Source organism: Terrihabitans aquatilis (genome assembly GCF_052542005.1).
In genome coordinates this window covers 503,369-615,053 of the sequence record NZ_JBOCUO010000001.1, presented here as the reverse complement: position 1 = coordinate 615,053, position 111,685 = coordinate 503,369, and the positions used below count along the sequence as shown (strand labels likewise).

Annotated in this window: 106 protein-coding genes, 6 tRNA genes and 1 pseudogene (2 of these 113 cut by a window edge); 63 read left to right on the top strand and 50 right to left on the bottom strand. The window is 63.4% G+C overall.

Annotated elements, in window-relative coordinates; genetic code table 11:
- The 14 genes from ACQ6S1_RS03100 to lpxB form a co-directional block, all read left to right on the top strand.
- Nucleotides 1-908, top strand: the 3' portion of a protein-coding gene (locus tag ACQ6S1_RS03100; protein ID WP_445039684.1) for a 30S ribosomal protein S2. It extends 127 nt beyond the left edge of the window; 908 of the gene's 1,035 nt are visible here — the last part of the coding sequence; the start codon falls outside the window, past its left edge; the stop codon is at nt 906-908.
- 72 nt (nt 909-980) lie between these two features.
- Nucleotides 981-1,904, top strand: coding sequence for a translation elongation factor Ts (gene tsf / locus ACQ6S1_RS03095; protein WP_445039683.1), 924 nt, complete (start codon nt 981-983; stop codon nt 1,902-1,904).
- A gap of 29 nt (nt 1,905-1,933) precedes the next feature.
- The gene (gene pyrH, locus ACQ6S1_RS03090; protein ID WP_445039682.1) at nt 1,934-2,650 is read left to right on the top strand and encodes a UMP kinase; all 717 of its coding nucleotides are present in this window, start codon (nt 1,934-1,936) and stop codon (nt 2,648-2,650) included.
- A 40-nt stretch (nt 2,651-2,690) separates the two neighbouring features.
- Nucleotides 2,691-3,251 carry a ribosome recycling factor gene (frr, locus tag ACQ6S1_RS03085; RefSeq protein ID WP_445039681.1) on the top strand — a complete coding sequence of 187 codons (561 nt, stop codon included), beginning with the start codon at nt 2,691-2,693 and terminating at the stop codon, nt 3,249-3,251.
- Between the two features lie 40 nt (nt 3,252-3,291).
- Entirely contained in the window at nt 3,292-4,038 is a 747-nt protein-coding gene (locus ACQ6S1_RS03080; protein ID WP_445040251.1) for an isoprenyl transferase, read from the top strand.
- Nucleotides 4,035-4,727, top strand: a complete 693-nt coding sequence (locus ACQ6S1_RS03075; protein WP_445039680.1) for a phosphatidate cytidylyltransferase — start codon at nt 4,035-4,037, stop codon at nt 4,725-4,727. Before ACQ6S1_RS03080 ends, ACQ6S1_RS03075 begins: the two co-directional genes overlap by 4 nt.
- Entirely contained in the window at nt 4,721-5,941 is a 1,221-nt protein-coding gene (gene dxr, locus ACQ6S1_RS03070; protein WP_445039679.1) for a 1-deoxy-D-xylulose-5-phosphate reductoisomerase, read from the top strand. The genes ACQ6S1_RS03075 and dxr overlap by 7 nt, the downstream gene beginning before the upstream one ends.
- 32 nt (nt 5,942-5,973) lie before the next feature.
- Complete coding sequence (rseP, locus tag ACQ6S1_RS03065; RefSeq protein ID WP_445039678.1) at nt 5,974-7,107, top strand: RIP metalloprotease RseP; 1,134 nt, start codon at nt 5,974-5,976, stop codon at nt 7,105-7,107.
- A 161-nt stretch (nt 7,108-7,268) separates the two neighbouring features.
- Entirely contained in the window at nt 7,269-9,689 is a 2,421-nt protein-coding gene (bamA, locus tag ACQ6S1_RS03060) for an outer membrane protein assembly factor BamA (protein ID WP_445039677.1), read from the top strand.
- A gap of 52 nt (nt 9,690-9,741) precedes the next feature.
- On the top strand, nt 9,742-10,815 hold the full coding sequence (gene lpxD, locus ACQ6S1_RS03055; RefSeq protein WP_445040250.1) for a UDP-3-O-(3-hydroxymyristoyl)glucosamine N-acyltransferase: 1,074 nt from the start codon (nt 9,742-9,744) through the stop codon (nt 10,813-10,815).
- Complete coding sequence (fabZ, locus tag ACQ6S1_RS03050) at nt 10,812-11,282, top strand: 3-hydroxyacyl-ACP dehydratase FabZ (RefSeq protein ID WP_445039676.1); 471 nt, start codon at nt 10,812-10,814, stop codon at nt 11,280-11,282. The genes lpxD and fabZ overlap by 4 nt, the downstream gene beginning before the upstream one ends.
- Nucleotides 11,283-12,083 (top strand): acyl-ACP--UDP-N-acetylglucosamine O-acyltransferase, encoded by an 801-nt coding sequence (lpxA, locus tag ACQ6S1_RS03045; protein WP_445040249.1) that lies wholly within the window; start codon nt 11,283-11,285, stop codon nt 12,081-12,083.
- A 4-nt stretch (nt 12,084-12,087) separates the two neighbouring features.
- Entirely contained in the window at nt 12,088-12,954 is an 867-nt protein-coding gene (locus ACQ6S1_RS03040; RefSeq protein ID WP_445039675.1) for an LpxI family protein, read from the top strand.
- Nucleotides 12,951-14,108 carry a lipid-A-disaccharide synthase gene (gene lpxB / locus ACQ6S1_RS03035; protein ID WP_445039674.1) on the top strand — a complete coding sequence of 386 codons (1,158 nt, stop codon included), beginning with the start codon at nt 12,951-12,953 and terminating at the stop codon, nt 14,106-14,108. The genes ACQ6S1_RS03040 and lpxB overlap by 4 nt, the downstream gene beginning before the upstream one ends.
- 143 nt (nt 14,109-14,251) lie before the next feature.
- On the opposite strand, the gene gltA is transcribed toward lpxB, so the two are convergent.
- Together gltA and gltX are read right to left on the bottom strand one after the other, a co-directional pair.
- Nucleotides 14,252-15,544, bottom strand: coding sequence for a citrate synthase (gene gltA, locus ACQ6S1_RS03030; RefSeq protein WP_445039673.1), 1,293 nt, complete (start codon nt 15,542-15,544; stop codon nt 14,252-14,254).
- Between the two features lie 108 nt (nt 15,545-15,652).
- Complete coding sequence (gene gltX, locus ACQ6S1_RS03025; RefSeq protein WP_445040248.1) at nt 15,653-17,077, bottom strand: glutamate--tRNA ligase; 1,425 nt, start codon at nt 17,075-17,077, stop codon at nt 15,653-15,655.
- A 288-nt stretch (nt 17,078-17,365) separates the two neighbouring features.
- Here gltX and ACQ6S1_RS03020 point away from each other — a divergent pair, with 288 nt between their 5' ends.
- A complete protein-coding gene (locus tag ACQ6S1_RS03020; protein WP_445039672.1) occupies nt 17,366-19,459 on the top strand; it encodes a ComEC/Rec2 family competence protein in 2,094 nt (697 codons plus the stop codon).
- A gap of 24 nt (nt 19,460-19,483) precedes the next feature.
- On the opposite strand, the gene lexA is transcribed toward ACQ6S1_RS03020, so the two are convergent.
- Nucleotides 19,484-20,188 carry a transcriptional repressor LexA gene (lexA, locus tag ACQ6S1_RS03015; protein ID WP_445039671.1) on the bottom strand — a complete coding sequence of 235 codons (705 nt, stop codon included), beginning with the start codon at nt 20,186-20,188 and terminating at the stop codon, nt 19,484-19,486.
- Nucleotides 20,189-20,303: 115 nt separating this feature from the next.
- Nucleotides 20,304-21,707 carry a methylenetetrahydrofolate--tRNA-(uracil(54)-C(5))-methyltransferase (FADH(2)-oxidizing) TrmFO gene (gene trmFO, locus ACQ6S1_RS03010; protein WP_445039670.1) on the bottom strand — a complete coding sequence of 468 codons (1,404 nt, stop codon included), beginning with the start codon at nt 21,705-21,707 and terminating at the stop codon, nt 20,304-20,306.
- Nucleotides 21,708-21,759: 52 nt separating this feature from the next.
- On the opposite strand from trmFO, the gene ACQ6S1_RS03005 reads away from it, so the two are divergent.
- Entirely contained in the window at nt 21,760-22,203 is a 444-nt protein-coding gene (locus ACQ6S1_RS03005) for a diacylglycerol kinase (RefSeq protein ID WP_445039669.1), read from the top strand.
- Here ACQ6S1_RS03005 and ACQ6S1_RS03000 read toward each other — a convergent pair.
- The 3 genes from ACQ6S1_RS03000 to uvrA form a co-directional block, all read right to left on the bottom strand.
- The gene (locus tag ACQ6S1_RS03000) at nt 22,200-23,423 is read right to left on the bottom strand and encodes a TIGR03862 family flavoprotein (protein WP_445039668.1); all 1,224 of its coding nucleotides are present in this window, start codon (nt 23,421-23,423) and stop codon (nt 22,200-22,202) included. The genes ACQ6S1_RS03005 and ACQ6S1_RS03000 overlap by 4 nt on opposite strands.
- An 8-nt stretch (nt 23,424-23,431) precedes the next feature.
- Nucleotides 23,432-23,920, bottom strand: coding sequence for a hypothetical protein (locus tag ACQ6S1_RS02995; protein WP_445039667.1), 489 nt, complete (start codon nt 23,918-23,920; stop codon nt 23,432-23,434).
- Between the two features lie 143 nt (nt 23,921-24,063).
- Nucleotides 24,064-26,943, bottom strand: coding sequence for an excinuclease ABC subunit UvrA (uvrA, locus tag ACQ6S1_RS02990; protein WP_445039666.1), 2,880 nt, complete (start codon nt 26,941-26,943; stop codon nt 24,064-24,066).
- A gap of 245 nt (nt 26,944-27,188) precedes the next feature.
- On the opposite strand from uvrA, the gene ACQ6S1_RS02985 reads away from it, so the two are divergent.
- Together ACQ6S1_RS02985 and ACQ6S1_RS02980 are read left to right on the top strand one after the other, a co-directional pair.
- On the top strand, nt 27,189-27,728 hold the full coding sequence (locus tag ACQ6S1_RS02985; protein WP_445039665.1) for a single-stranded DNA-binding protein: 540 nt from the start codon (nt 27,189-27,191) through the stop codon (nt 27,726-27,728).
- A gap of 175 nt (nt 27,729-27,903) precedes the next feature.
- On the top strand, nt 27,904-28,179 hold the full coding sequence (locus ACQ6S1_RS02980; RefSeq protein ID WP_445039664.1) for a hypothetical protein: 276 nt from the start codon (nt 27,904-27,906) through the stop codon (nt 28,177-28,179).
- 51 nt (nt 28,180-28,230) lie between these two features.
- Here ACQ6S1_RS02980 and metC read toward each other — a convergent pair whose 3' ends face one another.
- The gene (metC, locus tag ACQ6S1_RS02975) at nt 28,231-29,406 is read right to left on the bottom strand and encodes a cystathionine beta-lyase (protein ID WP_445039663.1); all 1,176 of its coding nucleotides are present in this window, start codon (nt 29,404-29,406) and stop codon (nt 28,231-28,233) included.
- 130 nt (nt 29,407-29,536) lie between these two features.
- Here metC and ACQ6S1_RS02970 point away from each other — a divergent pair, with 130 nt between their 5' ends.
- Entirely contained in the window at nt 29,537-30,700 is a 1,164-nt protein-coding gene (locus ACQ6S1_RS02970) for an AI-2E family transporter (protein ID WP_445039662.1), read from the top strand.
- Here the strand turns inward: ACQ6S1_RS02970 and sseA are convergent.
- Both sseA and gloA read right to left on the bottom strand, forming a co-directional pair.
- A complete protein-coding gene (gene sseA, locus ACQ6S1_RS02965) occupies nt 30,684-31,520 on the bottom strand; it encodes a 3-mercaptopyruvate sulfurtransferase (RefSeq protein WP_445039661.1) in 837 nt (278 codons plus the stop codon). The two genes, ACQ6S1_RS02970 and sseA, sit on opposite strands and share 17 nt — an antisense overlap.
- A 2-nt stretch (nt 31,521-31,522) precedes the next feature.
- Complete coding sequence (gloA, locus tag ACQ6S1_RS02960) at nt 31,523-31,963, bottom strand: lactoylglutathione lyase (RefSeq protein ID WP_445039660.1); 441 nt, start codon at nt 31,961-31,963, stop codon at nt 31,523-31,525.
- A 244-nt stretch (nt 31,964-32,207) separates the two neighbouring features.
- Between gloA and ACQ6S1_RS02955 the strand changes: the two genes are divergently transcribed.
- Together ACQ6S1_RS02955 and ACQ6S1_RS02950 are read left to right on the top strand one after the other, a co-directional pair.
- Entirely contained in the window at nt 32,208-32,765 is a 558-nt protein-coding gene (locus ACQ6S1_RS02955) for a cold-shock protein (RefSeq protein ID WP_445039659.1), read from the top strand.
- Between the two features lie 7 nt (nt 32,766-32,772).
- The gene (locus tag ACQ6S1_RS02950; RefSeq protein WP_445039658.1) at nt 32,773-33,231 is read left to right on the top strand and encodes a DUF192 domain-containing protein; all 459 of its coding nucleotides are present in this window, start codon (nt 32,773-32,775) and stop codon (nt 33,229-33,231) included.
- 4 nt (nt 33,232-33,235) lie between these two features.
- Here ACQ6S1_RS02950 and ACQ6S1_RS02945 read toward each other — a convergent pair whose 3' ends face one another.
- The 3 genes from ACQ6S1_RS02945 to ACQ6S1_RS02935 form a co-directional block, all read right to left on the bottom strand.
- On the bottom strand, nt 33,236-33,550 hold the full coding sequence (locus ACQ6S1_RS02945) for a polyhydroxyalkanoic acid system family protein (protein ID WP_445039657.1): 315 nt from the start codon (nt 33,548-33,550) through the stop codon (nt 33,236-33,238).
- 84 nt (nt 33,551-33,634) lie between these two features.
- Nucleotides 33,635-35,269, bottom strand: coding sequence for a Na+/H+ antiporter (locus tag ACQ6S1_RS02940; RefSeq protein WP_445039656.1), 1,635 nt, complete (start codon nt 35,267-35,269; stop codon nt 33,635-33,637).
- Nucleotides 35,270-35,373: 104 nt separating this feature from the next.
- A complete protein-coding gene (locus ACQ6S1_RS02935) occupies nt 35,374-35,667 on the bottom strand; it encodes an acylphosphatase (protein ID WP_445039655.1) in 294 nt (97 codons plus the stop codon).
- 103 nt (nt 35,668-35,770) lie between these two features.
- Between ACQ6S1_RS02935 and ACQ6S1_RS02930 the strand changes: the two genes are divergently transcribed.
- The 3 genes from ACQ6S1_RS02930 (at nt 35,771) to ACQ6S1_RS02920 (ending at nt 40,435) form a co-directional block, all read left to right on the top strand.
- Nucleotides 35,771-36,898, top strand: coding sequence for an S-(hydroxymethyl)glutathione dehydrogenase/class III alcohol dehydrogenase (locus ACQ6S1_RS02930; RefSeq protein WP_445039654.1), 1,128 nt, complete (start codon nt 35,771-35,773; stop codon nt 36,896-36,898).
- Between the two features lie 79 nt (nt 36,899-36,977).
- Entirely contained in the window at nt 36,978-38,393 is a 1,416-nt protein-coding gene (gene mgtE, locus ACQ6S1_RS02925; protein ID WP_445039653.1) for a magnesium transporter, read from the top strand.
- A gap of 125 nt (nt 38,394-38,518) precedes the next feature.
- Nucleotides 38,519-40,435: a potassium transporter Kup gene (locus tag ACQ6S1_RS02920; RefSeq protein WP_445039652.1), complete on the top strand. Its 1,917-nt coding sequence runs from the start codon at nt 38,519-38,521 to the stop codon at nt 40,433-40,435.
- Nucleotides 40,436-40,438: 3 nt separating this feature from the next.
- Here the strand turns inward: ACQ6S1_RS02920 and ACQ6S1_RS02915 are convergent, their stop codons facing one another.
- The 5 genes from ACQ6S1_RS02915 to panC form a co-directional block, all read right to left on the bottom strand.
- Nucleotides 40,439-40,705, bottom strand: coding sequence for a DUF3253 domain-containing protein (locus ACQ6S1_RS02915; RefSeq protein WP_445039651.1), 267 nt, complete (start codon nt 40,703-40,705; stop codon nt 40,439-40,441).
- On the bottom strand, nt 40,702-41,397 hold the full coding sequence (locus ACQ6S1_RS02910; protein WP_445039650.1) for a DUF599 domain-containing protein: 696 nt from the start codon (nt 41,395-41,397) through the stop codon (nt 40,702-40,704). The genes ACQ6S1_RS02915 and ACQ6S1_RS02910 overlap by 4 nt, the downstream gene beginning before the upstream one ends.
- Nucleotides 41,394-41,828, bottom strand: coding sequence for a DUF1489 family protein (locus ACQ6S1_RS02905; RefSeq protein WP_445039649.1), 435 nt, complete (start codon nt 41,826-41,828; stop codon nt 41,394-41,396). Before ACQ6S1_RS02905 ends, ACQ6S1_RS02910 begins: the two co-directional genes overlap by 4 nt.
- 51 nt (nt 41,829-41,879) lie before the next feature.
- Nucleotides 41,880-42,530 (bottom strand): glutathione S-transferase family protein, encoded by a 651-nt coding sequence (locus tag ACQ6S1_RS02900; RefSeq protein WP_445039648.1) that lies wholly within the window; start codon nt 42,528-42,530, stop codon nt 41,880-41,882.
- A 95-nt stretch (nt 42,531-42,625) separates the two neighbouring features.
- Nucleotides 42,626-43,492: a pantoate--beta-alanine ligase gene (gene panC, locus ACQ6S1_RS02895; protein ID WP_445039647.1), complete on the bottom strand. Its 867-nt coding sequence runs from the start codon at nt 43,490-43,492 to the stop codon at nt 42,626-42,628.
- A 295-nt stretch (nt 43,493-43,787) separates the two neighbouring features.
- Between panC and ACQ6S1_RS02890 the strand changes: the two genes are divergently transcribed.
- Both ACQ6S1_RS02890 and ACQ6S1_RS02885 read left to right on the top strand, forming a co-directional pair.
- Nucleotides 43,788-44,354: a vWA domain-containing protein gene (locus ACQ6S1_RS02890; RefSeq protein ID WP_445039646.1), complete on the top strand. Its 567-nt coding sequence runs from the start codon at nt 43,788-43,790 to the stop codon at nt 44,352-44,354.
- A 5-nt stretch (nt 44,355-44,359) separates the two neighbouring features.
- Nucleotides 44,360-45,067 (top strand): DnaJ domain-containing protein, encoded by a 708-nt coding sequence (locus ACQ6S1_RS02885; protein WP_445039645.1) that lies wholly within the window; start codon nt 44,360-44,362, stop codon nt 45,065-45,067.
- Between the two features lie 30 nt (nt 45,068-45,097).
- On the opposite strand, the gene ACQ6S1_RS02880 is transcribed toward ACQ6S1_RS02885, so the two are convergent.
- Nucleotides 45,098-46,801, bottom strand: a complete 1,704-nt coding sequence (locus tag ACQ6S1_RS02880) for a serine hydrolase (protein WP_445039644.1) — start codon at nt 46,799-46,801, stop codon at nt 45,098-45,100.
- Between the two features lie 292 nt (nt 46,802-47,093).
- Between ACQ6S1_RS02880 and clpS the strand changes: the two genes are divergently transcribed.
- Together clpS and clpA are read left to right on the top strand one after the other, a co-directional pair.
- The gene (gene clpS, locus ACQ6S1_RS02875) at nt 47,094-47,447 is read left to right on the top strand and encodes an ATP-dependent Clp protease adapter ClpS (RefSeq protein WP_445039643.1); all 354 of its coding nucleotides are present in this window, start codon (nt 47,094-47,096) and stop codon (nt 47,445-47,447) included.
- Nucleotides 47,448-47,454: 7 nt separating this feature from the next.
- Complete coding sequence (clpA, locus tag ACQ6S1_RS02870; protein WP_445039642.1) at nt 47,455-49,851, top strand: ATP-dependent Clp protease ATP-binding subunit ClpA; 2,397 nt, start codon at nt 47,455-47,457, stop codon at nt 49,849-49,851.
- 59 nt (nt 49,852-49,910) lie between these two features.
- On the opposite strand, the gene ACQ6S1_RS02865 is transcribed toward clpA, so the two are convergent.
- The 3 genes from ACQ6S1_RS02865 to ACQ6S1_RS02855 form a co-directional block, all read right to left on the bottom strand.
- Nucleotides 49,911-50,339, bottom strand: a complete 429-nt coding sequence (locus tag ACQ6S1_RS02865; protein WP_445039641.1) for an HIT family protein — start codon at nt 50,337-50,339, stop codon at nt 49,911-49,913.
- 74 nt (nt 50,340-50,413) lie between these two features.
- Nucleotides 50,414-51,670, bottom strand: a complete 1,257-nt coding sequence (locus ACQ6S1_RS02860) for a GNAT family N-acetyltransferase (RefSeq protein ID WP_445039640.1) — start codon at nt 51,668-51,670, stop codon at nt 50,414-50,416.
- 125 nt (nt 51,671-51,795) lie between these two features.
- Entirely contained in the window at nt 51,796-52,263 is a 468-nt protein-coding gene (locus ACQ6S1_RS02855; protein WP_445039639.1) for a RidA family protein, read from the bottom strand.
- A 126-nt stretch (nt 52,264-52,389) separates the two neighbouring features.
- Between ACQ6S1_RS02855 and ACQ6S1_RS02850 the strand changes: the two genes are divergently transcribed.
- The 3 genes from ACQ6S1_RS02850 (at nt 52,390) to hemN (ending at nt 55,890) form a co-directional block, all read left to right on the top strand.
- On the top strand, nt 52,390-53,268 hold the full coding sequence (locus ACQ6S1_RS02850; protein ID WP_445039638.1) for an EipB family protein: 879 nt from the start codon (nt 52,390-52,392) through the stop codon (nt 53,266-53,268).
- A 120-nt stretch (nt 53,269-53,388) separates the two neighbouring features.
- Nucleotides 53,389-54,486, top strand: coding sequence for a cytochrome-c peroxidase (locus tag ACQ6S1_RS02845; protein ID WP_445039637.1), 1,098 nt, complete (start codon nt 53,389-53,391; stop codon nt 54,484-54,486).
- 69 nt (nt 54,487-54,555) lie between these two features.
- Complete coding sequence (hemN, locus tag ACQ6S1_RS02840; RefSeq protein ID WP_445039636.1) at nt 54,556-55,890, top strand: oxygen-independent coproporphyrinogen III oxidase; 1,335 nt, start codon at nt 54,556-54,558, stop codon at nt 55,888-55,890.
- A gap of 2 nt (nt 55,891-55,892) precedes the next feature.
- Here hemN and ACQ6S1_RS02835 read toward each other — a convergent pair whose 3' ends face one another.
- Nucleotides 55,893-57,176 (bottom strand): DNA polymerase IV, encoded by a 1,284-nt coding sequence (locus ACQ6S1_RS02835; protein WP_445039635.1) that lies wholly within the window; start codon nt 57,174-57,176, stop codon nt 55,893-55,895.
- Nucleotides 57,173-57,463, bottom strand: coding sequence for a DUF3572 domain-containing protein (locus ACQ6S1_RS02830; RefSeq protein WP_445039634.1), 291 nt, complete (start codon nt 57,461-57,463; stop codon nt 57,173-57,175). The genes ACQ6S1_RS02835 and ACQ6S1_RS02830 overlap by 4 nt, the downstream gene beginning before the upstream one ends.
- A 121-nt stretch (nt 57,464-57,584) precedes the next feature.
- On the opposite strand from ACQ6S1_RS02830, the gene ACQ6S1_RS02825 reads away from it, so the two are divergent.
- Together ACQ6S1_RS02825 and ACQ6S1_RS02820 are read left to right on the top strand one after the other, a co-directional pair.
- The gene (locus tag ACQ6S1_RS02825) at nt 57,585-57,953 is read left to right on the top strand and encodes a response regulator (protein ID WP_445039633.1); all 369 of its coding nucleotides are present in this window, start codon (nt 57,585-57,587) and stop codon (nt 57,951-57,953) included.
- 11 nt (nt 57,954-57,964) lie between these two features.
- Nucleotides 57,965-59,335 (top strand): PleD family two-component system response regulator, encoded by a 1,371-nt coding sequence (locus tag ACQ6S1_RS02820; protein WP_445039632.1) that lies wholly within the window; start codon nt 57,965-57,967, stop codon nt 59,333-59,335.
- 344 nt (nt 59,336-59,679) lie between these two features.
- Here ACQ6S1_RS02820 and rpmG read toward each other — a convergent pair whose 3' ends face one another.
- From rpmG to topA, 6 genes are all read right to left on the bottom strand, one after another.
- Nucleotides 59,680-59,847, bottom strand: a complete 168-nt coding sequence (rpmG, locus tag ACQ6S1_RS02815; RefSeq protein ID WP_445040247.1) for a 50S ribosomal protein L33 — start codon at nt 59,845-59,847, stop codon at nt 59,680-59,682.
- Nucleotides 59,848-59,939: 92 nt separating this feature from the next.
- Nucleotides 59,940-61,130, bottom strand: a complete 1,191-nt coding sequence (locus ACQ6S1_RS02810; protein WP_445039631.1) for an MFS transporter — start codon at nt 61,128-61,130, stop codon at nt 59,940-59,942.
- A 4-nt stretch (nt 61,131-61,134) separates the two neighbouring features.
- On the bottom strand, nt 61,135-61,779 hold the full coding sequence (locus ACQ6S1_RS02805) for an NUDIX hydrolase (protein WP_445039630.1): 645 nt from the start codon (nt 61,777-61,779) through the stop codon (nt 61,135-61,137).
- An 86-nt stretch (nt 61,780-61,865) separates the two neighbouring features.
- On the bottom strand, nt 61,866-62,285 hold the full coding sequence (locus ACQ6S1_RS02800; RefSeq protein ID WP_445039629.1) for a DUF983 domain-containing protein: 420 nt from the start codon (nt 62,283-62,285) through the stop codon (nt 61,866-61,868).
- The gene (gene rnr / locus ACQ6S1_RS02795; RefSeq protein WP_445039628.1) at nt 62,282-64,540 is read right to left on the bottom strand and encodes a ribonuclease R; all 2,259 of its coding nucleotides are present in this window, start codon (nt 64,538-64,540) and stop codon (nt 62,282-62,284) included. The genes ACQ6S1_RS02800 and rnr overlap by 4 nt, the downstream gene beginning before the upstream one ends.
- A 10-nt stretch (nt 64,541-64,550) precedes the next feature.
- Nucleotides 64,551-67,220, bottom strand: coding sequence for a type I DNA topoisomerase (gene topA / locus ACQ6S1_RS02790; RefSeq protein WP_445039627.1), 2,670 nt, complete (start codon nt 67,218-67,220; stop codon nt 64,551-64,553).
- Nucleotides 67,221-67,459: 239 nt separating this feature from the next.
- Between topA and ACQ6S1_RS02785 the strand changes: the two genes are divergently transcribed.
- Nucleotides 67,460-67,654 carry a hypothetical protein gene (locus tag ACQ6S1_RS02785; RefSeq protein WP_445039626.1) on the top strand — a complete coding sequence of 65 codons (195 nt, stop codon included), beginning with the start codon at nt 67,460-67,462 and terminating at the stop codon, nt 67,652-67,654.
- Nucleotides 67,655-67,672: 18 nt separating this feature from the next.
- On the opposite strand, the gene dprA is transcribed toward ACQ6S1_RS02785, so the two are convergent.
- Genes dprA through ACQ6S1_RS02765 form a run of 4 tightly spaced genes read right to left on the bottom strand, consistent with a single transcriptional unit; the run spans nt 67,673 to nt 71,689 of the window.
- Entirely contained in the window at nt 67,673-68,782 is a 1,110-nt protein-coding gene (gene dprA, locus ACQ6S1_RS02780; RefSeq protein WP_445039625.1) for a DNA-processing protein DprA, read from the bottom strand.
- Nucleotides 68,783-68,798: 16 nt separating this feature from the next.
- Nucleotides 68,799-69,410 (bottom strand): glycerol-3-phosphate 1-O-acyltransferase PlsY, encoded by a 612-nt coding sequence (gene plsY / locus ACQ6S1_RS02775; RefSeq protein WP_445039624.1) that lies wholly within the window; start codon nt 69,408-69,410, stop codon nt 68,799-68,801.
- A 36-nt stretch (nt 69,411-69,446) separates the two neighbouring features.
- Nucleotides 69,447-70,730, bottom strand: coding sequence for a dihydroorotase (locus ACQ6S1_RS02770; RefSeq protein ID WP_445039623.1), 1,284 nt, complete (start codon nt 70,728-70,730; stop codon nt 69,447-69,449).
- Nucleotides 70,727-71,689, bottom strand: a complete 963-nt coding sequence (locus ACQ6S1_RS02765) for an aspartate carbamoyltransferase catalytic subunit (RefSeq protein WP_445039622.1) — start codon at nt 71,687-71,689, stop codon at nt 70,727-70,729. Before ACQ6S1_RS02765 ends, ACQ6S1_RS02770 begins: the two co-directional genes overlap by 4 nt.
- Nucleotides 71,690-71,794: 105 nt before the next feature.
- Here ACQ6S1_RS02765 and ACQ6S1_RS02760 point away from each other — a divergent pair, with 105 nt between their 5' ends.
- Nucleotides 71,795-72,166, top strand: a complete 372-nt coding sequence (locus tag ACQ6S1_RS02760) for a hypothetical protein (RefSeq protein WP_445039621.1) — start codon at nt 71,795-71,797, stop codon at nt 72,164-72,166.
- 14 nt (nt 72,167-72,180) lie between these two features.
- Here ACQ6S1_RS02760 and ruvX read toward each other — a convergent pair whose 3' ends face one another.
- Nucleotides 72,181-72,675, bottom strand: a complete 495-nt coding sequence (gene ruvX, locus ACQ6S1_RS02755) for a Holliday junction resolvase RuvX (RefSeq protein ID WP_445040246.1) — start codon at nt 72,673-72,675, stop codon at nt 72,181-72,183.
- Nucleotides 72,676-72,782: 107 nt separating this feature from the next.
- Between ruvX and ACQ6S1_RS02750 the strand changes: the two genes are divergently transcribed.
- The 10 genes from ACQ6S1_RS02750 (at nt 72,783) to ACQ6S1_RS02705 (ending at nt 81,432) form a co-directional block, all read left to right on the top strand.
- Nucleotides 72,783-73,478, top strand: a complete 696-nt coding sequence (locus ACQ6S1_RS02750; protein WP_445039620.1) for a metal-dependent hydrolase — start codon at nt 72,783-72,785, stop codon at nt 73,476-73,478.
- Between the two features lie 118 nt (nt 73,479-73,596).
- Entirely contained in the window at nt 73,597-73,884 is a 288-nt protein-coding gene (gatC, locus tag ACQ6S1_RS02745) for an Asp-tRNA(Asn)/Glu-tRNA(Gln) amidotransferase subunit GatC (RefSeq protein WP_445039619.1), read from the top strand.
- On the top strand, nt 73,881-75,362 hold the full coding sequence (gatA, locus tag ACQ6S1_RS02740; RefSeq protein ID WP_445039618.1) for an Asp-tRNA(Asn)/Glu-tRNA(Gln) amidotransferase subunit GatA: 1,482 nt from the start codon (nt 73,881-73,883) through the stop codon (nt 75,360-75,362). The genes gatC and gatA overlap by 4 nt, the downstream gene beginning before the upstream one ends.
- Complete coding sequence (locus ACQ6S1_RS02735; RefSeq protein WP_445039617.1) at nt 75,359-75,646, top strand: chorismate mutase; 288 nt, start codon at nt 75,359-75,361, stop codon at nt 75,644-75,646. Before gatA ends, ACQ6S1_RS02735 begins: the two co-directional genes overlap by 4 nt.
- 320 nt (nt 75,647-75,966) lie before the next feature.
- Nucleotides 75,967-77,445 carry an Asp-tRNA(Asn)/Glu-tRNA(Gln) amidotransferase subunit GatB gene (gene gatB, locus ACQ6S1_RS02730; protein ID WP_445040245.1) on the top strand — a complete coding sequence of 493 codons (1,479 nt, stop codon included), beginning with the start codon at nt 75,967-75,969 and terminating at the stop codon, nt 77,443-77,445.
- Nucleotides 77,442-78,950, top strand: coding sequence for an ArnT family glycosyltransferase (locus tag ACQ6S1_RS02725; protein ID WP_445039616.1), 1,509 nt, complete (start codon nt 77,442-77,444; stop codon nt 78,948-78,950). Before gatB ends, ACQ6S1_RS02725 begins: the two co-directional genes overlap by 4 nt.
- A 39-nt stretch (nt 78,951-78,989) precedes the next feature.
- Nucleotides 78,990-79,724, top strand: a complete 735-nt coding sequence (locus ACQ6S1_RS02720) for a DUF3750 domain-containing protein (RefSeq protein WP_445039615.1) — start codon at nt 78,990-78,992, stop codon at nt 79,722-79,724.
- Nucleotides 79,725-79,805: 81 nt separating this feature from the next.
- A complete protein-coding gene (locus ACQ6S1_RS02715; RefSeq protein ID WP_445039614.1) occupies nt 79,806-80,501 on the top strand; it encodes a glutathione S-transferase N-terminal domain-containing protein in 696 nt (231 codons plus the stop codon).
- A gap of 116 nt (nt 80,502-80,617) precedes the next feature.
- The gene (locus tag ACQ6S1_RS02710) at nt 80,618-81,004 is read left to right on the top strand and encodes an ElaB/YgaM/YqjD family protein (RefSeq protein ID WP_445039613.1); all 387 of its coding nucleotides are present in this window, start codon (nt 80,618-80,620) and stop codon (nt 81,002-81,004) included.
- Nucleotides 81,004-81,432, top strand: a complete 429-nt coding sequence (locus ACQ6S1_RS02705) for a phage holin family protein (protein ID WP_445039612.1) — start codon at nt 81,004-81,006, stop codon at nt 81,430-81,432. Before ACQ6S1_RS02710 ends, ACQ6S1_RS02705 begins: the two co-directional genes overlap by 1 nt.
- A 9-nt stretch (nt 81,433-81,441) precedes the next feature.
- Here the strand turns inward: ACQ6S1_RS02705 and ACQ6S1_RS02700 are convergent, their stop codons facing one another.
- A complete protein-coding gene (locus tag ACQ6S1_RS02700; RefSeq protein WP_445039611.1) occupies nt 81,442-82,296 on the bottom strand; it encodes an NAD kinase in 855 nt (284 codons plus the stop codon).
- Between the two features lie 62 nt (nt 82,297-82,358).
- Between ACQ6S1_RS02700 and cutA the strand changes: the two genes are divergently transcribed.
- Nucleotides 82,359-82,688 (top strand): divalent-cation tolerance protein CutA, encoded by a 330-nt coding sequence (gene cutA / locus ACQ6S1_RS02695; protein ID WP_445039610.1) that lies wholly within the window; start codon nt 82,359-82,361, stop codon nt 82,686-82,688.
- Here cutA and ACQ6S1_RS02690 read toward each other — a convergent pair.
- A complete protein-coding gene (locus ACQ6S1_RS02690) occupies nt 82,685-83,677 on the bottom strand; it encodes an MBL fold metallo-hydrolase (RefSeq protein WP_445039609.1) in 993 nt (330 codons plus the stop codon). The two genes, cutA and ACQ6S1_RS02690, sit on opposite strands and share 4 nt — an antisense overlap.
- A gap of 257 nt (nt 83,678-83,934) precedes the next feature.
- On the opposite strand from ACQ6S1_RS02690, the gene ACQ6S1_RS02685 reads away from it, so the two are divergent.
- Nucleotides 83,935-87,021: a PAS domain S-box protein gene (locus ACQ6S1_RS02685; RefSeq protein ID WP_445039608.1), complete on the top strand. Its 3,087-nt coding sequence runs from the start codon at nt 83,935-83,937 to the stop codon at nt 87,019-87,021.
- Complete coding sequence (locus tag ACQ6S1_RS02680; protein ID WP_445039607.1) at nt 87,018-87,467, top strand: YqaA family protein; 450 nt, start codon at nt 87,018-87,020, stop codon at nt 87,465-87,467. Before ACQ6S1_RS02685 ends, ACQ6S1_RS02680 begins: the two co-directional genes overlap by 4 nt.
- Before the next feature lie 6 nt (nt 87,468-87,473).
- Here the strand turns inward: ACQ6S1_RS02680 and ACQ6S1_RS02675 are convergent.
- From ACQ6S1_RS02675 to ACQ6S1_RS02665, 3 genes are all read right to left on the bottom strand, one after another.
- A tRNA-Thr gene (locus ACQ6S1_RS02675) sits at nt 87,474-87,548 on the bottom strand.
- A gap of 106 nt (nt 87,549-87,654) precedes the next feature.
- Complete coding sequence (locus ACQ6S1_RS02670) at nt 87,655-90,228, bottom strand: ribonucleoside-diphosphate reductase (protein ID WP_445039606.1); 2,574 nt, start codon at nt 90,226-90,228, stop codon at nt 87,655-87,657.
- 166 nt (nt 90,229-90,394) lie between these two features.
- The gene (locus ACQ6S1_RS02665) at nt 90,395-90,991 is read right to left on the bottom strand and encodes a TetR/AcrR family transcriptional regulator (protein WP_445039605.1); all 597 of its coding nucleotides are present in this window, start codon (nt 90,989-90,991) and stop codon (nt 90,395-90,397) included.
- A gap of 137 nt (nt 90,992-91,128) precedes the next feature.
- Here ACQ6S1_RS02665 and ACQ6S1_RS02660 point away from each other — a divergent pair, with 137 nt between their 5' ends.
- Nucleotides 91,129-91,890 carry an SDR family NAD(P)-dependent oxidoreductase gene (locus tag ACQ6S1_RS02660; protein WP_445039604.1) on the top strand — a complete coding sequence of 254 codons (762 nt, stop codon included), beginning with the start codon at nt 91,129-91,131 and terminating at the stop codon, nt 91,888-91,890.
- A gap of 137 nt (nt 91,891-92,027) precedes the next feature.
- Nucleotides 92,028-92,378 (top strand): VOC family protein, encoded by a 351-nt coding sequence (locus ACQ6S1_RS02655; protein WP_445039603.1) that lies wholly within the window; start codon nt 92,028-92,030, stop codon nt 92,376-92,378.
- A gap of 114 nt (nt 92,379-92,492) precedes the next feature.
- Here the strand turns inward: ACQ6S1_RS02655 and ACQ6S1_RS02650 are convergent.
- A tRNA-Ser gene (locus ACQ6S1_RS02650) sits at nt 92,493-92,584 on the bottom strand.
- 111 nt (nt 92,585-92,695) lie between these two features.
- On the opposite strand from ACQ6S1_RS02650, the gene recJ reads away from it, so the two are divergent.
- The 3 genes from recJ to ACQ6S1_RS02635 all read left to right on the top strand — a co-directional run bounded on the left by recJ (nt 92,696) and on the right by ACQ6S1_RS02635 (nt 96,307).
- On the top strand, nt 92,696-94,510 hold the full coding sequence (recJ, locus tag ACQ6S1_RS02645; RefSeq protein WP_445040244.1) for a single-stranded-DNA-specific exonuclease RecJ: 1,815 nt from the start codon (nt 92,696-92,698) through the stop codon (nt 94,508-94,510).
- A gap of 96 nt (nt 94,511-94,606) precedes the next feature.
- Nucleotides 94,607-94,681, top strand: a tRNA-Glu gene (locus ACQ6S1_RS02640).
- Between the two features lie 255 nt (nt 94,682-94,936).
- Nucleotides 94,937-96,307, top strand: coding sequence for a GntP family permease (locus tag ACQ6S1_RS02635; protein ID WP_445039602.1), 1,371 nt, complete (start codon nt 94,937-94,939; stop codon nt 96,305-96,307).
- Nucleotides 96,308-96,414: 107 nt separating this feature from the next.
- Here ACQ6S1_RS02635 and ACQ6S1_RS02630 read toward each other — a convergent pair whose 3' ends face one another.
- Nucleotides 96,415-97,341 (bottom strand): LysR substrate-binding domain-containing protein, encoded by a 927-nt coding sequence (locus ACQ6S1_RS02630; protein WP_445039601.1) that lies wholly within the window; start codon nt 97,339-97,341, stop codon nt 96,415-96,417.
- A 100-nt stretch (nt 97,342-97,441) separates the two neighbouring features.
- Here ACQ6S1_RS02630 and ACQ6S1_RS02625 point away from each other — a divergent pair, with 100 nt between their 5' ends.
- Entirely contained in the window at nt 97,442-99,025 is a 1,584-nt protein-coding gene (locus ACQ6S1_RS02625) for a catalase (protein WP_445039600.1), read from the top strand.
- Between the two features lie 49 nt (nt 99,026-99,074).
- Here ACQ6S1_RS02625 and ACQ6S1_RS02620 read toward each other — a convergent pair whose 3' ends face one another.
- The gene (locus ACQ6S1_RS02620; protein ID WP_445039599.1) at nt 99,075-99,368 is read right to left on the bottom strand and encodes a hypothetical protein; all 294 of its coding nucleotides are present in this window, start codon (nt 99,366-99,368) and stop codon (nt 99,075-99,077) included.
- Between the two features lie 369 nt (nt 99,369-99,737).
- Here ACQ6S1_RS02620 and ACQ6S1_RS02615 point away from each other — a divergent pair, with 369 nt between their 5' ends.
- From ACQ6S1_RS02615 to ACQ6S1_RS02605, 3 genes are all read left to right on the top strand, one after another.
- The gene (locus ACQ6S1_RS02615) at nt 99,738-103,049 is read left to right on the top strand and encodes an autotransporter domain-containing protein (protein WP_445039598.1); all 3,312 of its coding nucleotides are present in this window, start codon (nt 99,738-99,740) and stop codon (nt 103,047-103,049) included.
- Between the two features lie 152 nt (nt 103,050-103,201).
- Nucleotides 103,202-103,882 (top strand): HAD-IA family hydrolase, encoded by a 681-nt coding sequence (locus ACQ6S1_RS02610; RefSeq protein WP_445039597.1) that lies wholly within the window; start codon nt 103,202-103,204, stop codon nt 103,880-103,882.
- Entirely contained in the window at nt 103,875-104,627 is a 753-nt protein-coding gene (locus ACQ6S1_RS02605; RefSeq protein ID WP_445039596.1) for an ATP12 family chaperone protein, read from the top strand. Before ACQ6S1_RS02610 ends, ACQ6S1_RS02605 begins: the two co-directional genes overlap by 8 nt.
- Before the next feature lie 67 nt (nt 104,628-104,694).
- Here the strand turns inward: ACQ6S1_RS02605 and ACQ6S1_RS02600 are convergent, their stop codons facing one another.
- Both ACQ6S1_RS02600 and ACQ6S1_RS02595 read right to left on the bottom strand, forming a co-directional pair.
- A complete protein-coding gene (locus ACQ6S1_RS02600) occupies nt 104,695-104,982 on the bottom strand; it encodes a hypothetical protein (RefSeq protein WP_445039595.1) in 288 nt (95 codons plus the stop codon).
- A gap of 149 nt (nt 104,983-105,131) precedes the next feature.
- Nucleotides 105,132-105,216, bottom strand: a tRNA-Leu gene (locus ACQ6S1_RS02595).
- A gap of 134 nt (nt 105,217-105,350) precedes the next feature.
- Between ACQ6S1_RS02595 and lipB the strand changes: the two genes are divergently transcribed.
- Nucleotides 105,351-106,073: a lipoyl(octanoyl) transferase LipB gene (lipB, locus tag ACQ6S1_RS02590; protein ID WP_445039594.1), complete on the top strand. Its 723-nt coding sequence runs from the start codon at nt 105,351-105,353 to the stop codon at nt 106,071-106,073.
- On the opposite strand, the gene ACQ6S1_RS02585 is transcribed toward lipB, so the two are convergent.
- A complete protein-coding gene (locus tag ACQ6S1_RS02585; protein WP_445039593.1) occupies nt 106,066-106,962 on the bottom strand; it encodes an NAD(P)/FAD-dependent oxidoreductase in 897 nt (298 codons plus the stop codon). The genes lipB and ACQ6S1_RS02585 overlap by 8 nt on opposite strands.
- A gap of 34 nt (nt 106,963-106,996) precedes the next feature.
- Nucleotides 106,997-108,820 carry an ABC-F family ATP-binding cassette domain-containing protein gene (locus tag ACQ6S1_RS02580; RefSeq protein ID WP_445039592.1) on the bottom strand — a complete coding sequence of 608 codons (1,824 nt, stop codon included), beginning with the start codon at nt 108,818-108,820 and terminating at the stop codon, nt 106,997-106,999.
- A gap of 180 nt (nt 108,821-109,000) precedes the next feature.
- Between ACQ6S1_RS02580 and ACQ6S1_RS02575 the strand changes: the two genes are divergently transcribed.
- Nucleotides 109,001-109,777, top strand: coding sequence for an outer membrane protein (locus tag ACQ6S1_RS02575; protein ID WP_445039591.1), 777 nt, complete (start codon nt 109,001-109,003; stop codon nt 109,775-109,777).
- 74 nt (nt 109,778-109,851) lie between these two features.
- On the opposite strand, the gene ACQ6S1_RS02570 is transcribed toward ACQ6S1_RS02575, so the two are convergent.
- The 3 genes from ACQ6S1_RS02570 to ACQ6S1_RS02560 all read right to left on the bottom strand — a co-directional run bounded on the left by ACQ6S1_RS02570 (nt 109,852) and on the right by ACQ6S1_RS02560 (nt 110,353).
- Nucleotides 109,852-109,928: transfer RNA gene (locus tag ACQ6S1_RS02570), tRNA-Arg, on the bottom strand.
- A 25-nt stretch (nt 109,929-109,953) separates the two neighbouring features.
- Nucleotides 109,954-110,259, bottom strand: coding sequence for an ETC complex I subunit (locus ACQ6S1_RS02565; RefSeq protein ID WP_445039590.1), 306 nt, complete (start codon nt 110,257-110,259; stop codon nt 109,954-109,956).
- A 17-nt stretch (nt 110,260-110,276) separates the two neighbouring features.
- Nucleotides 110,277-110,353 (bottom strand) — tRNA-Pro (locus tag ACQ6S1_RS02560).
- 159 nt (nt 110,354-110,512) lie between these two features.
- On the opposite strand from ACQ6S1_RS02560, the gene ACQ6S1_RS02555 reads away from it, so the two are divergent.
- The 4 genes and pseudogenes from ACQ6S1_RS02555 to gyrA form a co-directional block, all read left to right on the top strand.
- Nucleotides 110,513-110,902, top strand: a complete 390-nt coding sequence (locus ACQ6S1_RS02555) for a BA14K family protein (RefSeq protein ID WP_445039589.1) — start codon at nt 110,513-110,515, stop codon at nt 110,900-110,902.
- Nucleotides 110,903-111,289: 387 nt separating this feature from the next.
- A pseudogene (locus tag ACQ6S1_RS02550) lies at nt 111,290-111,364 on the top strand (BA14K family protein); the annotation flags it as partial.
- Nucleotides 111,365-111,392: 28 nt separating this feature from the next.
- Nucleotides 111,393-111,563, top strand: a complete 171-nt coding sequence (locus ACQ6S1_RS02545) for a hypothetical protein (RefSeq protein WP_445039588.1) — start codon at nt 111,393-111,395, stop codon at nt 111,561-111,563.
- Between the two features lie 75 nt (nt 111,564-111,638).
- Nucleotides 111,639-111,685 carry the start of a DNA gyrase subunit A gene (gene gyrA, locus ACQ6S1_RS02540; RefSeq protein ID WP_445039587.1) on the top strand. It continues 2,674 nt past the right edge of the window, so 47 of the gene's 2,721 nt are visible here — the first part of the coding sequence; its start codon is at nt 111,639-111,641; the stop codon falls past the right edge of the window.

Sequence of the window (111,685 nt, the reverse complement as noted above, 5' to 3'; positions counted from 1 at the left end):
TCGACTTGGCTCAGACCGTGCCGATGCTGTCGCAGGCCCTGCAGCAGGTGTCGGACACCGTTGCTCGCGGTGGCCGCGTGCTGCTCGTCGGCACCAAGCGTCAGGCTGCGGAAGCCGTTGCCGATGCGGCGCAGCGTTCGGCTCAGTATTATGTGAATTCGCGTTGGCTGGGCGGCATGCTCACCAACTGGAAGACGATCTCTCATTCGATCGCGCGTCTTCGCAAGCTTGAGGAAATGCTCTCTGGCGAAGCTCAGGGCTTCACCAAGAAGGAGCGCCTCACGCTGTCGCGCGAGAAGGAGAAGCTCGATCGCGCCCTCGGCGGCATTCGCGATATGGGCGGTCTTCCCGATCTGATCTTCGTGATCGACACCAACAAGGAAGCGATCGCGATCCAGGAAGCGCGCCGCCTCAACATTCCCGTGGCAGCCGTGGTCGATTCCAATTGCGACCCGGACGGCATCGCTTTCCCGGTTCCCGGCAACGACGATGCGGGCCGTGCGATCGCGCTTCTTTGCGATCTGGTGGCACGCGCCGCGATCGACGGCATCGGCCGTGCTCAGGGCTCTTCGGGCTTCGATATGGGCGCCTCCGAGGAGCCGTTGCTGGAAGAGCTGCCAGTCGATACCTCGCCCGACGTCGTGAACCTCGGCGAAGCTGCGGAAGCACCGGTTGCGGTGTACGAGACGCTGGCCGCGCCCCGCGGTGCGCCTGACGATCTGAGCCGCCTCACGGGTGTCGGCCCGCAGGTCGAGAAGAAGCTGAATGAATACGGCATCTTCCATTATTGGCAGATCGCCGCCATGACGGCCGAAGAGGCTGCCGCGGTCGACGGTGAGCTCAAGCTCGGCGGTCGCCTTAATCCTGAGGGTTGGGTTTCCCAGGCCCGCGAGCTGCTCGCAGCCTGATCCTGCTTCTGCGGCGCGAAGATCTCTTCGCGCCGTTTCAATTCACGCCAAGATAGTTTCCGGGGAAAAGACATGGCGAACATCACAGCGGCACTCGTCAAGGAGCTGCGCGACCAGACCGGCGCCGGCATGATGGATTGCAAGTCCGCTCTGACGGAAACCGACGGCAATCTCGAGGCTGCGGTCGATTGGCTGCGCAAGAAGGGTCTGTCGAAGGCCGCCAAGAAGGCCGGTCGCGTGGCCGCTGAAGGTCTCGTCGCAGTTGAATCGTCCGGCAAGACGGCTGCTGCGCTTGAAGTTAATTCCGAGACGGACTTCGTGGCCCGCAATCCCGACTTCCAGGCTTATGTGCGCGAAGCTGCAAAGACCGCGCTCAACACCGACGGCACGCTTGAATCGTTGGAGAGCACCACTTTCCCAGGCGGTGCCAAGAACCTGAAGGACACGCTTACCGATCTCGTCGCCACTATCGGCGAGAACATGAACCTGCGTCGTGTCTCGAAGCTTCAGGTGCAAGAGGGTGTGATCGCCACCTATGTACACGGCGCTGTTGCGGATGGTCTTGGCCGGATTGGTGTTCTTGTCGCGCTCGAATCCAAGGGCGACGTGGAGAAGCTCTCCGAAATCGGTCGTGGTGTCGCCATGCACATTGCAGCGATGAACCCCGTCGCCGTCGATGCGAGCGGCGTTGATGCCGGCATCGTCGAACGCGAAAAGGCCATCCTGCTGGAGAAGCATCAGGGCAAGCCTGCCAATGTGCAGGAGAAGATCATCGAGTCCGGCCTGAAGTCCTATTACAAGGAAGTCATCCTGCTCGATCAGATCCACGTCCAGGATGGCAGCAAGACCGTTGCCCAGGCGCTGAAGGAAGCCGAAGGCCAGGTCGGAGCCCCGATCAACGTCGTCGGCTTCATTCGTTATGCCCTCGGCGAAGGTATTGAAAAGACCGAGAGCGATTTCGCCGCTGAGGTTGCCGCGGCTGCGGGAACCCGCTGAGCTCATATTAACCAAGCCGGAGAACGTGCATGACGAACCCGCTCTTTAAGCGTGTCCTCGTGAAGGTCTCCGGCGAAGCTCTCATGGGCGCAGCCGGATTCGGCCTCGATCCTTCGACGGTCGACCGGATCGCGGCTGAAGTCGCCGAGCTTCGGCATGAAGGTGTCGAAGTGGCGCTCGTCGTCGGTGGCGGAAATATCTTTCGTGGCGTTCAGGTCGCCGCGAGCGGCATCGACCGCGCCACCGGCGATTACATGGGCATGCTGGCCACGGTGATGAATGCGCTGGCGCTCGGTGCCTCCATTGAGCGGCATGGCGCCACGGCGCGTGTGATGTCGGCACTCGATATGCCGGCCGTGTGCGAGACGTTTTCCAGACCCAAGGCCCTGCGTCATTTCGAACGCGGCCATGTGATGATCTTCGCCGCCGGCACCGGAAATCCTTATTTCACGACCGATACGGCTGCGGCCTTGCGTGCGGCCGAAATGGGGTGCGACGCCTTGCTGAAGGCCACCAATGTCGACGGCATTTACACGGCGGATCCCAAAAAGGATCCTTCCGCGGTGCGGTACGACCGGGTCAGCTTTGATGAGGCGATTGCCCGTGACCTTAAGGTCATGGATGCTGCGGCCTTCGCCCTTGCTCGTGAGAACCGTATTCCGGTAATCGTCTTTTCGATTCACGAGCCAGGATCGATCAAGGCTACCGTGATGGGCAGGGGGCGCGGAACCGTCGTCGGAGCGTAATCCCGACTGCCCTGCGGGCCGAACTATGTTGGGAAGAACGATGGCATCCGATTTCGACACTGCCGAACTGAAACGCCGTATGCAGGGCGCGGTCTCGGTCCTCAGCACGGAACTGAACGGCTTGCGCACCGGTCGTGCGTCTACGAGTCTCCTCGATCCGATCAATGTCGATGCGTATGGCTCGCACACGCCCTTGAACCAGGTGGCCTCGATCACGGTGCCTGAGTCTCGGATGCTCAACGTGCAGGTGTGGGATCGCTCCATGACCGGCGCCGTCGAGCGCGCCATCCGCGAATCCAATCTCGGCCTAAATCCGATCGTCGAGGGGCAGCTTTTGCGCATTCCGATTCCGGAACTGAACGCGGAGCGCCGCAAGGAACTCGTGAAGGTCGGTCACAAATATGCCGAGCAGGCAAAGGTCGCGGTGCGCAATGTCCGCCGCGACGGTCTTGATCTCCTGAAAAAGCTGGAGAAGGACAGCGAAATCACGGAAGACGACGTTCGTCGTCAGAGTGACGCCGTCCAGAAAATCACCGATGAGAGCATTTCCGAGATCGACCAATTGATGGCGGCCAAGGAAAAAGAAATCATGCAGGTCTGACAGGAAGGTCCGGTCCGAGCGGATGAGCGCCCTCGAGCGTCTGCCGAATGTCGTTGCCCCCACTTCGGGTGGAGAGGGGGTGCCGACGCATGTTGCCATCATTATGGATGGCAACGGACGCTGGGCTGCGGCGCGTGGCTTGCCGCGCGTCGAAGGGCACCGCCGTGGGGTGCAAGCCGTGCGGGCCAGTGTTCGGGCTGCCGGCGAACTCGGCATCAAGGTCCTCACGCTCTACAGTTTCTCGGTCGAGAACTGGTCTCGTCCGCGTAACGAGATCTTCGATCTGATGAATCTGCTGCGTCATTTCGTGCGGGATGACCTGGCGGACCTCCACCGCGCTGGCGTGCGTGTGCGGGTTATCGGAGAGCGCGCCAATCTTGATCTGGACCTTCAGGCGCTCATCCAGGAATGCGAGACGCTGACGCGGGACAACACGGCCCTCACCCTTGTTGTCGCCTTCAATTACGGCAGCCGGCAGGAACTCGCCGCCACCATGCGTCATCTCGCCGGAGAGGTTGCTGATGGTCGTCTGAGGCCTGACGAGATCAACGTCGATCTCATCGGCCATCATCTTTACGCGTCCGACCTCCCGGATCCGGATCTTGTTATTCGGACCAGCGGTGAACAGCGCCTGTCGAACTTTCTGCTCTGGCAGGCGGCTTATGCCGAGTTTGTGTTCCTGCCGCTTCACTGGCCGGATTTCAACCGCGCGGCTCTGGAGGCTGCTTTGGCAGAATTTCGTGGCCGGGAACGCCGGTTCGGTGGCCTGCTCAAGGCGGGATCGTGACGTCGCAGTCTTCTGCCAAATCGACCGAACTGGCTGTCCGCCTCGTCTCGGGGCTGGTTCTTGCCGTGGCAGCGCTGCTGTCTGCGTGGGCGGGCGGCTTCCTGCTTTTCGGCTTCTGGCTGGTCGCGGCGGGCGGTGTTTTGGTCGAGTGGTGGCGTATGACGGGCGACGCCATCACATGGCGGCTTCTCGGAATCGTTTATGCGGCAATCGCCATTATCAGCCCGCTGGTCTTGCGCTCGGATTCTCACTGGGGCCTTGCGGCGCTCCTGTGGCTGTTTGCAGTGGTTTGGATCAGCGATGTCATGGCTTATGTGTGCGGCCGTTTGATCGGTGGCCCGAAGCTCTGGCCGCGCGTTTCGCCTGGAAAGACGTGGGCGGGCTTTGTCGGCGGCACCTTCTTTGCGGGTTTGGGGGGCGCCGGTGTCGCCGCCTGGGCAGATGCTCCGTCTTTAGGGCCCGTCATCGTGCTCAGCGTTGTGGCGGCCATCGTCAGCCAGGCCGGCGATCTTCTGGAATCGGCCCTGAAGCGCAGTTTTGGCGTGAAGGACGCAGGTTCGCTCATTCCCGGCCATGGCGGTTTCATGGATCGCCTTGACGGGTTCATCGCAGCTGGGCTTTTTGCGCTCGCGCTCGGGCTAATGCGGGGCGGCTGGGACGCCGCGGGACAGGGATTGCTGGTATGGTGACGGCCGAAGCTGAAAAGAAACCGGCCTCCGCGCCTCGCACGATCACGCTCCTCGGCGCGACCGGATCGATCGGCCGTTCGACGGTCGATCTGCTGATGGCGGATCCCGAGGCCTATGAGGTCGAGGCCGTCGTCGCGGGAAGCGGCGCGCTTGCGCTTGCCGATGTCGCACGGGCTGTGAAAGCAAAGATCGCCGTTGTCGCGGACGGGAATTCTTATCGTGATCTGCAGGACGCGTTGTCCGGTTCCGGCATCGCAGTCGCCGCGGGCGCGGACGCCATGGCTGACGCTGCGGCGCGCCCGGTGGACTGGACCATGGGCGCCATTGTCGGCATTGCGGGGCTGAAGCCCACAATGGAGGCGGTCCGCCGGGGCGGCATGATCGCTCTCGCCAACAAGGAATGTCTGGTATCTGCGGGCGCTGCCTTCATGCGTGCGGCCGCTGAGGCGGGAGCCGAGGTTCTTCCTGTCGATTCCGAGCATAACGCGATCGCGCAGGCCCTCAGCTCGGGCCGCAAGGAAGAGGTCGACAAGATCATTCTGACGGCTTCGGGCGGACCATTCCGAACCTGGTCCGCGGATCAGATCGCCCGTGCACGGCCGGAAGACGCCCTGCGGCATCCCACATGGTCGATGGGACGGAAGATAACGATTGATTCCGCCAGCCTGATGAACAAGGGGCTGGAACTGATCGAGGCTTACCATCTGTTCGGCACAGGCCCGGATCGCCTCGATGTCCTGGTTCATCCGCAATCGGTCGTGCATGGCTTGGTAAGCTGGAGCGATGGTTCTGTTGTGGCCGGTCTTGCGCCTCCCGACATGCGCGTGCCGATCGCTCATTGCCTTGGCTGGCCCGTACGATTGTCAACCAATGTCACGCCTCTCGATCTCGCAAGGATTGGATCCCTGACGTTCGAGCCTGCCGATCACGAGCGGTTTCCGGCTCTCGGCCTGGCGTTGCAGTCGCTTCGTTCGGGTGGGGCAGCGCCCACGATCCTGAACGCGGCCAATGAAGTTGCCGTCGCGGCCTTCTTGGAAGGGCGACTGAGCTTTCCAGGCATTTCGGCGCTCGTCGCTGACGTTTTGGAGCGAGCGGCCGGGCGGCAGGGGCTCGTCAATGAACCTGAAACGACCGAAGATGCTCTCGCAATCGATCGTGAAGCACGCCACATCGCAAATGAATGCCTGCAGAAGGCCAGGGTCGATCATCTCTAGGGTCCCCAGTCTGCGGCTACGGAAGTAGAGACATGCTCAACACCGCTTTCGAATTCGGTGCCTCCGCGGTCACGTATGTCGTGCCGTATCTCATCATTCTCGCGGTGGTGATCTTCTTCCACGAGCTTGGCCATTTCGCTGTCGCACGCTGGTGCGGCATTCGCGTGCTCACCTTTTCAATGGGATTCGGTCCGGAGATAGCATCGCGGGTCGATCGGCATGGAACCCGCTGGCGGCTGGCCGCCATTCCGCTCGGCGGATATGTGAAGTTCTACGGCGATGAGAATGCAGCCAGCACCCCCGATCGCGATCGGCTGGCCGCGATGGATTCTCGAGAGCGACGGGTCAGCTTCTATGGTCAAAGCGTCGGTCGTCGTGCGGCGGTTGTCGCGGCGGGGCCCATCGCCAATTTCATCCTGGCAATTGTGATCTTCACGGCGTCATTCTGGATCTATGGCCGCCCGACCACTGAGGCGCGCGTGGATCAGGTGATCGCCGGCAGCGCCGCAGAGGCTGCTGGCTTCCAGCCAAACGACGTCATTGTCAGCATCGACGGCAAGGTCATCGCCGGCTTCACGGATATGCAGCGGATCGTTCGTGTAAGCCCGGAAAGGCCGCTGGTATTTCGCGTGCTGCGGAACGATCAGGAGGTCGATCTGACAGCCGTGCCCAAGCGGCAGGACGTCCAGGACGGATTTGGTCAGAGCGTCAAGGTCGGCGTGCTGGGCGTGAGTCGCGCAACGGGCGCGGCGATCTCGCATCGCGATTACACCCTGCCTCAGGCCTTTTCCGGCGCGGTCGGCGAGACGTGGTTCGTGGTCGATCGCACCATCTCCTACATCGGTGGAATTCTGGTGGGCCGCGAATCGGCCGATCAGCTGAGCGGTCCGATCCGCATCGCCCAGGTCTCAGGTCAGGCGGCGCAGCTCGGCATTGCGGTGCTGCTGGATCTCACCGCAGTGATCTCTGTCTCGATCGGACTTCTGAACCTGTTCCCGATTCCCATGCTCGATGGCGGTCATCTGATGTATTACGCCGTCGAAGCTGTGAGGGGGCGGCCGCTCAGTGAGCGCGCTCAGGAACTCGGGTTTAGGATTGGTATCGCCATGGTCCTCAGTCTGATGCTGTTTGCGACCTGGAACGACCTCCTGCATATCGCGACTTGAGGAAGGCCGTGGCCTAGCTGCCACGGCTCGCCGAAAAGGCTTCAGCTTCCAGCATAAATGGTTGCGGTAAGCGAGAAACAAGCTAAGAACCGAGCAGGCGTGACGGCTGTTTGGCCGTACCGGGAGGGGACCCGGGCGTCTTGAAAGAGGGTCTGAACCCGATGAAGTGTGTGTATCGTGTCTTCACAAGCGTCCCGGCTCTCGTCGTGGCCGCGGGTCTGTCCACAATGGTGGGTGGAGTGATCCTGGCGTCAGCCGATCCTGCGCTTGCGCAATCCTCGAATATTAGCGTGCGCGGCAACAGCCGCATCGAATCGGATGCCGTGCGTGCCTATTTCGCCACGCAGCCGGGTGAGCGTCTGGACAACGCCAAGATCGACGATGCGATCAAGAACCTCTATGCGACCGGCCTCTTCCAGGACGTGTCAGTGTCGCGTGCCGGTGGTGGTCTCGTCGTTACCGTTGTCGAAAACTCCATGATCAACCGGGTTGCCTTCGAAGGTAACCGGAAGATCAAGGACGCCGTTCTCGAGTCCGAGGTTCAGTCGAAGTCGCGCGGCCCGTTCAATCGCTCGCTCATCCAGGGCGACGTGCAGCGTATTCTGGAGCTTTATCGCCGCTCCGGCCGCACCTCGGCCACGGTGGAGCCGCAGGTGATCTCCCGTCCGAACGGGCGCGTCGATCTGGTCTTCGTCATCAACGAGGATCGCAAGAGCAAGATCGCCGAGATCGAATTTACCGGTAACAACGCGTTTTCCGATGGTCGCCTTCGCGACGAGATGACGACGACCCAGACCAACTTCATGAGCTGGTTGAAGACGTCGGACGTCTATGATCCGGACCGCCTCAATGCCGATCTTGAGCTGGTTCGCCGGTTCTATCTCCGTCACGGCTATGCGGATTTCCGCGTTGCGTCCTCGGATGTCGTTTACGACGAGGCTGCCAATTCCTACCGCATCCAGGTCGCGGTCGAAGAGGGGCCGGTCTATCGCTACAGCTCGGTTGATGTGGAATCGAACGTCTCCGACGTGGATCCCTCCGTCCTGCGGTCGAAGATCAAGGGCAAGGCTGGCGATATCTACAGCGCTGACGAGATCGAGAAGACCGTCGAAGCGATGTCGGTCGAGCTCGCCACCAACGGTTATGCCTTTGCTCAGGTCCGTCCTCGCGGCTCGCGTGATTACGAGAACCACACCGTGGGTGTTACCTATTCGGTGGAAGAGGGCTCGCGGGTCTACGTCGAGCGCATCAATATTCGCGGTAACAGCCGCACGCGCGACTACGTGGTCCGTCGTGAGTTCGATCTTGCGGAAGGCGACGCTTACAACCAGGCCCTCGTCAACCGCGCTGAGCGTCGCCTGAATCGCCTCGGCTTCTTCAAGTCGGTCCGTGTCACGTCGGAGCCGGGTTCTTCGCCCGACCGCGTCGTCGTGAACGTCAACGTTGAAGATCAGCCCACCGGCGAATTTTCGGTGTCCGGCGGTTATTCGACGGCCGACGGCTTCATCGCCGAAGTCTCCGTTGCCGAGAAAAACTTCCTCGGTCGGGGTTATTACGTGAAGGTCGGCGCCTCGATGGGCGAGAACAGCGAGGGTTACGACCTGAGCTTTACCGATCCTTACTTCCTGGGTCGCCGCATTTCCGCGGGCTTCGACCTCTATATGAAGAACCGCGACGAAACGAGCTATTCGGCTTATGAGCTGAACACGATCGGTGGCGGCCTGCGCCTTGGTCTGCCGATCACCGACAGCCTTACGGCGGGTCTGAACTATCAGCTCTACAGCCGTGAAATCGAGATCCGCGATGGTCTCAAGGATGGCTGCTATCGCGACGGCTCGGGCGCTCCTGCCGGAACCTGCATCGGCGGGATTACCGATGAGCTTGATCCTCGCGAAGTCTCGGTGGCTCTGAAGCAGGCCGAGGGTGAGACGCTTACCTCGCTGATGGGCTACTCGCTCGTCTGGAACTCTCTCGATAGCAATCTGAACCCGACGAACGGCATTCGTGCCGAGTTCCGTCAGGACGTTGCTGGACTTGGCGGTGATTCCCAGTTCGTTCGCACCACTGTGGATGCGCGCTATTACCACCAGCTTCCGGGTGAGATGGTCGGCATGCTGCGTGGTCAGGCTGGACACGTCGTGGGCTTCGGCGATGACGATCTGCCCATTCTGGATCACTTCTTCAAGGGTCCGGATCTCGTCCGTGGCTTCAAGACTTCCGGTATCGGCGCACGTGATCGCGAAACCGAGGATGCACTCGGCGGCACCGTCTATGCTGGCGCCAGCGCGGAAGTCCTGTTCCCGCTGTTCGGCATTCCGAAGGACTTCGGCCTGAAGGGCGCGGTCTTTGCCGACGCCGGCACGTTGCTCAATTATGATGGCTGCGAAGGCACCTGCGGGTTCAGCAATGTCGATGCACTCGACATCGTCGGCGACGATGGCGACATCCGCTCTTCGGTTGGCGTCTCGCTGCTGTGGCAGTCGCCGCTCGGTCCGCTGCGCTTCGACTATGCCTGGGTCCTGACCAAGGACGATGCCGACGAAGAGCAGGCGTTCCGCTTCTCCGGCGGTGGCCGCTTCTGAGGACCTTTTATCCCGCGCGTTTGTTCGCGCGGGATAGCTCGCGGGTGATATGATGGGTGATCCCCGCTTTTTTCCTGAGCCGTCCCCGATATCTCTCCGAGTTCTCGCTGAACTGACCGGTGCAGAGCTGCGGGGCGATACCGACCGCGAGGTCTCGGGCATCGGTCCCTTGGAACGTGCCGGACCGGACGACCTTTCTTTCCTTGACAATAAATCCTACGCGTCCGACTTCCGCTCAACGCGAGCCGGTGCATGTTTCGTCTCTCCAGGATTCGTGACGGATGCGCCAGCCGGAACGGCGCTCCTTGTATCACGTGAGCCTTATCGCGCGTTTGCCAAGGCCGCGGCGCGGCTGTTTCCATCTGCCATGCGGCCGGAGCCTCTCTTCGCTGGAACGGGTGTTGCCCCCGGCGCGACGGTCCATCCGTCGGCCCGGCTGGAGTCCGGTGTCACGATCGATTTCGGCGCGGTCATCGGGCCGGGTGTTGAAATTGGCGAGGGAACGTCTGTCGGTGCCAATTCGGTCATCGGCGCCAATGTCCGGATCGGGCGTGATTGCGCTGTCGCCGCCAACGCCACACTTGTGCACACCCTTCTCGGCAATCGCGTCATCGTGCATTCAGGCGCGCGTATCGGGCAGGACGGCTTCGGATTTGCGATGGGTCCGGGTGGTCACCTGAAGATTCCGCAAATCGGGCGTGTCGTAATCCAGGACGATGTCGAGATCGGCGCCGGCACATGCATCGATCGCGGCGGCACGCGCGATACTGTGGTGGGCGAGGGGACGAAGATCGATAATCTCGTCCAGATTGCCCACAATGTGGTGATCGGCCGTCATTGTGTAATCGTCTCGCAGGCTGGTATCTCCGGCAGCACGACCTTGGGAGACTTCGTCGTTCTCGGCGGACAGGCAGGGATCGTCGGTCATATCGCCATCGGCGATGGAACTCAGATCGGCGCTCAGGCTGGGGTGATGAACAATGTGCCTGCCGGGCAGCGGCTTGCAGGCGCTCCCGCTCAGCCTGTCCGCGAGCTCATGCGAGAGATCGCAATTGTTCGGAAGTTTGTGCGCGGTGTGAAGAATATGGGCGGCGCAAAGTCCATGAATGAAGGAAGCGATACGTGACGGACGCGGTCGAAAATAATGGGGTTGAGCTTGGCTCGGCCGATATCGGTCGCCTGCTTGAGCTTCTGCCTCACCGCTATCCGTTTTTGTTGGTCGATCGTATCATCGACATCAACAAGGACGAGAGTGGCATTGGCATCAAGAATGTCACGGTGAACGAGCCCCATTTCAACGGGCATTTTCCCGGTGCGCCCATCATGCCGGGTGTGCTGCTCGTAGAAGGGATGGCCCAAACTGCGGGGGCCATGTGCATTGCCGCAAGTCGGAGCCAAAAGCCGCAGCTCGTCTACTTCATGACCATCGACAAGGCGAAGTTCCGCAAGCCCGTGGTACCGGGTGATCGTGTGGAGTTTCACATGACGAAAATTCGCCAAAGAGCCCGTATGTGGTGGTTCCGCGGTGAAGCCAAGGTCGACGGCGTGACGGTGGCTGAGGCTGAATTGTCCGCGATGATCAGCGAGAAGTAGATTTTGAAGATCCACCCGACCGCCATCGTCGAGGATGGAGCCCGCATCGGAAGCGATGTCGAGATCGGCCCGTTCTGTGTCGTCGGTCCAAATGTCGACCTCGGCGACGGCTCAGTGCTTCGTTCCCACGTCGTTCTCGCGGGCCACACTATTATCGGGTCCCGCGCGCGCATTTTCCCGTTCGCATCTCTCGGTCATGAAGCCCAGGATTTGAAATATCGCGGTGAGCACGCGACCCTCACCATCGGAAGCGATTGTCTGATCCGAGAGGGCGTGACGATGAATGCCGGAACCGAGGGCGGCGGCGGCCATACCCGGGTCGGCGATCATTGCGCTTTCCTTGCCAACTCCCACGTCGGTCACGATTGTCGCGTCGGAAGCCATGTCATCCTGTCAAATGGCGCTTTGCTCGCCGGTCATGTTCAAGTCGGCGATTATGTCATCATGGGCGGCGGCTCGGCCGCGATCCAATTCTCGCGAATTGGTTCGCACGCCTTCGTCGGTGGCTTGAGTGGTCTCGAAAAAGACCTCATCCCCTTTGGAATGGCTGTTGGGGATCGTGCTCGTCTGGTCGGGCTAAACCTCGTTGGCTTGCGGCGTCGTCAGTTCGACCGCGAATCCATTGCCGCGTTGCGCCAAGCCTACCGCCAGCTGTTTGCGGAAACCGGCCGCCTTCAGGAGCGTGTCGAGGAGGTAGCTGCGGCTTTTCCGGATATCGCGATCGTTCAGGAAGTCGTCGACTTCATAAGGGCTGGTGGCGATCGTGCGCTCTGCACGCCCATTTCTGCGAGCGAGACCTGAGCCCATGCCCGACGGGCGAGAGGCGGCTGCCGGTCCGCTCGCCATCCTGTGCGGAGGCGGCTCGTTTCCTCTGGCCGTGGCAGAGGAGGTCAGCCGGCAAGGTCGTCCGGTTTTTCTTATCGGGCTCGCGGGCATCGCGGATTCCCAAATCGAATCCTTTCCTCATGCCTGGATCCGGATCGGTCAATTCGGCCGCATGATCGGCCTTGCAAGTACGCAGGGGATTCGTGAGATCCTCTTCATCGGCGGTCTCACGCGTCCGGCAAATTGGCGTGATCTTCGTCCGGACTGGCGCCTCCTCATGCTTCTTCCCAGATTGCTCCGCGCCCTCAAGGGCGGCGATGATCGTCTGCTCACGGCGCTTGCCGAGGCGGTCGAGAAGGCCGGACTGGTGGTGCGTGGCGTGCACGAGGTGGCTCCACGCCTGCTTCTGCCTGCTGGTGCCGTCGGAAAACATGCGCCTTCGCCACAGGATTGCGCCGATGCGCGGCTCGGATTCGAGGTGCTGGCCAGTCTTAGTCCGTTCGATGTCGGTCAGGGCCTGGTCGTTGCCAGAGGCCGCGTCATTGCAGTCGAAGCCGCGGAAGGCACCGATCTGATGCTGCAGCGAATTGCCGACCTGCGCGAAACCAGGCGCCTCCGGCTCGATGGGAACGCCGGAGTTTTCGTCAAGGCGCCCAAACTCGGGCAAGATCGCCGAATGGATGTTCCGGCGCTTGGCCCCGTCACCGTCGAGAAGGTTCATGCCGCGGGTCTGGCGGGCATCGCATTTGCGGCGGGGGAGGTCATGGCTGTTGATGCTGCCTCCATGATCGAAACCGCGGATCGCACGAGCCTGTTCGTCGCGGGCTTCGACGCGGGGAAGCCATGACGCGGCCGCTCGATATTTTCCTTGTGACGGGCGAGCATTCGGGAGATCAGCTTGGTTACAAGCTGATGGCCGCGTTGCGCGATCTGACGAAAGGGCAGGTGGCTTTTCGCGGGGTGGGCGGGCCCCGAATGGAAAATGAGGGCATGCACTCCCTCTTCCCCATGGAGGAGATCGCGGTCATGGGCTTCGGCCCGGTTCTGCGGCGTCTTCCATCGCTCTTGCGGCGCATCGCACAGACGGCGCAGGCCGTGGTCGACAATCCGCCGGACGTCCTCGTCATCATTGACAGTCCGGATTTCACACACCGGGTGGCGCGGCGTGCGCGGGCGCAGTTGCCAGGCCTGCCTGTCGTGGATTATGTGTCACCCAGCGTCTGGGCGTGGCGGCCTGGCCGGGCCACACGGATGCGGTCCTATGTGGATCACGTGCTGGCGCTCCTGCCATTCGAGCCCGCAGCTCATCAGCGTCTCGGCGGTCCGGCGTGCACCTATGTCGGTCATCCCCTGATCGAACGTATTGCCGAGTTCCGGCCAAGCGCCGGCGAGCGGCCTGATATCGACGAAGGCGCTCACCTTCTTGTCCTGCCGGGTAGCCGAGCGTCGGTCGCCGCGCGTCATATGCCGCTGTTCGGAGCGACGCTGGCTCTTCTGCCGCGCGAGCATTTGCGTGCTGTGGCCATCCCCACGATACCGCTTCTTGAGGGCGAGATTCGCCGTCTCGCTGAGGAATGGCCTGTCCGTCCGCAGATCGTTACTGGCGAGGCGGAAAAACTGGCTGCCTTCCGGCAGGGAAATCTTGCGCTTGCCGCATCAGGCACGGTGACACTGGAGCTCGCAATCTCGGGTATTCCACTCGTCGGAGCGTATCGCGTCGAGCCGCTGCTGAGCTTACTGAGGCCGTTTATCCGGCTTGAGGCCGAGCATATCCTGCTGCCCAACCTGGTTCTGGGATCGCGTGCTATTCCCGAATTCGTCGCCCAGGATGCAACGCCGGCTGCACTCGCCGAGGCTCTGAAGCTTCTCCTTTCGGACACCCCCGAGAGATTGGCTCAGATTGATGCACTGACGTGTCTGGATGAGAGGATGAGGGTGGCATCTCCTCCGAGCCAGGGGGCTGCCGATATCGTTCTTCGGCAGGCAGGGTGGGCACCGTAAAAGCGATCTTGACGCTCATCTTGGCTAATTGAAGCCGCGCAGAGTGGCGTCTGGATTGGCTGGTATTGTGCCTTAAAAATTTGCGCGTGGTCCTCTTAAAGGCCCACGCGCATCCGTGATGCATGGTCGTCGCGGTGCCGAGGTCAGCCGCGATCCTTGACGGGCGTGAACTGCCGTTCCACTTCGCCGCGGAAAAGCTGACGCGGGCGACCGATGCGCTGCTCCGGATCCTCGATCATTTCCTTCCACTGCGCGATCCAGCCGACCGTGCGGGCGACCGAGAAGAGAACCGTGAACATGGCGGTGGGGAAGCCCATCGCGCGCAGGGTAATACCCGAATAGAAGTCGATATTCGGGTAGAGCTTGCGATCCACGAAATAGTCGTCCTGCAGCGCCACCTTTTCGAGTTCCACGGCGACGTCGAGCAATGGGTCGTCCTTGATGCCGAGCTCGGTGAGCACTTCATGCGCGGTCTGCTGCATGATTTTGGCACGCGGATCGTAGTTCTTGTACACGCGGTGCCCGAAGCCCATCAGGCGGAATGGATCGTTCTTGTCCTTGGCCTTTTCCACGAATTCAGGAATTCGATCCGGCGTTCCGATCTCCTCGAGCATCTTCAGTGCTGCTTCGTTCGCACCGCCATGGGCAGGGCCCCACAGGCAGGCGACACCGGCCGCGATGCACGCGAAAGGGTTCGCGCCCGAAGAACCCGCAAGGCGAACCGTCGACGTCGAAGCGTTCTGCTCGTGATCCGCATGCAGCGTGAAGATGCGATCCAAAGCCTTCGCGAAAATTGGGTTTACCTTGTATTCCTCACAAGGAACCGCAAAGCACATGTGAAGGAAGTTGGAGGCGTAATCGAGATCGTTCTTCGGATAGATGAACGGCTGCCCAATATTATACTTGTAGGCCATGGCCGCCAGGGTCGGCAGCTTGGCGATCATCCGGATGGATGCGACCTCGCGTGCGACCGGATCGGAAATATCCGTTGAATCGTGGTAGAAAGCGGCCATCGCGCCGACGCTTGCGACCATCACCGCCATCGGATGGGCATCACGACGGAAGCCTGTAAAGAACTTCGTCATCTGCTCGTGCACCATCGTGTGGCACGTCACGCGATGATCGAACTTGGCCTTTTGTGCAGCTGTCGGCAGCTCGCCATACAGCAGCAGATAGCAGGTTTCCAGGAAGTCGCCGCCCTCGGCCAATTGGTCGATGGGATAGCCGCGATACCTCAGGACCCCCTCGTCACCATCGATATAGGTGATGCTTGAGGCGCAGCTCGCCGTCGAGGTAAATCCGGGATCGTAAGTGAACATTCCAGATTGGGCATAGAGCTTCGAGATGTCGATGACATCAGGCCCGGTCGAACCCTCCAGAATCGGCAGTTCGATCGTTTTGCCGTCGACATTCAAAGTCGCCGTCTTCCCGCTCATATGCGTATCCTTGTCAGGTTCGAGAGGATCCCGTGGGTACGGAACCGGGTTCAGCTAAGCGAATTTGCCGCACCCGGCAAGGTCAAGTATGTGGCAGCAGGATGGCGCTCAGGCGGCTTGATCGCGGAGACGCGCGAGGCTTTCATCCCGGCCCAAAACCGCCAGCACCTCGAAAATCGGTGGCGAAACCATCTTTCCCGTCAACGCGGCGCGTAGAGGCTGCGCGGCTTGGCCGAGCTTGATGCCCTCAGCCTCCGCATAGGCGCGAACTTCGGACTCCGCATCGGCAGCCGTCCAGTCGGAGAGCGCCGACAGCCGTTCGGCCAGCTGCGCCACCCGCACACGGGTGCCCTCTGTATTCAGCGTCTGGTCGGCTTTTAAATCAAGCGGGAGAGGTCGGTCTACAAGCAGGAAGCTCGCATTATCAAGCAGTTCAATGAAATTCTTTGAGCGTTCCTTCATCGACGGAAGCATGGTCCGCAGCGCATCCCACAGTCCACCATCAAGGCGAGCTTTCGCTGCTTTGCCGCCCGGCAGATAGGGAAGCGCTTCCGCGAACAATGCCATGAGCTCGTCGTCGGGCGTGGCGCGCATGTAATGACCGTTGAGATTCTCTAGGCGGCCATAGTCGAAGCGGGAGGGCGATCGACCGACGGCGGAGAAGTCGAAAGCCGAAATCATCTCCTCCGAGGTGAAGATCTCCTGGTCTCCATGGCTCCAGCCCAGCCGGACGAGATAATTGCGAAGCGCTGCCGGCATATATCCCATCTCCCGATAAGCTTCGACGCCGAGAGCGCCATGCCGTTTCGAGAGTTTTGCGCCATCCGAACCATGGATGAGCGGGATGTGCGCCATGCGGGGAACATTCCACCCAAGCGCCCGGTAGATCTGAATCTGCCGGGCGGCGTTGGTCAGGTGGTCGACTCCACGCACCACGTCGGTGATGCCCATGTCGTGATCGTCCACAACCACGGCCAGCATGTAGGTCGGCGTGCCGTCGGAACGCAGCAATACGAGGTCGTCGAGATCGGCATTGGGGAACGTCACCGTGCCCTGCACGGCATCTTCTACAACAGTCTCGCCGTCATTGTTCACGCGAAGGCGGATGACGGGTTTCGCACCTGCCGGAGCCTCGGCAGGGTCGCGATCGCGCCAGCGCCCGTCGTAGCGGGGCGGGCGGCCGGCGGCCAGGGCATCGGCGCGCATCTGCTCCAGTTCCTCGGCTGTGGCATAGCATCGATAGGCTTTACCCTCCGCCAGGAGCGTTTCGACTACATCCCGGTGTCGATCGGCGCGTGCGAACTGGAAGACCGGATCACCGTCCCAATCGAGGCCGAGCCAGGTCAACCCGTCGAGAATGGCATCTATCGCCTCCTGCGTGGAGCGCGCGCGATCCGTGTCCTCGATGCGCAGCAGCATTTTGCCGCCCTTGGATTTTGCAAACAGCCAATTGAACAGGGCCGTGCGCGCGCCACCGATATGCAGGAACCCGGTGGGCGAGGGTGCGAAACGAACAATCACGGGATCGGACATGGTGGTGTGCGCTTTGACGAAGAGATGGGGGAAATGCACCAGCATTGGGGCTTTCAACGCGGGTCCGTGTAGCATGCCGCGCGGGAAAAGGGGAACGGGGTGGCCGACCAGGGGCAACGCATAGATCGCAGCGATCGCGCATCCGCGCGCTATGCCGCCTCGATCCCCCTGGCAGTTTCGGACGTGGGCCGGGCCGTGTTCGGCTGGCTATCGAGGTGTCTGGACGAGGAGCGGGATAGAGGTCGCTTTTTTCTTTGGCTCCCGGTTTGCGCGATCGCCGGAGTCTTGTTGTTCTTTTCCGTTCCGGCGGACCCATCGGCCTGGGTGGCTGGCGCCGTATTTCTGGCCTTGGCGCTGGCGTCCTTTGCTGCCCGCGCTCGCCCGCGATTGTTCATGGCCGGTGCCGTCGCCACCATCGTCGCGGGAGGCTTCTTCTCCGCGGCCCTGCGAGTGGAACAGGTTCGCGGACATATTCTTGAGCGATCCGTGCGGGGCGAGGCGATCGGCATCGTCGAGCGTGTCGAGCCCCGAGGGCGCGGCCGTACCCGCCTGCTGATCCGCATCGAAACTCTGGCGAATGTGCCTGCTGGCCAATTGCCCACTTATGTCCGGGTTTCCGCGACGGGTGCGCGTCAGGTCCAGGCCGGGGCGCGTGTTTCGGTTGAGGCTCTGTGGCGACCGCCGCCAGGTGCCGTACGCCCGGGAGGCTATGATTTCGCCCGGCAGGCCTTTTTCCAGCAATTGGGCGCCGTTGGCAGCGAGGGGCGCGCGGTCCGTATCCTGGAGCCGCCAACCCTCACCCTTGGCGGTCGCTTTTCGGCCGCGACCGACCGATTGCGCAACGCAATTACCGCTCGTGTCTTGGCGGTGGTGCCAGGCGATGCAGGCGCCATCGCAGCGGCGTTGGTGACGGGTCAGCGGGGAGATATTTCGACGAGCGCAAACGACGCGCTGCGGACCGCCGGTCTCTACCACGTCATCTCGATCTCGGGCCTTCATATGGCGTTGTTCGGCGGCACGCTGTTCACGGCGCTCCGTGTGATGCTGGTCCTCATTCCGGGCTTCGGACTTCGTTTTCCGGCGAAGAAAATCGGGGCATTCGTCGCACTGCTCGGTGCCTGCGGTTACCTGTATCTGTCGGGTGTCGAGGTTGCAGCGCAGCGCAGCTTCATCATGATCGCCGTTGTGTTCGTGGCCGTCATCTTCGACCGCCAGGGGGTCACCATGCGCAACCTCTCGCTTGCGGCCCTTTGCACCATCGTCCTGACGCCGGAATCGGTGATCGGCCCCAGTTTCCAGATGTCCTTCGCGGCCGTGATGGCGCTTGTCGCCTGGTATGAGCGTGCGCGGCTGCAACATCTTGAGGAGGAAGCTCACGTCCGTCGTACGGGATTATCCGGCCGCGTCATTGCGTATTTCGGCGGCATCGTCGCGACCACGGTGCTTGCCACTTTGGCCACTGCGCCGTTCGCGACCTTCCATTTTCAGCGGATTGCCCTTCATTCCCTGCCGTCGAACCTGCTTGCCCTGCCGCTAGTCAGCACGCTCATCATGCCCTTCGCCCTCATCGGATTCTTATTGATGCCGTTTGGGCTGGATGCTCCGGCCTGGATCGTCATGGGATATGGCATCGAATTGATGCTCCAGACCGCGTACTGGATCGCCTCCTGGCCGGGCGCCAATACCGGGATGGCCGCTTTTTCCCCGGTCGGTGTTTTGCTGCTCGCGCTCGGCCTGTGCTGGACGGCAATATGGACCACACGCCTGCGGCTTCTCGGAATTGCGCCGATCATCGCCGGGCTTCTGTTCGCCGCTTTTCCGGGGCGGCCGGACATCTACATTGAAGCCGGTGGTCGCGCGGCAGCGGTGAGGGCCCCGGACGGGCGGCTTCAGGTCAGTGGGGTGCGGTTCGCGGGTTTCGCGGCGCAGAACTGGCTTGCCGCAGATGGGGACACGCGATCACCGCGCGATCCGAGCGTTGCGGCGGAGGTGCATTGCGACAGCTTCGGCTGCACGCTTCCGATGGAAAAAGGCGGGTTCCTGGCCCTGAATTGGACCTATGCCGCGCTGCGTGAAGATTGCCAACGCGCAGCGATCGTCGTGACGCGGTTGATCGCACCGCCAGACTGCAGGACGAAGAGCCTTGTTATCGACGGAACAGATTTAGCGGAGGGTGGCGCCATGGCCCTTACGCACCGGCCGGACGGTACTTTCGCGATCTCGCGCGCCGATACCGCTCGTCGGATCTGGGACCCGATTACCCATCCGCCCGCCGGACCATCCTTCGCCGCGATAGCCTCGGACGGGAACGAAGCCGATTCCGTGCCCGAAGATGATAACGACGAGACAGATCCAGAGGCCCTCGTCACCGGGGATTTCTAGATCGGAAGCGGTGGCGAGCGAGCCTCAATACCTGCGAATGAGACCCACGAGCCGTCCCTGAACCCGCACGCGGTCAGGTCCGAAAATACGCGTCTCATATGCCGGGTTTGCGGCTTCAAGGGCGATGGACGCGCCGCGTTTGCGCAGCCGCTTCAGGGTCGCTTCCTCATCATCGACAAGGGCCACGACGATATCGCCGGTATTGGCCGTGTCCGATTTGCGGATCACCACCAGATCACCTTCGAGAATCCCGGCCTCGATCATCGAATCGCCCCGGACCTCGAGCGCGTAATGCTCGCCGCCGGACAGCATTTCGGGAGGAACGGCTATGGTGTGGCTTCGCGTCTGAATCGCCTCGATCGGGACACCGGCAGCGATACGGCCCATGACGGGCACGAACGCGGACGGCACCGCTTCCTCGTCATCATCAGCCCGTAGCCGCGCTTTGCCGAGATCCCCTTCGATCACGCTGGGCTGGAACTTGCCGGCTGCGGGTCTCAGACGGGGCGCAACCGCCTCGGGCAGTTTCAGCACTTCCAGGGCGCGCGCTCGATTGGGCAGCCGGCGGATGAAGCCGCGCTCCTCCAGTGCGGTGATCAGGCGATGGATGCCGGATTTGGACCGCAGGTTCAGCGCTTCCTTCATCTCGTCGAACGAGGGAGGCACGCCCGATTCCTTGAGGCGCTCATGGATGTAACGCAGAAGCTCGTGCTGCTTACGCGTGAGCATGGTGCCTCTCCGAATATCGAAACAAATCAGGAACACATTGGTAGCTGTTCCTTATGTGTTCCGCAATGGTTAACATCCGGTTTGCACGATGGTTTAGACGGATCGCGAAACGCAGTCAGCCGTCAGCGGTCTCACCTGCCCATGCTTGAAATGCTTCCTTAGCCCGGCCCGTCAGTGCCCGCTTTTTGGCGGCGCTTTTCGCCGCTCCACGAACACGCTCGCCATTCTCGCCCCTCAAGGCACCTTCGTAGGGTGGAAACAGCCCGAAATTGATATTCATGGGCTGAAAGCTGCGCTTCGTGTTCTCGTCTCCATTGGCTTCGATATGGCCGCCGGTGATGTGGCCGAGCAGGGCGCCCATGGCCGTCAAGGGCGGCGGGATCTCCAGTTTCCGGCCCAGCCGCTCGTCCGCCGCGAACCGGCCTGCCAGCAGCCCGACCGAGGCGCTTTCGACATAACCCTCACATCCGGTGATCTGGCCGGCAAAGCGCAAACGGGTCTGCGCCTTCAGGCGGAGCGTTCGATCGAGCAGCCTGGGCGAATCGAGAAACGTGTTGCGGTGCAGGCCGCCAAGACGGGCGAATTCCGCTTTCTCCAGACCCGGGATCATCCGAAACGTGTCGGCCTGGACGCCGTGGCGCAGCTTGGTCTGGAAGCCCACCATGTTGAACAAGGTGCCCAGAGCGTTGTCCTGGCGCAATTGCACCACCGCGTAGGGCTTCACACTTGGATTGCGCGGATTGGTCAGGCCCATGGGCTTCATCGGTCCGTGGCGCAGGGTCTCGCGGCCCCGCTCGGCCATCACCTCGATCGGCAGGCAGCCGTCAAAATATGGGGTGGTGGCCTCCCAATCCTTGAAGTCCACCCGCTCGCCCGTGAGAAGAGCATCCACGAAGACCTCGTACTGATCCCGGTCCAGCGGGCAGTTGATGTAGTCCGCGCCGCTGCCTCCCGGGCCAGCCTTGTCGTAACGCGACTGGAACCAGCACACATCCATGTCGATGGAATCGAAGTGCACGATGGGCGCTATCGCATCGAAGAAGGCCAGGGAATCGCGTCCCGTCAGATCGCGCACGGCCTGGGCAAATGCCTCGGAGGTGAGGGGGCCGGTCGCGACGATGACATTGTCCCAATCTTCCGGCGGCAGCCCCGCGATCTCTTCACGAGCCAATGTCACCAGAGGATGGGCTTCCAGCGCTGCGGTCACGTCGGCCGAAAAACCGTCCCGGTCCACGGCGAGTGCGCCGCCCGCGGGCACCTGATGCGAGTCGGCCATGCGCATGATGAGCGAATCGAGTTGTCGCATCTCCCAATGCAGCAAGCCTACGGCGTTGCTCTCGCTGTCATCCGAGCGGAAGGAGTTGGAGCAGACGAGCTCGGCGAGATTCTGGGTCTGGTGGGCTTCGGTCGAGCGGACTGGACGCATTTCGTGGAGAACGACCGGCACGCCCGCCTGCGCGATCTGCCAGGCGGCTTCGGACCCGGCGAGACCGCCGCCGACAATATGGATGGGTGTCATGGGGCGAAGCTATGCGACAGCAACGTCACGTTCAATTGCTACGCTTGCGCGCATGAGATCAGACGATTCCGGCAGCAACGGCTCCGCGCCCTCAAACGGCGCGCAATTGCAGGGCATTGCGCGACTTTATCATGCGGGTCTCAACACGATGCGCGGGCTGAAATTTGCCGCGCGTAGCGAAGCCGCTTTGCGTCAGGAGCTCGCGGTTTTTGCCATGGCCGTGCCTGTCGGCTTGTTCGTCGCGCCCAGCACCGCATGGTATGTCGCCATGATCGGCGCGCTCCTGGCGGTCATGGCCGTGGAATTGTTGAACACTGCCGTGGAGAAACTGGCCGATCACGTCACGCCGGAATTCCATCCCAAGATCGGCGTGGTCAAGGATCTCGGGTCGGCGGCTGTGTTCTGCGCTTTGTCGATCGCCGGGTTGATCTGGCTGGCGGCGGCGGCGGAACGGTTCGATGTGGTGGATCGCGCTCGTGCGGCGGTCGGTGCCTAGGGCCCGGCCGGTTGGTTCTGGTCCAGCCAGCGAAGAATGCCTTCCGCAGCCGCAATCCCGGTGCTGAAAGAAGCCTGCAGCAGGTAGCCTCCCGTCGGCGCTTCCCAGTCGAGCATCTCGCCAGCCGCGAACGTACCCGGCAGGCCGCGCAGCATGAAGTGCTCATCGACGGCGTCGAATGCCACCCCGCCGGCGCTGGAGATCGCCCGGTCCAGCCCCTGTACGGACGTGATGGTCAAGGGAAGCGCTTTCACCAGCGCTGAGAGCTCATCGGGTTTCTCCGGCAGGGCCTTGCCGACACCTTCGCGCAAGAGTCCGATCTGGACCGGATGAAGGTTGAGCGTCTTGCGCAGCACATTGGTTGCGGTGTCGCGTCGACGCGCCCGCGTCAGGCGATGGACGATGTCTGATGGTGACAGATCGGGCTTGAGATCAAGCGTCAGTCGTGCATCGCCGGAGCGAAGGGCGGTGCGAATGGAGTTCGACAAGGCGTAAATCGCGCCGCCTTCGAGTCCGGATCGCGTCACGATCATCTCCCCCTCGGACACGTCCTTTCCGATTCGCGCACGTACACGCTTCACCGGCTGGCCAGCAAATCGATCGCAAAACACGTCTGACCAGTCGCAGCCTATGCCGCTATTGGCCGGCTCGAACGATCTCACCGGAACACCTCGTGCCTCGATAAGGGGCACCCAAGCGGCGTTCGAGCCCAGACGCGGCCAGCTTGCGCCGCCCAGGGAGAGCAGGGTGGCTTCGGGTTTGACCCCGATCCGGCCGTCCGGAGTATCGAACAGCACATTGCCGTCTGCATCCCAGCCCTGCCAGGAATGGCGCGCCCGTATCTGAACACCCAGTCCGTCCAGCCGTCGTAGCCAGGCGCGCAGAAGGGGTGACGCCTTGAAGCTCTTGGGAAAGATACGTCCGCTCGAGCCAACAAATGTATCTTCGTCCAGCCCTTCAGCCCAGTTCCTGAGGGACGTGGGCGAAAAGCGGTTGATCGCTTCCGCAAGATTCTGTGCCGCCTCCCCGTAACGCGTGAGGAATTTCTCCGGCGGCTCGCTGTGGGTGAGGTTCAGGCCGCCACGCCCCGCCATCAGAAACTTTCGGGCAGGGCTCGGCATGCGATCGAAGACGATCACGAACCGTCCCGCGCGGGCTAGAAACTCCGCCGCGATCAGGCCTGCCGGCCCACCTCCGATGATGCAGACGGGTTTCGCCATAACGTAGGTCAGAACAGGCGAATGCCGACCACCGGGGCAAGCCCGACGAGCACGGCCAGCATTTTCCACAGGAAGGCGGGAATAAGCCACGTCACGATCCGGCGTGACAGCCGTACGAGGCGTGAGGCAACGAATATACCCAGACACAGCGAGAACAGATTGGCCGCGTCGAGCCAGATTGATGAGCTCAACTGGCTGCCGATGAAAGCGTAGAATACCGTCCACACCATCATCGCGACCACCAGCCACGACAAGCGCTCGCCTTCCGGCCCGTCGATCACAGCGCCCCATCGCGCGATGCCGTAAAGTCCGAACAGGCCGATCCAGACCAGGGCCGCGATCCAGCCGTTCGCGTCGAAGGGCAGTTCGGTGAAGGCGGGATTGTTGCGCGTGAAGCCACCAAGGAACAGCACGCAATAAGTGATGGCGGCGACCGAAACCGGAATGAGGGCGTTCGCCAAGGCGCCGCGCCAGTCCGGTCTATCGATAACACTCATTCTTACAGCCTGATTCCAAACGTTCACTACGATAATCGTGACCCGAATATTACATGCCGGCGCGCGGGTCCAGTTTCGGAAAGTCACAAGCGCGCGGGCCCTGTTCCCGTGACCTGTCGCGGTATCCGTAAGAGATCCGCCGATTATTCGGCGGCTTGTGCTCCCGGCACGGGCTTGGCTGCGAGAACTCCGCGCAGGAAGCGGCCGGTATGGCTGCGCTCGACCTTCGTCACCTGCTCGGGCGTGCCGGCGGCAACCACTTCTCCGCCACCGCTCCCGCCTTCGGGGCCGATGTCAATGATCCAGTCGGCGGTTTTGATGACTTCGAGATTGTGCTCGATCACCACCACCGAATTGCCCTGATCGACCAGTTCGTGGAGCACCTCCAGGAGCTTTGCCACATCGTGAAAATGCAGGCCGGTGGTGGGCTCGTCGAGAATGTAGAGCGTGCGCCCCGTCGATCGGCGTGACAATTCCTTCGACAGCTTCACGCGTTGCGCTTCGCCGCCTGAAAGCGTCGTCGCCTGCTGGCCGACTTTCACATAACCAAGCCCGACCCGAGCCAGCGTCTGCATCTTGTCGCGGATAGACGGAACCGCCTTGAACAGCTCGGCGGCTTCCTCCACCGTCATATCAAGAACGTCTGCTATGCTCTTGCCACGATAAAAAACTTCCAATGTCTCACGATCGTAGCGCCGACCTTTGCAGACGTCGCACGTCACATAGACGTCCGGCAGAAAGTGCATCTCGATCTTGATGACACCATCGCCCTGGCAGACCTCGCAGCGCCCGCCTTTGACGTTGAACGAGAAGCGCCCCGCCTGATAACCCCGGGTCTTCGCCTCGGGAAGGTTGGCAAACCATTCACGGATCGGCGTAAAGGCGCCCGTGTAGGTCGCCGGATTCGAACGCGGCGTGCGGCCGATCGGCGATTGGTCAATGTCGATCACCTTGTCGAGGTGTTCGAGCCCGAAGATCGCATCGTGCGCGCCGGGATGATCGTTGGCACCATTGAGGCGGCGCGCCACGGCCTTGAACACGGTGTCGATCAGAAGGCTCGATTTTCCGCCGCCGGAGACGCCGGTGATGCAGGTGAAGGTGCCGAGCGGGATTTCCGCCGTGACGTTTCTGAGGTTGTTCTCGCGCGCGCCGGTCACTTTCAACGTGCGCTTCTTGTCGAACTTGCGGCGCGTCTTCGGCACCGGAACCATCATCTCGCCGGTGAGGTATTTTCCGGTGAGGCTGGCCGGGTGGGCCATCACTTCTTCCGGTGTGCCCTGCGCAATGATCTGCCCGCCATGGATGCCCGCGCCGGGGCCGACGTCGACCACGAAGTCGGCAAGACGGATCGCGTCCTCATCATGCTCGACCACCACGACCGTGTTGCCGAGATCGCGCAGGCGCTTCAACGTTTCCAGCAAGCGCTCGTTGTCGCGCTGATGCAGGCCGATGGACGGCTCATCCAGCACATAAAGCACGCCGGTGAGGCCGGACCCGATCTGCGAAGCAAGGCGGATGCGCTGGCTCTCGCCGCCCGACAAGGTGCCCGAGGCGCGACCGAGCGTCAGATAGGTCAGGCCGACATCGACGAGAAAACGCAGCCGGTCACGGATCTCCTTCAGGATGCGGCCGGCGATTTCGTTCTGCTTCGGCGTGAGTTGTTCGGGCAGGGCGGTAAACCAGTCGCTTGCTGCCGTCACGGAGAGCTCCGTCACCGCGGAAATGGTGCGCATGCCAATCTTGACCGCCAGCGCTTCCGGTTTGAGACGAGCGCCGCCGCAGGCCGCGCAGGGCGTCTCACCCATATATTTGCCGATCTCCTCGCGCGCCCAATCGCTCTCGGTTTCCTTCCAGCGCCGCTCCAGATTGGTGACGACGCCCTCGAAGGTCTTGCGGGTCTCGTAGGCGCGCAGACCGTCATCGTAGACGAAAGGGATTTTCTCGCTGCCCGAGCCCCGAAGAATGACATCGCGTGCCTTTTCCGGAAGCTCCTGCCAGGGCGTGGTGAGCTTGAAGCCGTAATGCTTCGCAAGCGCTGTCAGGGTCTGGCCGTAAAAAGGCGAGGTCGACTTCGCCCAGGGCGCGATCGCGCCTCCCTTGAGGGTTCGGGTCTCGTCGGGAACGATGCGGGCCGCATCGATGCGCATTTCATGGCCGATGCCGCCGCAGGCGGGGCAGGCCCCGAACGGATTGTTGAACGAGAACAGGCGCGGTTCGATCTCGGCGATGGTGAAGCCGGAGACCGGACAGGCGAATTTTTGCGAGAAGGTGATGCGCTTCGCTGCGCCCTTCTCATCCTTTTCATCGGCATATTCGATGAAGGCGATGCCTTCTGCGAGGCCGAGCGCCGTCTCAAAGCTGTCGGCCAGGCGCGCCGCGATATCGGGCCGCACGACGATGCGGTCCACCACGACCTCGATGTCATGCTTCAGCTTCTTGTCGAGGGCCGGGGCGTCCTCGATGGCGTAGAACTCGCCATCGACTTTTAGCCGCTGGAAGCCCTTCTTCTGAAATTCGGCGATCTCCTTGCGGTATTCGCCCTTGCGGCCGCGCACCACGGGAGCCAGCAGATAAAGCCGCGCGCCCTCAGGCAGCGCCATCACCCGATCCACCATCTGGCTGACGGTCTGGCTTTCGATCGGCAAGCCGGTCGCGGGCGAATAGGGAATGCCGACACGCGCCCAAAGAAGACGCATGTAATCGTAGATCTCGGTGACCGTGCCGACCGTGGAGCGCGGATTCTTGGACGTGGTCTTCTGCTCGATCGAGATGGCCGGCGAAAGGCCTTCGATGCTGTCCACGTCCGGCTTCTGCATCATCTCCAGAAACTGGCGCGCATAGGCCGACAGGCTCTCGACATAGCGCCTTTGCCCCTCGGCATAGATCGTGTCGAAGGCGAGCGATGACTTCCCGGAACCAGAAAGCCCGGTCATCACCACGAGCTTGTCGCGGGGAATGTCGAGATCGACATTCTTGAGATTGTGTTCGCGGGCCCCGCGAATGGAGATCATCTTTCCAGTCATCGAATTGCCAAACGCATGGGAGGGCGCCGGCGATCCCGCACGCCGGAACGGGTGAAGTAAAGCATAGCGATCTTGCGCTTCCGAGTCGTCTCTATTAGGAACATATCAGGAACAATAGTGATGTCGACAAGCGGGAGCTTGACCGGGGTGCAAAGGCCGCCACCTCATGTGGACAAGTCCGCGGCGGGTTTCCGCGAAGGCGGTTCGGCAATAGGGTGCGCGCCCAGCCCAAACAGGAGATGGTCATGGCCGGCAGCGTCAACAAGGTCATTCTGATCGGCAATCTCGGAGCCGATCCGGAAATCCGCCGTACGCAAGACGGCAAGCCCATCGCCAATCTGCGGCTGGCGACCACGGATACGTGGCGCGACCGCAATTCCGGTGAGCGCCGCGAGAAGACGGAATGGCACCGCGTGGTGATCTTTAATGAGGGGCTCTGCAAGGTTGCGGAGCAATATCTGAAGAAGGGCGCCAAGGTTTATGTTGAAGGTGCATTGCAGACGCGCAAATGGACCGACCAATCGGGCGCCGAGAAGTTCTCGACCGAGATCGTGCTGCAGGGCTTCAATTCTGTGCTGACCATGCTCGACGGCCGTGGTGGTGGCGCCTCGGGCGGCGATGACGATTACGGCGGCGGCGGCGATTTCGGCCGCTCCGGTGGCGGCGGCGGTTACGGCAATCGCTCGTCCGGTGGTGGTGAGAACCGTGGCGGCGGAAATTACGGCGGAGGCGGGGGAGCTGGCGGCCGAATGGGCGATATCATCGACGATGAAATCCCGTTCTAGACAATGAGCAAAGCAGGTTTCGAACCGTGCGAAAGAGTACCGAGACCATGTTAACAGATCGGTGATGACGCTTTCCACAAATCGCCAAGCCTGGAACCTTCCATATTGCCGCGGATTGTCCCTCTGAACCCGACGCTAATTCTCAGCGTCGGCTGAATATTGAGGGAGAATGACCATGAAGAAGATCATTTTGCTTCCTGCGCTCGCTCTGTTTGCCGCAACGCCGGCTCTCGCACAGACGACGCCCTCCGGCACTGTGAACTCCGATATGGGGCGCACGGAAAGCCAGTTGGAAGGCGCAAAGGAATCGCACAAGGATTCCGGCATGATGGGCCGCAGCGCGACCCAAGAGCCTATGGCGCCCTCGCAGATCGAGAAGTCCGAATCTCAGAAGCCAGGCGCGACGCCGACGGACGAGAACAAGGACGAGATCCGCCAGCCCGTGAAGTAGGCTGCCGCGATCCGAAATAAACGCCGGCCGTCAAAAGACGGCCGGCTTTTTTTATTGGGTGAGACGAGCAAGCCCGGCATCGAGATCGGCGATCAGGTCGTCCACCTCTTCCAGGCCGATGTGGATGCGCAACGTCTGGCCTTCGAACGGCGAAGGCAAGGATCGTTCTTTGGAAGTGTCGAAAGGGATGATGAGGCTCTCGAACCCACCCCAGGAATAGCCCATTCCGAACAGCTTAAGTTCGTCGAGGAAGCCACGTATGCGTGCATTATCGACCGGTTTAAGTTCAAGACCGAACAGGCCGCAGGAGCCCCGGAAATCGCGTTTCCAGATGGTATGTCCAGGATCGCTTTCGAGCGCCGGGTGAAGCACCCGTGCAACCTCCGGTCGCTCAGCCAGCCATCGAGCTACGGCTAGACCAGAGGCCTGATGCCGCTGAAGCCGCACGCCCAAGGTCCGCAGGCCACGTAGCGCGAGATAGACATCGTCCGGTCCAACGCTCAGGCCCAGATCTCCGTGCGTATCGCGTAGCCGCGGCCACGCTTTCGCATTGGCGGACACCGAGCCGATGAGAACGTCGGAATGGCCGGATACATATTTCGTGCCGGCTTGGATCGAGATGTCGACACCATGGCCGAGTGCGTCGAACAGCAGGGGCGTTGCCCATGTATTGTCCATGAGCACGAGTGCGCCGGCCGTGTGGGCGGCTTTCGCGATGGCTGGAATATCCTGCATCTCGAAGGTGAGGGAGCCTGGGCTTTCGGTGAACACGGCTTTCGTGTTCGGCCGAATCAGATCGGCGATGCCCGCGCCGACGAGAGGATCGTAATAGGTGGTCTCCACGCCCAGCCGTTTTAGCAATCCGTCGCAGAAATGGCGCGTCGGATGATAGACGCTGTCTGCCATGAGGAGGTGGTCTCCCGCCCCCACGGCCGCGAGAATGCCTGTGGTAACGGCCGACAGCCCGGACGGTGTCAGCACGCTGCCCGCCGCCCCCTCCAGCTCGGTCATCGCATCGGCCAGCGCGTCTATGGTGGGCGTGTGGCGGCGCCCGTAGGAATAGCGGATGCGGTTTGCGAAAAAATCGTCCGCATTTGCATAGAGCACGGTGGAGCCATGGAACACGGGCGTGTTGACGAAGCCGTAATGCTCCGACGGCATGCGGCCGAGTGAAACGAGGCGGGTGTTCGGACCGCGTGCCTTCAGGTCATCGTCAGAAGAGGACATGGGATCTCTGGATGTCATGGTATCGCGCGAGTTTCGGGAGATCGACTGCGCCGCGCAAGATCAATTTCCAAGCGGAACGCCCATCACCCTCCGGCGTTGATGCAGGCTGCCCACCAAGCCGGACGTTCCCATGACCTCTCTCGAACCACAGCCGGCTGCCTCTAAAGGCGAACGCACCGCACCGATCATCGTGACGATGCAGGGCCTTGTGCGCACCTCCATCATCGGTTTGTTCATCCTCTCCTTGATGGGCGCGCTCTATTTTGCTCAGGACCTGCTGATCCCGATTGCGCTGGCGTTCCTGTTTGCCATCCTGCTCAGCCCCATCGTCCGGTTTTTCGGCCGTCTGGGTATCCCGCCCGCCGCGAGCGCGACCCTCATCGTGATCTGGCTCGTTTCGATCCTGGGTGCAGGCGGCTATTTCCTCAGCGGGCCCGTTTCGGAATGGATCGACAACGCTCCTCGTATCAGCCGAGAGATCCAGGAGAAATTGTCGGTTGTGCGCAATTCTCTCGGCTTCGTGCTGCAGGTCAACGAGCAGGTCAGCGAACTGGGCGGCAAGGACGATCCGAACGTGCAGCGCGTGGTGTTGAAGCAGCCCGGCCTGCTGAACCGCGCCGCGACTGGCGCACCGGCTATCCTGGCCAAAGTCGGCCTGACCCTAGTGCTTCTGCTGTTTCTGCTCGCCGCGGGCGATTTGTTCCGCGAGAAGCTGGTGAAGGTTCTGCCCACGCTGAGCGACAAGAAGAGGGCGGTGCACATCTCCCGCGACATCGAACGGGAAGTGTCGCGCTATCTCCTCACGATCACCGGCATCAATGTCGCTTATGGCGCAGCGGTCGGCATCGGCATGGCGGTGATCGGCATGCCCAACCCGCTTCTATGGGGTGTTCTCGCCTTCTTCCTCGCCTTCATCCCCTATATCGGGGCCGCCATCGGCTGCGGCCTCGTGTTCGCCGTGGCTCTCGTTTCGTTCCCGACCGTCGGATACGCGCTGCTTGCGCCGGCCATCTACGCGGTGGTGGCTGTGGCCGAGGGCCAGTTCATGACGCCCATGATCGTGGGGCGGCGTCTGGAGATGAACGCTGTGGCGATCCTCATTTCCGTGGCGCTCTGGGGCTGGCTGTGGGGCATCGTGGGTGCGCTCATCGCTGTGCCGGTGCTCGTCATGATCAAGGTGTTTTCCGATCATGTGGAAGGGCTGGATGCGCTGGGCCAGTTTCTGTCCACATCGGACCAGCGAGAGACGCCGCCTCCCGCTGAGCCGGCGCCGCAGGTTACGCCTGCGCGATAGGCACGTCGTCGCGGCTGCCCCATTCCGACCACGAGCCGTCGTAGAGCCGCGGCACTTCTTGGCCGAGCTGGTGCACTGCCAGAGCGAGGATGGCCGCCGTGACACCGGAGCCGCAAGTCGTGATCATGGCGCGCGCAGGGTCTACGCCGCCGGCATTGAAGGCCGCCGAAAGGCCGGCGGCATCTTTCAGGCGTCCGTCCGGTGTCAGCAATGTTCGGTAATGGACATTGTGGCTGCCGGGAACATGCCCGGAGCGCACACCGGCGCGCGGGTCGGCTTCCTGGCCCGAATAGCGGCCGGGCGATCGCGCGTCGACGATCTGGATATCGGCGTCGAGCGCTGCCTTCATGTCGTCGAGATGCGCCACCGCGCCGTGGTCGATCCTGGGGAGGAATGTCCTGGGTTGGGGATGAACCTCACCCCGGTCCACCGGGCGGCCTTCTGCCGTCCATTTCGTGAGACCCCCGTCGAGGATGAAGACCTTCTCCGCACCCATGATGCGGAAGTTCCACCATACACGCGCCGCCGCGAACAGGCCGCCCGCCTCATAGACAACAATCGTCTGGTCTTCTGAAATGCCGAGCGCGCCGGCGGCCTCGGCAAACACCGCCTCGTCGGCCAAGGTGTGCGGCAAACCGGACGAGAGATCAGCGATCCGATCGATGTCGAAGTGCACCGCGCCGGGAAGGTGAGCGTCGAGGAATTCGGCGCGTGCATCGCGGTTCGCGTCCGGCATGTGCCAGGAGGCGTCGACGATCGCGATATCCGGCTGGCCGAGATGCGCGGCCAGCCATTCCGTTGAGACCAGGGCTGCAGTCATGCTCACCACTTCCCGGTGTTTGGCATGGAGGCCCACGGCTCCTGCTTGGGAAGTGCTGGGCCCTTCTGAAGCAGTTCGATGGAGATGTTATCCGGCGAGCGGATAAAGGCCATGTTCCCGTCGCGGGGCGGGCGGTTGATGGTCACGCCGTCCTTCTGCAGCTTCTCGCAGATTGCGTAGATGTCATCGACCTCGAAGGCCAGATGGCCGAAATTGCGGCCCTCGTCGTAATCTTCCGGATCCCAATTGTAGGTCAGCTCCAGTTCCGGCGCACGGCCCGCGATCGCGGAATCCTTGTCGTCGGGCGCGGCCAGGAAGATCAGCGTGTACCGGCCCTCGGGCACTTCCTTCCGCTTGGTCTCGACCATGCCAAACTTCCGACAATAGAAATCGAGGGACGCGTCGATGTCGCGAACGCGGACCATGGTGTGGAGATAGCGCATGGGAATCCTCGTAAACATGGCTGGGAAGGGGAAACTATGCGCTTGCCCGGCGTTCTCAAGAGGCAGTCTCCTCCTATTGAGGTGTGCACGGCTGCAACAACACGAAGCGGACGCCATGAAGAAGCCACTTTTCGCTTTGCGCAGGCTATAGTGCTGCTATCGTGGATTGAGAATTGGGCGGGCGTTACGCCCGTGTGAGCGGCGGCATTTTATGAGTTCTGATGGGCTGCACGATCGAAAAGGAATGATGGCGGCGGATTCCAGCAGTGCCGGCGATCAGGGATCGCTCGAACTGGTCGAAGTCAGCGGCGTCATCAAATGGTTCGACGTATCCAAAGGCTATGGTTTCATCGTGCCCGACGATGGCGGTGCCGACGTGCTTTTGCATGTGACCTGCCTGCGGAGGGACGGCTATCAGACAGCCAGCGAAGGCACCCGCATCGTGTGCGAGGCGGAGGCGCGCCCCAAGGGCCGTCAGGTGTTCCGCGTTTTGTCGATGGACACCTCCACCGCGGTCAACCCGGCGGAACTTCCCCCGCGCACTCATGTTCACGTCGCCCCCACGAGTCCGCTCAAGCGGGCCGAGGTCAAATGGTTCAACCGGCTGAAAGGCTTCGGTTTTCTCACCTGCGGCGAAGGCACTCCGGACATTTTCGTCCACATGGAAACGCTGCGGCGCTACGGCCTCACCGAGTTGAAGCCGGGTCAGACGGTTCTGGTGCGCTACGGCGATGGACCGAAAGGTCTCATGGCCGCCGAGGTTCTGCCCGATGGTGTCGGGCAGGTGCCCGCGTCTCATTAGGGCGCCCATGATGCGGTTCGTTGCGGCCCTGCTGGTTTGCGTTTGCCTTTGGGCAGGTCAGTTCGTCCCGGCCATAGCCGCGGATTTCAGCCCCCTGACGGCCCGCACCGAGTCCGGCGCGCACGAATTCCAGGTCGAAATCGCCAACACGGACCGGAGCCGCGAGCAGGGGCTCATGTATCGCCGCGATCTGGCGGATGATCGTGGCATGCTGTTCGATTTCGAGGAGGAGCGCGAGGTCTCGTTCTGGATGCAGAACACCTACATCTCGCTCGACATGATCTTCATCCGTTCGGATGGCGTGGTGCAGAGGGTGGAACATCGTGCGACGCCGTTGTCGACGCGGCTGGTCGATTCCGGGAGCCCGGTGCGCTTCGTGCTCGAAGTGCCGGGCGGCATTTCCGAACGACTGGGCATCAAGCGCGGCACCCGGGTGGAGCACGCCCTGATCGGGCGCGGCCGCTAGCGCCTTACTTCTTTTCCAGCAGGATTTGCGAGCCCCGCTTTTCGATCTGCCCGCGCACCTTTTCCGCGATGGCGGCAAGCACCCAGGGAAGATCCACCTCGACGCGCACCTGCTGATCCATGACGTGGATGCGGCCGCTCACGGTCTGCTTCATGGCCACCACGCGAAAATGCAGATCGTCCTCGCGCCATTCATCCTCGACCGACGTGGTGTAGGCGGCAAGCTGTGGCCGCACGCCATTTAGTCCGTCACGGATCCGTTTGATCGCCTCGGCCTTGGTGTGCTGGTGCGGGAGAGTGACGACCACGGGCTTCTTCATAAACTGGCTCCCTGAGAACTGATCTTTCTAGATAGGCGCAGGAGCCGTGTTTGCGAGTGCCGCGAGGTGGCGCGCTCCCGCGTGTCAGCTGAAGCGCGCTTCCACGTAATCGACTTCGCGGATCAGCTTGCGCGCGATCTCCTCACCGATTTCCCGGCGCCTGCGCAGCCGCAGGATCTGGCGGCGTTCGGCGGTCAGGGCGGCCAGCCTCAGCTGCCGCTCGATCCCTTCCAGCATATGGTTGGATGCTGCAATTTCCGAGGCCTGTCGCCGCGAGGCGACGCGCGCCCGGTACACATCCATCAGCCGGCTGCCGACATCGGCGAAAATGTCGGCATCGCTGCGGCCTTCAGCCAACTCATGCTGGGTCTGTTCGATGGCCTGAATGGCGGCTTCGGCGGCGGCGATGCGCGCCATGTCTTCCGCCTCCTCTTCGGAAGGTTCGAGAGGGAATTCGACGTTCTTCAACAGGCGGGGAAGGGTGACGCTGGCGATCACGATGGAAAAGATGATCACGCCGGCGGCCAGGAAGATCGCGAGATCACGCGCTGGAAATGGTGATCCGTCCACGAGCGTTATCGGAAGGGTGAGCACACCGGCGAGGGTGATGGCGCCACGCACGCCCGCGACCGACATGGCCAGCACGAGACGGCGGGACGGCTTCTTGACGTCGTTGCCGCGTCGCGTTTCACGGAACAGGAAGAAGTGTACCGACGTCCACACCCACGCCAGACGCACTCCGATAAGCGCGGCATTGATCGCCAGCACGTAAACAAGCAGCCACCAGGGGTTCAGCGTACCTGCTTCCCCCGCGCTTTCCATGGCCCCGGAGAGGATGTCGGGAAGCTGCTCGCCCAGCAGCACGAAGATGATGCCGTTCGCCGCGAACTGGATCATGTCCCACACGGCATTGCCATTGACGCGTGTGGTGGCCCTCATTTCGTGCCAGGTGCTGAAATAGCTCATGGAAATGCCTGCCGCGACAGCGGCAAGAATGCCGGAGCAATGCACCTCCTCGGCCAGGATATAGGCGCCGAACGGCATGAGAACCGTGAGCAGGATAGAGCCCGCGGGCTCTTCCCCGTAACGCTCGTTCAGCCAGCGGCGGACGCTGGCGATCAGCCAGGTGACGCCCACGCCGATACTGATGCCGCCGGCCGCCAGCCAAAGGAAGGTCAGGGAGGCATCGGCAAGCGAGAACGTCCCGGTGAGTGCCGCTGCGATGGCGAAGCGCAGGCAGACGAGGCCCGAGGCGTCATTCAGCAGCGATTCACCTTCCAGAATGTGCATCAGCCGATTGGGAACGGGCGTCTGGGAGGCCACGGCGGAAACCGCAATCGGATCGGTCGGCGAGACCACCGCCGCCACCGCGAAGCACACTGCCAGCGGCATGCTGGGAATGAGCCAGTGCAGGAAGAAGCCGACGCCGACCACAGTCAGGATCACGAGGCCCAGCGCCAGCTCCAGGATGAAGCCCTTGTCCCGGGAAAGACCTTCCTTCGGGATGCGCCAGCCATCGAGGAAGAGGAGCGGGGGCAGGAAGAGCAGGAAGAAGATTTCCGGATGCAGCTTCACTCCCAGATCCGCAATGCCCGAGATGAAGGCTCCCAATGCAATCTGGATCAGCGGCAGCGGAATGGACGAGGGGAGCATGCGGCCCATCGCGCCGCTAACGACGACTGCAAGCATGAGGATTAGGGCGACACTGATGACGTCCATCGAAGCTCCTGCGCCGCATACGTTTGGAAAGGGGGTATTCTCCCTAAAGGGTTGTTACGGTGAAGCGCAACAGCCGGATACTTCCATCATCCGGGCGGCTCCGCTCAGAGGTCCGGCAGGATCAGGAAACCGGCGCCGTGTTGCGAGGTGGCTTCTGCAGGAGCCGCGGGGCGGGTGCGCATGTCGTCGACACGTGCCGTTGCAGGGCCGATCCTGATCTCGGCAAGAAGATCGGCCACATCCCGGTCTGGACCGGCGACCACGGCCTCGACGCTTCCATCAGTGCGATTTCGAGTCCATCCGTGAAGCTCGCGCCGCTTGGCCTGATCCTGCAGCCAGGCGCGATAGCCGACCCCTTGCACCTTGCCCGTGACGATGATGTGGACCGAAGATTCCATGCGTCCTCTCCCTTGTTGGTTGCCCAAGGCTTTTCGGGGGCTACCGGAAAGCGATTTCTTCCTCCATAAATTCTCGAAACAAGAACTTTTGGGGAGGAGCACCATGGACGTTCGTGCAGCCGTTGCCATTGCCGCAGGAAAGCCGCTCGAAATCACCACTGTTCAACTGGAGGGGCCGCGCGCCGGCGAAGTGCTGGTGGAGATCAAGGCCACCGGCATCTGCCATACGGACTGGTTCACGCTGTCCGGTGCGGATCCGGAGGGGCTCTTTCCTGCCATCCTCGGCCATGAAGGCGCGGGCGTGGTGGTCGAGGTCGGGGCCGGCGTCACCACCTTGAAGCCGGGCGATCACGTCATTCCGCTCTACACGCCGGAATGCCGCGAATGCGCGTCCTGCCTGTCACGCAAAACCAATCTCTGCACCAAGATCCGCGGCACACAGGGGCAGGGCCTCATGCCGGATGGCACCTCGCGCTTCTCGCTCGAGGGCAAGAAGCTGCACCATTACATGGGCACATCGACCTTCGCGAACTACACGGTGCTGCCCGAGATCGCGCTCGCGAAGATTCGCGAGGACGCGCCTTTCGACAAGGTCTGTTACATCGGCTGCGGTGTGACGACCGGCGTCGGCGCCGTCATCAACACGGCAAAGGTGGAGCCGGGCGCGAAGGCGATCGTGTTCGGCCTCGGCGGCATCGGACTGAACGTGATCCAGGGCCTTCGTCTCGTCGGCGCGGACATGATCATCGGCGTCGACATCAACAACGACAAGAAGGAATGGGGCGAACGCTTCGGCATGACCCATTTCGTCAATCCCACCGAAATCGGCGAAGACCTCGTGCCTTATCTCGTCAACATGACGAAGACGGGTTTCGATCAGATCGGCGGTGCCGACTACACCTTCGATTGCACCGGCAATGTGAAGGTCATGCGCCAGGCTCTGGAGGCCTGCCATCGCGGTTGGGGCGAAAGCATCGTCATCGGCGTGGCCGGCGCTGGCCAGGAAATCTCCACCCGGCCGTTCCAGCTCGTCACCGGGCGTTCGTGGCGGGGTTCGGCCTTTGGTGGTGCGCGGGGCCGAACGGACGTGCCGAAGATCGTGGATTGGTACATGGACGGAAAGATCGAGATCGATCCCATGATCACCCACACGATGCCGCTCGAGGAGATCAATCACGGCTTCGAGCTGATGCACCACGGAGAGAGTGTGCGCGGCGTGGTGATCTTCTGAATATCGTCCCGGTCATTGCCTGTTAGCGAAGGGTGAGTAAAAGAGGGGCATTCACCCTTCTTGCTGTTCCGGAGTGCTGATGGCCGAGCCTGATCTGATCGATACGGCCGAGCGCACATCCGACACCCACCCATCCGACGAGGGCGGCGGCATCACGGCCGCCTTCGTCGAGGCCGTTGTCGAAACGATCCGCACCGAGGACGCCGAGCGCCTGCGCGCGCTTGCCGGCGATCTTCATGAGGCCGATGTCGGCGAACTGATCGAGGCGCTCGATCCGGAACTCCGACCGCTTCTCGTCGAGCTCCTGGGCGAGAATTTCCACTTCGCGGCCCTGACCGAGGTGGACGAGAACGTCCGCCTCGAAATCCTGGAGGAGCTGGAAACCGACACGATCGTCGAGGGCCTCCGGGAGCTCGATTCCGACGACGCGGTCTACATCCTCGAAGACCTCGAAGACGAAGACCGGAAAGAGATCCTCGACCGGCTTCCGCTGCCGGAGCGTGCGGCGCTCGTGCGCGCCCTCGATTTTCCGGAGGAGGCTGCCGGCCGCTTGATGCAGACCGATTTCGTGGCCCTCCCGCCGTTCTGGACGGTGGGTCGCGCGATCGATTACCTCGCGGAACTTGCTGATGACGGGCCGGAGATCTTCTACGAGATCTTCGTCATCGATCCCGCCTTCCGCCTTCAGGGCTCCGTGCCTCTCGACAAGCTGCTGCGCAGCCCGCGCAATGCCCAGCTCGAGACCGTTCTCACAGAGGATGTCCGCTCGTTCGAAGCCTTGTCGGACCGCGAGGAAGTGGCGCGGCAATTCCAGCGCTACAACCTCGTCTCGGCTCCCGTCGTGGATGCCGAAGACCGCCTCGTCGGCGTTTTGACGGTCGACGACATGGTGGACGTCATCCAGCAGGAAGCGGACGAGGATATCCGCGCGCTCGGCGGCGTGTTCGGCGACGAGGAATTGTCGGACAACGTTCCCGAGACGGCGCGCAGCCGTTTTCCCTGGCTGCTCATCAACCTTGGCACGGCGTTCCTCACGGCAGCCGTCATCGGTCTGTTCTCCGATACCATCGAGCACATGGTGGCTCTCGCCATCCTCATGCCGATCGTCGCGTCGCTCGGCGGAAACGCTGCAACCCAGGCCATGACCGTGACGGTGCGCGCGCTCTCCAGCCGGGAACTGGGCCGGCGAAACATCCGGCGCATCATCACGCGTGAAATGCTGGTCGGCGTGCTGAACGGCGCATGCCTGTCGATCATTCTCGGGGCCATTGCCGGCCTGTGGTTCATGAACGCGGAGCTCGGCGGCGTCATCGCCGCGGCCCTGATCGTCAACATGCTCGTCGCGGGCCTGTTCGGGGCGCTCATCCCCATCACGGTCCACCGGCTGAAGCTCGATCCTGCGGTGGCCTCGGGTGTGTTCGTCAGCACCATCACCGACGTCGTGGGCTTCTTCGCCTTTCTGGGGCTCGCCGCATGGTGGTTCGGCCTGCACTGAGGCGATTGCAGGTAGCGTTGCACGAGCGTATATGAGCCGCCCCATTCGCGGCGGGAGCCTTATCGCTCCGACGGCGTTATGGGCTGCAGGCGCCCAGCAGGCGCACGTTCGGGCGAGGCCCTTCAATGAACGATATCATGCCCTCAATGGCCGCATCGACAGCGGGCCAGGGCGCTCATCTCCATAAATCCTCGGGCCGCACACAAAGGCTGATGATCCTCGGCAGCCTTGGCGTCGTCTATGGCGACATCGGCACGAGCCCGCTCTACGCCCTTCGGGAATCTCTCCTCCATGTCGGCCGTGCCCCGAGCCATGAAGAGGTGGTCGGCATCGTTTCGCTGCTGATCTGGGCACTGATTGTGGTCGTCACGCTCAAATACGTCGTGCTCATGATGCGAGCCGACAATTCCGGGGAAGGCGGCACCTTCTCGCTTATGGCGCTGGCGCAATCCTCGCTGAAGAAGCCCAGTCCCATCGTGCTTGGGCTGGGCATCGTCGGTGCCTCGCTGTTCTACGGCGATTCCATTCTTACGCCGGCCATCTCCGTGCTGTCGGCGGTCGAGGGCCTCACCACCGCGTCTCCCTTGCCGGTTGGCTGGGTGGTGCCGGTCACGCTTGTCATCCTCACGGCGGTCTATGTCGTGCAGTCCTACGGCACGGAGCGGGTCGCGTCGTTCTTTGGGCCGATCATGCTGGTGTGGTTCGCCACGCTCACCGTGCTGGGCGTCTGGCACATCTTCGATTCGCCCGACATCCTGTGGGCTCTCGATCCCTCGCACGCCGTCCGCTTCATGTTCGGCCATGGCCTCATCGGCTTCACCGTGCTGGGTTCGGTGTTCCTCGCCGTTACGGGGGCGGAGGCGCTGTATGCCGATATGGGCCATTTCGGCCGCGACCCGATCCGCCGCGCCTGGCTGTTCTGCGTGCTGCCGGCACTGACCCTGAATTATCTGGGGCAGGGCGCGCTGGCGCTTTCGCAACCCGAGACGATCGGCAATCTGTTCTTTCTCACGGCACCCGAATGGGCGCGCTTGCCATTCGTCCTGCTGGCCACGCTCGCAACGGTCATCGCGGCGCAGGCGGTCATCACCGGCGCGTATTCGCTCACCCGGCAGGCGATGATGCTGGGAGTGCTGCCGCGCCTCGAAGTCACCCACACGTCCGAAACCCAGCTCGGCCAGGTCTATATGCCGAAGGTCAACTGGCTGATGCTGGCCGGCGCTATCCTGCTGGTGATCCTGTTCGAGAGCTCCAGCGAACTTGCTTCCGCCTATGGCATCGCGGTGGTTGGCACGATGTTCACGACGAGCCTTCTGGCCATCGTCGTCATCGCGCGGGCCTGGAAATGGGGCTGGACGCTCGCGGTGCTGGTCATGCTTCCGCTGATCGCCATCGACACCACGTTCCTCACCGCGAATTTGCTGAAGCTGCTCGATGGCGGCTATGTGCCCCTCCTGCTGGGCGCTGCGATGACCGTGATGATGTGGACCTGGGTGCGCGGCAGCGGCATCCTGGCGGTGAAGCTGCGCAAGGGCAGCGTGCCGCTGACCGACCTGTTGCGGTCGCTGAGCAAGGGATCGGCCGTCCGCGTGCCGGGCACCGCCATCTTCCTCACCTCCGATCCGGAAGTCGCGCCGGCCGCCATGCTCCACAATCTGAAGCACAACAAGGTGCTCCACGAGAAGAACGTGGTGGTGACGGTCCGCACCCTGCAGCACCCCTACGCCAGCAATGCCGAGCGCACGAAGCTGGAATGGCTCGCTCCGGATTTCGCACGGGTCGAGATCTATTACGGCTACATGGAAACGCCCAACATCCCGAAGGCATTGGCCAAGGCCAAAAGCCACGGCCTGAAGTTCGACATCATGTCGACCTCGTTCTTCATCGGCCGCCGATCCCTGAGGGCCTCAGCCCATGAGGGCATGCCGCTGTGGCAGGACAATCTCTACATCGTCCTCAACAAGCAGGCGGACGATCTGATCGAGTATTTCCGCATTCCCGCGGGCCGTGTGATCGAGCTGGGAAGCCAGGTCACGCTCTGAGCGCTATTCCTTGCGCGGAAGGCTGAGCCGGTAGACCCCCTTGAAATTGTCCGGGTCGACCGGCTTCCCCTTGCGCAGGATCGCGATCTTGCCGTCGCCGGCGAGCCGGACCGCGACCTTGCGCACGGGCTGCATGAGGGGCAGCCAATCGACCTCCGCCGCGTGGCCCGCGCTGCGCGCCGCTTCGGAAGGGCAGATGCTCTTGCCGGCTCCGCGCTCCTCGGTCATGCGCAGGATCGTCTGTTCGAGAGCTTCCTCGGAAACGCTCATGGGCGTTCCGCAGTCCAGCTTGCCGCTTCCAGAGATTCGGATGCGAATTGCCGCCGCCAGAGCACGATGGCGACGACCGACGTGGTGGCGATGAACGCGATCGGTCCGGCGAACCATCCCAGATAGGCGATCGCGAAGAAGAAGGCGCGCAGTCCGCGGTTGAAATTGCGCGCCGCCGCAATGTTCATGCGCGCCGCTCTCTGCACCGCCTGCTCGACCTCCGCCTCGTTGGGATGGCGCGGGGGCGGCATGACGCCGATCAGGATCGCTGCATAATTGAACAGGCGGTACGACCAGACCAGCTTGAAGAACGAATAAGTGAAGATCAGCGCGAGGCCGAGCACCTTGATCTCGAACACGGCCCGTGTCGTCGGCGCGGTGAACGGCACGGCGGCAAACAATTCGAGCGCCCGGTCCGCGACGCCAAGCGCCGACAGCGTGCCGCCGATAGCGATCAGCGAGCTCGATGCGAAGAAGGCCGTGCCATTCTGCAGACCGCCTATCAATTGCCCGTCGAGGATGCGGTTTTCGCGTCGATAGCACGCCCGCATCCATTCCAGCCGCGCCTCGTGCATGCGCACGTTCAGGCTGTTTCGGGAATGGCTGCTGATTTCCAGATAGGCGTAATAGGACAGCCAGCAGGACAGGAAAAATGCCAGCGAGGCATAGTCGAGCAGCGATATCTCGCTCATAGCAGGCCAAGCTCCCGCAATTCGAGCGCGAGGTGCGCGGGCAGATCGCCGCCTTCCGCCCCCTGGCGCAGATCGGAAGGCGCATCGTCTGCCGTCAGATAGCGCCAGCCCTGGAAGGCGCGGCGGGGGCGAGGATCGACCCGGATCATCTTCGGTTCCAGCACGATCTCGCATCGCGCGATTCCGTCGGTGCCGGTCACCGGCCGCAGCGCCAATATCCGCTGCCGGGCCAACATCGCGCCCTTGATGACCCAATAGAGCGAACCGCCGTCCAGGATCTCAGCCGCGCGGCTGGGCATCATGCGGGTGGTGTGGATCTGCTCCACCGGAACGCTCGCATGGCGCTTGCGCTCGAGCGTCTCCTCGATCCATTCCTCCATGTCCTCGCAGGACACGGCTCCCACACACAGTTTTTGCAGATGCAGCGGCATGCTCTTTCCTGCCGCGATGCGGACGCGGCGGCAAGGCCTGCTGTGGATAGATCAGACCTCGAACTGCGGAAGGGTCCAGGGTTCTGCGGCGGCCGCGCGGTTCCAGTCCTGCATCGCCGGCAGGTTCAGAACGCCATCCATATAGGCCCGATTTTCTGGGGCGACCTCGATTCCGTAGGTTTCGAAGCGGCTTACGACCGGCGCATAGAAGGCATCCGCGGCCGTGAATTGCCCGAACAGGAAAGGTCCGCCTGCACCGTAGCGGCCGCGCACGGCCGACCAGATCTCCTCGATCCGTGCGACGTTCTCCAACGCCTCAGGCGGCGCCTCGAAATCGGCAATACGCCGGCGCGCGTTCATGGTCAGCGCCTTGCGCAGGGGCACGAAGCCGGAATGCATTTCGGCGCAGATGGCGCGGGCCATCGCCCGCGCGTGCCGATCGGCCGGCCACAGCCCTCGCTCCGGGACGAGCTCGGCCAGATATTCGATGATGGCCAGCGAATCCCAGACCACGAACCCATCATCGTTCAGCGCGGGCACCTTTCCGGCTGGCGAATGGGAGAGGATCTGCTGCTTCGAACCCTCGATGTAAATCGGGATCACCACTTCCTCGAACGCGATGCCCGTCTGCTTCATGGCAAGCCATGGGCGCAGCGACCACGAGGAATAGTTCTTGTTGCCGATGATGAGCGTCAGGGACATCCCGGTCTCCGATGAAGGTGGTCCCGCATTGTGCGCATGGCGGGGTGCGGGAAAAGCGGATTTCGCTGATGCCAGCTATATCGGCCGATGATGGGTCAATGGGCGTCCGAGGGCACCGCCACATTGTCGATAAGCCGGGTGCCGCCGATGCGGGCCGCCACAAGAAGCCGGACCGGACCGTGATGGGGGCCTTCGATTGCCGTCAGGTCGTAAGCATGCCGGCCTTCGAGATAATCGACCGAGAAGCCGGCGTTCGTGACCGCCTCGCGCGCTTCCTGCAGAACGGTGTTCATCGGCGCGCCACCTCCGATCAAGGCAGCGCTGTCGACGAGAACGCGGTGGAGGATCGGCGCAACAGCACGATCCTCCGGCGACAGATAGGCGTTGCGGGAAGACAGAGCGAGGCCGTCGGCTTCCCGCACGGTTGGGCCGGAAACGACCTCGATGCCGAGATCGAGATCCTTCACCATCCGGCGCACGACCTGCAATTGCTGCCAGTCCTTCTCGCCGAAGATTGCGATGTCGGGGCGGGCCTGAAGAAAGAGCTTGGAGACGACCGTCGCGACGCCGCCGAAGAAATGGGGGCGTGCATCGCTTTCCAGTCCCAGCGCAGGCCCCGCGTCGGGAACGATCCGTGTGGCAAAGCCGGCCGGATACATCTCGTCGGCGGAGGGCGCGTAGATCAGGTCAACGTTTTCGACCGCCAGTTTCTGCGAATCGGCGTCGAGCGTTCGTGGATAGCGGCCGAAATCCTCGTGCGGTGCGAATTGTGTCGGGTTGACGAAGATGGAGACGATCACCCGGTCGGCCTTCGCTTTGGCAAGGCGCACCAGCGCCAGGTGGCCGTCATGCAGCGCACCCATGGTGGGCACCAGAGCGATGGTTTCCCCCACCGCGCGCCATCCGGCACCGGCGTCTCGAAGCTCGCTGCGGGTGTGCACGATTTTCGGATGCTCGGACATGCTGCTCTCCCTCAAGCCTCGGCACGCTCTATCAGAGACCAGGGCGGGGAACCAAGCGCTGCGAAACAGCGCCGAACGCGCAGAGCACACGCGCGTTCGTGATGTTGCGCCTGATGCCGGCTGCGGCCACATAGCTTGTATGGCAATTTCGAAGATGCCGTCGCGCGGCACCTCCCATGATTCTAGCTCCGTCGCTGCCTCGTCAAACCGCGAGGTCGAGGGCTTCCTGAAACAGGCACGTGAACTCGCCCCCTCGGAACGGAAGGGGCGTTTGGTCTTTGCGCTGGATGCCACGATGAGCCGGCAGCCGACCTGGGATCGTGCCTGCGCGCTGCAAAGCGAAATGTTCGACGAGGCGGCGGGTGCGGGTGGGTTGGCGATTCAGCTTGTCTATTTTCGTGGATACGGGGAATGCAAGGCCAGCCGGTGGCTCGACGATTCCCGCGCTCTGGCCGGCCTGATGTCGCGCATCGACTGCCGGGGAGGCCACACGCAGATCGGGCGGGTTCTGGCGTATGTCCGAAACACCGCGGAAGAATCACGTGTTGCAGCGTTTGTCTTCATCGGCGATGCCATGGAGGAGCGGCTGGACGATTTGTGCCAGATCGCCGGGCAGCTCGGCCTGCTCGGCATTCCGGCTTTCGTGTTTCAGGAGGGGCGTGACGTCGTGGCTGAAAATGCATTTCGCGAGATCGCTCGCCTGACGCGAGGTGCCTATGGCCGCTTCGATCAGGGCGCGGTGGAGGAATTGCGCCGCCTGCTTCGCGCGGCGGCCGCCTATGCCGCGCAGGGACGTGCCGGCCTCGAACGCCTTTCCCGCAATGATCCGGCGGCGCGCCTCATGCTGTCGCAGATGCGCTGATCCCGATGTACGCACTTCTTTTGGGGCTTGGCGCGCTCGGTCTTTTCCTGTGGGGACGGCGCGCCTTCGTCAACGCGAACCCTCAAACCCTCGCGCACAACATCCGGCTGGGCGGAGGTGTCCTCGCGGTGATCGCGGGTGCCGGATTGACGCTGCTGGGGCGAGGTGCTTTCGGCTTGCCGCTCATCCTGCTCGGCATCGGGTTGCTGAAACGCGTCGGAGGCTGGCGCTTTGCTGGGCGCACGAGCCGAAAGCCGGGAGGAACATCCCGGGTGCGGACCGGAATGCTGGAGATGGAACTCGATCTCGACAGCGGAGCGATGAGGGGACGGGTTCTGGCCGGTGAGCTTGCCGGCCGGGAACTCGACCAGCTGACACGAGACCAGCTCATCGGCCTCATGCGCGGCTTGGTCCACGCCGAACCGCAGGCGGCGTCGCTACTCGAAGCTTATCTGGACCGCCGCATGCCCGGCTGGCGTGAAGACCTGCAGGGCGACCCGGGTCCGCGGAGCCACGACACGGCGGGCCAGGGCCCGATGACCCAGGAGGAGGCGTACCAGATCCTGGGGCTTGATCCGGGGGCCGGCACGGCGGACATCCGCCGTGCGCATCGGGAGCTTATGAAGAAGCTCCATCCCGACCAGGGGGGCTCGAATTATCTCGCCAGCCGGGTCAACCAGGCCAAAGATGTGCTCACCCGCACTCAACGCTGAACTATCGGCGGTTGGCTGCATTGGTTTCACTCAGTTCTTGAGGGCGAAACAGGACAAGGAAGACCGCTTCAGGGCCTTGCAGGCCGCCTGTGCGGAGCGCTCGCTCAGGCCGGCAAAGCGGGCCCGGTAGAGCGTGACCTCGCCCTTGGTGACGGTCTCGGTGAACGATTCCGCCTTGGCGTCGATTTTGCGGATGGTCGGATGGGCGCGCTGGATCAGCGCCTCGGCCTTCGCCACATCGTCCGTCGCACCGATCTGGATCTGCCAGCCAGGACGCTGCGGCATCACAGCGGCCAGAGCGGCGTTGCTCTTCGTGGGCTGCTCGTCCGCGTAAGCGGAGACGGACGACCGGTTTCCGATCAAGCCTGCCTGAACGGGCTGCTCGATCTCGATCGGCTTGGCGCTTGCCACGTGCTGTGTGCGTGCGGATCCCGGCGTGGTGCCGCCCGTGGTGCGGGGTTCGGCGGAGGCGGTCGCGGCCGGTTGGCTGCCGACGACCCAACGCATGTCGTCCTGACCCGGAGTGGTGTGCGAGGCAACTTCGTTCGCCAGCGCGATACGGCGGGCGATCGCGTCCGGCGAGGGCGAAGACGCCGTCGAGGCACGCGCGGTCTGAACCGGCGTCGCTGCCGGTGCCGCGACCGGGGTGGGCACGGAAGCGGGCGTTGCAAGCGAAGCGGCGACGGCGGCAGCCACATGCGAGGGCATGGGCACGGGAACAGGAGCCGGCGTGGTGCGGGCCGTGGCAGTTGGTGCAGCAGCGGCTACCGCTAGGGTCGGCAGCGGCTCGTCACGTCCTGCGGCTTCGGCGATCAGCGGCGCCGAGCGGCGCGGAGACGCCTTGTCCATGTACGTGCTCACAAGCTTGCGCATCGCAGCGTCACGCGAGGCGCCGGACTTGCCGCCCAGAACCACGGCCACGATGCTGCGGTTACCTTCCTTCGCGGAGGTCAGGAGGTTAAAGCCCGAGGCCCGCACGAATCCGGTCTTGATGCCGTCGACACCCTTCATGCCTGTCACGAGCCGGTTATGGCTGCCGATGACGCGGCCCTTCCAGGTGAAGCTGCGGGTCGAGAAATACGGGAAATATTTCGGGAAGCGGTCCTGAATGGCGCGACCGAGAATCGCGAGGTCGGCGGCTGAGGTCACTTGGCGGTCATCGGGCAGACCCGATGCGTTGACATAAACCGTCGATCTCATGCCGAGCGAGCGGGCGCGGCGGGTCATGCGCTGGGCGAATGCGGCTTCCGAGCCCGAAAGGTTTTCGCCGATCGCGTAGGCCACGTCGTTCGCGGATTTCGTGACCAGCGCCTTGATCGCGTCCTCGACCTCGATCGTCTCACCCGGCCGCAGGCCGAGCTTGGAGGGGGACTGGCGGGCGGCGTTGGCGGAAATCTTCAGTTCGGAATCGAGTCTCAGCGAGCCGCGCTCAAGCTCCTCGAAGAGGATATAGAGCGTCATCACCTTGGTAAGCGAAGCCGGATGGCGCGTGGCGTCTGCCCGGTCCTCGAACAGGACCTTGCCCGTATTCGCATCGACCACGAGCGCGGCATAAGGCGGGTTGTAGCCACCGCCGGCCGCTTTTTTCGACTTCTGGGAAACCTCTTTGCGCTGCGCCGGCTTCTTCTTCGCAGCTTCGGACGGCGATCCGGACACGAAGGCCAGCACGAGCGCCGCGGAGAGCGCCCGCACGGCAAATCCCCATTTGGAAACGGCAACCTTACGCATACTCATTGTGATCCCCACACGTCCGATCCTCGCCCCAAGGATCGGCCTATCGCGTCCAGCCCCGACGCTCACGCCTCATTTTTCGTAGAATGCTGCTGTTGCGGTTACGGAGGGGTTAAACACAATCCGCAAAGCGACGAAACGAGTCCCGGACTGGGACCTCTTTGCAAACATCCCGAAAGCTTGATGGCCGACGCTGGCGGACGGGCTGGTGCGATCCTAGATTATCGTTGAAGCTCTTCCCAGGAGCGATGATTGATCCGCCCGGCGGATAGGGGATCAGGAACTGCCAGAGCAGATGACAGACAAATCGTTCGAGCGCGTGGTCGGGGCATCGCGACGCAATGATGACAACGGTGGCGGCACGGTGGTCGCCCCGAAGACGCGCTTCAAGACGAAGCGCCCAAGCCTGTACCGGGTGCTCCTGCTGAACGACGACTACACACCCATGGAATTCGTCGTCCATGTGCTGGAGCGCTTCTTCAACAAGAACCGTGAAGAGGCAACGCAGATCATGCTGCACGTTCACCAGAACGGCGTCGGCGATTGCGGCACCTTCACTTACGAGATTGCAGAGACGAAAGTGACGCAGGTTATGGACTTTGCGCGCCGTCACCAGCACCCTCTGCAATGCGTCATGGAAAAGAAATGAGGTTGCCTTGCCGACTTTCTCCCACAGCCTAGAGCAGTCTCTGCACCGCGCGCTGGCATTGGCCAATGAGCGCCATCACGAATACGCCACCCTCGAGCATCTTCTGCTGTCCTTGATCGACGACCAGGATGCGGTGGCGGTGATGCGGGCGTGCAGCGTCGATGTCGAGCAGCTGAAGCGCAACCTTGCCGAATATGTCGACGCCGAGCTCGACAATCTCGTGACCGATGGGCACGAGGATTCGAAGCCCACGGCCGGCTTCCAGCGGGTGATCCAGCGCGCGGTCATTCATGTTCAGTCGTCGGGCCGGGAAGAGGTGTCCGGCGCGAACGTGCTCGTCGCCATCTTCGCCGAGCGCGAGAGCCATGCCGCCTATTTCCTGCAGGAGCAGGACATGACGCGCTATGACGCCGTGAACTACATCAGCCATGGCATCGCCAAGCGCCCCGGCGCCAGCGACAGCCGCGCAAAGTCCGGCAGCGAGGACGAGCAGGCAACCTCCGGCGACGAGACGGCCAAGAAGAAGGCTGATGCGCTCGACACCTATTGCGTCAACCTCAACAAGAAGGCGCGCGACGGCAAGATCGACCCGCTGATCGGCCGTGATACCGAGATACAGCGGACCATTCAGATCCTGTGCCGCCGCCAGAAGAACAACCCGCTGTTCGTCGGCGATCCGGGCGTTGGCAAGACCGCCATCGCCGAGGGTCTCGCACGCCGGATCGTGCGTGGCGAGGTGCCGGATGTGCTGGAGGACGCAACCGTCTTCTCGCTCGACATGGGCGCGCTGCTTGCGGGCACCCGTTATCGCGGCGATTTCGAGGAGCGGCTGAAGCAGGTCGTCAAGGAACTCGAGAACACCCCCGGTGCCATCCTGTTCATCGACGAAATCCACACGGTTATCGGTGCGGGAGCGACCTCGGGCGGCGCCATGGATGCGTCGAACCTGCTGAAGCCGGCCCTGGCCAACGGCTCGCTGCGCTGCGTCGGCTCCACGACCTACAAGGAATACCGCCAGCATTTCGAGAAGGACCGCGCTCTGGTGCGGCGCTTCCAGAAAATCGACGTGGCCGAGCCGACGATTCCGGATGCGATCGAAATCCTGAAGGGCCTCAAACCCTATTACGAGAGCTTCCACCGCGTGCGCTTCACCAACGACGCCATCAAGGCGGCGGTGGAGCTGTCGTCGCGCTACATCCACGACCGCAAGCTGCCGGACAAGGCGATCGACGTGATCGACGAAACGGGCGCGTCGCAGATGCTGCTGCCGGAGAACAAGCGCAAGAAGACGATCGGCGTGAAGGAGATCGAGGCGGCGGTGGCTTCCATCGCGCGCATTCCTCCGAAGGCCGTCTCGAAGGACGACGCGGAGGTTCTGCGTCATCTGACCGGGAACCTGAAGCGGGTCGTCTATGGCCAGAACGAGGCCATTGATGCGCTGTCGGCTGCCATCAAGCTGGCGCGCGCCGGCCTGCGCGATGCCGAGAAGCCGATCGGCTCGTACCTGTTCTCGGGTCCGACCGGCGTCGGCAAGACCGAGGTGGCCAAGCAATTGGCCGATATCCTCGGCGTGCAGATGCTGCGCTTCGACATGTCCGAATATATGGAGCGCCACACGGTCTCGCGGTTGCTCGGCGCGCCTCCCGGCTATGTCGGCTTCGAGCAGGGCGGCCTGCTGACCGATGGCGTGGATCAGCATCCGCACTGCGTGCTGCTGCTCGACGAGATCGAGAAGGCCCATCCGGACCTCTACAACATCCTGTTGCAGGTCATGGATCACGGCAAGCTGACCGATCACAACGGCAAGACGGTCGATTTCCGCAACGTCATCCTCATCATGACGACGAATGCGGGTGCGTCCGACATGGCCAAGGAGCCGATTGGTTTCGGACGGAACCGTCGCGAGGGCGAGGACACGGAGGCGATCAACCGGCTGTTCGCGCCGGAATTCCGCAACCGCATCGACGCCATCGTGGCCTTTGCCCCGCTTCCGGCGGAAGTGGTGCAGCTTGTTGTCGAGAAGTTCGTGCTTCAGCTGGAGGCCCAGCTGGCCGATCGCGGCATCACGATCGAGCTCAGCGACGAGGCCCGCGCCTGGCTGGCGGAGAAGGGCTACGACCCACAGATGGGCGCACGCCCACTGGCCCGCCTCATCCAGGAGACGATCAAGAAGCCGCTGGCGGAGGAGGTTCTGTTCGGCAAGCTCGTCAGCGGCGGTGCGGTCAAGGTGGTGCTGGAAGGCGTCGGCACGGATCGCAAGCTCGGCTTCGAGTTCCCCGCCGGTCGCGTGGAGAAGCCGAAGGCCGAGCCGGTGGTGCGCGAGCCGCGCGCCGCTGAACCGCCGGCAAAGCCCGAGCCAAAGCCGCGCGCACGGCGTGCGCCAAAAGTGCCGACCGAGGAATAATGAAAAAGCCCCGCTTCGGCGGGGCTTTTTTATGAGGCTATCGAACGACGACCGGGTTTTTAGTCGGCCGCTAGCGCCTCCCGGATTCGTTCCGCGTGTCCGGCCAGCACGTCCGGCTTGGCCATTTCCCCGGAATGCGGGCGCAGCGGCACTCCGGCCTTTCGCGGCAGGATGTGGAAGTGCAGGTGGAACACCACCTGTCCGCCAGCTTCCTCATTGAATTGCTGGATGGTGAATCCGTCGGCGTCCATGGCCTCCACGGCCGCGCGGGCGACATTTTGCACCACGCCCATGACGTAACCGAGATCCTCCGGCGGGCAATCGAGCAGATTGCGGGCAGGGTGCTTAGGGATGACCAGAACATGACCGTCCACCCGCGGCATCACATCCATGAAGGCGAGAGCACGATCGTCTTCATAGATCTTGTGCGAGGGAAGCTCGCCACGCAGGATCTTGGCGAAGATGTTGGTCGGATCGTACTCAGCCATGTGGGCGGTTCCTCTCGTTCACTGCGAGCGTCTTTTTTTGATGCAGCGTTCTAGACGCGGGGAAGGTGATCTTTCTATGGCGGGGCGAACGCCTTCAGATCCAGATTTTGCTGTTCGGTGGGATGCTTGAAAGGCGTCTCGGAGTCGAGAGCCGCGCAGGCCTGGCGGATTTCCAGCCGCTCCCGCGCCAGATAGTCCTCGGCCGCGTGCTCCAGACCGGAATGGGCAAACAGATGCGCCGAATGGGTGAGATTGGGGCGATAGCCGCGTGCGAGCTTGTGGCCGCCCTGCGCTCCGGCCTCCACACGCTTCAGCCCATGAGCCAGCGCGAAATCGATCGCCTGATGATAGCACACTTCGAAATGAAGGAAGGGATGCTCCTCGACACACCCCCAATAGCGGCCGAACAGGGTGTCTCCGCCGATCAGATTCAGCGCTCCGGCTACCGGCACATCGCCGCGCATGGCGAAGACCAGCAGCACGTTGTCGGCCATCGTCGTGCCGATCTGGCTGAAGAAGCGGCGAGTGAGGTAGGGCTGCCCCCATTTGCGGGAGCCCGTGTCCTGATAGAACTGCCAAAAGGCATCCCAATGCGCCTCTTGGAGGTCTGCCCCGGTGATCCAGCGGATCGTCAACCCATCGGCTAGCGCATCCCGCCGTTCCCTCTTCACCGCCTTGCGCTTGCGCGAGGGCATGGCCGCCAGAAAGTCGTCGAAGCTGGAAAAGCCGTCATTGCTCCAGTGAAACTGGATGTCGTCTCGCGCGAGGAAACCGAGCCCGGTTTCCACCGCCACGGCCTGTTCCTCTTCCGTCATGAACGTGATGTGCACGGATGAGGCCTCGACCGTCCGCATCAGGCTGGCCAGGCCTTGCAGCAATGCAAGCCGTGCCTGGTCGTGATGCGGGCCTGGTCGAACGAGCAAGCGACGGCCCGTTGCGGGCGTGAACGGCACGCTGAGCTGAAGCTTCGGGTAATAATTACCGCCAGCCCGTTCCAGCGCGTCCGCGAAGACGTGGTCGAACACGTATTCGCCTTGCGAATGTCCCTTCGCATAAACGGGCGCGACGCCCAGAAGCACGCCCGTGTCGTCTTCGACCGCCAGATGTGCCGGCGTCCAGCCGGTGTGGCGGCCTACCGATCCGCTGTCCTCCAGCGCGCTCAGGAATTCGTGGGAGATGAAGGGGTCATAGGCGGGCGCAAGGCTCGCCTCCGCTCCGGACGGAAACTGGCCGGGATTGGCGCAGGCGTTCCAGGCGGCGGCCTCGATCGATGCGATTGAGGGCAGGAGGTTCACGCGAAGCGCGGCCCGTCCCGGAGGGATGTTCGGCATGCGCCTTATCTAAGCCATCCGCCCCGTACGCCAAGGCGGGATCTCGGATCGGAACGAGGCATTTTCAAAGATCTCAGCTGACGGGCGGTCGACGACCGGCGCCACCGCCAGCCGAGATCAGAATTTCAGACGATCTCGAAGATCGCCTCCACCTCGACCGCCGCGCCGAACGGCAGAGCGGCAACGCCGACGGCCGAACGGGCGTGCCGACCCTTGTCACCCAGCACGTCGACGAAGAAATCGGACGCGCCGTTCACCACCTTCGGCTGGTCTCCGAATGAGGATGCCGACGCCACGAAGCCGACAACCTTCACGAGCCGCACCACGCGTTCCAGATCGCCGCCCAGCGCGCTTCTCGCCTGTGCCAGCACGTTGATCGCACACAGCCGTGCCGCTTCCCGCGCCGCCTCGATCTCCACCCCGGCGCCGAGCTGACCCTTCAGGGTGATGCCGTCTGCATTCATCGGCAGCTGGCCGGAAATGAAGAGCTGATTGCCAGTCCGGACGGCCGGCACGTAGTTCGCGGCGGGCGGCGTCGGGTTCGGCAGATCCACACCGAGCTCGGCAAGGCGCTTTTCGATGGTTCCAGTCATGTCGGCTCCCTCTGATGAGACCGCTGTCATCGCCCAGCAGAACCGTTCCGGCAAGCATGTCCGGGCTGCTTGATGCCGCATATTCGCTCATTGCATGGGGGAAGGGCGCCCGATATCGTCCGGCGCATGGTCGTCATCGCTCCATCCTCCGTGCGCCGCAGCCGCGCCGCGTCTGCTGCCGCTCTCGTTTTGCTGGCCGCTGCATTCGTGCCGGCGCCGAGCCGGGCCGAAAGCGCAATCGTCTCCGTGGACGTGCTGACGCCGCACCGCGCCGTCTACGATCTCAGCCTCGTCCAGGCGCGCGGCCGCGGCGGCGTGCAGGCCATTTCGGGGCGCCTCGTTTATGAATTTGTCCGGCGTGATTGCCGCTCGATCCTGACCTATCGGCAGGTGATGTCGATGGCGAGCGGGGAGGGCAACAGCAATGTGCTCGATTTCCGCTCCGTCACCGACGAGACGGACGATTCCAAAGCCTTCAGTTTCGACACGCAGAGCACTCTGTCCGACCAGGAGCAGCCCTCCATCAAGGGCGCCGCGAAAAGGCTGCGCGACAAGATCGAGGTGACGCTGCAAAAGCCTGCTTCACGCAAGACGGATGTCGCCGCCGCAAGCCTCTTTCCGACGGAGCATCTCCGCCGCCTTCTGGCGGAAGCCCGCGCCGGTGCGTTCATCGTCGAAGCCGATGTGTTCGATGGTGGTGAGCCGGGCGACGTGGCGAGCCCCTCCGTCGCCTTTATCGGCAAGGTCCGCGAGCCGGGCGGAGAGGCGACGCCGCCCGATGCGCAATTGGCGGGCAAAAAGTTCTGGCCGGTGTCGGTGAGCTATTTTGAGCCGGGCTCCGCGCCATCCGAGGAGACGCCGAAGTTCATATTCGGCGTCGATCTTTATGAAAATGGAATCGCCGGGGCTCTCCGTCTCGATTACGGGGAATTCACTCTATCGGGCAAATTGACCGAGCTGGATATCCTGCCTGCGGGTGCCTGCGCCACCCGGTCGGGCGGATAATTACCTCCGGTATTATACTCATAACAATTCCAGAAAATCGCTCAACTTATTGATCCAACTCAATGCTGTCTCCGCCTGTGCACTTAATCTTTGTGCTGGCTCAAATACGGAGACGAGACCATGAGATGGGAACGTTTGGCGACGGTAGCCGTCGCGGCTTTGATGGCGGGCGCCGCCTATGCGCAGAATGCGCCATTCCCGGCGTCTGACGTCGATGCCTTGCGCTCAGGTGCGCTGGAAATGTTCAAGCCGCTGCCGACCGTGCAGCCGGTGCCGGCGAACAATCCCATCACGCGCGACAAGGTCGAGCTCGGCAAGATGCTGTTCTTCGATCCGCGCATTTCGTCGAGCCATCTTCTGAGCTGCAACACCTGCCACAATGTCGGCATCGGTGGTGTCGACGGGCTTGAAACCTCGGTGGGCCACGGCTGGCAGAGGGGTCCGCGCAATGCCCCCACGGTGTTCAATTCGTTCTTCAACGTCGCCCAGTTCTGGGACGGGCGTGCCGAAGACCTTCGCACCCAGGCGAAGGGGCCGATCCAGGCGGCGGTCGAGATGAACGCGACACCCGAGCGTGTTCTTGCCGTGCTCAAGAGCATGCCGGAATATCATGAGCGCTTCAAAGTGGCGTTCCCGGGCGAGGACGATCCGATCACCTTCGACAACGTCGCCAAGGCGATCGAAGTGTTCGAGGCGACCCTCATCACGCCCGGCTCCAAGTTCGACCAGTTCCTCGAAGGCAATGTCGCGGCTCTGAACGACAAGGAGAAGCAGGGTCTGCGCCTGTTCATCGACAGCGGGTGCGCGTCCTGCCACAACGGCGTCAACGTTGGCGGCGGCGATTATTTCGCCTTCGGCGTCGTCGAGCGTCCCGGCGCCGAGATCCTGCCGCTGAACGACAAGGGCCGTTTCGCGGTCACCGAGACGGCGAGCGATGAATATGTGTTCCGCGCGCCGTCGCTGCGAAATGTCGCGCTGACGGCGCCGTATTTCCATACCGGCAAGGTGTGGGATCTGGAGCAGGCGGTCGAGATCATGGGCACGTCGCAGCTCGGCGCCGAGTTGAACAAGGAGCAGGTCGGCGCGATCGTGGCCTTCCTCCACACGCTGACCGGCGAGCAGCCCAAGGTCGATTATCCGATGCTGCCCCCGAATTCGGCGACCACGCCGCGTCCCGAACTGATGACGCCGGCGGCTGCCACTCAGGTTAAGGAGTAATCCTGAGTTTCGGATCGGTCGGTTCGTCGTCAGGATGCACCGACCGATCCTCTGAGTATCAGGCTCATCATGATGCAGACCGACATGGCCCGTCTCGCGACCGTTCGTGTCCCGCGTTACACGTCCTATCCCGCCGCGACGGAGTTCGGGCAGACCGACGAGGACGTGTACCGGAGCTGGCTCAGCGAGCTCTCACCGGTTATGCCGGTGTCGCTCTATCTGCACGTGCCGTTCTGCGAGGAGCTGTGTTCGTATTGCGGCTGCAACACCCGCGTGGTGCGCCATCCGGAAATCATCGAGCGTTACGCGCAGCGTCTCCAGGTCGAGATCGACATGGTGGCCGATTGCCTGCCGGGCCGCATGCAGGTCTCTCACATCCATTGGGGCGGCGGAACGCCGACGGCCTTGGGTGCGAAACTGTTCGAGAACGTGCTCGACGTTCTGCACGCCCGTTTCGACATTCTGGATGATGCCGAACAGGCCATCGAGATCGATCCGCGCCGCATCGAGCGTTCGCTCGTTCAGGCTCTCGCCCGGCTGGGTGTGAACCGGGCCAGCCTTGGCGTTCAGACGTTCGACCCTGAAGTCCAGCAGGCCATCGGCCGCGTTCAGAGCTATGATTGCGTCACCTCGGTCGTGGATTGGCTGCGCGATGCCGGCATCGGCTCCATCAGCTTCGATCTCATGTACGGGCTGCCCCGCCAGACGGTGGCCAAGACCGTTGAAACCATCGCACAGGTGGTCGAGCTCGCGCCGAGCCGCGTCTCGACGTTCGGCTACGCCCACGTGCCATGGGTGAAGAAGAACCAGGCCCTGATCGAGGAAACGGCGCTGCCGGAAGCCGAAGAGCGCTTCAACCAGATGATGGCGCTCCGCACGACCTTGATGGACGCGGGTTATGCAGCCGTGGGCTTCGACCATTTCGCGTTGCCGAGCGATACCTTGGCGAAGGCCAGTGTCGAGGGAAAACTGCGGCGGAATTTCCAGGGTTATACGACCGACACGTCGCCGGCTTTGATCGGCTTCGGATCCTCGGCCATCGGCTGTCTTCCGCAGGGTTACGCGCAGAACACGGCGGACGTTCGCCGCTATCAGGACCTGATCGCCGCCGGGCAGCTCGCGGTGACGCGCGGCCGGGCTGTGACCGATGAGGATCGCCGGCGTGGGCACCTGATCGAAAAGGTGCTGTGCCGCGGCTATGTCGATCTCGAATCCGATCTGTCGCCGGACTTGCAGGAGCAGGTTCGTTCCGAGGTCGGCCCGCTGGAGGCGCAGGGTCTGGTCGAGATGCACGGTCAGCGCATCTGCCTCACCGAGGATGGCTGGCCGTTCGCCCGCCTTGTGGCCGCGGCGTTCGACGCCTACCGGGACGACACCTCCATGCGGCACAGCCTGGCGGTCTGAGGTCAGCTTTTATCGCGCGGCCTGAACGCGATTCCACGGTCGACGATGGCCGCTCCAAACCGCCGACGCAGATCGTCGATCGCGGTTTCGGCTGCGATGCGGCGCGGCAGATCCGGCAGCAGGAGATCCGGCGGATCGCCGTCCTCCAAGGGGTGCAGATCGTCCACGCCGATTCCGATCAGCCGGAAACGCTCGCCCTTTGCCTCAGCCATCAGGAGATCGCGCCCGGTTTCATAGATCCGGGCTGCGAGGCGGGTAGGGGTCTCCAATGTCCGGCTGCGGGTGCGGCTTCGGAAATCGGCGGTCTTCAGCTTCAGCGTGACGCGCGTCCCCGAGAAGCCGGCCTGTTTCAGGCGGGTCGCCACTTTGTCCGACAGTGACCACAGCGTACGCGCCAGAGAATCGGCATCGGCGACATCTTCATCGAACGTGGTTTCGGCGCTGATGCTCTTGGTTTCGCGCGTTGGGCGCACCGGGCGCTCATCGCGGCCATGTGCCAGATTCCACAAATGGAGGCCGTGCGATCCAAGCGTGCGCATGGCATCTTCCGCCGACAGGCGCCGAAGATGGCCGATCTCGGTGATGCCATGCTTCTCCAGCCTGGCCCGCGCCGCGGCGCCCACGCCCGGAAGCATGCCGACAGGGCGCGCGGTGAGGAATTCGACAGCTTCCGCGCGCCCGATCACCGCGAAACCACGTGGCTTGTCCAGATCCGACGCGATCTTCGCGAGAAATTTGTTCGGTGCGAGGCCGACTGAGATCGTGATGCCGATCTCCTTCTCGACGCGCTTCGCAAATTGCGCGAGCACACGCGCGGCCGACATGCCGTGCACGCGTTCGGTGCCCGACAGATCGAGAAACGCCTCGTCGATGGAGACCGGCTCCACCAGAGGCGTCAATTCCCGCATCAGATCGCGCACCTCGCGCCCCACGGCGGAATAGCGTGCATGAGAGGGCCGCACAACCACCGCTTCCGGGCACAGCGCCAGCGCCTTGAACATGGGCATGGCCGAGCGCACGCCGTTGATGCGGGCGATATAGCAGGCCGTCGACACCACGCCGCGCCGGCCGCCGCCGACGATCACCGGACGATCGCGCAGTTCCGGATTGTCGCGCTTCTCGATGGCTGCGAAGAACGCATCGCAATCCACATGCGCCACCTGCAGGGAATGGATTTCCCGATGGCGCACGACACGAGGGCCGAAACACGTTCCGCATCGTGGGCGTTCGGAGGCCTCCGCGAGGCAATCGCGGCAAAAGCCCGGCTCGAGCCGAGCGCCGTTCACTCCGTTACGGGTCCCGCGAGCGCGAGCCGGGCCTGCATCACATGTTCCGCTCGAATGCCTTCTTCCATCGCGAAGGCGAGGAGCAAGGGTTCGTCAGCCAGGATGTAGTCCAGTACGCCCACCAGAAAACCGGTCTCGCCCGCCACCTCGCGGATCCGGCGAGGGTCGAGGCCGGAAGCGGCCAGGAAGCTTCCCAGGCGCTCGGCATCGCCGGCAAAGAAGAGCAGAGCGCGCCCGGCGAGCTCTTCGGCGTTCCCGGTGTCGCGCCGGATAGCACCTTCTTTCATCAATAGGATTCGCCCTTCGTCAACTTTTAGCTAGTAGTATTTTCGGCAACCACTACCAATTGCCGCCCACCCCGTGCGAGTGAGCGTTTCGAGGTTCCCCAGGGGGAGAGAGTCCACTCTGATGGCAAAAACGATCCTCATTGTGGAAGACAATGAGCTTAACATGAAGCTCTTCAACGATCTTCTGGAGGCCAACGGTTATGCCACTGTGCAGACCCGCAACGGCGTCGAGGCGATCGCGCTCGCGCGCATGCACATGCCGGACCTGATCCTGATGGATATCCAGCTCCCGGAGGTTTCGGGGCTGCAGGTCACGCGCTGGCTCAAGGATGACGAGGATTTGAAAAAGATACCGGTGATCGCGATTACCGCTTTCGCCATGAAGGGCGACGAGGAGCGCATCCGGGAAGGTGGATGCGAAGCCTATCTGTCGAAACCGATTTCCGTGTCCAAATTCCTGGAGACGGTTCGACATTTTCTCGATTCCTAGGCGCGCCGTCGATGCCCGCGCGTGTCCTCATCGTCGACGATGTTCCCGCCAATCTCCGGCTTCTGGAAGCACAGCTGACGGCGGAATATTTCGAGGTCGTCGCGGCCAGCAACGGTGAAGAAGCGATCGACGCGTGCCTGCGCAGCAGCTGCGATATCGTGCTGCTTGACGTAATGATGCCGGGCATGAACGGGTTCGAGGTGTGCCGGCGCCTGAAGAGCGATCCGCGCACCTATCATATCCCCATCGTCATGGTCAGCGCGCTGGATCAGCCGGCCGACCGCGTCGCGGGCCTGGAAGCTGGCGCCGACGATTTTCTCACCAAGCCCTATTCGGAGGTAGCTCTCCTCTCCCGCGTGCGCAGCCTCAGCCGCATGAAGCAGATGACCGACGATCTCCATCTTCGCGCGGTATCGTCGCGGGAGATCGATGTGGCCGGCATCTGGGGCGCGGCGATCCTGGACGACGGCCTGCGCGGACGCATCCTGATCGTGGATGACCGCGCGTCTTCCTATGAGCGCATGAAGGCCGCGCTCGATCAGGATCATCACGTCGAGATCGAAACCTCGCCGCAGGAGGCCGTGTTCCGGGCTGCGGAGGTGTCCTACGACCTGCTCATCGTGAGTCTCGGCTTCGCCAATTACGACGGCCTGCGGCTTTGCAGCCAGACGCGTTCGCTGGAGCGGACGCGCTATCTGCCGATCCTGGCCGTCACCGAGCCGGAGGACAGCGCCCGCATGGTCCGCGGGCTCGATCTGGGAATCAACGATTTCCTGACGCGCCCGATCGATCGGGCCGAGCTGATCGCCCGCGTCAAAACCCAGATCCGCCGCAAGAGATATTCGGAGCGTCTGCGCGCCAGTGTCCAGGTCAGCGTGGAAATGGCCGTGATGGATCCGCTGACCGGGATGCACAATCGGCGCTACATGGAACGGCAGCTCGAGCAATTGTTCGACGCGGAACCGGTGCCGCAACGCCCGCTCAGTGTCGTCATGATCGACATCGATCATTTCAAGGCGATCAACGACACATATGGCCATGATTGCGGTGACGAGGTTCTGCGGGAATTCGCGAACCGCGTCCGCAAAAGCACGCGCGGCATCGACATCACCTGCCGCTACGGCGGCGAGGAATTCGTGATCGTGATGCCAGATGCCGACCTCGGGGTCGCCCGCAATGTCGGAGAGCGGTTGCGCCGCAAGATCATGCAGGAGCCCTTCATCGTGGGAAGGGCGAAGGCATCGCTCGACGTCACCATCTCCGTCGGAATTTCAGCCCGCCAGGCAGCGGATACTCCGGCCAGCGTCATCAAGCGAGCGGATGTCGCGCTTTATCAGGCCAAGAGCGACGGGCGAAATCGCGTCGTCTCGGACGCCGCCTGAAACGACGTCCCGCGATTAAGCTTAAATATTTAGGTTTATTTAAGGAATCGACGCGGCCGACCGCTTTTGCATTTTCCTAAAATGCGTCCGAATCTATCGTGGATGTGCCGAGGCTGGATTGAGTACTCAACCAGTCTTGCGCGGTCCGAGAATGGTGGATTTGCCGCATCTTCCGCTGCTCAAGGACCTTAACGGCGGGGGCGGTCTCTGTGGCCTCAACAAGGAGGCTGTCCCCGCCACAATCCTCTCGTGGCTCTGCCGAGAGACGCAATGCAACAAGGGCCGGTGCAGATCTGCACCGGCCCTTGTTGCATGCGAACCAACGCGGCTTTCGCCGCGTCACATCACTTGATCTTGGTTTCGCGGAACTCGACGTGCTTGCGCGCGACGGGGTCATACTTCTTCATGACCATCTTGTCGGTCTTCGTACGCGCGTTCTTCTTCGTCACGTAGAAGAAGCCGGTGTCTGCGCTGCTGAGCAGCTTGATCTTGATCATCGCGGCCTTGGCCATGCGGAACTCCTTGGCGGCGCGCGCAAGGGCGAAGCGCAGGCGCACCTAAATGCAATCAGGAAGCCGGCAACCTAATCATCCCGCCGTGCAAGTCAAGGATTCTCGGTGCGAATGGTCGCAGGGTTTTTACGCCGGCCCGATGCCACGCGAACGCCCACTACGGCGACGTAGATCGCGAACAGGGCGGCGATGGTCAGAGGCAATCCATGCGGGTCCCAGAGGTCGAGGCCGGCGCCCACCATGGGCGGGCCCACCAGCATGCCCATGCTGTACATCATTACAAAGGCGGCGTTGGCGCCCGCGAGCTGCCCGCCACGGAACTGCGCTCCCAGATGCGCCAGCCCCACGGTGTAGAGGCCGGCCACCAGCCCGCCCCAGACGGCAACCACGGGGAAGAGGAATGACGGCTGATGCGCAATGAACGGCATCAATGCCGCACCCAGCACGCCGACCGAGCCGAGCCCAAGAAGGAGCTTACGCCGGTCGATACGGTCGCTGACGATGCCGATCGGCACCTGCACCAGCACGTTGCCTAGAGCCAGGATGGACACGAGGAGGGCAGCGGTCGCCTCCTGATAACCAAGCCGCAATCCATAGAGAGGCAGAAAGCTCATGCCGCCGGTCTCGACCGCGCCGAAGACGAAAGCCGCGAAGATGGCGGACGGTGCCACGGTGAAGAAGGTCAGGAGCCCCTGGTGCTGACCATACTCGATCTTCGGCATGAGATTGCCGGCAAGCCCGACGGGGATCAGGGCAATCAGGAAGATGGCCGCGCCCACGGCGTAGGACGTGATCGACGCGCGGTCCAGCACGGTCAGAAGAGTCGGACCGGCCGCAAACCCCAGCGACAGGCACGTCGCGTAAATGCCCATGACGAGGCCGCGCGAGCGCTCGGGAGCTGCGGCGTTGATCCAGAATTCGGAGAGAACGAAAAGAACCGCCAGCGATACTCCGAACAGAAAGCGCAGCGGGAACCACACCCAGAGTGGGCCGGCGAAATAAAAGGCGATGAAGATCGAGGCGCCCAGCAGCAGCGCTCCGGCGAGCAGGCCGCGAACGCCGATGACCGCCGCCAGCCGCGGAATGAACGGCGCCACGATAATGGTCGCAATGCCCGACATCGCTGTCGTCAGCCCGATCATCGTTCCCGAGACGCCGCGCTCTTCCAACACGAACGACAGAAGCGGAACGGAAAGGCTGAGCCCGATACCGACGATCGTGATGCACATGATGGCGGTCGCGATGGCCATGATCTGGCTGCGCTGGTCGGTGAAAATGCTCATGAACTCAGATTTCGTCGCGGAGGAAGGCTCCACCGCGCGTCCGGAAGAAGGGTACGGGAAGGTCCCGCTCCAATCCCGCTTCTATACGAGCGGCGAGTTCCCGCAATATGACACGCGTGATGGGCAGCATCGGGAGATGGTCGTTCTCGCGATCCAGCCCCGCCCAGCACAGCTCCACCAGTTCCGCATCGGGATGAACGAGGCCATCGATGCGGGCGGCGACATTTTCCGCGTCCACCGCAAAGAAGCGGGTGTCGTAGCGGCGCGGCAGGCCGGGCGGCGTAATGGCGCGGGCCACGTAGGTCAGGCTGTGCAAGGCCGGCACGATCCCGCGCTCGAAGAAGGGCATCCAGTCGTCCGCGCCCGGCGGGCGGGACCAGGTGCCGCTTTCTCCGAGCAGAAGGCCGGTTTCCTCGGACAGTTCCCGGATCGCGGCAAGCGCGATGGCGCGGGCCCGTGCCGTACTCGGGCGACTGGTTTGGCGCATCAAGGCGCTCTCGACAGTTTTCCGGAGGGGCGAAGTACTGGGTATGCGTCCGTCCCCGGCTTCCACGCGGCCACCCGGAAAGACGAACAGGCCCGGCAGGAAGACCAGCCTGTCATGGCGCTTGCCGAACAGGACACGCGGAAATGGCCCCGTCCGATCCATCAGGATGATCGTCGCCGCATCGCGCGGACGGCGTTGGGACGGATGGAAGGCCGGCCTTTCGGCGAGAGATGGTCGGGGCTCGGTGATCACCGGGCGGCAGGCGGGCCGTCGGGATTGGCCGATCCGAAGCCATGCATGCGCAAGGCCCATTGCATGCCCACAAGTGCGCCTTTCACCACGGGCAGCAGAGCCAGCGACATGATGATCGTCATCGGCACCCACAAAATCAGGTGAAGCCAGACGGGCGGCGCGAAGTTCATTTCCACGGTGAGCAGCAGCCCCACCACGATATGAGCCACGATGCTGATGACAATATAGGCCGGTGCGTCATCGGCACGATGGTGGTGCAGGGGTTCGCCGCAGGCGGGGCAGGCATCCACCACCTTCAGATAGGCATAGAAGATCTTGCCTTCGCCGCAATGCGGGCATCGCCCGCGCGCGCCGTTCAGCATGGCGGTGCCGAGCGGGCGCTCCGTGGGGAGAAGGGCGGCGGATCTCTCGTTCATTTCCGTCTCGCCGTTCGTCGGGGCCGTGATTCGGCGCTGGCGCGGCGCAGACCGCGCTTGCCGCGACCCGGAGGTTTCATCGGCCGGCCCTCGCTCAGCACCTCGAAACGCAAGGCGCCGGCGACGGGGATGGCCTCGACCAGCTTGACCTCGACATCGTCGCCGAGGCGGAAGGCCTCCCCGGTGCGCTCGCCGATCAGGCTGTGTCCGGCCTCGTCGAACACGAAATAATCCTGGCCCAGCGTCGATGCCGGCACGAAACCCGAAGCACCGGTGTCCGCGAGGGTCACGAACAGCCCGGATTTCGTGACGCCCGAGATGCGGCCCCGGAAGGTCGCGCCGATCTGCTCCGCGAGATGGTGCGCGATCAGGCGGTCGATCGTGTCACGCTCCGCCGCCATGGCGCGTCGTTCAGCCGCCGAGATGGCGGTGCCGATCTCGGCCATGATTGCGGGCGTAACGTGCTTCGGCAGGCCATCCTCACCTAGATCATGGGCGGTGATCAGCGCGCGGTGGACGATGAGGTCGGCGTAGCGGCGAATAGGCGAGGTGAAGTGTGCGTAGCGGCGCAGGTTCAGTCCGAAATGGCCGTAATTGTCAGGGCCGTATTCGGCTTGCGCCTGCGAGCGCAGAATCACCTGGTTGACGACCTCGTTGTGCTCGCTGTCGGCCACATGGCTGAGAATACGGTTGAAATGGGCCGGGCGCAGATTCTCTCCGGCCGGCAAAGCCATGTCGAGCGTCTTGAGGAATTCCCGCAGGCTCGTCAGCTTTTCGAGGGAGGGCGCGTCATGAACCCGGAAGACGATAGGCAGTCGCTTGGCGGTCAAGGTTTCGGCGGCTGCCACGTTGGCGAGGATCATGAACTCCTCGATCAGCCGATGCGCATCGAGACGCGGCGGCACGATCACCCGATCGACCTTGCCCTCGGAATCGAGAATGATCTTCCGTTCGGGAAGATCGAGATCGAGCGGCTGGCGCTGATCGCGCGCCTTCTTCACGGCCGCGTATGCCTTCCAGAGCGGCTTCAGGACCGGCTCGAGGAGAGGTGAGGTCACGTCGTCCGTGCGGCCATCCACGGCGGCCTGCGCCTGCTGATAGGATAGCCGCGCGGCAGACCGCATCATGATGCGGTGGAACGTGTGGCTTGTCTTGCGGCCTTCCGCATTGATGACCATCCGCACAGCAATCGCCGGACGGTCTTCAAGCGGGCGAAGCGAGCACAGATCGTTCGAAATCCGCTCGGGCAGCATGGGAACGACGCGGTCGGGGAAATAGACCGAATTTCCGCGGGTCAACGCCTCGCGGTCGAGGGCTGTGCCGGGGCGCACATAGGCTGCCACGTCGGCGATCGCCACCGTGACGATGAAGCCGTCGGGATTGGCCTCGTTCGCGTCCGGCTCGGCATGGACCGCGTCGTCATGGTCCTTGGCATCGGCCGGGTCGATGGTCACCAGCGGCAGGGCACGCCAGTCGTCGCGCCCCGCGAGTTTCGCCGGTCCGGCCGTATCGGCTTCCGCGAGCACAGCCGCCGGGAAGACATGGGGAATGTTGTGCGTGTGGATGGCAACGAGGCTGATCGCCTTCTCGCTGGTCAGCGATCCGAGGCGTTCACGCACGCGGGCCTGCGGCACGCCGAACCGGCTTTCCCGGATGATGTCGGCCGCGACGAGATCGCCCTCGCCGGCGCCACCTTCCTCGCCGGGTGCGACGTCGAGAGCGCGGCCGAGACGTTTCTTGTCGACCGGCTCAAGCCGCCCGCCGCCGCCGGGTCGTGCGCGGAAAATTCCGAGGAGGCGCTGGCTCTCCCGCGAAATCAGCTTCACCACGCGCCCGATCGGCTCGGCTTCGCCCGTCGTTTCGATCCTGAGGAGAACCCGGTCGCCTGTTCCGGGCGCGATGTCCGGCTTGCGGCCACGCCTTTGGCTGTGCACGAGAATTCTCGGTGGTTCGCCGTCCTCGTCGTTCCACTCGACAGGACGGGCCAGCAATTCACCGTTGCTGTCGCGGCCGAAAATGTCGGCCAGAACGATTCCGGGCAGGGCGCCGGGGGTGCGCATTCGCCGGCCGCTGCGCGAGATGGCGCCTTCGCGTTCCATCTCCTTGAGCAGCGATTTCAGCGCGACCTTCGCGGCGCCACCCTTGATGCCGAACGCCTTGCCGATATCGCGCTTGCCGGCCTGGCCGGGATGTTGCGCGATGAACGCGGCGATCTCTTCCTTGCTCGGCAGCTGTGGATTGCGGGACGCGGCCAATCGAACTCCGTCAGGTGTCGGCGGTCGAAGAATCGCCGGCCGTCTTGGCGGTGCTCTTCTTCTTCGCAGGTGTCTTGGTCGCGGCCTTCTTTGCCGGAGCCTTCTTCGTTGCGCTCTTGGCCGTGGTCTTGCTTGTGGCTTTGCGCGCGGGCTTCTTCGTACCGCCACCGGCTTCCGCCTTGGCAGCGATCAGCGAGACCGCTTCTTCCAGCGTCAGGGTATCGGGGTCACGGCTGCGCGGGATGGTGGCGTTGACCTTGCCGTGGCTCACATAGGGCCCGAACCGGCCGGCGCGCAGCGTAATCGAACCGCCTTCCGGATGGTCGCCGAGCACCTTGGCCGGCGTGCTCTCGCGCGCCGAGCGTCCGCCCGCTTTCTTCTCCGCGAGTACGGATACGGCGCGGTTGATGCCGACCTCGAACACCTCTTCCGCCGACGACAGATTGGCGTAGACGCCATCGTGGTTGACGTAGGGGCCGTAGCGTCCGATCCCGGCCTGGATCATCTTCCCCGTCTCTGGGTGCGTGCCGATATCGCGCGGCAGGGACAGCAAGGCTACGGCTCGCTCGAGATCGATGCTGTCCGGCGTCCAGCCCTTCGGCAGCGAGGCCCGCTTCGGCTTGTCGCCGTCGCCAAGCTGCACATACGGGCCGAACCGGCCGTCGCGGATCGTAATGTCGGTGCCGGTCTCCGGATCCTGGCCAAGAGTGCGCGTGCCATCGGCTCCCATGCCCGCAACGCCTTCGGCGCCGCCGGCAGGCGCTGCCAGAGGCCGCGTGTAGCGGCATTCGGGATAGTTCGAACAGCCGATAAACGCGCCGTATTTGCTGGTTTTCAGAGACAGCCGTCCGGTGCCGCAGACCTGGCACTGGCGCGGATCGCCATCGTCGCCGCGTGGCGGGAAGATGTGTGGGCCAAGCACCTCGTTGAGGGCTTCCAGCACCTCGGTGGTGCGCAATTCCTTGGTGCCGGCAATGGCCGCGGCGAAGTCCTGCCAGAAATCGCGCAGGACGTCCTTCCAGTCGAGCTCGGCATCGGAAATCAGGTCGAGCTTCTCTTCCAGCCCGGCCGTGAAATCATATTCCACATAGCGGCGGAAGAAGCTTTCCAGAAACGCCGTGAGCATGCGACCCGTGTCCTGGGGGACGAGGCGCTTCTTGTCGAGTTCGACATAGCCGCGGTCGCGCAGCACGCCGAGGGTCGCCGCATAGGTGGATGGGCGCCCGATGCCGAGCTCCTCCATCTTCTTCACAAGGCTCGCTTCGGTGTAGCGCGGTGGCGGCTCGGTGAAGTGCTGGGTCGATTTGATCTCGCGTGCGTCCAGCGGGTCGTGGGCGGCGAGCGGCGGCAGGCGGCGCGCCTCGTCATCGTCGCCCTCGTCGTCCTTGCCTTCCTGATAGAGTGCTAGGAATCCATCGAAGGTGATGACGGTGCCCGTGGCGCGCAGTTCCAGGCCACGGCTCGCCGCCTGCGCCACGATCTCGGCATTGGTGCGCTCCACCTCGGCCGATTCCATCTGGCTGGCGACCGTGCGCTTCCAGATCAGTTCATAGAGCGCGAACTGGTCCCGATCGAGATGAGCGCGCACATCCTGCGGCCGGCGCGAAACGTCGGTCGGGCGAATCGCCTCGTGCGCCTCTTGGGCGTTCTTGGCCTTCGTCTTGTAGATGCGCGGCGCGCCCGGCAGGTAACGGCGGTCGTAATTCTTGCCGATGAAGCCACGCACCTGCGAAACCGCCTCCGGCGCGATCTGCACGCCATCGGTTCGCATATAGGTGATCAGGCCGACCGTCTCGCCGCCGATGTCGACGCCCTCGTACAGGCGCTGGGCCGTGCGCATCGCATTGGTCGCGGAGAGGCCAAGCTTGCGTGAGGCTTCCTGCTGCAGGGTGGACGTGGTGAAGGGCGGCTGCGGATGGCGCTTGCCGGGCTTCGACTCAACCGAGGCTACGGTGAAATCCGCGAAATCGAGCGCACGCTTGAAGGCGGCGGCCTCTTCGCCGTTGCCGATGCCAAGCCGGGAAATCTTCTTTCCATCCGCGCCGACGAGGCGGGCCTCGAAGGCCTCACCCTTCTTCGTCGCAAGATGGGCGATGAGCGACCAATATTCCTGGCTGACGAAGGTCTCGATCTCGCGCTCACGATCGCAGACGAGGCGCAAGGCCACGCTCTGCACGCGGCCGGCGGAACGGGCGCCCGGCAGCTTCCGCCACAACACGGGAGAGAGCGTGAAGCCGACGAGATAATCGAGCGCGCGCCGGGCCAGATAGGCATCCACCAGCGCGACATCGATCTCGCGCGGTTGCTTCATCGCGTCGAGCACGGCCTGCTTGGTGATGGCGTTGAAGACGACGCGCTGGATCGTCTGGCCCTTCAGCACCTTCTTGTCGCGCAGTACCTCCAGCACATGCCAAGAAATGGCCTCGCCTTCGCGGTCGGGGTCGGTCGCGAGAATCAGGCGATCGGCCGATTTCACCGCGCGCGCGATATCGCTCAGGCGCTTCTGGGCCTTGCCGTCGACTTCCCACAGCATCTGGAAGTCTTGCTCCGGATCCACCGATCCGTCCTTGGCCGGAAGGTCGCGAACGTGGCCGTAAGACGCCAGGACTTCATAACCGGAGCCCAGATATTTGTTGATCGTCTTGGCTTTCGCCGGGGACTCGACGATGACGAGGTCCATACTTGCCTGTGTTTTCTCAAAGAGATGATGATGCCAGAAGCGGCGAGAACATGGGGAAGCGCCCGATGCGTGTCAAACTTTACAGCGATTGCACCACCAGGACGCGGCTTTAGGTTGTGTTATATGAACTTGCAATTATCAGTAAGGTTGGGCTAACCCGATTGGGCGGAAGCTAATTTAAGCTCCTCGACCCGTTGCACTTATTGCTGCTGGGCCAGGGGACAGGGCAGGGGCCGCGAATGAACGCAAAAAATCCGGGAGGAGGACAAACTCCAATGGAAACGGCGAAGTACGTGGCAGAGCTGACGGCGGAGTTGGCGACTTTGGCTCGGGGATCGGGGCTGGATGTCATCGGCTATCTGCTTGATCTCGCTCGACTCGAAGCTGAGGAAACAGCACGAAACCACGGTCAGGGACGCGCCGGACATTCCTGAGGTTCCTTCTGCCGGAACCTAGACGAGGCTTACACGCCCGCCGAAATGCCGCTCGAGCCGGCCCGCGATTTCCAGCTCGAGCAGAATGAACTGAACATGCCCGGCGGGTGCGCCGGCGAGACGAACCAGATCATCGATGCCGCAGGGCGAAGGGCCCAGCAGGCTCTCGATACGCGAGCGCAGATCGTGTTCGTCGTCCGCCGCCAGTGGGATCGGCGGTTCGACCTCGGAAATCTCGGGCGTCCCGGCCATGAACAGGCCGGGGCTCATGCTCGGAGAGATGGCCTCGACCACATGCTCGGCCTTCGTGATCAAGGTCGCCCCATCTCGCAGAAGCTTGTTCGAGCCCTCGCAGCGCGGGTCCAACGGTGAGCCGGGCGCCGCCAGCACTTCGCGGCCCATCTCGTTGGCAAGGCGGGCGGTGATCAGCGAGCCCGATCTCAGTGCAGCTTCCACCACCACGGTACCGATCGCTAGTCCGGCGATGATTCGGTTGCGCCGGGGAAAATCCTGCGCCCTCGGCGTCCATCCCGCGGGCATCTCCGTCAGCGCGGTTCCTTTTTCCTGCAATCGGGCGAGCAGATCCTTGTGCTCCGGTGGATAGATCCGATCCGGGCCGCCGGCCATTACGGCGATCGTGCCGGTGCCCAGGCTGGCCTCATGGGCCGAAGCATCGATGCCCCGGGCCAGCCCGGAGGCAATCGCGAATCCTGCATCACCGAGTTCGGCGGCCAGCCGTGCCGCGAAGGTCCGCCCGGCGGCGGAGGCATTGCGCCCACCAACGATCGCAATGATCGGGCGATTCAGCACGGCACCGTCGCCCATCGACGTCAGCAATGGGGGAGCTCCGTCAGCGTGCGCGAGCAGGGACGGGTAATCGGGATCGCCCAAGCCGATCAAACGGGCGCCCAGCCGCTCCAGGGCCGCGAGTTCGCGCTCCGCCTCGGCGTTCGAGCAGATGCGAGGGCTGACACGCGCGCCGCCGCGGCGGGCCAGATCCGGCAAGGCTTCCAGTGCTGCCTCGGCGCTTCCGTAGCGATGAAGCAGCCTACGAAACGTCTGGGTGCCGATGTTCTCGGAACGGATAAGGCGCAGCCATGCCAGTTTCCGGGTGTCGGACAACGCCATCTCTGAAACGCCCGTCCTAGACGCTGGGTGAAGGCGTCGGCTTCTTGCCGATCTGGCTTTCCGTGCCAGCCAGAAGGCGGCGGATGTTTGCCTGATGCTTGATGTAGATCAGGATCGCGAGCACCACGAAAAGCAACGCGACAGGCGTGGATGCGGTGAGCCAGAGCACGAGAGGTGTTGCCGCGCAGGCAATTAGCGCCGACAGCGAGGAATACCGCGTGAGCCATGCCACCGCGAGCCAGATCGCGCCGAAGGCAAGCGCCGCCGCCCAGTCAAAGGCCAGCAGAAGGCCGATATAGGTGGCGACGCCCTTGCCGCCCTTGAAGCCGAGCCAGACGGGGAAGAGATGTCCGACGAACGCGCCGAGCGCGGCTGCCAGCGCGGGCTCCAGCCCCCAAGAGGATGCCACGAACACCGCAAGAGTGCCTTTCAGCGCATCCGCCAGCAGCGTCGCGGCTGCCAGATCCTTGCGGCCGGTGCGAAGCACGTTCGTCGCGCCGATATTGTTCGAGCCGATGCTGCGGATATCGCCCAGGCCCGCCGCGCGCGTCAGCAGCCAGCCGAAGGGGATGGAGCCCAGCAAGTAACCGAAGGCCAGAGCGGCAAGCAAAACGGGAATGGACGGCATCGGCCAGGAAATTCCAGCGAGTTTGAAAAGCCGAGATTATTGGTAGACGGTGCGTCCGGCAACCAGCGTACGCAGCACGCGGCCTTCCAGCCGGGCCTCGTCGAATGGCGTGTTCTTCGACTTCGAATGCAGGTTCGCGGGGTCGAGCATGTAAGGCTCGTCCGGATCGAACAGGACGAGATCGGCCGCGGCTCCCTTTTCCAGCCGGCCGCCCGGAAGGCCCAGTAATTCCGCCGGTCGGGTGGAGAGCGCGTGAAGCAGACGCGGCAGCGCCAGATGCCCCGCATGGACCAGCCGCAAGCCCGCGCTCAGCATGGTTTCGACACCGATCGCGCCATCGGAAGCATCTGAGAAGGGCTGGCGCTTCTGTTCCACGTCCTGCGGATTGTGGTCGGACACGATCACGTCGATCAGTCCCTCGGCCAACGCTTCCGCCAGCGCCATGCGGTCTTCCTCGGCGCGAAGCGGCGGCGCCACTTTAAAGAAGGTGCGGTAGTCGCCGACGTCGGTTTCGTTGAACGACAGGTGGTTGATCGAGGTGCCGAACGTGACCGGCAGGCCTGCATCTCGGGCGCGCCGGGCGATCTCCAGCGAATCGCGGCAGGTGATGATCGCTGCGTGGTAACGGCTCCGCGTCATGCGGACGAGGCGCATGTCGCGCTCCAGCATGACAGCTTCCGCCTCCACGGGCCGCCCCGATAGTCCCAGCCGGCTGCAATATTCGCCGGAATTCATCACGCCCTTGCCCGCAAGATCCGGATCTTCCGTGTGATGGACGATCAGTGCGTCAAAATCGCGGGCATAGGTAAGCGCCCGCGTCATCACGCGAGCATTGGCCACGGAGCGCGCGCCATCGGTGAAGCACACCGCGCCCGCCATCTTCAGCAGGCCGATCTCGGTCATTTCCTCGCCGCGCAGGCCTTTCGTCAGGGCCGCTGCGGGATGAAGATTGACCACGGAATTGGCTCGCGCCCGGCGCAGCAAATAATCGACGATGGCAGGATCGTCGATTACCGGATCGGTGTCCGGCATGCAGACGAGCGTCGTCACCCCGCCGGCTGCGGCCGCCAGCGAGCCAGAGCGGATATTCTCGCGGTGCTCCGCGCCGGGTTCGCCCAGAAAGGCGCGCATATCCACGAGGCCCGGCGCCAATACCTTGCCCGCGCAGTCGATGATTTCCGAACCTTCCGGCGCGGACGCCGCATCGGCCGCCAGCCCGGCGATGATGCCATCCTCAACGAGAAGGGAGCCGCGAATTTCCGTGCCTGAGGCCGGGTCGACGAGGCGGGCATCGCGGAAAAGAAGGGGGCGCTCGCTCATGCTCGGTCCCGATCAGGCAGATTGCCGGCCAAGGCCTCCAGCACGGCCATGCGAACAGCGACGCCCATCTCAACCTGCTCGCGGATCAGGCTCTGCGCGCCATCGGCCACTTCCGAATCGATCTCGACGCCCCGATTCATCGGCCCCGGGTGCATCACGAGCGCATCCGGTTTGGCCCAGGACAGTTTTTCCGCGTCGAGACCGTAGAAGTGGAAGTACTCTTTCACCGACGGCACGAAAGAACCGTTCATCCGCTCCAGCTGCAACCGCAGCATCATCACGATATCCGCGTCCTTCAGCCCCGCCCGCATGTCGCGGAACACCTCGACGCCGAAGCGCTCGATGCCGCGCGGCAGGAGGGTGGACGGCCCGATCACGCGCACCCGCGCGCCGAGCGCCTGAAGTGCGATGATGTTGGAGCGCGCCACGCGGCTGTGCAGCACGTCGCCGCAGATGGCGACGATCAGGCCCATGATGCGGACCTTGTTGCGGCGGATGGTCAGCGCATCGAGCAGCGCCTGGGTGGGGTGCTCATGCGCTCCGTCGCCCGCATTCACCACGGCGCAATCCACCTTGCGCGCCAGCAGATGCACCGCGCCCGCCGCGTGATGGCGCACCACGATCAGATCGGGATGCATGGCGTTGAGCGTGGCTGCCGTATCGAGCAGCGTCTCACCCTTCTTGATGGACGACGACGACACCGACATGTTCATCACATCCGCGCCGAGCCGTTTTCCTGCGATTTCGAAGGACGATTGCGTGCGCGTCGAATTCTCGAAGAACAGGTTGATCTGGGTGCGGCCGCGCAGCGACGAGCGCCGTTTTTCGACCTGGCGGTTCAAGGTCACGGCTTCTTCCGCGAGATCGAGCAAGCCCGTGATCTCGAACGGCGAAAGGCCTTCGATCCCGAGCAGGTGCCGGTGGCGGAAGGTGAAATCGGGTTGCGCTGGAGCGTTCATCCGAAGGCGTCTCTTAGGTGGAGTCGGAACCGGGGGCAAGTCTCCGGCGTTTTTCCCTCAAAGTCCGGCGGATGCCGGCTTGCTTCACAACGGAAGAGGCCGATCATGGCTTTTAACATCAAGATGCGTTCGGTGATCATGGGCCTTGCCCTGTTGACGGCGGCCGGTGCGTCCGCACAGGCCGCTCCGGCGTTCAGCGGCGGGGCGTCTGCGGTCGCTCAGGCCGGACAGGCCGCAAGCGACGTGGTGGATGTCCGTCATCGGCACCGTCACCGCCATTATCGCAACGGTGCTATTGGCGCAGGTGTAGCCATCGGCACGCTTGGCCTGATCGCCGGCGCTGCCGCGGCCCGCGATCGTGATTATTATTACGACGATTATTACGATTACGCGCCACCGCCCCGCAGGGTGTACCGCTATTACGACGCGCCTCGGTATTATTATCCGCCGCCGCGCCGCTATTATTACGGCTATTGATTCCGGAAGGGGCGCTACGGCGCCCTTTCTTTTTGGCATTCCAGCGTCCGCAGGCGATCCAGCGCTCCCTGAAGAATGAAGGCCGCCGCGTGCTGGTCGATCACCGCCGCCCGGCGGGCGCGGCTGACGTCCTGCTCGATCAGCATGCGTTCGGCCGCCACCGTGGACAACCGCTCGTCCCAAAGCGCGATCGGGATCTCGGTGATGTTCGAGAGATTGCGGGCGAACGCCCGGCTTGCCTGCGCGCGCGGACCTTCGCTGCCGTCCATATTGATTGGCAGCCCCAGCACGAAGGCCGCAATCCGCCGTTCCGCCGCAAGGCCCAGCAGTTTCTGCGCGTCCGCCGTGAATTTGCCCTTCGCCAGAGTGACAAGCGGGGCCGCTACGCGCCGCGTGTCCTCCGAGGCCGCGATCCCGATTGTCTTGGTGCCGAGGTCGAGGCCGAACAGGGAGCCGCGAACGGGCAGGCGCGTCGCGAGTTCATCGACGGTGAGAATGGGTGCTGGCATCGTGCGGCGATAGCACGGACCGGTGCGGGCGTCTCCGGCGATCTCATGCACGGTTGACCCGGCGGGGCCGGGCATTACCTTCCGCCCCGTCAAAAGGGAGCATCCGCATGCAGGTCACCTGGTATGGCCATTCCGCCTTCAAGCTGCAGTTCGGCGATGTCGGCATCCTGTTCGATCCCTTCATCACCGGCTCGGGCTATGAGGGTGATATGGCGGAGGTCGTTCGCGGCGTGACGCACATTCTCCTGACGCACGGCCATTCGGACCATGTGGGCGACACGGTCGAGATCGAGAAACAGACCGGCGCGGTCGTGGTCTCGAATTTCGAGCTCGTGAGCTGGCTGGGAGAGCAGGGCGTCCAAAAGGTCGAGCCGATGAACACCGGCGGCTCGATCGAGCTCGACGGCTTCACCGTCACGCTGACGCAGGCGTTTCACTCGTCGGGCGAGATGGTCGACGGCGTGTGGGCCCAGCTCGGCCACCCCAACGGCATCATCGTGGAAGCACCGGGCGAACCTACGGTCTACCATCTCGGCGACACGGGCATCTTTGGCGACATGAAGCTCATCAACGAGCTTTACCAGCCGAAGATCGGCTTCGTGCCGATCGGCGACCGGTTCACCATGGGTGCGCGCACAGCGGCCTATGCGGTCAACAATTTCTTCGACTTCGATGTCGTCGTGCCGTGCCATTACGCCACGTTCGGCCTTTTGGCTCCCAACGCCGACAGCTTCGTCGACCAGGTGACGAAGCCCGGCACGAAGGTCGTGGTGCCGGAAAAGGGGAAGCCTTTCGAGGCTTGAACCGCGTGCCTGCGGCCTGTGCACGCTCCGCCGCGCAGCCGAACGGTTGAGAGGCGAGGCGGCAGGTGCTAATCCGCCTCCTGAAATCAGTGTCTGTTGAATCGGAACGGAAATCTGCATGGCGGTCGACGAGACCACAGTCCGGCGCGTGGCGAAGCTTGCCCGCATCGCGGTGAAGGACGACGAGGTGACGCATCTGGCGGGTGAGCTGAACGCCATCCTGTCGTTCGTCGAGGAATTGTCCGAAGTCGATGTCGAGGGTGTCGAGCCCCTGACGAGCGTGACGCCGGTCAAGATCCCGATGCGCGTGGACGAGGTCACCGCCGGTGGCGATCCGGAGCGTGTGCTGGCGAACGCGCCGGTGCGTCAGGGCGATTTCTTCGTGGTGCCGAAGGTGGTGGAATGAGCGAGCTGATCGACCTCTCCCTGGCCGAGGCGCGCGACGGTCTCAAGGCCAAGTCGTTCACCGCGACCGAGCTCGCACAGGCGCACATCGACGCGGTGGAAGCCGCCCGCCCATTGAACGCCTATGTTCTGGAGACGCCGGAAAAGGCGCTCGACATGGCGCGCGCCTCGGATGAGCGTCTTGCGAAGGGCGAGGGCGGTGCTCTGGAAGGCATTCCGCTCGGCGTGAAGGACATGTTCGCGACCGAGGGTGTTCGCACCACGGCCTGTTCGAAAATCCTCGGCGAGTTCGTCCCGACCTACGAATCCACCGTGTCCAGCCAGCTCTGGCGCGACGGCGCCGTCATGCTCGGCAAGCTGAACAACGATGAATTCGCCATGGGCTCGTCCAACGAGACGTCGGCGTTCGGCGATGTCATCAATCCATGGCGCGCCAAAGGTTCGAGCGAGAATCTCGTGCCCGGCGGTTCGTCCGGCGGCTCGTCCGCAGCCGTCGCGGCACGTCTGTGCCTTGGCGCCACCGGCACCGACACCGGCGGCTCTATCCGCCAGCCGGCAGCCTTCACCGGCATCGTCGGCATCAAGCCGACTTATGGCCGCTGCTCGCGCTGGGGCATCGTTGCCTTCGCCTCGTCGCTCGACCAGGCCGGCCCGTTCGCGCGCAATGTCCGCGACACGGCCATCCTGATGCGCTCGATGGCGGGGCACGATCCCAAGGACTCAACGTCTGTCGATATTGCGGTGCCGGATTATGAAGCGGCCGTCGGCCGTTCGGTGAAGGGGCTGCGCATCGGTGTGCCGAAGGAATACCGGGTGGAAGGCATGCCCCCGGCCATCGAGCAGCTCTGGCAGCAGGGGGCGGATTGGCTGCGCGCCGCGGGTGCCAAGATCGTCGAAATCTCGCTGCCGCACACGAAATATGCGCTTCCGGCCTATTACATCGTGGCTCCGGCCGAGGCCTCGTCGAACCTCGCGCGCTATGACGGCGTTCGCTACGGCGCCCGCGTGCCGGGCCGCGACGTCACCGAGATGTACGAGAACACCCGCGCCGCGGGTTTCGGCTCGGAAGTGAAGCGCCGCATCATGATCGGCACCTACGTGCTGTCTGCCGGCTATTACGACGCCTATTACCTGCGTGCCCAGAAGGTGCGCACCCTCATCAAGCGCGATTTCGATCTCGCTTTCGAGGCGGGTGTGGACGCGGTGCTGACGCCGACCACACCGTCGCCGGCCTTCGCCATCGGTTCGAAGAGCGAGGCGGATCCGGTTGAGATGTACCTCAACGACATCTTCACGGTGACGGTGAACATGGCGGGCCTGCCGGGCATCTCCGTTCCAGCCGGCCTGTCCTCGGAAGGGCTACCGCTCGGCCTGCAGCTGATCGGCCGTCCGTTCGACGAGGAAACCCTGTTCGCCCTCGGTCAGGCCATCGAGGATGCGGCCGGCCCGGCTCCGAAGCCCGAGGTCTGGTGGCGGTGAGCGCGGATCGGGAAGTTCTCGCGTCCATCCGGACCGAGATCGATGCCTTGGACGAGGAACTCGTCGGGCTGCTGGCGCGGCGCCTCAAAATCGTCGAACGCGTCGTGGTCCTGAAAAAGGAGCACGGTATCCCGGCACTGCTTCCTGAGCGGGTGGACGACGTGATCGGCCACGTGCGGGGCCATGCGCAGACCATCGGCGCGCCGGATGATCTCGTGGAGCAATTGTATCGCGAGATCATCGCGTGGACGGTTCGCTACGAAGAAGGGCATCTCGGCACATGAGCCTTCCCGATCTCGCAGGCTTCAAGGCCTCCACCGACGGCGAACGGCCGGCATCGGACCTCTCCCACCCGCTGATCGCGCTGTGGTGGGCGGCGAAAGGCGATTGGGAGCGCGCCCACGCCGAGGCGCAGGCCGATCACACGCCGGACGGCGCCTGGGTCCATGCCCATCTTCACCGCGTCGAAGGCGATCTCGACAATGCCGGATATTGGTATGGGCAAGCGCGCCGTCCGCGCTGCACCGACCCGCTCGCCGAGGAATGGGATCACATCGCCGCCACTTTGCTCGCGTCCGCCGTAACGGATCGCTGGGGACCCGACATGAACATGCACTCACGCCCCGCCGACCCCAAGAAGCTGATTTCCGGAGCCACCGGAGATTGGGAAATGGTCATCGGCATGGAGATCCATGCCCAGGTCACGTCCGAGGCGAAGCTCTTCTCAGGCTCCTCAACGGAATTCGGCCGCCCGCCGAACTCCAACGTTTCGCTGGTCGACGCAGCCCTGCCGGGCATGCTTCCGGTCATCAATGCCGAATGCGTGCGGCAGGCCGTCAAGACGGGCCTCGGCCTGAAGGCACAGATCAACGAACGCTCGACCTTCGACCGCAAGAATTATTTCTATCCGGACCTGCCACAGGGCTACCAGATCTCGCAGTTCAAGAGCCCCATCGTAGGTGAGGGCGAGGTGCTGCTCGACATGCCCGAAGGGCAGGTGAAGGTCGGGATCGAGCGGCTCCATCTGGAGCAGGACGCCGGCAAGTCGATCCACGATCAGGACCCGACCAATTCTCTGGTCGACCTCAACCGTTCCGGCGTCGCCCTGATGGAGATCGTGTCGCGGCCGGATCTGCGCTCATCCGAGGAAGCACGCGCTTTCGTGACGAAGCTGCGCACCATTCTGCGCTATCTCGGCACCTGCGACGGCGACATGGAAAAGGGAAATCTGCGCGCCGACGTGAACGTCTCCGTGCGCCGCCCGGGCGATGATTTCGGCACGCGCTGCGAGATCAAGAACGTCAATTCCATCCGCTTCATCGGGCAGGCCATCGAGTATGAGGCCCGCCGCCAGATCGAGATCCTGGAAGACGGCGGCACGATCGATCAGGAAACGCGCCTGTTCGATCCCGGCAAGGGCGAGACGCGGTCGATGCGCTCCAAGGAGGAGGCCCACGATTACCGCTACTTCCCCGATCCCGATCTCCTGCCGCTCGAATTGCCCGAAGGCCTGATCGAGGAATTGTCCGGTTCGTTGCCTGAACTGCCGGACGAAAAGAAGGCCCGCCTCCAGAGCGAATACGGCCTCTCTGCCTATGATGCCAACGTGCTGGTCGGGGAACGCGCTTCGGCTGATTTCTACGAGGCCGTGGCGAAAGCCAACGATCCCAAGCTGGCGGCAAACTGGGTCATCAACGAGTTGTTCGGCCGCCTCAACAAGGAAGGACTCGGCATCGAGCAGAGCCCGGTTTCGACAGCGCAGCTCGGCAGCCTGATCGGCCTTATCAAGGACGGCACGATTTCCGGCAAGATCGCCAAGGATCTCTTTGAGATCGTCTGGACGGAAGGCGGCGAGCCGCGCGAGATCGTCGAAGCGCGTGGCATGAAGCAGGTCACCGACACCGGCGCGATCGAGAAGGCGGTGGACGATATCATCGCCGCCAATCCCGACAAGGTCGAGCAGGTCAAGGCCAAGCCGAACATGCTGGGCTGGTTCGTCGGTCAGGTCATCAAGGCCAGCGGCGGCAAGGCCAATCCGCAGGCGGTGGGCGAGATCCTGAAGTCGAAGCTGGGTCTGGAATGAGCGGGCAGGGGCGCCGGGCGGGTTTACTCCGCACGCCCGGCGCCCTGTTCCTGGTCCTCCTCGCGGGCTATTTCGCCGTCCAAATCCTGCTGCGTGTCCTCACGGCACATTCTCTGGGATTGGACGAGGCGGAAATCCTCGTCACCACGCAATCGGCAGCCTGGGGGCATGGCACCCAGCCGCCGCTCTATAATTTCCTGCAGATCGCCGCATTCGAGCTGTTCGGCGTCAATATTTTCGCGCTGGCGTTGGTCAAAAACCTGCTCCTCTTCGCAATCTTCGCCTTCGTCTTCCTCGCGGCGAGGATGGTGCTCGGCCACGATCTTCCGGCACGCATGGCGGCCGGGGCGATGTTCACCATCCCACAGCTTGCCTGGGAATCGCAGCGCGCGCTGACGCACACCATCATTGTGCTGGCGATGGCCGCCATCACCCTGTTTGTGCTGGTGCGTGTGCTTCGCGACGGGCGTGTCGCCGATTACGCTCTGCTCGGCCTTTGCATAGGTCTTGGCGCGCTCTCGAAATACAATTTCGGCCTCGGCGCGCTCGCCATGATCGCCGCAGCAGCATCCGTGCGTGAGCTCCGGCCGCGCATATTGTCGCCGATGATGCTGCTGACCCTGGGCATCGCCGCGCTTGTCGTTCTGCCGCACGCTTTGTGGGTGTCGGACAATCTCGGCGCGGCTCTCGCGCGTACGCATAAATTCGAGGCGAAGGCCGAGGCGGCCTATACATTCGCGCCGATTTTGGCGGTACTCGCCGGCGCGCTGCAATACGCCGCCGTGCCACTCGGCATCTTCGCCCTCTGCCTTGGCATTGAGCGGGTATGGCCGTCGGGTTCCGGCGAGATGGTTGTGAGGCATGATCCACTCCGCCGGTTTGCCCTCCGCATCATCCCCATCGGGCTTTTGATGCTCCTGATCGGGGCAGTGCCAACCGGCACGACCGAGTTCAAGGACCGCTGGATGAGCCCGCTGCTGTTCCTGCTTCCGCTGGTTCTGGTGGTGTGGGCGGGGCATCGGCTGGGCCGAAATGGGGGCCTCGCCCTTCAGGTCGCCTCGGCTGTACTTGCCGTGGTCGCCATGGTCATGCTGTCCGCACTTCACGTATGGCCGCGCGCGAACCGTGAGCCGCCGGACGCCAACACACCGATGCCGGCTCTGGCCATGGCCATACGGGCACAGGGCTTCGCCACCGGCACGATCCTCGCCTCGCACACCACAATCGCGGGCCAGCTCAAGCTCGAATTTCCCGGGAGCCTTGCGGTCGACGAGCAATACGGCCCGCTGCGACCCTTCAATCGGGACGGCGATATCCTTCTCGCCTGGCGCCGGCAGGATGCGCCACCCTCTCATCTCGGCACGCTTTACGCCGAAATCTGCGGGCGCCCGATTCCAGCAATCCGCCCGGCCCATCTCACCGCGCCCTATCAGCATTCGGCCCAGACCTATTCGCTGAACGTGGCGGTGCTGCGCGGCTGCGAGGATGATGGCGTGCAGGGATAGCGAAACGCGGGGGGCATCACCATCTGATGGCCTCATCCCATGAAGCGCGTGATCCTCCTCTTTCTCATCCTTTTCATCCTGCCCCTCGCAACCCACGCCGCATGGTGGTGGAACAAGGGCTGGCCGGATTCCTGGTCATCGGCCGATTGGTCGTCCGCGCGCCTCCTTCCGCAGGCGTCCGACGAGCCGGATGCCGTGGTGCACGTGCTCGGCGCCCGCACCGGCGGATGGAAGGGCATCTTCGCCCATCACAGCTGGGTGGTCATCAAAGAGAGCGGAGCACCCCGCTACACGCGCTTCGACGTGGTGGGTTGGGGGTCGCCTGTCCGAACCAATGTCCGCGTCGTCGATGGCAATTGGTATGGCAATGCGCCCGTCGTCCTCCTCACCTTGCGCGGCGCGGAAGCTGAAGCCGTGATCGATCGGGTCAAGTCCGCGATCGCCGATTACCCCTTTGCGGGGCTCGGCACCTACAAAGCGTGGCCCGGTCCGAACTCGAACACCTTCGTCGCCCACATTGCCAGCCACGTTCCCGAACTCGCCCCGGCCTTGCTACCGACGGCGGTCGGAAAGGATTATCGCGGCCGTTTCTTCGCAGGAAGCGCACCGAGCGGCGGGGGCCTTCAGGTCTCGCTGGGCGGCATGGCCGGGCTGACGTTCGGCTGGGTCGAGGGCGTGGAACTGAACGTCCTCGGCGCTGTCGCGGGCGTCGATTTCCGCCGCCCCGCCATCAAGTTGCCGGGCTGGGGACGCATCGGGCTTTCGCCAGCCTGATAGACGTTTGCGGGCACTTCGTCATTGAAGCGTCGCGCGGTCGATCATAATTGCGATGCGCGAAACCTGAAGGAGCGCACCATGCCCGTGACCCAGCAAAATCCCATCGAGCTGTTCTACTGGCCGACTCCGAACGGCCACAAGATCACGATCATGCTGGAGGAGGTCGGGCTTCCCTACAGCATCGTTCCCGTGAACATCGGCGCCGGCGACCAGTTCAAGCCGGATTTCCTCGCCATTTCCCCCAACAACCGGATGCCGGCCATCATCGATCCCGAGGGGCCCGACGGACAACCGATCTCGGTCTTCGAATCCGGTGCGATCCTTCAATATCTCGGCCGCAAGACGGGCCAGTTCTATCCGTCTGATGAACGAGCGCGTGTCGAGGTCGAGCAATGGCTGTTCTGGCAGATGGGCGGTCTCGGACCGATGGCGGGTCAGACGCACCATTTCCGCATCTACGCACCGGAGAAGGTGCCTTATGCGATCGACCGCTACACGAACGAGGTGAACCGCCTTTACGGCGTGATGAACAAGCGTCTGGCCGACCGCGATTATCTCGCCGGTGAGTATTCCATCGCCGACATGTCCTGTCTCAGCTGGTCGCTGGGCTGGGAGCGGCAGGGGCAAGATCTTGCCCAGTTCCCGAACCTCCGAACGTGGCAGGAGCGGCTGCAAGCACGCCCGGCTGTCGAACGTGGCTTGGCCGTCAAGGTGGATGCGCCGCCGCTCGATCTTGCCAACGACAAGGAAGCCCAGAAGCTGTTGTTCGGCTAGCAGGCAAGGTGACCCCGAAAGCGGGCGAGGGGTGTGGAACCCGACCCCTTTCAGGAACGTTTATCATTGGAATTCGTAAAGCTTGCGGTTTGCAGGCACGTTGACGGGAGATTTTCATGGCCACGCCTCCGAACACTGAACGTCCGGCAAGCGCGAAAGCGGCTGCCGCCATCGCGGAAGCAAAGGCGAACGCAGACACCGAGAACCTTGCCCGTGATACCGAAACTGCCGCGGCCGATCTCGAAACGCTCCGGCAGGATGTGATCCGACTCAGCAAGGCGGTATCCGCCCTCGTTTCGGCCCAGGCCACCGAAGCCAAGGGCCTCGTGACCGAGAAGGCCAGCGATCTTTACGATCAAGGCCTTGATTACGTCCGGACGGCTGAGGATCAGGTTCGCACGCTCGCGGACGACGTGTCGTCCACCGTTCGCGAAAAGCCGCTCGCCAGCATCGGCATCGTGTTCGGCATCGGCTACATCATCGGCCTTCTGAGGCGCCGCTGATGCTGAAGACCCTGCTGGCCAGCGGCGCCCTGTTCCAGGGCGTCAAGGCGCAACTCAGCGCGACGGCACAGCGTGCCGGGGTGATCCTGGTGTTCGGGATCATCGCGCTGGTGTTCTTCGGCGTGGGTCTCGCGGCATTGGCGGTGGCTGCGGCGATCGCGCTGATGCCGCATCTCGGTGCGGCGGGCGCGGCGGCCAGCGTGGGCGGCGGTGCGTTGGTCATCGCGGCTCTGCTGATCTGGATCGGCACGCGCGACAGGGCCCCCAAGGCAGCCCCGGTCGCACGGCCTGTCGTCGGGCCGTCCTATTCGCCCTATGCCGGCTTGAGCGAGGCGCTGCCCGAATTGTCGCGCGCCGCGGCGTCCGCGCCTCTGCCCCTGATGGTTGGCGCGTTGGTGCTCGGCCTCGTTCTCGGCCGCCGCACCTGAACCTGCCGATCAGAGAAGCTGTGCCGCCGCGAACTGCTCGGCGATGATGCGTTCTTCCATGCCGTTTTCCGGGTCGTGAAGCATCACCATCTGATGATCGCGGTCGAGACGGACGACCACTTCGCGCGCATTGCGGAATTCGGTGTGGTCCGCCACGGCCGACACCGGTCGTTTGATCGGGTCGAGCACGCCAAAACGCACCTCGGCCTGATCGGGCAGAAGGGCGCCGCGCCAGCGTTTGGGCCGGAAGGGGTTCAGCGGCGTCAGGGCGAGAAGCTTCGAGCTCAGCGGCACGATCGGGCCATAGGCCGAATGATTGTAGGCGGTCGAGCCGGCGGGGGTCGCCACCAGCGCTCCGTCTCCGGCCAGCTCCTTCATCCGGATGATACCGTCGACCCACACTTCGAGCTTCGCAGCCTGGAACGTCTGCCGATAAAGCGACACCTCGTTGATGGCTCGCGCGAAGTGCCGATGCCCCTCGATATCGAGCACATGCATCACGAGCGGCCGCACCACGGTTTCGACCGAGGCCTCCAGCCGCTCCAGCAGGCCTTCCTCGCGGAAGGAATTCATCAGGAACCCGACCGTGCCCCGGTTCATGCCGTAGATCGGAATCCCGCGTTTCATAAAACGGTGCAGCGATTGCAGCATCATGCCGTCACCGCCGAGCGCCACGACAACGTCGGCTTCATCAGGCGGATTGTTGCCGTAGAGGTGGGCCAGACGGCGGACGGCCTTCTGCGCCTCCTCGGCCTCGCTCGCGACGAAGGCGATCCGCGAGAACCGTGGCCCATTGCTGGCCGGCGGCTCTGTGGCGAGACCCTCGATCAGGTCGATCGCCTGCTCGTGCGACGGTGGCTTCATCCAGGAACGGCTTTCAAGCTCTGAGACGCCCGCTATCCTGCGAGGTAATCAAGGAGGCTTACATGGATGATCCGGTGCTCGTCTATACCACATGGCCGGACGCGGCTGCGGCAGAAGAGGCCGGTCGTCGTCTGGTGGAAGCCCGGCTGTGCGCCTGCGCCAATATCCTGCCGGGAATGGTCTCGCTCTATATGTGGGAGGGGCAGCTTGAGAAGGCGACCGAGGCGGTCATGATTCTCAAGACCGTCGAGGCCCGCATCGAGCCGCTCTTTGCCGCCATCCGCGAAACCCATCCCTACGAGATCCCGGCCATCACAGCTTTCGCCGCCAAGGCTGTGGACCCGGCCTTTGCGCGCTGGATTGCAGACGAGACGGCGGAGGGCGCCTCCTAAAGGATCGGGCTCCAGACCGACGGCACGAAGCTGAAGCGATCGCCATCCTTGGCAATGTGACCGTTCGACGGGAAGGGGAAATGATAGCCGTGGACGAGCATGCGGTCGGCGGCCACCATGTCCAGAAGCCGTCGCCGCGTGGCCTCTGCCATCGCAGGGTCCATGTCGAACGTGACGTGCCATCCCGGATTGCGAACAAAAAGCGCCGGATGATTTGTCGTATCGGACAGCGACATCATCTGCTCGGAGCCCGAGGCGATGCGGAATGTCATGTGGCCGGGCGTGTGACCAAAGGCAGAGTGCGCCACGATTCCCGGGATGACCTCCTGTTCAGGCTTGTAGCGGGTGATGTCTTTCGCGAGGGGCCCGAACAGCTCGCGCAGCCTCTGGAACGTCGGAAGGCGCGCTCTGGACGCGCGGCTCATCTCGCCATCGTCCATCCAATATGCCCATTCGGGTTCCGGCACGAAGATTTCCGCGTTCGGGAAGACGGGCTCACCCTCCTTGGTCGTGAGACCCAGGACATGGTCGAAATGGAAATGCGAGATCACGACCGCGTCGACCGATTTCGGATCGAGGCCTGATACTTCCATGTTCTCGACCAGCATGCCGGCCGTGGGCGCCAGCTGCCCACCGGTGCCTGCATCGATCAGGACCAGCTTGCGGCCTGTGTTGATCAACAGCGGATTGAACTGGATGCCGAGCTCATCCTCGGGAAGAAAAGCCTCGCGCATTGCCGCCTTCACCTCATCGAAGGGGGCGTTGCTGACGAATCCGTCCTTCAGCGGCATCTTGTTGATGCCGTCGTTCAGTGCCATCAGCTCGAAATCGCCGAGCTTGTAGCGGGAAATGCCGGGCACCTGCCTTCCGGCGGCGGGGGAGGCGGCCTGCACGGGCGCGCTTGTCCCGGAAACGGCCAACGCAGCGGCACCGGCGCCGAAAAGGGCCGTGCGACGGGTCACCTGGTCAATGCTCGTTGCCTTCGTCATGCGGGCGTCTCCCATGTGTTCCTCTTCCATATAGAACGAGATCGATGAATTGGCGTGACCGATGGTCGAGCCTCACGATGGTTTGAGGCACAGCCGACATCAAGCAAGTCTTTCGCCGACATCCGGTGAGGCGCCGGAATCCGTCGTAAACGACCTTGAGACCGGAACTTTTTCGCCCGTCCGCGCGTCGTGATTGACGCCTTTGAGCGGCCTCAGTAAGGCTGGCCGCCTGATCGCAGCTTGGGAGAGGTGGTGCCTTGGCGGACCGCAGCCAATTGTCCACCTCGATACGCAGCCGGCTGGCCCTTCTGACCGCCGGCCTGCTGGTGCCCGGTCTTTTGATCGGCGCGCTTCTGCTGTGGGATTCCTATCGTCATTCCCGGGCGGCGACGGAGCGTCAGCTCATCGAAACGGCTACGGCGCTGTCGCTGGTTGTCGATCGGCAGATCGGCGAGGCGGCGACCTTCAACCGCGTGCTGGCCACGTCGCCTTTCCTTAAGACCGGGGACCTGAAGGCGTTCGAGCAGCAGGCCCGAGAGGCGTTGTCGGACCGGCATGCCTGGGTCACGCTCATGGACGCGCGTGGCCAACTCCTCGTGAACACCCGTTTTCCGCCGGGCGCCGACCTGCCGCATGTATCGCTCAGCGCGCGGCCCTGGACCGAAATGACCAACGGCGCGAGCATTTCGAACATGATGTCCAGCCAGCTCACGGGCGAGGAGATCATCACGGTCAACACCCCGGTCGATGTGGGATCGAACAGGTACCTCCTGTCGTACGTGATGCGGCCATCGATGTTCAGCTCCATGCTGGAGCAGCAATCCCTTCCGCCCGGCTGGGTCGGCAACATCATCGACGGCGACAACAACGTCGTCGCGCGCAGTTTTCGCAGCGAGGAGGTGAGGGGCAGCAAGGTCAGCGGCCCCATGCTGTCGGCTCTGGCGGAGGCTGATCGGGGCGTTGTGGAAAGCTTCTCGTTCGAGGGGGTGCCCACCCTCGTCGCGTTCAGTCGCTCCCCTGTCTACCGATGGACGTTCGGCGTCTCCGTCCCGCGCGAATTGCTGCAGAACACCATTACGGGAAATCTCGCTCTCGCCGCCGGCGGCGGTCTGGCACTGCTCGTGCTGGGAGCCCTGTTGTCGCGCTGGGTTTCGCGCAGCATTTCGCGGCCGGTCGAGGGCCTTGCGCAATCCGCATTGGCCCTTGGGCAGGGCAAGATCGTTGATCCGCCCCGGACCCGTATCAAGGAAGTGAATGCGGTCGGCCAGGCGCTTCGAGATGCGTACCAAGCACTGCAATCGCGCGGTGCGGAGTTGATCGAAAGCGAGACGCGCCTGCGCCTGGCCGTTCAGGCAACCCGGCTGGGCATCTGGGACTACGACCTTTCGTCCGGGCAGCACGCTTTCTCCCGTGAATTGTTCGACGTGTTCGGCATTGCCCCCACGGACCAGGTCGGGATCCGGACGTTCCTTCGACAGATCTCGGAGCGGGATCGCGCCGCGGTGTTCGCGCAATATCGCGCTTTCGTGGAGACCGGCAACGGAGGTGCCCACGATCTCGAATTCCGTATCCGTCGATCCGAGAGGGCGGGCGAAGCCTGGGTCCATGCTTCGCTGAAGGGCGCTTTCGATGAGGAGAGCCGCCTCCTCCAGCTCAGCGGCACGGTGCTCGACGTTACGGAGCGCCGCACGGCCGAAGAGGTGCAGCGTGAGAGCGAGGAACGCTTCCGCGCCATGGCAGACAATGCGCCGGCTTTGATCTGGATGACGGACCCGGCCGGGAACGTCACCTTCGCCAACGCCTATCATGAGCGCATGTTCGGCCGGCCGGCGGCTGATCTCTACGCCCAGGGCTGGGTGGACATTGTCGGCGCCGACGGCAATCCCTTCGAAAGGCCGGACGTCGCCGCCGCCATTTCCCGCCATGAATCCCTGCGCTTCGAAATGAAGGTGCGCGACGGGTCTGGCAATGCACGTTGGCTGCGTTGCGAGGCGGTGCCCCGGTTTTCCGGGCCCGACGGCGAGTTCGTCGGTTATGTCGGCTGCAACATCGACGTCACCGAAGCGAAGATGACGGCCGATCTCCTCGAACGGCGGATCGACGAGCGCACCGTGGAACTGGCTTCCGCGAACAAGCTCCTCCTGACGCAGATCGAGGAGCGGGAACGGGTCGAGGCCACCTTGCGGCAGGTGCAGAGGCTGGAAGCGGTCGGCCAATTGACGTCCGGCGTCGCGCACGACTTCAACAATCTTCTGACCGTCGTCCTCGGCAATGTGGCGCTCGCCGAGCGTCATGCCGCCGAAGGGCCTTTGGCCCGGCGTCTCGCAAATATCCGAATGGCCGCCGAACGCGGCGCATCGCTGGTCGCGCAATTGCTCGCATTCTCCCGCCGCCAGCGGCTGGAGCCGAAGATCATCAATCTCAACGAGACCGTGGTCGGCATGCGCGAACTTCTGCAAAGCTCGATGGGCGGAAGCGTCGCCGTCGAAATCGCCTTGCAGGACAATCTGTGGCCCGCACTGGTCGATCCGACGCAGATCGAGCTCATCATCCTCAACCTCGCCATCAATGCCCGCGATGCGATGGAGGTCGGTGGATTGCTGCGGGTCAGCACGTCCAACGAAGTGATCCGCGAGCAGCCCGTGAGGCCAGAGCAGCCGTCGCCCGGCGAATATGTCGTGGTCGCCGTCAGCGATTCTGGCACAGGCATGAGCGAGGACGTGATGGCGCGCGTGTTCGAGCCCTTTTTCACCACGAAGGAGGTGGGAAAAGGGTCCGGTCTCGGCCTCAGCCAGGTGCTCGGCTTCGCAAAGCAATCGGGCGGCGGCGTCCGCATCGCCAGCCGGGAAGGGCGCGGCACCATCGTGCAGGTTTTCCTGCCACGCGCCAACGCAGCGCCCACCGAGATCCCGCAGCCTCGAAGTGAGGGCACGCCCCCGCGCGACGAGGCGCATTGCATCCTCGTCGTGGACGACGACGATCTGGTGCGGGAAGTCACGTCCTCGAAGCTTCAGGCGCTCGGATACAATGTCGTCGAGGCGGCGAACGGACCCTCAGCGCTGGTGGCGCTGGAGGAGAACCCGTTGATCGAGCTGCTCGTGCTCGATTTCGCGATGCCGGGCATGAATGGCGCGGAAGTGGCGCGCGCCGCCGAGAAGCGCCGTCCCGGAATTCCCATGATGTTCGTGACCGGCTACGCGGACCTGAGCGCGCTGGAGGAAGTCTCCGGGGTGCCGATCCTCCACAAGCCGTTTCGCGATGAGGAACTTGCGCAGCAGGTGGAAAGCCTTCTGCACGATGCGCCGGGATCAAATTCTCAGTCAGATGGCGACGTGACCGCTTGAACGACCTCGCGGCTTATGCCGGGCTGTTCGTGGCGGCCCTTGTGGCGGCCACCTTCATCCCGTTTCTCCCTGCCTCGTCGGAGCTCGCGCTGGCCGGTCTTCTCGCCGCGGGCAAGGGACATCCGGGCATATTGTTCGTGGTCGCGACGCTTGGCAATGTCGGGGGCTCCATCCTCAATTTCTACGTCGGGCGGTCTGTGTCCCGATTGAGGGAAAGGCGCTGGTTTCCCATCGCGGAGCGCCGCCTGCAGACCGCCTCGGCATGGTTCGAGCGCTACGGCGCGTGGCTGCTGCTGATGTCGTGGATGCCCATCGTGGGCGATCCCATCACCGTGGTCGCCGGCATGCTGCGCACGCCGTTCCTGCGCTTCCTGATTTTGGTGATCATTGCGAAGGCCGGACGCTATCTCGTCCTCATCGCGGGGCTGACCTGGTTCCAGACTTGAGAGGTCTGGTGCCGGCGGAGAGGATTGAACTCCCGACCTTCGGTTTACAAAACCGCTGCACTACCGCTGTGCTACGCCGGCCCAGATGCCGAGTTAGCAGAGGGAGAGGCGGCCTTCAACTGGTCCGTTTACAAGACGGCGTTGGAAACGCGTTGGATGCTGCGGCCCAACGCGCTTCGTCCGGTTCTCAGGCCGCGTGCTTTCCATCCTCGCGGAATTCGATCGGGCAGGCGCCGGATGCGCAGTCCAGATGCTCCCGGCCGATGTCCTCGGATATCGCCGAGCGCTGGATCGCCCGCGCGATGCCTTCGAATTCGGCCTTCGAAACGGGCTGTTCCGGTAGATATTCGTACGCCGTCAGATCGTCCGATTGCGGCATGACCGAACAGGCGCGAATGCCGGGCTGATGGGCGCGCAGCATCTCCTCGAAGGCCGCAAAGCCGGTCGTCGCGGGCCGGTATTTCAGGGTGTAGCTGATCTGGTTGCCATAGGCCGGGCGCTGCTTGTCTCCCGCCAGATATTCGGCGGTGTCGAAGCCTTCCAGCCAGAAGCGCTCGCCGAGTCGGAGCCAGGCGAACTGCTCCTCCATGCTCGCCTCGCCCGCGGTCACGAGGTGCGGCTCGATGCCATCGAGATCGCAGATCGTGGGAGAGGTCGGGAAGCCGACGATGGTGTGCCCCTTGTAGACCTCGAGCTTGCGCACCGGATAGCCAAGCGCAGCGTAATCGGCCACCAGCGGATCGTCGTTCCGGTATTGCACCCAGCGCAGGTAATGCAGCATCGACGGCAGATGCCAGCCCTCCGTCAGGCCGAACAATTTCGACACCGAGCCCGAGGGTTTGATCGTGGTCATGGTGTGCGGCACCGCCACGCCCAGCGTCCCGGCATAGCTTACGGCCTCGTCATAGACGACACGCGACAGCGACCCCAGAACATCCCAGAAAGCTGCCGCGCGGATGCGGGGAAGATAGGTCGTGATGTCCTGCCGGATTCTATCCGGCTGCGCTTCCTTGGCGCGGTTGTAGCCCTCGAAATCCGGCGCGACGAGATCGCGAAAGCCGACGCCGAAGAACTTCCACGCGAATTCGTGCACGCCGGTCAGCCCCACGCCGATGCGGTTGGTGCGCCGCACCTCCGCCGAGTACAGGCTGTCCATCAGGTTTACGCGCATCAGCGCCCGCACCGCCGTGCGCACCGATGTGTGTGCCTCCTCGATCGTGTCGCAATGGAAGGGTGCCACATCGGCGATGACGCAGAATGCGCCCAATACGCTCAGCACGATCTCGCCGCACGGATTGACGATGTAGCCGTTCTTCTTGGAGCTGACGATCCTGGCCAGCCGCGCCAGATAAAGCCGCGTGTCGTCCGAGACCTGATAGCGTTCCGAGCCGACGAAATCCCCGCGCCGAAACACGTCGGCATCGAGGCCTGCGTTGTTCTTCACGAGCAGATCCTCGTTGATGAAGCCCGGCTCGCCCGTGCCGTCGCCATAGGCGCATTCCGCGCCGCGTTTGAACACCGCCCGGGCGTGGCGCGTGAGCTGCGCATTGTAGTCTGCATCGTCCGGCATCAGCGCAAGCCGCCGCCAGAAATCGGCGTCCACGGTCACGCTGTTGTTGCTCGACCACAGGAAGGCCATGGGCGGGAAAGGGCTCTGCTCGCGCAGGGCCAAGACCTGATCCATGGAAAGACCGTCATATTCGATCGGCCGCTTCACCTCGATGAAGTCGACGGCCTCCAGATCCGACCAATGCTTGGTCGACATGCGGGCCGCGCGCCGTGCGCCACCCACCAGAACGGGCTCGGCCAGATAATGGTCGATGTAAAGGGTCTGCCGCCAGGGCGCGAGACCGGCACCCTTGATCTTGGCGATCTTCTCGAACGCATTCATCAGCGGCACCGGGCCGGATGACGGGCGGCCCTGCATGCCCATGATCGGCTCGCCGCGACCGCGTACCTCCGAGAAGTCCAGCACCAGAAGATGGTCCCGGAACACTTTCTGATACGTCATGATCTCCAGCAGCTCGACCGCTTCGGCCCAGCCTTCGCGGCTGTCCGGCACCGTGAACCAGGTCACGTTCGAACCCTTGCCGTAGAGGTGGCGGGCATCGCGCACGGAGGTGTGCTGCGAATGGTCGAAATCGGGATGGGTGTCGCTCAGCACCACCCGAATGGTGGGCATGTGGTCCCAATTCGTCAGCATCAGATCGTCATCGTAGCAGCGCCCCACGCCCGAGCCGTTCAGCAGCAGGTAGAACAGCGCGAACGAGGTCGCCGCCGTGCTGCAATTGGTGAACACCTCCTGCGGCCGCGACATCTGGTGTGCGTCGCCCTGTTGCAGGTGCCGGCCGGACATCAGCACGGCGCCTTTGGCGATGAGATCGCGAAGCTCTGTGGCTTCGGCCGTGCGCCGCGCCGGATCGGGCTCGTGCGGCACGCCTGCGGCATTCGTCAGCGAAAGGAGTGACACATTTCCTTCCGCGACACGGCTAGCCAGTTCTCCCCAGCTCTCCCATCGCGTGGGCGGAGCCATCCCGCGAGGGGCAGCCGCCTCATCCAGCCGCACTGAGAAACCGCCCGTATTGTTGAGGGCCACGAGCCAGGATTTGAGATCGGGATCCTTGGGGTGCAGCGCGATTTCGCGGTCAAGCAATGCCTGCGCATCGTCCGTCAGCACCCGCCTCAGATAGGTGCGCTCCGCCACCGCCACCCCCATGCCCGGGTGTAAAGGACGAAACGACGAAGCAGGTGCAAGAGGCATGGCGATTCTCCCGTTGGGAACGGCGCAGCCTAGGCCTCGGCTCTACTAATAATCAAGATGTTGTGGTGCTACGTAATATACCTACGATATCATGCAGCATGATGAAGGCGTTGACCCGGAATTTTCCTACGGCTCCAAGCTTCGGGTGGCCTTACGCCATTGTGCCTCACGGCGTGGATTTCCCTTTTGGCCAGGTCGAAAGCGCCTGTTCGGCCACAGCCTCCAGAATGTCGCGGCTGAAGCCGGCCTTGGCCTGCACCGCCATCCCATGAAGAACGGTCATCAGGAAAGCCGCAAGACATTCGGGGCTCGCGGTGTGGGGCAGGTCGCCCTCCGCCTTTGCCCGTTCGAAACGCTCTCGAAGCTGCATCTCGCCCGATGCCCGAGCGTCGATCAGCGCTTTGCGGACGGGCTCCGATCCGTCGGACCCCGCGAGAACCCCGTTGATGCCGAGACAGCCGGTGTGATCGGGATAGCGGGTGTTGAGGTCGATCGCCCTGTAGAGGATGTGCTCGGCCACTTCCCGCGCTGTGGGAAGCTGAAGCGCGGCCGGGAAATAGTCCAAATAGCGCTCGCGATAGCGCTCGAGGGCTCGCCGGAATAATTCCTCCTTGTTGCCGAATGCGGAATAGAGGGCAGGGCGTTCCACGCCGGCGGCCTTGGTCAGGTCCGTGTAACAGGCGCCCTCATACCCCTTGCGCCAGAACACGCGCAGCATGGCATCAAGCGCCTTATCCACGTCGAATTCGCGCGGGCGGCCCATCACACGATCTCCGTCTTTTTCATAATCCTCATTATTAAACAGCTTGCCTTCCGTGTCATCATTCCATACCGATCATTATCGTAACAGTCGTTACGTCTTTGGCAATCTTGCCATCGGGGATTGGTAGGAGAATTTCCGTGTCGAACACATTGAAGGGCAAGGCCGTGCTGATCACCGGAGGCTCGCGCGGCCTCGGTGCTGAACTGGCCGTAGCGTTCGCGTCTCTCGGCGCGGATGTCGCGATCAGCTATGCCGCATCGGCCGACAAGGCTCAGTCCGTGGTGGAGAAGGTGAAGGCGAAAGGGGTGCGTGCGATCGCCATCAAGAGCGATCAGTCCGATCTGTCCTCGGCTCAGCAGCTGATCGATGCGGTCATCGCGGAGTTCGGCAAGCTCGACATCCTCGTGAACAATGCTGGCATCGCCATCCAGGGTCATCGGGTGGACGATCCGACGCTCGATGGAGACCGATACAATCGACAATGGCAGGTGAACGTGCTGGGCACGATCGCCAATACCCGCGCCGCGGCACCCAAACTCACCGATGGCGGCCGCATCGTGTTCATCGGGTCCGGCCTCGGTTCCACTGTTCCGTTCCCGGGCGTTGCCGATTATGCGGGCACCAAATGGGCGCTGGCCGGCTATGCGAAGGGCGTCGCGCGCGATCTCGGGCTCCGCAACATCACCGTGAATGTCGTCCAGCCCGGCATCATGCCCACCGACATGGCGGCCGAGGTGGCCGGCGAGCTTCCGAATCTGGACGCCATTCTGGATCTGCATCCGATCCGCCGCATCGCGACCCTCGATGAGGTGGCAGACGTGGTGTGCTTCCTTGCCGGCCCGTCAGCAGGCTACATCACTGGCGAAACGATCAACGTGGCCGGCGGCTTCGGCATCTGAACTCGGGGAGGGATGACGGCCAAGGCCTCCAACAGGCCTCGGCTGCACCGGCCTCATGATGGACGTGAACACACGCGTGTTCTATCCCTCAAGAGGTCGTTTCGACCGTGTCCCGGCGTCAGTGCTGAGGTAATTTCATGCTTCGACCCTTTGTGCCTTCCAAGGATCATGAACGGTCGAGGCAGTTCTACGAAGCCATCGGGTTCGAAACCACGTACGCAGACGGAAGAATCGCTGTCATGTCCAACGGCGATGACAGCTTCATCCTGCAGAATTTCTACATGGAGGAACTGGCGAACAATTTCATGCTGCAAATGACTGTTCCAGACGCCGACGCATGGTGGAAGGAACACGATCCTGCACATGCTGCCGAGCAATTCGGAACCAGATCGCCGACGCCGCCGGCATTGCAACCTTGGGGTCTGATCGTCGGCTTTCTACACGATCCTTCGGGCGTGCTCTGGCACATCACCGAAGCGCAGGCATAGCGCGTTCACGCTGAGCTGGTCAGGCCGCGAGGCGACGCTGCTGAGTGGCGCTGCGCCGCCGCGAGCGAGTGAAGCCAAACCCGGCTCGATGCTTTCTGCAAGAACAGAGGTAAGTGGCGGAGACGGAGGGATTCGAACCCTCGAGACCCTTTTAGGGGTCTGCTCATTTAGCAAACGAGTGCCTTCAGCCTCTCGGCCACGTCTCCGGCAGGTGCTTGGTACAAGGTGACGCTGGTTCGGTCAACGCGGCTTTGCAGCGAAATCATCGGGCCTGCTTCTGTTGAGTTCGAATGACGACTCGGGGCATGCTCCGCGCCATGTCCGCATTGCTTGATCGACGTGTGACCGAGGCCGATCCTGACGTCGTCCTCGGCGTACGGGATTCGTTTTCCGGCCGCCTCTGGGTGCCGCGCCTGGACCCGGCCCGGAGGCCCGTCGCGCTGGCCATGGCGCAGCGCCACGGTCTGTCTTCGCTCGTGGCCGATATCATGGCCGCCCGCGGTGTCGGGCTGGACGAGGTCGGCGCCTATCTCACACCCAATCTGCGCACCATGCTGCCTGAGCCGTATACGCTCACCGACATGGAGAAAGCGGCCGAGCGTCTGGCGCAGGCGATCGAGGCCGGCGAGCATGTGGCCATTTTCGGCGATTACGATGTCGACGGCGCCACGTCCTCGGCCGTGCTGGCCTCGCTGCTGCGGGCCGCCGGCACGCCCTACACGATCTACATCCCGGACCGAATCTTCGAAGGCTACGGCCCCAATGCCGAGGCGATCGCCCGGCTGGCGGAGGGCGGGGCCCGTCTTCTCGTCACGGTGGATTGCGGCACGACGAGCCATTCCGCGCTCGATGAGGCGCGCGCGCTGGGGCTCGACGTCGTCGTTCTCGATCACCACGGCACCGGCGCCACGCTGCCGGAAGTTGTGGCGCTGGTGAACCCGCAGCGTCAGGACGATCTGTCCGGGCAGCAGCACATGGCCGCCGTGGGAGTCGTGTTCCTCACCATCATCGCGGTGAGCCGGCTGCTGCGGCAGCGTGCTTTCTGGTCCGCGACGCGCCCCGAGCCGGATCTGCTGGCGCTGCTCGATCTCGTCGGGCTCGGCACGGCCGCCGATGTCGTGCCTCTGAAAGGCGTCAATCGAGCCTTCGTCGCCAAGGGCCTCGCGGCTTTGGGCCAGCGCCGCCGTCCGGGCCTGCGCGCTCTGGCCGATCTGGCGGGCATGCGCGGCCAGCCCAGTCCGTATCATCTCGGCTTCCTGCTCGGTCCGCGCATCAATGCGGGCGGCCGCATTGGCCGAGCCGATCTCGGAGCGCGCCTTCTCATGTGCGACGACGAGGTCGAGGCGCGCGTCATCGCGGAAGAGCTCGATAATCTCAATCGCGAGAGGCAGGCTATCGAGCAGGCCGTGCTCGCCGAGGCCATGGAGCAGGCCGATTCGGCGCCTGCCGGCTCCGTTACGATCGTCGCCGGGCAGGGCTGGCATCCCGGCATTGTCGGGCTGGTCGCCGCCCGACTTGCCGAACGCTGCCAGCGGCCCGCTTTCGCCATCGCGCTGGATGCGGACGGCAAGGGCACCGGCTCAGGGCGCTCCCTGCCGGGCGTGGATCTCGGCGCGGCCGTTCGCAAGGCCGTGGATCGGGGGCTGCTGGTCAAGGGAGGCGGGCATGCCGCCGCCGCCGGCATCACCATCGCCACCGGCGGACTGGATGCGTTCTCGGCCTTCATGGATTCGGAGCTGGAAGAATCCGTCGCGGCATCCCGCGGCTCTGCGCTGCTCAAGATCGATGGGCTGGTTAGTGCCGGCGGGCTGCAATCGGGCCTTTGCGAAGACCTCGCCAAAGCGGGTCCTTACGGCGCGGGGAATCCCGAACCCGTTCTGGCATTGCCGCGTCACACGCTGACCTCGGCGGAGCCGGTCGGCACCGCGCATTTGCGTTTGCGCCTGAAGGCGGACGACGGGACAGGCGCGGAGGCCATCGCGTTCCGCGCGCTCGGGCGCCCGCTGGGAGAATCGCTGCTGGCGTCGCGGGGCCGGCGTCTGCATATCGCCGGAGGCGTGCAGCAGGACGAATGGGGCGGACGGTGCCGCGTCAGCCTGCGCGTCATCGACGCGGCCGTCGCTGAGGACTGAGATAAAAAATTCACGGAAGCGGCGTTTTTCAACACCGAACCCCCGCCGCAGCCGTTGCGCCCGGCGCAAACCTGGTCCTATAAGGGCCCGCGCTTCGCGCCCTTCGTCTATCGGTTAGGACGTCAGCCTTTCACGCTGAAAAGACGGGTTCGACTCCCGTAGGGCGCGCCATCACTTCCAGAAATCGTTGTGATTCCAATGGGTGGGGAACTTCCCACCTTGGGTGAGACAGTAGCGGGCATTGCGCAACCGCGTCCGCCGAACATCCGCCTCGCGAACGAACTGATGACGTGATACTCGCGAAATTGTCATTGGATCGCCGCAATATCTCCTAAATGCGAATAGGCGCGGCGAGGACCCATCGGTTAAGCCGGGTCAATCCTCCTGGCTCGGTGGCGGCTTTACCGGCCCATCCCTGGTGTTTCGATGTCCCTCATCCTCATTCTGATTGCCCTCATCGCGTTCATCGTGGTCGCGACTGCGTGGGGGAAGCTCAACCCGTTCGTGGCGCTTCTGCTCGCGGCCCTGATGGGCGGCTTGGCTTACGGCATTCCCCTGAACGACCTTCCGAAGACGATCGGCACCGGTTTCGGCAACACGCTGGGCGGCATCGGCATCGTGATCGCGCTCGGCACGATCATTGGCGTCATCCTGGAGAAGTCCGGCGGGGCCATCAGCATGGCCGAGGGCGTGATCAAGCTGATTGGTCAGCGGTTTCCCACGCTTACCGTCTCGATCATCGGCTATCTCGTTTCCATTCCCGTGTTCTGCGATTCCGGCTTCGTCATTCTGAACTCGCTGAAGAATGCGCTCGCCAAGCGGATGAAGGTCTCCATCGTTGCGATGAGCGTCGCGCTGTCCACCGGCCTGTATGCGACGCACACTTTCGTGCCTCCGACGCCTGGGCCGATCGCCGCGGCCGGCAATCTTGGCCTCGCCAACAACCTCGGCCTCGTCATTCTCGTCGGTCTGGTCGTCGCGGCGGTGTCGGCGCTCGGCGGATTGCTGTGGGCCAATATCTGGTTGCGGAAGGACGACCATCTGTATTTGAAGACGGGCGAGGGCAGCGAGCTCACCGATCCGGATATCGATTATCAGGCCCTGCGCGCGCAGTACGGCGAGATCCCAAGTGCGACCCGCGCTTTCGCCCCCATCGTCATTCCGATTCTCCTGATCTGCTTGGGCTCGATCGCCGCTTTCCCGGCCAATTTCTTCGGAGCCGGATCTCTGAAAGCGGCTTTGATGTTCATCGGCCATCCCATTCTCGCGCTTCTGATCGGGCTCGTCGTCGCCTTGCCGCTGCTGAAGCCTGGCAACCGGGCACAGAAATTCGCCGATCAGGTCGAGGAAGGCCTCATCGCCGCGGCCCCCATTCTGCTGATCACGGGTGCGGGCGGGGCTTTCGGCGCTGTGTTGAGCGCGTCTCCGCTGGGCACCTATCTCGGTGAAACCCTGTCGGCTCTCGGACTCGGCCTGTTCATGCCCTACGTGGTGGCGGCCGCGCTCAAGAGCGCTCAGGGCTCGACGACAGTGTCGCTCATCACGACCTCGGCTCTGGTCGCGCCCATTCTGCCGCAGCTTGGCCTCGACAGCGAAATGGGCCGCGTTCTCACGGTGATGGCGATCGGCGCGGGCGGCATGACGGTTTCGCACGTCAACGACAGCTTCTTCTGGGTCGTGTCGCAGTTTAGCCGCTTCACCCTGCCGACGGCGTTCAAGGCGCAGACCGGCGGAACCCTCGTCCAGGGCATCTTCGCAATGGCTGCGGTGTGGGCGCTGAGCTTTGTGATCCTCTGAGACGCGGCATTGAAACATCCTGATCGGCCACCTCAGGCCGGTCAGCGAGTACACAACGGGCGCCGGCCGTCGAAGCCGGCGCCCGTCATCGATTCCAGTATGGCGGCTTACGGCGCGGCGTGCTCTGCGGATTTCCCGATGCCGAGCCCTGCGATAAAGGCACCGAGTTCCTGGAAGGACGGGCCGCGCACGTCGGTCTTGCGCCAGGCCAGTCCGATCATTCGTCCGATGCTGGGATCCGAAAGCGGGATATAGGCGATGTGCGGATCCAGCAGCGGGTCCTGGCGCACGGCTAATCCGGGCATCAGTGCATGGCCCGCGCCGGCGGCCACCAGATGGCGCAAGGTCTCGATACTGGCCGCATGGCGCACGCTGCGCGAGGCGCGGGGTCGGGCGCACAGCGCCAGCGCCTGATCCCGGATGCAATGGCCTTCATCCATCAGGAGAAGATCGTCGGTATCGAGATCGTCGAGGCTGAGACTGGACTGGTGCGCAAACGACGATCCAGTTGAGCAAATTCCGATAAATCGTTCGAACAGAATCGGAAATGCCGTCAGTCGATCGTCTTCGACCGGAAGCGACAGCAACACGGCGTCGATCTCCCCACTCGTCACAAGTGCGCTCAGTTCTGCCGTCAGCCCTTCACGCAGGATGAGGCGCAGATCGGGGAAGCGCTCCCTGATCGGCCCCAGCAGATGCGGCACCAGATAGGGGCCGAGCGTTGCGATCACGCCGAGCCGGAGCGGGCCGGAGAGGGGGTCATTCAACGTGCGGGCGATGTCGAACAGGCGGCGTGCCTCACCCAATACGGTGCGAGCCTGCTCGATCAGACGATGCCCGGCTGCCGTCACGCGCACATCCCGGCCCGTGCGCTCGAAGATGCGCACCCCCAATTGCGCCTCGACCTTGCGGATCTGCCCGCTCAGCGAGGGCTGAGACACGCCGCACCGTTCGGCTGCGGCGGTGAAGCTGCCGGCGTCGGCGATGGCAACGACATATTCGATGTCACGAAGGGAAAGACCGCTAAAGCTCATGCAACGCCATAGGGTGATCCTATCAGTCTAGGAGGATATTTGTATTTCTCCTATCACAAAGAACGGATATTGTAGGTGTTCCAATTCAAAGGAGCGCGGCATGAGTGACAACCGAACCCTCACGACCCGGCAGGGTCATCCTGTCCGGGACAATCAGAGCATGCGCACGGTCGGCGAGCGCGGCCCGGCGACGCTCGAGAATTATCAGTTCATCGAAAAGATCACGCATTTCGACCGCGAGCGTATTCCGGAGCGCGTCGTGCATGCGCGGGGTGCCGGCGCCCATGGCTGGTTCGAGGCCTATGGCACGATCGGCGACGAGCCGGCCTCCAAATACACCCGTGCCCGCGTGCTGAACGAGACCGGCGTCAAGACGCCGATGTTCGTGCGCTTCTCCACCGTCGCCGGCGCGAAGGAAAGCCCGGAGACCGAGCGCGACCCGCGCGGCTTCGCGGTGAAGTTCAAGACGCTCGAGGGCAATTGGGACCTCGTCGGCAACAACCTCAAGATCTTCTTCATCCGGGACGCCATCAAGTTCCCGGACATGATCCACGCCTTCAAGCCGGATCCGGTGACCAACCGCCAGGAGCCATGGCGCTTCTACGACTTCATCGCCGCGCACCCGGAATCGATCCACATGGTCACGTGGCTGAAATCGCCGTGGGGCATTCCGGCGAATTATCGTGAGATGGAAGGCTCGGGCGTCAACACCTACAAGCTGGTCAATGCCGAGGGCGTCGCCCATCTCGTCAAGTTCCACTGGCAGCCCAAGCAGGGCGTCCGCAACCTGACCTCGCAGCAGGCCTCCGAGATCCAGGGCAAGGATGTCGGCCACGCGACCCGCGACCTGTACGACAACATCACCGCCGGCAATTTCCCGGAATGGGAATTCTGCGTGCAGATCATGCCGGACGGCCCGAACGATCATTTGAGCTTCGATCCGCTCGACGACACCCGCCGCTGGCCGGAAGACGAGTTCCCTCTGCTGCCGGTCGGCCGCATGGTGCTGGACCGCGTGCCCGACAATTTCTTCGCGGAAGTCGAGCAGTCCGCATTCGGCACCGGCGTTCTGGTCGACGGCATCGACTTCTCCGACGACAAGATGCTGCAGGGCCGCACGCTCAGCTATTCGGACACCCAGCGCTACCGCGTCGGTCCGAACTATCTGCAGCTGCCGATCAACGCGCCGCAGGTCGGCTGCCCGTTCGCGACCAACCAGCGCGACGGCCAGATGGCCTTCTATGTCGATAAGGGCGGCGAGTCGAAGCACGTCAATTACGAGCCGTCCTATCTCGGCAACGGCCTGAAGGAAGCCGCGCGACGGGACGAGGAATACCGCCAGTTCGTCGAGGGCCATGTCGGACGCTACAAGCCCACCCGCGTTTCCGATGATTATGCGCAGGCTGGCGAGCGTTACCGCACTTTTGAGGATTGGGAGCGCGAGGACCTGATCGCCAATCTGGTCGGCGATCTGAAGCAATGCCCCGAGGAACTGGGACTGCGGATGGTGTGGCACTTCTGGCATGCCGACGAGGATTACGGTCGCCGCGTCGCGGAAGGTGTCGGCCTCGATCTTGAAAAGGCCAAGGCCCTGTCGCCTCTGCCGGGTCAGCCCAATCCGGGCGAGAACCGTGCAGCGCCGACCTATACGGATGGCACCTTGGAGAACCAGGCGGCGGAGTGATCCACTCGACCTGACGAAACGAAAAAGCCCGCCTTTATGGCGGGCTTTTTTACAGGATCACGATGATTGCGATCAGGACCACGATGCCGATCGCGATCCAGGGCCAATAGTGCATCAATCCAGAATTTGGCAGGGCTTCCGGCGGGCGCTGCGCCAGTCCTTTGATCTCGTTCGCACGGCTGTCGCTTACCGCGTCGGAAGGCGGCGGCGTGCCGGCCGCTTCCTCGTCCGTGCCGAGAGGGGATGCGGCGGGGTCGCTCCCTGCAATCTTGTCGCCGGTGCGCCCTTTGTCGATGTCGGCGCGCAATTGTTCGGGGTGTGATCGTATTGCGGGATCGCTCATGCGCTGCTCCTTCGCATACCTGATCGTTCCAGGGCTTCGTTAGAAAGCGGACAGCGATGAACATGGTTCCGGAGGGCGTGTTCGGCTTGCAACGGTAGAACAATCCATCACGACGAAACCTGAGATTGTGTCAAACGTGTCACATGTTTGTCGCGAATAAGGCGCCAGTGGATACCTCAATTGCGGTAGGCGCAACTCCAAGGATATGGATCTCATACTTTGGGGGTAGAACTTATGATCATAGGTCGGTTGGGGAAAAAGTCGTCTCGCAAGAACACGTTGCTGCTGGCAACGGCTTTGACGGCGGGTGTGCTCGCCAGCAATGCTTTTGTGCAGCCTGCTCGAGCGGCGAATGAGTGCGGACCGATTGTGGCCGGCTCGGTGATCTGCGACCCCGGTACTTATCTGACCGGCCCGGGCGACAACATCGTCTACAGCAATCGCGGCGAACTCTTCCTTGGCATCCAAAGCATTACGGTGAGCGCGCCCAGCGGCGTGACCCTCACCAACGGCGCCGGCTTTGCAGGCAATCTCAACGTCGTCGTCGGGAATCAGTCTGGAAATCCCTCCGCGCCCAGCATCACCAGCACGAGCGGCGACGCCGCCATCCGCGTGATCGGCAATGATGACGTCTCGGTCTCGGTGTTGACCGGTTCGGTCAATGCGGTCAGCAGCAACGGGATCTTCGCGCGATCGACCGCCGGCAATGCGCAAGCAAATGTCGCGGCTGGCACCACGGTCACCGGCCTGAACGGCATCAACCTCCAGGTGATCGGCGAGAATACCGTTACCGCCAATGTGGCCGGGACTGTAACCGGAACCACCGGAAGCGGCATCCTCACCGGCGCCCGAGACGGTCTCACCAGCATCACGCTCGAAGACAGCGCCGTGGTCAGCGGAGAAGAGAACGGCATCTACGCGCGCACGGATGATGGCGCGGTTCAGATCGATGTCGCGTCGGGCGCCGAGATCTATTCCGCCGGCGACGGCATCTATGTCGAGGCAAACACGTTCGGCACCGCCTCGGAAGGCGTCGGGGCGATCGAAGTTACCAATCGCGGCCTTATTCGCGGCCCACTCGGTGAGGGCGAAGAGGTGCCGGCCCCGGTTGGGGACGACGGCATTCAGATAGAAGCCAATTCCCCGAGCCCCGAGTTTGGCGGCGCGGGAATCCTCGTGAGAAACATCGGTGGCGGCACGATTTACGCCGACGACGATGGCATCGACATCGATCAGGAAGGCGCCGGCTCCGTCGTCGTTTACAACGGCGAAAGCGAGGAGGGCGCAGGCTTCATCCAGGCCGGCGATAACGGCATCGAAGTGTCGTCCCAGGGGGGCGATATCGTGGTGGTCAATGCCGGTGCTGTCGATGAGGAAGCCTTCTCGGGCATCCTCGCGGGCGGCGATGGCATCCGGGCAGTGACCGGTGGAGACGGTGACGTCGGGGTCGTGAACGGCGGATATATCCAGGCCGGCGACCGCGGCATCCTCGCCCGCGTCGATGACACAGGCACCACCGGCGACGTTTACGTCGAAAATTACGGCAGCGTGTTCGCTGAGGGAGTGGCAATCCGTGCCGAGGTTCTGGCCGGCAATGGCGATGTCACGATCGAGAATTACGGCGACGGCGTAGGCTTTCCGGATTTCTTCGGCCCTACCTCCCAGGGAGCCTTCTCCCTGTCGGATTCGGCACTGATGGCGATCAATCTCGGGTCCGGTGAGACCGAGATCTACAACGCTTCGCTGGCCATCGGCGCTGGAACGGGCTTGGAAGAGGCGGTTGTGCGGATCAGGACAGCGGCCGGTTCCGACGGTGTGGAGCTCTACAATGAAGGCTTCATCGGGAGCCTCGCCGCTGTGAATGCGCTGATCTCTTACCAGAACGGCGAGGGCAGCGCGGCAGACCTGGGCGCCTCGGCTGAGGATTACGCTCTGTATGCGAGCGGCGATACCGACGGCGAGGGCAGCCTTCCGGGTGCTGGCGGCGAATATGTCAATGAAGGTCTGCTGATCGGCCGGATCGAGCTCGACAGCGAGGAAGCCAACGTCTTCGTCAATGACGGGCAATGGGTGACGCGGGGCACCAGCGATTTCGGTGAAGGCACCGTCGGCGAGACAAGCGACGGAGACGAGTTCTACAATTACGGTCTGATTTCTGCCGCGTTTGAGGTGGGTGTCGGTGAAACCACGTCTTTCACGGGCCTCGAATATTTCTACAACGAAGGCACGATCAGCCTTCTCGACAATGACTTTTCGGGCTTCGGCGGCGTCGAGAACGACGTTCTGAACATTTCCGGAAGCTACGAGGGTGATTTCGGCCGCATCGCACTCGATGCGCGCCTTGGCGAGGCCGGCAATTCTTCGGCCGACGTGGTCAACTTTGTCGATGCCGACGCCGTCATAAGCGGCGTGACCAGCCTTCTCATCGTCGACCATGAACCCACGAGCGGAGGCGGCTTCAATGCCGATGGTATTCCGCTGGTTCGCGTGGCCAGCGGCAATGTCAGCCTGGACAACTTCTTCATTGACGAGGAATCGACCAATTACGACAGCCGCGGCGTCATCGATAAGGGCTTCTACATCTACGGACTGGTGGAGCGGGACGGCGATGGCAGCCTCGGCGCGGCCCAGCGCGACATCACGCTGATCGGTGTGCCTGACGTGGAGGGCTTCCAGGCCGCCTCCATCATCACCGGCGCTCAGGAGATCTGGCACAACACCACGGCCATCTACTCCGATCGTCATGCCGACCTTCGTAACTTCATCATGGCTGGCGTGGACAGCCGTGCGGAACTCGCAGACCTACCGGCGAGCGGCCCTGCGCCCACCACGACGGCCGGCAATGTCACGCCTGGCCTCTGGGCTCGCGGCTTCGGCAGCTGGGTCGAGAAGGACAGCACCAGCGGTGCCGATATCGTGGGTATCCCCGGATTCGAAGCCGCGTTCGACACCGGCTTCAGCCAGGACATTTACGGCATGACGGCCGGCATCGATTTCGGCCGCGAGGGCCTGTGGTCTCCGAACGACGCGCTTCTCGGCGGTGTGTTCGCCGGCTATCTGGCCTCCGACCTCGACTTCAATGTCGGCGGCTCCTCGATCGACTATGAAGGCTTCACGGTGGGCGGCTATGCCAGCTTCATCAAGGGCGCCTTCTTCGTGGACGCCACGATCAAGGCCGATTTCCTGGATATCGAAGGTGCGGGCGGCGTGTTCGGCGATGTTTCGACCGATGCCACCACGATCGGCGGCACGCTCGAGGCCGGATACCGTGTGTGGTTCGAACGCTTCTTCGTCGAGCCGAATGCCGTGCTGGCCTATGCCCAGACCGATATCGACGATGTCGCCGGTCTTGACTTCCAGAACGATGCCGAAAGCCTGCGCGGCGGTATCGGCCTGAAGGTCGGCGGCAATATCTACAAGGACATGGTCCGCACCGTGGAATTCTCCGTGACGGGCCGCGCCTGGAACGAGTTCGAGGGCGAAAACCAGGTCAGCCTGACCGGGCTTGGCGGCTTCGACGTCGTCGATCAGGGTCCGGAAGATGTCTATGGCGAAGTGGGCGGCACGATCAGCGTGGCGAGCCGCCTCACGGGCTGGTCGGGCCAGGTTGCCGGGTCCTACAAGTTCAACGACGATTACGAGGCGGCTTCCGTCAAGGGCGGCGTTCGCTATCAGTGGTAAGATCACGAGAATGACGAAAGGGGCCGGCCTTTGCGCCGGCCCCTTTTCATTTGCGGCGGCCTCATCTGTCCTGGAAAGCGATACAGGTACCGAGTAGACAGCTGCTTCGGACGGCACTGTCTTTGGCGTGAAAACGGGATAAAACCCACGCCATGCAGCTTGTTATTTTCGATGTCGACGGCACCCTGATCGACAGCCAGCACATGATCGTCGCCGCTATGGAGCGGGCGTTCGCCGCCCATGACCTGCCGGCGCCAGCCCGCGACGACATCCTGTCCATTGTCGGTCTGTCGCTGGAGACAGCCATGGGCGTGCTTTGCAAGGAAGAGCCGAAGACGCTCCCGGCCTCCCTCACGGCCGCCTACAAGAACGCCTTCTTCGAGCTTCGCTCCAGCCGCGAGCATGAGGAACCGTTGTTTCCCGGCGCGCTCGCCGCGCTGGACGCACTTGCGCAGCGCGAGGACATCATGCTCGGCATCGCCACGGGGAAATCCCTCCGCGGCGTGCGCGCCATTCTTGATCTGCACGATCTGCACGGGCGTTTCGTCACGGTCCAGACCGCCGACGACCACCCGTCCAAGCCTCATCCGTCCATGGTCCTCACGGCGGCGGCCGAGGCGGGCATCCTGCCGCAGCGCAGCATCATGCTGGGCGACACCACCTACGACATGGAGATGGGGCGGGCCGCCGGCGCGCGGGCCATCGGCGTGTCCTGGGGCTATCATGCCAGCGCCCAGCTGACGGCTGTCGGCGCCGAACGCGTGCTCGACACTTTCGACCAGCTGATCGCGGCCATCGACGCGCCGCCCGTTCGGGAGAACGTCCATGACTGAAGAGCGTGAAGACGCGATGACCCAGGCGCGGCGGCTGATGCAGCCGAGCCTGGCGAAGCGGTTCTACGAGAACGCCACGGTTCAGGCCGCCGATGAAGGTTTCGCCGTGCTGCTTGATGGCCGCCCCGTCCGCACGCCGGCGCGCACGATCGTCGCGACCCCATGGAGGGCCCTGAGCGAGGCGCTGGCCGGGGAATGGGCCGCGCAGGCCGAATTCATCAATCCCTCGACCATGCCGCTCAGCCGCATCGTGAACTCCGCCATCGACGGTGTGGCCCGCGAGGTCGAATCGGTGCGCGCTGAAATCGTGAAATATGCGGGGTCGGACCTGCTCTGCTACCGCGCCGAAGGCCCGGAGCGGCTCGTGGAGCGGCAAAGCCGGGCGTGGGACCCGGTGCTCGCCTGGGCGCGTGACGATCTTGGCGCCCGCTTCGTGCTGGCCGAGGGTGTGATGTTCACCGATCAGCCCGGTGATGCCGTGCGCGCCGTCGAGCGCGCGCTTGAGGACCTCGACGTGTTTCGGCTGGCGGCCACGCATGTGGCGACGACCCTGACGGGCTCGTCGCTTTTGGCGCTGGCGTTGCTGCGCGGGCATCTGCCGGTCGAAGAGGCGTGGGCGGCGGCCCATGTCGACGAGGATTGGACCAATGAGCTTTGGGGGAGTGACGAGGAGGCCGAACTGCGCCGCGCCCGGCGGTTCGAGGAGATGCAGGCGGCAGCACGCATCCTCAGTCTGTCACGCTAGCGGCAACGCATAAAAAAAGACCTCCGGCGCGCAGGGCGGCCGGAGGTCTTTCAGAGAGCTTTTAGGCTTAGCGGCCGGCTTCGCGATGGACGAGGCGGGCGCAATCGCCGGCTTCACGGCCGATTCGACGCGCATAATCCTCTTCCATCTGGCCCTTATCGACCTTCGGCTTGAGAGCCTTGGTGAAGGCCTGTTCCAGCGTGCTGCCATTGACGACATGGACAACCGCTTCGCGATACGCCTTGAGCGCGTCGCCCTTCAGGTTCTTGGCGCAGGCGTCCGCGTCGGCCTTGGTGGCGAAAGCGGGAACCGGGGCGACGAGCAGGGCGGCGATGATGAGAGTCTTACGAAGCATAATTATCCCACAGCAGATGAGAGGAAGATGGAGCCGGCGGGAGAATTGATCGATCCGTGTGCCGACGCCAATCAGGTTTAGGTGAACTGCATACGACAACGGCGGCACGAGGCCGCCGTTCCGTCACCATGAGGATTTTCATCATGTTGTGGTGCGGTCGAGAAGACTCGAACTTCCACGGGTTGCCCCACAGCGACCTCAACGCTGCGCGTCTACCAATTCCGCCACGACCGCAAAAGCTAACCTCTCGGCCAGCGGCGCGTCTGTAACAAATCGGTGTCGGTGCCACAAGGGCTTCCGGCGAAGATATGCAGGCGTTTGAGCGATATGCCATAGGTTCGTTGTTCCACACCCAACCTGAATGGCAGATGACCGCGCCTGAAATCCCTCTCTCGAACCTCCGGCGCTCCGACGGAGCCCTTCCCGAATGGCGCGTCAGCACCGGACTCGTTCCCTATGCGGAGGCCGTGGCCGAGATGGAGGCGCGGGTCGAGGCCATCGCCTCCGGGCGTGCCCGCGAACTCGTGTGGCTGCTGGAACATCCGCCGCTGTACACCGCCGGAACCAGCGCGCGTGATTCGGATCTGCTCGAGCCGGGGCGGTTCCCCGTGCACCGGACCGGCCGGGGAGGGCAGTTCACCTATCACGGTCCTGGCCAGCGAATCGTCTACGTGATGCTGGACCTGCGGGCGCGGGGGCAGGACGTGCGCGCCTTCGTCGCGGGCCTCGAGGAATGGATTATCCGCGCGCTCGCCCGCTTCAATGTCGAGGGTGAACGGCGCGATGGCCGGATCGGGGTCTGGGTGCGCCGCCCCGACAAAGGCCTGGGGGACGAGGACAAGATCGCCGCCATCGGCGTGCGGCTGCGTCATTGGATCAGCTTCCACGGCATCAGCCTGAACGTGGAGCCCGATCTCGGCCATTATTCCGGAATCGTGCCGTGCGGAATCCGCGGTCCGGGCGTCACCAGCCTCGTGGACCTCGGAAGGCCGGTCGGCATGGAAGATTCGGACGCTGCGCTCGCGGACGCATTTCAGGAGGTGTTCGGCTGTTTCCTGCGAATCGACGACGGGAACTCGAGCGCTATTTGAGGTCCTCGCGCGTCAGCTGATTGTTGATCTCCAGCGCCGCGAGCGCTCCTTCCGCCGCCGCCACCACGGCAAACTGGGCCCGTTGGGAGGCATCGCCGGCCACGAACAGGCCGGGCACGTTGGTCTTCTCGTTGCCCACCGTTCGCACCACGCCCTTTTCGGTCAGTTCGCAGCCCAGTTTGGTGGCAAGGCCGCAATTGAGCTGTGCGCCGGTGATGAAGAACAGCGCGTCGCGCGGCAGCGTTTCTCCCGTCTGGAAATGGACGGCCGACAGAGTCTCCGAATCGCCCTCCAGCCGGGCGATCTCCTCTTCGCGGATGGTCACGCCGTTGCGCTCCAGAAGGCCGCGCTCGTCGTCGCTGATGCCGCAGGGGCCGTCCGTGCACAGGATCACATCGTCGGACCAGCGCTTCAGCTGAAGCGAGAAATTCACGCCGTTATTGTGCTGGCCATACACGACGAAGCGTCGCCCGCGCTGCTCCCAGCCGTCGCAATAGGGGCAGTTGAAGACACCGTGCCCGTAGAGCTCGGCGAAGCCCGGAATGTCCGGCATGCTGTCGGCCACGCCGGTCGCCAGCAGCATGCGGCGCGAGCGTTCGCGGGTGCCGTCGGAGAGGATGGCGTCGAAACCATCGAGCGCGAACTCGACATCCTCGACGCCGACCTCCCGTATCTCCACGCTGGGATAGCGGGCCAGCTCCGCACGTCCGATCTCGCGCAATTCGGAAGGCAGGGCTCCATCCCGGGTGATGAAGCCGTTGACGCCGCGCGAAACCGCATTGCGTGGCTTTCCGAGATCGCAGAGCAGGACGCTTCGCTGGCAGCGCCCGAGAACGAGCGCCGCATTCATTCCGGCCGGTCCGCCGCCGACGATGATGGCATCATACATGCGGCCGAAACGGCGCGGCCGCGCGAACGTTCCATCAGGGGGCGGAGCGCCCCATTTCGTCCTGCATCATTTCCAGCTCCAGCCAGTCGTCCTCGGCCGCGGCAAGGTCCGCTTCGGCCTTGGCCAGTGCGTCACTGGTTTTGGCGAACAGCGCGGCATCCCGCGCATAGAGGCCGGGATCATCGAGCATCCCCCGAAGCCGCGCGATTTCAGCCTGCAGGGTCTCGATCCGCTGCGGAGCGGTGTCGAGCCGGTGCTGGTCCTTGAAGGAGAGCTTGCGTTTCCCTGTGGGCTTTGGCGCGGCGGGAGGCGGGGTGGATGCCTTTGCGGCGGGAGAAGCCCGCTCTGCCGCGCGCTTGGCTTCGACGCCCTTGCCACGCTGGGTCAGCATGTCGGCATAGCCGCCGGCATATTCCACCCAGTGTCCGTCACCCTCCGCCACCACAACGGATGTCACGGTGCGGTCGAGGAAGTCACGGTCATGGCTGACGAGGATGACCGTGCCGGGATAATCGGCGACCATTTCCTGAAGGAGATCGAGCGTTTCGAGATCGAGGTCGTTGGTCGGTTCGTCCAGCACCAGGAGGTTCGAGGGCTGGGCGAGGGCGCGCGCCAGCTGGAGCCGGCCGCGCTCACCGCCGGACAGCCGCGAGATGGGTGAATTGGCCTGCTCCGGTGCGAACAGGAAGTCCTTCATGTAGCTCATGACGTGCTTGGTCTGGCCGCCGACGAACACGGTGTCGCCGCTGCCGCCGGTCAGCGCTTCGCGCAGCGTCCAGGCCGGGTCGAGGCTGGCGCGCTTCTGGTCCATGCCCACCATTTCGAGGCTGGCGCCGAGCCGCACAACGCCGCTGTCCGGAGCGAGCACGCCCGTCAGCAGGTTGATCATCGTCGTCTTGCCGGCACCGTTCGGCCCGACAAGTCCAAGCCGGTCGCCCCGCGCCACGCGGATCGAAAAGTCCCGCACGATCGCCTGATCACCGAACGATTTGGACATCGACTTGGCCTCGATGACGAGCTTGCCGGAGACGCCGCCTTCCGTGACCGCCAGCTTCACGTCGCCGACCGATCTGCGGTGCTCGCGATATTCCGTGCGCAGGGATCCGAGCTGCTCCAGCCGCCGCACGTTGCGCTTGCGCCGCGCCGTCACGCCGTAGCGCAGCCAATGCTCCTCGTCGGCGATCTTGCGGTCGAGCTTGTGGCGGTCGCGCTCCTCCTGATCCAGCACCTCGTCGCGCCAGGCCTCGAAGAACGCGAAGCCCCGGTCGAGCCGGCGCGTGCGGCCGCGATCGATCCACACGGTGGACCGCGACAGGTTCTCCAGGAAGCGGCGGTCATGGCTGATGAGCGCGATGGCCGACCGCAGGCCCTTCAACTCGCCTTCCAGCCATTCGATGGCGGGCAGGTCGAGATGGTTGGTCGGCTCGTCGATCAGCAGGATGTCGGGTTCCGGCGCGAGCACCCGGGCCAGAGCCGCGCGCCGCGCCTCACCCCCGGAAAGGCGCGTCGGGTCTTCCTCGCCCGTCAGGCCGAGATCCTCCAGCAGCATCCGGGCGCGATAGGCATCGTCTCCCGGGTTCAATCCGGCCTCGACATAAGCGAGCGTCGTCGTAAATCCGGCGAAGTCCGGCTCCTGCGGCAGGTAGCGCAGGGTTGTGCCCGGCTGCACGAAGCGCGTGCCGTCCGTCGGCTCGATCAGACCCGCCGCGATTTTCAGCAGCGTGGATTTGCCCGAGCCGTTACGGCCGACAAGGCACAGGCGCTCGCCTGCGGAGATCGACAGATCGGCGCTTTCCAGAAGCGGCGTGCCGCCAAAGGTCAGGGCCACGTTCTGGAGGAAGAGGAGAGGGGGAGCCATGCGCCCGGATTAGAGAGGGCAGGGCCGAAGGGCAAGCAAAGGACGCGTCAGACGCGCGAGATCGGCCGCGCGTACACTTATTTGGTTATGTTGCCGCTAAGTTACACCCATAAGGTGCGATCTGAGATAGGTACCCTATCGTACCTTTTGGGGGGCTATTGAATGTTACGCGCGCTTTTGATGTCGACCGTTGCGCTCGGTTTTGCCGGATCTGCCTTTGCGGCTGATATGCCGGTTTATCAGGATGTTGGGGTCGCCAAGGCGGCTCATGACTGGACCGGGTTCTACATCGGCGCCAATGTCGGCTACGGCGACGGCGATATCAACACCACCGATAATTCAGTCACGACCACGGGTCCGCTGGTCGGTATTCCGGGGGGCTCGCTGCCGGCGGGCACGACCTTCCTTGGCGCCGATTCCGGCGACAGCGTCGATGGCGTGATCGGCGGCGCGCAGATCGGCTACAACCAGCAGTTCGGATCGCTCGTCCTCGGCATCGAGGGCACGATCCAGGGTGCGGACCTCGAGACCTCCGGTTCCTTCCTCGGAAGCGCGGAAGGTCCGTTCTACGAGACCGAAGCCTCGCTCGATTTCTACGGCACCGTCGTCGGCCGCGTCGGTTACGCATTTGACCGTATCTTCGTCTACGCGAACGGTGGTCTTGCTATCGGTCGCGGCACCGCGGATCTCAGCATCACCGGCGGCACGGATGTCGCACCGATCGGACCGACCTTCTCGGACAGCCAGGAAGAGACTTTCTTCGGCTATGCCGTCGGCGCCGGTGTGGAAGTCGCGATCGCTGATCGCTGGAGCGTGAAGGCCGAATATCAGTACATCGATTTCGGCGCCGAAACCTTCGAGTTCGATTTCCCGGCCACGGGCGATGGCAGCAGCGCCACCACTCAGGGCGAGATCGAGCTTCACACTGTCAAGGTCGGCCTGAATTACCACTTCTGAGTTCGACGAATGAAACGAAAAGCCCCGCCAGCGATGGCGGGGCTTTTTGCATATCGAAATCGCGGGCGATGAAGTGGCGACCCCAGCAGGACTCGAACCTGCGACCCGCAGCTTAGAAGGCTGCTGCTCTATCCAGCTGAGCTATGGGGCCTTCATGACGCCGTGCGGGCGAACGCTCAGTGCGTCCACTGGCCCACGCGGCCCCATTTGAAATTATCGGAATAAGAGAGACGCGGCGCGCGATGCTCCGTCGGCTCGAACACCTGATAGGGGAGGCCTGCCTTCTGGGCATAGGCGATCGCCTCTTCCTTCGTATCGAAGGTCAGCCGCACTTGCTTCCGGGTGTCGTTGGTGCTGGTCCAGCCCATCAGCGGATCGATCGAACGGGGAGAGGCGGGCTCGAAGTCCAGCTGCCAATGCTCCGTCTTGGCGGTGCCGGACTGCATCGCATTGCGGGAAGGCTTGTAGATCCGGGCCGTCATTTTCCGTCTCGCAAAATTGGTCGGGGCGGCCGGATTCGAACCAGCGACCCTCTGGTCCCAAACCAGATGCGCTACCAGACTGCGCTACGCCCCGAGCACGATGCGCACTATGTGGCACGACGCACCGAACCGGGCAAGGCCTGACATCCGTGAACGAATCCTTGGCTTCGCGCGTTATGCTTCCGACTGTTAAGATCAGGGACGTGCGGATTCGTGTCCGTTTATTAATTGTCGGTCCCGAACGGAGGTAGCAATGAAGAAGATGATCGTCACCGGGATTGCCGGAATCATGGCTCTTGCGAGCGCGGCCGTTCCGGCCTCTGCCCAGTTCGCCGGCGTGAAGGCTCCGGCCGCCGCTGCCTCCGCCGATACGGGCGATCTGCTGCAGGTGCAGCGCCGCTATCGTGATGATCGTCGCTATTATCGCGATGATCGCCGTTATTACCGCCACCGTCACCGTGACAGCAATGCCGGCGCAGCCGTTGCAGCGGGTGTTCTCGGCCTCGCTGCCGGCGCTGCAATCGCCAGCTCCGCCAATCGCGGCAATGCCGACGATCGTTGGTGCGCCGAGCGTTTCCGTAGCTACGATTCCCGCAGCGGCACCTATCTCGGCGCGGATGGCCGTCGTCACGCCTGCCCGTAATCCGGCAGACAATATTTGAGGAAAAGGCCGCTCTCATGAGCGGCCTTTTTCTATGTCAAGCAGCCGTTATCCCCGCACCTTGTGGACAAGAACGACGTGCTTGCCCCTCCGCCGCCGAATAGCCATCCTCCGGCCGAAGATCGAACGGAAGGGAAGCGAGAGATGCGCAGGAATGTGCTGGGTGCGGCGGCGGCTGTCTTCATTCTGGCTCATGGCCCGGCTATGGCGCAGAGCGTGGAGTTGAACCGCCTCGACTGCCGCTTCGACGATGCGCGGGGCGTGTTCGCCTGTCCGCCGGTGAGTGAGGGCGGTGCGCCGGGGGCCACTTTGGCCTTTGCGGAAACGTCGACGGTGCCGGCGCAGGGTACCGCCGAATGGAATGCGTATTGCGCGGCGCGTTACCGCAGCTTCGATCCGGCCACCGGCACCTACCGCGCCCTCAGCGGTGAAACCCGCGAGTGCCGTTGATGCACCACCCGGCAGAGCGTCGATGACCATGAACACGCAGATCACATCCCGCACGGCCCTTCTCGATGCCTCCGGCACGCGCGAAAGCCTGATCAGCATTGCGGGCCGGCCGTCGTCGCTGGACGCGTCGCTGATCGTCGATCAGGCCCGGCTCGCCGAGCGGATCGAGCGCTTTGTCTATCGACGTTCGTAGCAGCGCCGCCTCGTTTGGTTTCGGCGCCGGAATCGCCTAGACTTCCGAGATTGCGCAAAGGCTGATTGATCGATCGTGGCTGACAACGAAAACCCGCTCGCCGGCGGTTCCGGTTCCGACAT

Excerpts from the sequence above, each read along its gene's own strand:
- ACQ6S1_RS02750 (WP_445039620.1), top strand. The coding sequence starts at position 72,783 with ATGCAGGTCACCTGGTATGGCCATTCCGCCTTCAAGCTGCAGTTCGGC.
- ACQ6S1_RS02620 (WP_445039599.1), bottom strand. The coding sequence starts at position 99,368 with ATGAGCGATCCCGCAATACGATCACACCCCGAACAATTGCGCGCCGAC.
- ACQ6S1_RS02580 (WP_445039592.1), bottom strand. The coding sequence starts at position 108,820 with ATGGCTCCCCCTCTCCTCTTCCTCCAGAACGTGGCCCTGACCTTTGGC.
- ACQ6S1_RS02945 (WP_445039657.1), bottom strand. The coding sequence starts at position 33,550 with ATGAAGAAGCCCGTGGTCGTCACTCTCCCGCACCAGCACACCAAGGCC.
- ACQ6S1_RS02545 (WP_445039588.1), top strand. The coding sequence starts at position 111,393 with ATGACCATGAACACGCAGATCACATCCCGCACGGCCCTTCTCGATGCC.
- ACQ6S1_RS02555 (WP_445039589.1), top strand. The coding sequence starts at position 110,513 with ATGAAGAAGATGATCGTCACCGGGATTGCCGGAATCATGGCTCTTGCG.
- lipB (WP_445039594.1), top strand. The coding sequence starts at position 105,351 with ATGACCGCGCCTGAAATCCCTCTCTCGAACCTCCGGCGCTCCGACGGA.
- ACQ6S1_RS02810 (WP_445039631.1), bottom strand. The coding sequence starts at position 61,130 with ATGAGCATTTTCACCGACCAGCGCAGCCAGATCATGGCCATCGCGACC.
- ACQ6S1_RS02715 (WP_445039614.1), top strand. The coding sequence starts at position 79,806 with ATGCCCGTGACCCAGCAAAATCCCATCGAGCTGTTCTACTGGCCGACT.
- lpxB (WP_445039674.1), top strand. The coding sequence starts at position 12,951 with ATGACGCGGCCGCTCGATATTTTCCTTGTGACGGGCGAGCATTCGGGA.
- hemN (WP_445039636.1), top strand. The coding sequence starts at position 54,556 with ATGATGCAGACCGACATGGCCCGTCTCGCGACCGTTCGTGTCCCGCGT.
- ACQ6S1_RS03040 (WP_445039675.1), top strand. The coding sequence starts at position 12,088 with ATGCCCGACGGGCGAGAGGCGGCTGCCGGTCCGCTCGCCATCCTGTGC.
- ACQ6S1_RS02890 (WP_445039646.1), top strand. The coding sequence starts at position 43,788 with ATGAGCCGGCAGCCGACCTGGGATCGTGCCTGCGCGCTGCAAAGCGAA.
- ACQ6S1_RS02865 (WP_445039641.1), bottom strand. The coding sequence starts at position 50,339 with ATGGCTGAGTACGATCCGACCAACATCTTCGCCAAGATCCTGCGTGGC.
- ACQ6S1_RS02850 (WP_445039638.1), top strand. The coding sequence starts at position 52,390 with ATGGTCGTCATCGCTCCATCCTCCGTGCGCCGCAGCCGCGCCGCGTCT.
- ACQ6S1_RS02765 (WP_445039622.1), bottom strand. The coding sequence starts at position 71,689 with ATGAACGCTCCAGCGCAACCCGATTTCACCTTCCGCCACCGGCACCTG.
- ACQ6S1_RS02690 (WP_445039609.1), bottom strand. The coding sequence starts at position 83,677 with ATGACGAAGGCAACGAGCATTGACCAGGTGACCCGTCGCACGGCCCTT.
- plsY (WP_445039624.1), bottom strand. The coding sequence starts at position 69,410 with ATGCCGTCCATTCCCGTTTTGCTTGCCGCTCTGGCCTTCGGTTACTTG.
- ACQ6S1_RS02995 (WP_445039667.1), bottom strand. The coding sequence starts at position 23,920 with ATGAGTGTTATCGATAGACCGGACTGGCGCGGCGCCTTGGCGAACGCC.
- ACQ6S1_RS02565 (WP_445039590.1), bottom strand. The coding sequence starts at position 110,259 with ATGACGGCCCGGATCTACAAGCCTTCCCGCAATGCGATGCAGTCCGGC.
- tsf (WP_445039683.1), top strand. The coding sequence starts at position 981 with ATGGCGAACATCACAGCGGCACTCGTCAAGGAGCTGCGCGACCAGACC.
- dxr (WP_445039679.1), top strand. The coding sequence starts at position 4,721 with ATGGTGACGGCCGAAGCTGAAAAGAAACCGGCCTCCGCGCCTCGCACG.
- ACQ6S1_RS02820 (WP_445039632.1), top strand. The coding sequence starts at position 57,965 with ATGCCCGCGCGTGTCCTCATCGTCGACGATGTTCCCGCCAATCTCCGG.
- bamA (WP_445039677.1), top strand. The coding sequence starts at position 7,269 with ATGAAGTGTGTGTATCGTGTCTTCACAAGCGTCCCGGCTCTCGTCGTG.
- ACQ6S1_RS02770 (WP_445039623.1), bottom strand. The coding sequence starts at position 70,730 with ATGAGCGAGCGCCCCCTTCTTTTCCGCGATGCCCGCCTCGTCGACCCG.
- ACQ6S1_RS02710 (WP_445039613.1), top strand. The coding sequence starts at position 80,618 with ATGGCCACGCCTCCGAACACTGAACGTCCGGCAAGCGCGAAAGCGGCT.
- ACQ6S1_RS02970 (WP_445039662.1), top strand. The coding sequence starts at position 29,537 with ATGACCTCTCTCGAACCACAGCCGGCTGCCTCTAAAGGCGAACGCACC.
- recJ (WP_445040244.1), top strand. The coding sequence starts at position 92,696 with ATGTCCGCATTGCTTGATCGACGTGTGACCGAGGCCGATCCTGACGTC.
- ACQ6S1_RS02655 (WP_445039603.1), top strand. The coding sequence starts at position 92,028 with ATGCTTCGACCCTTTGTGCCTTCCAAGGATCATGAACGGTCGAGGCAG.
- ACQ6S1_RS02700 (WP_445039611.1), bottom strand. The coding sequence starts at position 82,296 with ATGAAGCCACCGTCGCACGAGCAGGCGATCGACCTGATCGAGGGTCTC.
- frr (WP_445039681.1), top strand. The coding sequence starts at position 2,691 with ATGGCATCCGATTTCGACACTGCCGAACTGAAACGCCGTATGCAGGGC.
- ACQ6S1_RS02885 (WP_445039645.1), top strand. The coding sequence starts at position 44,360 with ATGTACGCACTTCTTTTGGGGCTTGGCGCGCTCGGTCTTTTCCTGTGG.
- trmFO (WP_445039670.1), bottom strand. The coding sequence starts at position 21,707 with ATGACACCCATCCATATTGTCGGCGGCGGTCTCGCCGGGTCCGAAGCC.
- ACQ6S1_RS02985 (WP_445039665.1), top strand. The coding sequence starts at position 27,189 with ATGGCCGGCAGCGTCAACAAGGTCATTCTGATCGGCAATCTCGGAGCC.
- ACQ6S1_RS02915 (WP_445039651.1), bottom strand. The coding sequence starts at position 40,705 with ATGAGCGTTTCCGAGGAAGCTCTCGAACAGACGATCCTGCGCATGACC.
- ACQ6S1_RS02575 (WP_445039591.1), top strand. The coding sequence starts at position 109,001 with ATGTCGACCGTTGCGCTCGGTTTTGCCGGATCTGCCTTTGCGGCTGAT.
- ACQ6S1_RS02720 (WP_445039615.1), top strand. The coding sequence starts at position 78,990 with ATGAAGCGCGTGATCCTCCTCTTTCTCATCCTTTTCATCCTGCCCCTC.
- ACQ6S1_RS02610 (WP_445039597.1), top strand. The coding sequence starts at position 103,202 with ATGCAGCTTGTTATTTTCGATGTCGACGGCACCCTGATCGACAGCCAG.
- ACQ6S1_RS02785 (WP_445039626.1), top strand. The coding sequence starts at position 67,460 with ATGAACGCAAAAAATCCGGGAGGAGGACAAACTCCAATGGAAACGGCG.
- uvrA (WP_445039666.1), bottom strand. The coding sequence starts at position 26,943 with ATGACTGGAAAGATGATCTCCATTCGCGGGGCCCGCGAACACAATCTC.
- ACQ6S1_RS02605 (WP_445039596.1), top strand. The coding sequence starts at position 103,875 with ATGACTGAAGAGCGTGAAGACGCGATGACCCAGGCGCGGCGGCTGATG.
- lpxD (WP_445040250.1), top strand. The coding sequence starts at position 9,742 with ATGGGTGATCCCCGCTTTTTTCCTGAGCCGTCCCCGATATCTCTCCGA.
- ACQ6S1_RS02910 (WP_445039650.1), bottom strand. The coding sequence starts at position 41,397 with ATGAGCGAGATATCGCTGCTCGACTATGCCTCGCTGGCATTTTTCCTG.
- pyrH (WP_445039682.1), top strand. The coding sequence starts at position 1,934 with ATGACGAACCCGCTCTTTAAGCGTGTCCTCGTGAAGGTCTCCGGCGAA.
- topA (WP_445039627.1), bottom strand. The coding sequence starts at position 67,220 with ATGGACCTCGTCATCGTCGAGTCCCCGGCGAAAGCCAAGACGATCAAC.
- lexA (WP_445039671.1), bottom strand. The coding sequence starts at position 20,188 with ATGCTCACGCGTAAGCAGCACGAGCTTCTGCGTTACATCCATGAGCGC.
- ACQ6S1_RS02760 (WP_445039621.1), top strand. The coding sequence starts at position 71,795 with ATGGCTTTTAACATCAAGATGCGTTCGGTGATCATGGGCCTTGCCCTG.
- ACQ6S1_RS02670 (WP_445039606.1), bottom strand. The coding sequence starts at position 90,228 with ATGCCTCTTGCACCTGCTTCGTCGTTTCGTCCTTTACACCCGGGCATG.
- mgtE (WP_445039653.1), top strand. The coding sequence starts at position 36,978 with ATGGCCGAGCCTGATCTGATCGATACGGCCGAGCGCACATCCGACACC.
- ACQ6S1_RS02900 (WP_445039648.1), bottom strand. The coding sequence starts at position 42,530 with ATGTCCCTGACGCTCATCATCGGCAACAAGAACTATTCCTCGTGGTCG.
- ACQ6S1_RS02940 (WP_445039656.1), bottom strand. The coding sequence starts at position 35,269 with ATGGACGTCATCAGTGTCGCCCTAATCCTCATGCTTGCAGTCGTCGTT.
- gatC (WP_445039619.1), top strand. The coding sequence starts at position 73,597 with ATGGCGGTCGACGAGACCACAGTCCGGCGCGTGGCGAAGCTTGCCCGC.
- ACQ6S1_RS02635 (WP_445039602.1), top strand. The coding sequence starts at position 94,937 with ATGTCCCTCATCCTCATTCTGATTGCCCTCATCGCGTTCATCGTGGTC.
- ACQ6S1_RS02955 (WP_445039659.1), top strand. The coding sequence starts at position 32,208 with ATGATGGCGGCGGATTCCAGCAGTGCCGGCGATCAGGGATCGCTCGAA.
- ACQ6S1_RS02935 (WP_445039655.1), bottom strand. The coding sequence starts at position 35,667 with ATGGAATCTTCGGTCCACATCATCGTCACGGGCAAGGTGCAAGGGGTC.
- ACQ6S1_RS02800 (WP_445039629.1), bottom strand. The coding sequence starts at position 62,285 with ATGAACGAGAGATCCGCCGCCCTTCTCCCCACGGAGCGCCCGCTCGGC.
- rseP (WP_445039678.1), top strand. The coding sequence starts at position 5,974 with ATGCTCAACACCGCTTTCGAATTCGGTGCCTCCGCGGTCACGTATGTC.
- ACQ6S1_RS02705 (WP_445039612.1), top strand. The coding sequence starts at position 81,004 with ATGCTGAAGACCCTGCTGGCCAGCGGCGCCCTGTTCCAGGGCGTCAAG.
- ACQ6S1_RS02665 (WP_445039605.1), bottom strand. The coding sequence starts at position 90,991 with ATGGGCCGCCCGCGCGAATTCGACGTGGATAAGGCGCTTGATGCCATG.
- gatB (WP_445040245.1), top strand. The coding sequence starts at position 75,967 with ATGAACATGCACTCACGCCCCGCCGACCCCAAGAAGCTGATTTCCGGA.
- ACQ6S1_RS02805 (WP_445039630.1), bottom strand. The coding sequence starts at position 61,779 with ATGGATCGGACGGGGCCATTTCCGCGTGTCCTGTTCGGCAAGCGCCAT.
- ACQ6S1_RS02825 (WP_445039633.1), top strand. The coding sequence starts at position 57,585 with ATGGCAAAAACGATCCTCATTGTGGAAGACAATGAGCTTAACATGAAG.
- ACQ6S1_RS02930 (WP_445039654.1), top strand. The coding sequence starts at position 35,771 with ATGGACGTTCGTGCAGCCGTTGCCATTGCCGCAGGAAAGCCGCTCGAA.
- panC (WP_445039647.1), bottom strand. The coding sequence starts at position 43,492 with ATGTCCGAGCATCCGAAAATCGTGCACACCCGCAGCGAGCTTCGAGAC.
- cutA (WP_445039610.1), top strand. The coding sequence starts at position 82,359 with ATGGATGATCCGGTGCTCGTCTATACCACATGGCCGGACGCGGCTGCG.
- sseA (WP_445039661.1), bottom strand. The coding sequence starts at position 31,520 with ATGACTGCAGCCCTGGTCTCAACGGAATGGCTGGCCGCGCATCTCGGC.
- ACQ6S1_RS02880 (WP_445039644.1), bottom strand. The coding sequence starts at position 46,801 with ATGAGTATGCGTAAGGTTGCCGTTTCCAAATGGGGATTTGCCGTGCGG.
- ACQ6S1_RS02630 (WP_445039601.1), bottom strand. The coding sequence starts at position 97,341 with ATGAGCTTTAGCGGTCTTTCCCTTCGTGACATCGAATATGTCGTTGCC.
- ACQ6S1_RS02950 (WP_445039658.1), top strand. The coding sequence starts at position 32,773 with ATGATGCGGTTCGTTGCGGCCCTGCTGGTTTGCGTTTGCCTTTGGGCA.
- ACQ6S1_RS03000 (WP_445039668.1), bottom strand. The coding sequence starts at position 23,423 with ATGGCGAAACCCGTCTGCATCATCGGAGGTGGGCCGGCAGGCCTGATC.
- ACQ6S1_RS02725 (WP_445039616.1), top strand. The coding sequence starts at position 77,442 with ATGAGCGGGCAGGGGCGCCGGGCGGGTTTACTCCGCACGCCCGGCGCC.
- rpmG (WP_445040247.1), bottom strand. The coding sequence starts at position 59,847 with ATGGCCAAGGCCGCGATGATCAAGATCAAGCTGCTCAGCAGCGCAGAC.
- ACQ6S1_RS02980 (WP_445039664.1), top strand. The coding sequence starts at position 27,904 with ATGAAGAAGATCATTTTGCTTCCTGCGCTCGCTCTGTTTGCCGCAACG.
- gltX (WP_445040248.1), bottom strand. The coding sequence starts at position 17,077 with ATGTCCGATCCCGTGATTGTTCGTTTCGCACCCTCGCCCACCGGGTTC.
- dprA (WP_445039625.1), bottom strand. The coding sequence starts at position 68,782 with ATGGCGTTGTCCGACACCCGGAAACTGGCATGGCTGCGCCTTATCCGT.
- ACQ6S1_RS02905 (WP_445039649.1), bottom strand. The coding sequence starts at position 41,828 with ATGCCGCTGCATCTGCAAAAACTGTGTGTGGGAGCCGTGTCCTGCGAG.
- gloA (WP_445039660.1), bottom strand. The coding sequence starts at position 31,963 with ATGCGCTATCTCCACACCATGGTCCGCGTTCGCGACATCGACGCGTCC.
- ACQ6S1_RS02845 (WP_445039637.1), top strand. The coding sequence starts at position 53,389 with ATGAGATGGGAACGTTTGGCGACGGTAGCCGTCGCGGCTTTGATGGCG.
- ACQ6S1_RS02625 (WP_445039600.1), top strand. The coding sequence starts at position 97,442 with ATGAGTGACAACCGAACCCTCACGACCCGGCAGGGTCATCCTGTCCGG.
- ACQ6S1_RS03005 (WP_445039669.1), top strand. The coding sequence starts at position 21,760 with ATGAGATCAGACGATTCCGGCAGCAACGGCTCCGCGCCCTCAAACGGC.
- ACQ6S1_RS02920 (WP_445039652.1), top strand. The coding sequence starts at position 38,519 with ATGAACGATATCATGCCCTCAATGGCCGCATCGACAGCGGGCCAGGGC.
- gatA (WP_445039618.1), top strand. The coding sequence starts at position 73,881 with ATGAGCGAGCTGATCGACCTCTCCCTGGCCGAGGCGCGCGACGGTCTC.
- gltA (WP_445039673.1), bottom strand. The coding sequence starts at position 15,544 with ATGAGCGGGAAGACGGCGACTTTGAATGTCGACGGCAAAACGATCGAA.
- ACQ6S1_RS02585 (WP_445039593.1), bottom strand. The coding sequence starts at position 106,962 with ATGTATGATGCCATCATCGTCGGCGGCGGACCGGCCGGAATGAATGCG.
- ACQ6S1_RS02855 (WP_445039639.1), bottom strand. The coding sequence starts at position 52,263 with ATGACTGGAACCATCGAAAAGCGCCTTGCCGAGCTCGGTGTGGATCTG.
- ruvX (WP_445040246.1), bottom strand. The coding sequence starts at position 72,675 with ATGCCAGCACCCATTCTCACCGTCGATGAACTCGCGACGCGCCTGCCC.
- metC (WP_445039663.1), bottom strand. The coding sequence starts at position 29,406 with ATGTCCTCTTCTGACGATGACCTGAAGGCACGCGGTCCGAACACCCGC.
- clpS (WP_445039643.1), top strand. The coding sequence starts at position 47,094 with ATGACAGACAAATCGTTCGAGCGCGTGGTCGGGGCATCGCGACGCAAT.
- ACQ6S1_RS02600 (WP_445039595.1), bottom strand. The coding sequence starts at position 104,982 with ATGCTTCGTAAGACTCTCATCATCGCCGCCCTGCTCGTCGCCCCGGTT.
- ACQ6S1_RS02830 (WP_445039634.1), bottom strand. The coding sequence starts at position 57,463 with ATGAAAGAAGGTGCTATCCGGCGCGACACCGGGAACGCCGAAGAGCTC.
- ACQ6S1_RS02860 (WP_445039640.1), bottom strand. The coding sequence starts at position 51,670 with ATGCCGAACATCCCTCCGGGACGGGCCGCGCTTCGCGTGAACCTCCTG.